The 115,343-nt window shown below is 40.0% G+C and carries 102 protein-coding genes, 2 tRNA genes, 1 other RNA gene and 1 riboswitch (2 of these 106 running past the window's edge); of the genes, 46 read left to right on the plus strand and 59 right to left on the minus strand.

Annotated features, from left to right (window positions below; translation table 11 throughout):
* The 5 genes from aceE to rsgA all read right to left on the minus strand — a co-directional run.
* A protein-coding gene (gene aceE / locus L4F92_RS05970) for a pyruvate dehydrogenase (acetyl-transferring), homodimeric type (RefSeq protein WP_250363038.1) crosses the window boundary here: on the minus strand, nt 1-627 show its 5' end (the start). Its footprint begins 2,037 nt before the window's first position; only the first 627 of its 2,664 coding nucleotides appear in the window; it begins with the start codon at nt 625-627; the stop codon falls past the left edge of the window.
* A 364-nt stretch (nt 628-991) separates the two neighbouring features.
* The gene (gene crr / locus L4F92_RS05975; RefSeq protein ID WP_250350223.1) at nt 992-1,492 is read right to left on the minus strand and encodes a PTS glucose transporter subunit IIA; all 501 of its coding nucleotides are present in this window, start codon (nt 1,490-1,492) and stop codon (nt 992-994) included.
* Nucleotides 1,493-1,554: 62 nt separating this feature from the next.
* Nucleotides 1,555-3,282 carry a phosphoenolpyruvate-protein phosphotransferase PtsI gene (gene ptsI / locus L4F92_RS05980; RefSeq protein WP_250363039.1) on the minus strand — a complete coding sequence of 576 codons (1,728 nt, stop codon included), beginning with the start codon at nt 3,280-3,282 and terminating at the stop codon, nt 1,555-1,557.
* A 98-nt stretch (nt 3,283-3,380) separates the two neighbouring features.
* Entirely contained in the window at nt 3,381-3,638 is a 258-nt protein-coding gene (gene ptsH, locus L4F92_RS05985) for a phosphocarrier protein Hpr (RefSeq protein WP_250363040.1), read from the minus strand.
* A gap of 228 nt (nt 3,639-3,866) precedes the next feature.
* The gene (rsgA, locus tag L4F92_RS05990) at nt 3,867-4,922 is read right to left on the minus strand and encodes a small ribosomal subunit biogenesis GTPase RsgA (protein ID WP_250363041.1); all 1,056 of its coding nucleotides are present in this window, start codon (nt 4,920-4,922) and stop codon (nt 3,867-3,869) included.
* Between the two features lie 80 nt (nt 4,923-5,002).
* Between rsgA and orn the strand changes: the two genes are divergently transcribed.
* The 3 genes from orn (at nt 5,003) to L4F92_RS06005 (ending at nt 5,850) form a co-directional block, all read left to right on the plus strand.
* A complete protein-coding gene (gene orn, locus L4F92_RS05995) occupies nt 5,003-5,551 on the plus strand; it encodes an oligoribonuclease (RefSeq protein WP_250363042.1) in 549 nt (182 codons plus the stop codon).
* A gap of 132 nt (nt 5,552-5,683) precedes the next feature.
* Nucleotides 5,684-5,759, plus strand: a tRNA-Gly gene (locus L4F92_RS06000).
* Nucleotides 5,760-5,774: 15 nt separating this feature from the next.
* Nucleotides 5,775-5,850, plus strand: a tRNA-Gly gene (locus tag L4F92_RS06005).
* 150 nt (nt 5,851-6,000) lie between these two features.
* On the opposite strand, the gene topA is transcribed toward L4F92_RS06005, so the two are convergent.
* Nucleotides 6,001-8,604, minus strand: coding sequence for a type I DNA topoisomerase (topA, locus tag L4F92_RS06010; protein ID WP_250363043.1), 2,604 nt, complete (start codon nt 8,602-8,604; stop codon nt 6,001-6,003).
* Between the two features lie 101 nt (nt 8,605-8,705).
* Between topA and L4F92_RS06015 the strand changes: the two genes are divergently transcribed.
* Nucleotides 8,706-9,608, plus strand: coding sequence for a LysR family transcriptional regulator (locus L4F92_RS06015; RefSeq protein ID WP_250363044.1), 903 nt, complete (start codon nt 8,706-8,708; stop codon nt 9,606-9,608).
* 89 nt (nt 9,609-9,697) lie between these two features.
* Here the strand turns inward: L4F92_RS06015 and sppA are convergent, their stop codons facing one another.
* A complete protein-coding gene (gene sppA / locus L4F92_RS06020) occupies nt 9,698-11,554 on the minus strand; it encodes a signal peptide peptidase SppA (protein WP_442778854.1) in 1,857 nt (618 codons plus the stop codon).
* Between the two features lie 207 nt (nt 11,555-11,761).
* Here sppA and L4F92_RS06025 point away from each other — a divergent pair, with 207 nt between their 5' ends.
* Both L4F92_RS06025 and L4F92_RS06030 read left to right on the plus strand, forming a co-directional pair.
* Nucleotides 11,762-11,995: a hypothetical protein gene (locus tag L4F92_RS06025; protein ID WP_250363046.1), complete on the plus strand. Its 234-nt coding sequence runs from the start codon at nt 11,762-11,764 to the stop codon at nt 11,993-11,995.
* Between the two features lie 221 nt (nt 11,996-12,216).
* Complete coding sequence (locus tag L4F92_RS06030) at nt 12,217-12,771, plus strand: NAD(P)H nitroreductase (protein ID WP_250363047.1); 555 nt, start codon at nt 12,217-12,219, stop codon at nt 12,769-12,771.
* Between the two features lie 53 nt (nt 12,772-12,824).
* Here L4F92_RS06030 and thiI read toward each other — a convergent pair whose 3' ends face one another.
* Complete coding sequence (thiI, locus tag L4F92_RS06035) at nt 12,825-14,273, minus strand: tRNA uracil 4-sulfurtransferase ThiI (RefSeq protein ID WP_250363048.1); 1,449 nt, start codon at nt 14,271-14,273, stop codon at nt 12,825-12,827.
* Between the two features lie 217 nt (nt 14,274-14,490).
* Here thiI and xseB point away from each other — a divergent pair, with 217 nt between their 5' ends.
* The 3 genes from xseB (at nt 14,491) to dxs (ending at nt 17,589) form a co-directional block, all read left to right on the plus strand.
* Nucleotides 14,491-14,739, plus strand: a complete 249-nt coding sequence (gene xseB, locus L4F92_RS06040) for an exodeoxyribonuclease VII small subunit (RefSeq protein WP_250350213.1) — start codon at nt 14,491-14,493, stop codon at nt 14,737-14,739.
* A gap of 25 nt (nt 14,740-14,764) precedes the next feature.
* Nucleotides 14,765-15,655, plus strand: coding sequence for a (2E,6E)-farnesyl diphosphate synthase (ispA, locus tag L4F92_RS06045; RefSeq protein ID WP_250363049.1), 891 nt, complete (start codon nt 14,765-14,767; stop codon nt 15,653-15,655).
* A gap of 74 nt (nt 15,656-15,729) precedes the next feature.
* On the plus strand, nt 15,730-17,589 hold the full coding sequence (gene dxs / locus L4F92_RS06050) for a 1-deoxy-D-xylulose-5-phosphate synthase (RefSeq protein WP_250363050.1): 1,860 nt from the start codon (nt 15,730-15,732) through the stop codon (nt 17,587-17,589).
* A gap of 184 nt (nt 17,590-17,773) precedes the next feature.
* Here the strand turns inward: dxs and L4F92_RS06055 are convergent, their stop codons facing one another.
* The 4 genes from L4F92_RS06055 to L4F92_RS06070 form a co-directional block, all read right to left on the minus strand.
* A complete protein-coding gene (locus tag L4F92_RS06055; RefSeq protein ID WP_250363051.1) occupies nt 17,774-19,702 on the minus strand; it encodes an ABC transporter ATP-binding protein in 1,929 nt (642 codons plus the stop codon).
* Nucleotides 19,703-19,806: 104 nt separating this feature from the next.
* A complete protein-coding gene (locus L4F92_RS06060) occupies nt 19,807-20,121 on the minus strand; it encodes a helix-turn-helix domain-containing protein (protein WP_250350209.1) in 315 nt (104 codons plus the stop codon).
* 3 nt (nt 20,122-20,124) lie between these two features.
* Complete coding sequence (locus tag L4F92_RS06065) at nt 20,125-20,457, minus strand: type II toxin-antitoxin system RelE/ParE family toxin (RefSeq protein ID WP_250350208.1); 333 nt, start codon at nt 20,455-20,457, stop codon at nt 20,125-20,127.
* 75 nt (nt 20,458-20,532) lie between these two features.
* Nucleotides 20,533-21,057 carry a gluconokinase gene (locus L4F92_RS06070; RefSeq protein WP_250363052.1) on the minus strand — a complete coding sequence of 175 codons (525 nt, stop codon included), beginning with the start codon at nt 21,055-21,057 and terminating at the stop codon, nt 20,533-20,535.
* Between the two features lie 279 nt (nt 21,058-21,336).
* Between L4F92_RS06070 and L4F92_RS06075 the strand changes: the two genes are divergently transcribed.
* From L4F92_RS06075 to cydC, 5 genes are all read left to right on the plus strand, one after another.
* Complete coding sequence (locus tag L4F92_RS06075; RefSeq protein ID WP_250363053.1) at nt 21,337-22,686, plus strand: GntP family permease; 1,350 nt, start codon at nt 21,337-21,339, stop codon at nt 22,684-22,686.
* Between the two features lie 115 nt (nt 22,687-22,801).
* Nucleotides 22,802-23,653, plus strand: coding sequence for a co-chaperone YbbN (locus L4F92_RS06080; RefSeq protein ID WP_250363054.1), 852 nt, complete (start codon nt 22,802-22,804; stop codon nt 23,651-23,653).
* 56 nt (nt 23,654-23,709) lie between these two features.
* A complete protein-coding gene (trxB, locus tag L4F92_RS06085; RefSeq protein ID WP_250350204.1) occupies nt 23,710-24,663 on the plus strand; it encodes a thioredoxin-disulfide reductase in 954 nt (317 codons plus the stop codon).
* Nucleotides 24,664-24,745: 82 nt separating this feature from the next.
* Nucleotides 24,746-26,521, plus strand: coding sequence for a heme ABC transporter permease/ATP-binding protein CydD (cydD, locus tag L4F92_RS06090; protein WP_250363055.1), 1,776 nt, complete (start codon nt 24,746-24,748; stop codon nt 26,519-26,521).
* Nucleotides 26,521-28,251 (plus strand): heme ABC transporter ATP-binding protein/permease CydC, encoded by a 1,731-nt coding sequence (gene cydC, locus L4F92_RS06095; RefSeq protein WP_250363056.1) that lies wholly within the window; start codon nt 26,521-26,523, stop codon nt 28,249-28,251. The genes cydD and cydC overlap by 1 nt, the downstream gene beginning before the upstream one ends.
* A 68-nt stretch (nt 28,252-28,319) precedes the next feature.
* Here the strand turns inward: cydC and ffs are convergent.
* The 6 genes from ffs to L4F92_RS06125 form a co-directional block, all read right to left on the minus strand.
* Nucleotides 28,320-28,418: signal recognition particle sRNA small type (ffs, locus tag L4F92_RS06100), an RNA gene on the minus strand.
* A gap of 321 nt (nt 28,419-28,739) precedes the next feature.
* Nucleotides 28,740-29,210: a hypothetical protein gene (locus L4F92_RS06105; protein WP_250363057.1), complete on the minus strand. Its 471-nt coding sequence runs from the start codon at nt 29,208-29,210 to the stop codon at nt 28,740-28,742.
* 118 nt (nt 29,211-29,328) lie between these two features.
* Nucleotides 29,329-30,480, minus strand: coding sequence for a ribonuclease D (gene rnd, locus L4F92_RS06110; protein WP_250363058.1), 1,152 nt, complete (start codon nt 30,478-30,480; stop codon nt 29,329-29,331).
* Between the two features lie 143 nt (nt 30,481-30,623).
* Nucleotides 30,624-32,312 carry a long-chain-fatty-acid--CoA ligase FadD gene (gene fadD / locus L4F92_RS06115; RefSeq protein WP_250363059.1) on the minus strand — a complete coding sequence of 563 codons (1,689 nt, stop codon included), beginning with the start codon at nt 32,310-32,312 and terminating at the stop codon, nt 30,624-30,626.
* Nucleotides 32,313-32,386: 74 nt separating this feature from the next.
* Nucleotides 32,387-33,100 (minus strand): tRNA (adenosine(37)-N6)-threonylcarbamoyltransferase complex dimerization subunit type 1 TsaB, encoded by a 714-nt coding sequence (gene tsaB, locus L4F92_RS06120; protein ID WP_250363060.1) that lies wholly within the window; start codon nt 33,098-33,100, stop codon nt 32,387-32,389.
* Nucleotides 33,100-35,043 (minus strand): ATP-dependent DNA helicase, encoded by a 1,944-nt coding sequence (locus L4F92_RS06125; RefSeq protein WP_250363061.1) that lies wholly within the window; start codon nt 35,041-35,043, stop codon nt 33,100-33,102. The genes tsaB and L4F92_RS06125 overlap by 1 nt, the downstream gene beginning before the upstream one ends.
* A 165-nt stretch (nt 35,044-35,208) precedes the next feature.
* Here L4F92_RS06125 and L4F92_RS06130 point away from each other — a divergent pair, with 165 nt between their 5' ends.
* Together L4F92_RS06130 and L4F92_RS06135 are read left to right on the plus strand one after the other, a co-directional pair.
* The gene (locus L4F92_RS06130) at nt 35,209-35,697 is read left to right on the plus strand and encodes a TlpA family protein disulfide reductase (protein ID WP_250363062.1); all 489 of its coding nucleotides are present in this window, start codon (nt 35,209-35,211) and stop codon (nt 35,695-35,697) included.
* Nucleotides 35,697-36,011 carry a c-type cytochrome gene (locus tag L4F92_RS06135; RefSeq protein ID WP_250363063.1) on the plus strand — a complete coding sequence of 105 codons (315 nt, stop codon included), beginning with the start codon at nt 35,697-35,699 and terminating at the stop codon, nt 36,009-36,011. The genes L4F92_RS06130 and L4F92_RS06135 overlap by 1 nt, the downstream gene beginning before the upstream one ends.
* 49 nt (nt 36,012-36,060) lie before the next feature.
* On the opposite strand, the gene nhaA is transcribed toward L4F92_RS06135, so the two are convergent.
* Nucleotides 36,061-37,233 carry a Na+/H+ antiporter NhaA gene (gene nhaA, locus L4F92_RS06140; protein WP_250350194.1) on the minus strand — a complete coding sequence of 391 codons (1,173 nt, stop codon included), beginning with the start codon at nt 37,231-37,233 and terminating at the stop codon, nt 36,061-36,063.
* Nucleotides 37,234-37,625: 392 nt separating this feature from the next.
* Between nhaA and nrdA the strand changes: the two genes are divergently transcribed.
* Entirely contained in the window at nt 37,626-39,896 is a 2,271-nt protein-coding gene (gene nrdA / locus L4F92_RS06145) for a class 1a ribonucleoside-diphosphate reductase subunit alpha (protein WP_250350193.1), read from the plus strand.
* A gap of 296 nt (nt 39,897-40,192) precedes the next feature.
* On the opposite strand, the gene dapD is transcribed toward nrdA, so the two are convergent.
* The 6 genes from dapD to rlmE form a co-directional block, all read right to left on the minus strand.
* Complete coding sequence (dapD, locus tag L4F92_RS06150; RefSeq protein WP_250350192.1) at nt 40,193-41,020, minus strand: 2,3,4,5-tetrahydropyridine-2,6-dicarboxylate N-succinyltransferase; 828 nt, start codon at nt 41,018-41,020, stop codon at nt 40,193-40,195.
* Nucleotides 41,021-41,134: 114 nt separating this feature from the next.
* A complete protein-coding gene (kdsA, locus tag L4F92_RS06155; protein ID WP_250350191.1) occupies nt 41,135-41,989 on the minus strand; it encodes a 3-deoxy-8-phosphooctulonate synthase in 855 nt (284 codons plus the stop codon).
* A gap of 21 nt (nt 41,990-42,010) precedes the next feature.
* Entirely contained in the window at nt 42,011-42,829 is an 819-nt protein-coding gene (locus L4F92_RS06160; protein ID WP_250350190.1) for a SirB1 family protein, read from the minus strand.
* The gene (gene prmC, locus L4F92_RS06165) at nt 42,829-43,737 is read right to left on the minus strand and encodes a peptide chain release factor N(5)-glutamine methyltransferase (RefSeq protein ID WP_265748336.1); all 909 of its coding nucleotides are present in this window, start codon (nt 43,735-43,737) and stop codon (nt 42,829-42,831) included. The genes L4F92_RS06160 and prmC overlap by 1 nt, the downstream gene beginning before the upstream one ends.
* A 149-nt stretch (nt 43,738-43,886) precedes the next feature.
* Entirely contained in the window at nt 43,887-45,794 is a 1,908-nt protein-coding gene (ftsH, locus tag L4F92_RS06170) for an ATP-dependent zinc metalloprotease FtsH (RefSeq protein WP_250364566.1), read from the minus strand.
* Nucleotides 45,795-45,886: 92 nt separating this feature from the next.
* Nucleotides 45,887-46,516, minus strand: coding sequence for a 23S rRNA (uridine(2552)-2'-O)-methyltransferase RlmE (gene rlmE / locus L4F92_RS06175; RefSeq protein WP_250363064.1), 630 nt, complete (start codon nt 46,514-46,516; stop codon nt 45,887-45,889).
* A gap of 117 nt (nt 46,517-46,633) precedes the next feature.
* Between rlmE and yhbY the strand changes: the two genes are divergently transcribed.
* Nucleotides 46,634-46,930, plus strand: a complete 297-nt coding sequence (gene yhbY, locus L4F92_RS06180) for a ribosome assembly RNA-binding protein YhbY (RefSeq protein ID WP_103852935.1) — start codon at nt 46,634-46,636, stop codon at nt 46,928-46,930.
* Between the two features lie 32 nt (nt 46,931-46,962).
* Here yhbY and greA read toward each other — a convergent pair whose 3' ends face one another.
* Entirely contained in the window at nt 46,963-47,439 is a 477-nt protein-coding gene (gene greA, locus L4F92_RS06185; RefSeq protein WP_250363065.1) for a transcription elongation factor GreA, read from the minus strand.
* 189 nt (nt 47,440-47,628) lie between these two features.
* On the opposite strand from greA, the gene dacB reads away from it, so the two are divergent.
* Together dacB and L4F92_RS06195 are read left to right on the plus strand one after the other, a co-directional pair.
* A complete protein-coding gene (gene dacB / locus L4F92_RS06190; protein ID WP_250363066.1) occupies nt 47,629-49,071 on the plus strand; it encodes a serine-type D-Ala-D-Ala carboxypeptidase in 1,443 nt (480 codons plus the stop codon).
* Nucleotides 49,072-49,074: 3 nt separating this feature from the next.
* Nucleotides 49,075-49,869: an MOSC domain-containing protein gene (locus tag L4F92_RS06195; protein WP_250350184.1), complete on the plus strand. Its 795-nt coding sequence runs from the start codon at nt 49,075-49,077 to the stop codon at nt 49,867-49,869.
* A 74-nt stretch (nt 49,870-49,943) separates the two neighbouring features.
* Here the strand turns inward: L4F92_RS06195 and L4F92_RS06200 are convergent, their stop codons facing one another.
* Together L4F92_RS06200 and L4F92_RS06205 are read right to left on the minus strand one after the other, a co-directional pair.
* A complete protein-coding gene (locus L4F92_RS06200) occupies nt 49,944-50,813 on the minus strand; it encodes a pirin family protein (RefSeq protein ID WP_250363067.1) in 870 nt (289 codons plus the stop codon).
* A gap of 69 nt (nt 50,814-50,882) precedes the next feature.
* On the minus strand, nt 50,883-51,122 hold the full coding sequence (locus L4F92_RS06205) for a DUF896 domain-containing protein (protein ID WP_250363068.1): 240 nt from the start codon (nt 51,120-51,122) through the stop codon (nt 50,883-50,885).
* 151 nt (nt 51,123-51,273) lie between these two features.
* Between L4F92_RS06205 and L4F92_RS06210 the strand changes: the two genes are divergently transcribed.
* Both L4F92_RS06210 and L4F92_RS06215 read left to right on the plus strand, forming a co-directional pair.
* Complete coding sequence (locus L4F92_RS06210; protein WP_250363069.1) at nt 51,274-52,155, plus strand: LysR family transcriptional regulator; 882 nt, start codon at nt 51,274-51,276, stop codon at nt 52,153-52,155.
* Between the two features lie 101 nt (nt 52,156-52,256).
* Entirely contained in the window at nt 52,257-53,207 is a 951-nt protein-coding gene (locus L4F92_RS06215; protein ID WP_250350178.1) for a lactate/malate family dehydrogenase, read from the plus strand.
* Between the two features lie 78 nt (nt 53,208-53,285).
* Here L4F92_RS06215 and ilvN read toward each other — a convergent pair whose 3' ends face one another.
* The 3 genes from ilvN to L4F92_RS06230 form a co-directional block, all read right to left on the minus strand.
* Entirely contained in the window at nt 53,286-53,777 is a 492-nt protein-coding gene (gene ilvN, locus L4F92_RS06220) for an acetolactate synthase small subunit (protein WP_250350177.1), read from the minus strand.
* Nucleotides 53,777-55,495 carry an acetolactate synthase 3 large subunit gene (locus L4F92_RS06225; RefSeq protein ID WP_250363070.1) on the minus strand — a complete coding sequence of 573 codons (1,719 nt, stop codon included), beginning with the start codon at nt 55,493-55,495 and terminating at the stop codon, nt 53,777-53,779. The genes ilvN and L4F92_RS06225 overlap by 1 nt, the downstream gene beginning before the upstream one ends.
* Before the next feature lie 266 nt (nt 55,496-55,761).
* Entirely contained in the window at nt 55,762-57,285 is a 1,524-nt protein-coding gene (locus L4F92_RS06230) for a Na+/H+ antiporter NhaC family protein (protein ID WP_250363071.1), read from the minus strand.
* A gap of 96 nt (nt 57,286-57,381) precedes the next feature.
* Nucleotides 57,382-57,557, minus strand: a riboswitch (Lysine riboswitch).
* Nucleotides 57,558-57,833: 276 nt separating this feature from the next.
* Between L4F92_RS06230 and L4F92_RS06235 the strand changes: the two genes are divergently transcribed.
* Together L4F92_RS06235 and purU are read left to right on the plus strand one after the other, a co-directional pair.
* Nucleotides 57,834-58,238: an H-NS family histone-like protein gene (locus L4F92_RS06235; RefSeq protein ID WP_250363072.1), complete on the plus strand. Its 405-nt coding sequence runs from the start codon at nt 57,834-57,836 to the stop codon at nt 58,236-58,238.
* 75 nt (nt 58,239-58,313) lie between these two features.
* Entirely contained in the window at nt 58,314-59,150 is an 837-nt protein-coding gene (purU, locus tag L4F92_RS06240; protein ID WP_250363073.1) for a formyltetrahydrofolate deformylase, read from the plus strand.
* A gap of 42 nt (nt 59,151-59,192) precedes the next feature.
* Here the strand turns inward: purU and L4F92_RS06245 are convergent, their stop codons facing one another.
* A complete protein-coding gene (locus L4F92_RS06245; protein ID WP_250363074.1) occupies nt 59,193-61,307 on the minus strand; it encodes a TonB-dependent receptor in 2,115 nt (704 codons plus the stop codon).
* Between the two features lie 146 nt (nt 61,308-61,453).
* Here L4F92_RS06245 and L4F92_RS06250 point away from each other — a divergent pair, with 146 nt between their 5' ends.
* Nucleotides 61,454-61,966, plus strand: a complete 513-nt coding sequence (locus L4F92_RS06250; protein ID WP_250350171.1) for a PepSY-associated TM helix domain-containing protein — start codon at nt 61,454-61,456, stop codon at nt 61,964-61,966.
* Nucleotides 61,967-62,013: 47 nt separating this feature from the next.
* Here the strand turns inward: L4F92_RS06250 and hemA are convergent, their stop codons facing one another.
* Complete coding sequence (gene hemA, locus L4F92_RS06255; protein ID WP_250363075.1) at nt 62,014-63,318, minus strand: glutamyl-tRNA reductase; 1,305 nt, start codon at nt 63,316-63,318, stop codon at nt 62,014-62,016.
* A 145-nt stretch (nt 63,319-63,463) separates the two neighbouring features.
* On the minus strand, nt 63,464-64,165 hold the full coding sequence (gene gloB / locus L4F92_RS06260) for a hydroxyacylglutathione hydrolase (protein WP_250363076.1): 702 nt from the start codon (nt 64,163-64,165) through the stop codon (nt 63,464-63,466).
* A gap of 17 nt (nt 64,166-64,182) precedes the next feature.
* On the opposite strand from gloB, the gene L4F92_RS06265 reads away from it, so the two are divergent.
* From L4F92_RS06265 to nrdB, 4 genes are all read left to right on the plus strand, one after another.
* The gene (locus L4F92_RS06265; RefSeq protein ID WP_250363077.1) at nt 64,183-64,920 is read left to right on the plus strand and encodes a class I SAM-dependent methyltransferase; all 738 of its coding nucleotides are present in this window, start codon (nt 64,183-64,185) and stop codon (nt 64,918-64,920) included.
* A 102-nt stretch (nt 64,921-65,022) separates the two neighbouring features.
* Nucleotides 65,023-66,792, plus strand: coding sequence for a 30S ribosomal protein S12 methylthiotransferase accessory factor YcaO (gene ycaO / locus L4F92_RS06270; RefSeq protein ID WP_250363078.1), 1,770 nt, complete (start codon nt 65,023-65,025; stop codon nt 66,790-66,792).
* Between the two features lie 137 nt (nt 66,793-66,929).
* Nucleotides 66,930-67,358, plus strand: a complete 429-nt coding sequence (locus tag L4F92_RS06275) for a YhcB family protein (protein WP_250363079.1) — start codon at nt 66,930-66,932, stop codon at nt 67,356-67,358.
* A gap of 150 nt (nt 67,359-67,508) precedes the next feature.
* The gene (gene nrdB, locus L4F92_RS06280; RefSeq protein WP_250363080.1) at nt 67,509-68,639 is read left to right on the plus strand and encodes a class Ia ribonucleoside-diphosphate reductase subunit beta; all 1,131 of its coding nucleotides are present in this window, start codon (nt 67,509-67,511) and stop codon (nt 68,637-68,639) included.
* Between the two features lie 203 nt (nt 68,640-68,842).
* On the opposite strand, the gene L4F92_RS06285 is transcribed toward nrdB, so the two are convergent.
* The 10 genes from L4F92_RS06285 to L4F92_RS06330 form a co-directional block, all read right to left on the minus strand.
* Nucleotides 68,843-69,067 (minus strand): helix-turn-helix domain-containing protein, encoded by a 225-nt coding sequence (locus L4F92_RS06285; RefSeq protein WP_250363081.1) that lies wholly within the window; start codon nt 69,065-69,067, stop codon nt 68,843-68,845.
* Between the two features lie 82 nt (nt 69,068-69,149).
* Nucleotides 69,150-69,398, minus strand: a complete 249-nt coding sequence (gene yfaE, locus L4F92_RS06290) for a class I ribonucleotide reductase maintenance protein YfaE (protein ID WP_250363082.1) — start codon at nt 69,396-69,398, stop codon at nt 69,150-69,152.
* A gap of 173 nt (nt 69,399-69,571) precedes the next feature.
* Nucleotides 69,572-70,384 (minus strand): 4-hydroxy-tetrahydrodipicolinate reductase, encoded by an 813-nt coding sequence (gene dapB, locus L4F92_RS06295; protein ID WP_250363083.1) that lies wholly within the window; start codon nt 70,382-70,384, stop codon nt 69,572-69,574.
* Nucleotides 70,385-70,396: 12 nt separating this feature from the next.
* On the minus strand, nt 70,397-71,032 hold the full coding sequence (locus L4F92_RS06300; protein ID WP_250363084.1) for a LysE family transporter: 636 nt from the start codon (nt 71,030-71,032) through the stop codon (nt 70,397-70,399).
* A complete protein-coding gene (locus tag L4F92_RS06305; RefSeq protein WP_250363085.1) occupies nt 71,032-71,541 on the minus strand; it encodes a phosphatidylglycerophosphatase A family protein in 510 nt (169 codons plus the stop codon). Before L4F92_RS06305 ends, L4F92_RS06300 begins: the two co-directional genes overlap by 1 nt.
* A gap of 6 nt (nt 71,542-71,547) precedes the next feature.
* Nucleotides 71,548-72,573, minus strand: coding sequence for a thiamine-phosphate kinase (thiL, locus tag L4F92_RS06310; protein WP_250363086.1), 1,026 nt, complete (start codon nt 72,571-72,573; stop codon nt 71,548-71,550).
* A 21-nt stretch (nt 72,574-72,594) separates the two neighbouring features.
* Nucleotides 72,595-73,023 carry a transcription antitermination factor NusB gene (nusB, locus tag L4F92_RS06315; protein ID WP_250351684.1) on the minus strand — a complete coding sequence of 143 codons (429 nt, stop codon included), beginning with the start codon at nt 73,021-73,023 and terminating at the stop codon, nt 72,595-72,597.
* 14 nt (nt 73,024-73,037) lie between these two features.
* Nucleotides 73,038-73,511, minus strand: a complete 474-nt coding sequence (gene ribH / locus L4F92_RS06320; RefSeq protein WP_250350158.1) for a 6,7-dimethyl-8-ribityllumazine synthase — start codon at nt 73,509-73,511, stop codon at nt 73,038-73,040.
* A gap of 407 nt (nt 73,512-73,918) precedes the next feature.
* Complete coding sequence (gene nagK, locus L4F92_RS06325; RefSeq protein ID WP_250363087.1) at nt 73,919-74,833, minus strand: N-acetylglucosamine kinase; 915 nt, start codon at nt 74,831-74,833, stop codon at nt 73,919-73,921.
* A 42-nt stretch (nt 74,834-74,875) separates the two neighbouring features.
* On the minus strand, nt 74,876-75,607 hold the full coding sequence (locus L4F92_RS06330; RefSeq protein WP_250363088.1) for a phosphatase PAP2 family protein: 732 nt from the start codon (nt 75,605-75,607) through the stop codon (nt 74,876-74,878).
* Nucleotides 75,608-75,677: 70 nt separating this feature from the next.
* On the opposite strand from L4F92_RS06330, the gene ribA reads away from it, so the two are divergent.
* The 9 genes from ribA (at nt 75,678) to L4F92_RS06375 (ending at nt 84,989) form a co-directional block, all read left to right on the plus strand.
* Entirely contained in the window at nt 75,678-76,334 is a 657-nt protein-coding gene (gene ribA / locus L4F92_RS06335) for a GTP cyclohydrolase II (RefSeq protein WP_250350155.1), read from the plus strand.
* A 4-nt stretch (nt 76,335-76,338) separates the two neighbouring features.
* On the plus strand, nt 76,339-76,512 hold the full coding sequence (locus L4F92_RS06340) for an antitoxin VbhA family protein (RefSeq protein WP_250350154.1): 174 nt from the start codon (nt 76,339-76,341) through the stop codon (nt 76,510-76,512).
* Nucleotides 76,499-77,089, plus strand: a complete 591-nt coding sequence (locus tag L4F92_RS06345; protein ID WP_250363089.1) for a Fic/DOC family protein — start codon at nt 76,499-76,501, stop codon at nt 77,087-77,089. Before L4F92_RS06340 ends, L4F92_RS06345 begins: the two co-directional genes overlap by 14 nt.
* A gap of 152 nt (nt 77,090-77,241) precedes the next feature.
* Nucleotides 77,242-78,195, plus strand: a complete 954-nt coding sequence (gene accA / locus L4F92_RS06350) for an acetyl-CoA carboxylase carboxyl transferase subunit alpha (RefSeq protein ID WP_250363090.1) — start codon at nt 77,242-77,244, stop codon at nt 78,193-78,195.
* A gap of 75 nt (nt 78,196-78,270) precedes the next feature.
* Complete coding sequence (gene pdxY / locus L4F92_RS06355) at nt 78,271-79,131, plus strand: pyridoxal kinase PdxY (RefSeq protein ID WP_250363091.1); 861 nt, start codon at nt 78,271-78,273, stop codon at nt 79,129-79,131.
* Between the two features lie 14 nt (nt 79,132-79,145).
* On the plus strand, nt 79,146-80,438 hold the full coding sequence (gene tilS / locus L4F92_RS06360) for a tRNA lysidine(34) synthetase TilS (RefSeq protein ID WP_250363092.1): 1,293 nt from the start codon (nt 79,146-79,148) through the stop codon (nt 80,436-80,438).
* A gap of 110 nt (nt 80,439-80,548) precedes the next feature.
* Nucleotides 80,549-84,238, plus strand: a complete 3,690-nt coding sequence (metH, locus tag L4F92_RS06365) for a methionine synthase (RefSeq protein WP_250363093.1) — start codon at nt 80,549-80,551, stop codon at nt 84,236-84,238.
* Between the two features lie 90 nt (nt 84,239-84,328).
* On the plus strand, nt 84,329-84,688 hold the full coding sequence (locus tag L4F92_RS06370) for a type II toxin-antitoxin system RelE/ParE family toxin (protein ID WP_250350148.1): 360 nt from the start codon (nt 84,329-84,331) through the stop codon (nt 84,686-84,688).
* Nucleotide 84,689: 1 nt separating this feature from the next.
* Nucleotides 84,690-84,989, plus strand: coding sequence for a helix-turn-helix domain-containing protein (locus tag L4F92_RS06375; protein WP_250363094.1), 300 nt, complete (start codon nt 84,690-84,692; stop codon nt 84,987-84,989).
* Between the two features lie 42 nt (nt 84,990-85,031).
* On the opposite strand, the gene L4F92_RS06380 is transcribed toward L4F92_RS06375, so the two are convergent.
* From L4F92_RS06380 to sucA, 9 genes are all read right to left on the minus strand, one after another.
* Nucleotides 85,032-86,243: a PD-(D/E)XK nuclease family protein gene (locus L4F92_RS06380; RefSeq protein WP_250363095.1), complete on the minus strand. Its 1,212-nt coding sequence runs from the start codon at nt 86,241-86,243 to the stop codon at nt 85,032-85,034.
* Nucleotides 86,244-86,280: 37 nt separating this feature from the next.
* Complete coding sequence (locus L4F92_RS06385; RefSeq protein ID WP_250363096.1) at nt 86,281-87,078, minus strand: ABC transporter ATP-binding protein; 798 nt, start codon at nt 87,076-87,078, stop codon at nt 86,281-86,283.
* On the minus strand, nt 87,071-88,042 hold the full coding sequence (locus tag L4F92_RS06390) for an iron ABC transporter permease (protein ID WP_268738955.1): 972 nt from the start codon (nt 88,040-88,042) through the stop codon (nt 87,071-87,073). Before L4F92_RS06390 ends, L4F92_RS06385 begins: the two co-directional genes overlap by 8 nt.
* A gap of 5 nt (nt 88,043-88,047) precedes the next feature.
* Nucleotides 88,048-88,842: a helical backbone metal receptor gene (locus L4F92_RS06395; protein WP_250363097.1), complete on the minus strand. Its 795-nt coding sequence runs from the start codon at nt 88,840-88,842 to the stop codon at nt 88,048-88,050.
* Nucleotides 88,843-88,930: 88 nt separating this feature from the next.
* Nucleotides 88,931-90,841 (minus strand): TonB-dependent receptor plug domain-containing protein, encoded by a 1,911-nt coding sequence (locus L4F92_RS06400; protein ID WP_250363098.1) that lies wholly within the window; start codon nt 90,839-90,841, stop codon nt 88,931-88,933.
* 155 nt (nt 90,842-90,996) lie between these two features.
* Nucleotides 90,997-91,869, minus strand: a complete 873-nt coding sequence (sucD, locus tag L4F92_RS06405) for a succinate--CoA ligase subunit alpha (RefSeq protein ID WP_250363099.1) — start codon at nt 91,867-91,869, stop codon at nt 90,997-90,999.
* A 1-nt stretch (nt 91,870) separates the two neighbouring features.
* On the minus strand, nt 91,871-93,037 hold the full coding sequence (gene sucC, locus L4F92_RS06410; RefSeq protein WP_250363100.1) for an ADP-forming succinate--CoA ligase subunit beta: 1,167 nt from the start codon (nt 93,035-93,037) through the stop codon (nt 91,871-91,873).
* A gap of 101 nt (nt 93,038-93,138) precedes the next feature.
* Nucleotides 93,139-94,359 (minus strand): 2-oxoglutarate dehydrogenase complex dihydrolipoyllysine-residue succinyltransferase, encoded by a 1,221-nt coding sequence (odhB, locus tag L4F92_RS06415; protein ID WP_250363101.1) that lies wholly within the window; start codon nt 94,357-94,359, stop codon nt 93,139-93,141.
* Between the two features lie 78 nt (nt 94,360-94,437).
* A complete protein-coding gene (gene sucA / locus L4F92_RS06420) occupies nt 94,438-97,233 on the minus strand; it encodes a 2-oxoglutarate dehydrogenase E1 component (protein ID WP_250363102.1) in 2,796 nt (931 codons plus the stop codon).
* 344 nt (nt 97,234-97,577) lie between these two features.
* Here sucA and L4F92_RS06425 point away from each other — a divergent pair, with 344 nt between their 5' ends.
* Entirely contained in the window at nt 97,578-98,867 is a 1,290-nt protein-coding gene (locus L4F92_RS06425) for a citrate synthase (RefSeq protein WP_250363103.1), read from the plus strand.
* A gap of 58 nt (nt 98,868-98,925) precedes the next feature.
* Here the strand turns inward: L4F92_RS06425 and L4F92_RS06430 are convergent, their stop codons facing one another.
* The gene (locus tag L4F92_RS06430; protein WP_250350136.1) at nt 98,926-99,630 is read right to left on the minus strand and encodes a ComEA family DNA-binding protein; all 705 of its coding nucleotides are present in this window, start codon (nt 99,628-99,630) and stop codon (nt 98,926-98,928) included.
* Nucleotides 99,631-99,935: 305 nt separating this feature from the next.
* On the opposite strand from L4F92_RS06430, the gene L4F92_RS06435 reads away from it, so the two are divergent.
* The 5 genes from L4F92_RS06435 to L4F92_RS06455 all read left to right on the plus strand — a co-directional run bounded on the left by L4F92_RS06435 (nt 99,936) and on the right by L4F92_RS06455 (nt 107,609).
* Nucleotides 99,936-100,898, plus strand: coding sequence for a TAXI family TRAP transporter solute-binding subunit (locus tag L4F92_RS06435; protein ID WP_250363104.1), 963 nt, complete (start codon nt 99,936-99,938; stop codon nt 100,896-100,898).
* Nucleotides 100,899-100,974: 76 nt separating this feature from the next.
* Nucleotides 100,975-103,611 (plus strand): TRAP transporter permease, encoded by a 2,637-nt coding sequence (locus L4F92_RS06440; protein ID WP_250363105.1) that lies wholly within the window; start codon nt 100,975-100,977, stop codon nt 103,609-103,611.
* A gap of 364 nt (nt 103,612-103,975) precedes the next feature.
* Nucleotides 103,976-104,401, plus strand: a complete 426-nt coding sequence (locus L4F92_RS06445; protein ID WP_250363106.1) for a universal stress protein — start codon at nt 103,976-103,978, stop codon at nt 104,399-104,401.
* 267 nt (nt 104,402-104,668) lie between these two features.
* Nucleotides 104,669-106,135, plus strand: coding sequence for a transferrin-binding protein-like solute binding protein (locus L4F92_RS06450; protein WP_250363107.1), 1,467 nt, complete (start codon nt 104,669-104,671; stop codon nt 106,133-106,135).
* Nucleotides 106,136-106,190: 55 nt separating this feature from the next.
* Nucleotides 106,191-107,609 carry a surface lipoprotein assembly modifier gene (locus tag L4F92_RS06455; RefSeq protein WP_250363108.1) on the plus strand — a complete coding sequence of 473 codons (1,419 nt, stop codon included), beginning with the start codon at nt 106,191-106,193 and terminating at the stop codon, nt 107,607-107,609.
* A gap of 56 nt (nt 107,610-107,665) precedes the next feature.
* Here the strand turns inward: L4F92_RS06455 and L4F92_RS06460 are convergent, their stop codons facing one another.
* The 5 genes from L4F92_RS06460 to proQ form a co-directional block, all read right to left on the minus strand.
* Nucleotides 107,666-108,304, minus strand: coding sequence for an MBL fold metallo-hydrolase (locus L4F92_RS06460; protein ID WP_250363109.1), 639 nt, complete (start codon nt 108,302-108,304; stop codon nt 107,666-107,668).
* Nucleotides 108,305-108,387: 83 nt separating this feature from the next.
* Nucleotides 108,388-108,948, minus strand: coding sequence for a YcbK family protein (locus tag L4F92_RS06465; protein ID WP_250350129.1), 561 nt, complete (start codon nt 108,946-108,948; stop codon nt 108,388-108,390).
* A gap of 116 nt (nt 108,949-109,064) precedes the next feature.
* Nucleotides 109,065-110,564 carry a L,D-transpeptidase family protein gene (locus tag L4F92_RS06470; protein WP_250363110.1) on the minus strand — a complete coding sequence of 500 codons (1,500 nt, stop codon included), beginning with the start codon at nt 110,562-110,564 and terminating at the stop codon, nt 109,065-109,067.
* 66 nt (nt 110,565-110,630) lie between these two features.
* Nucleotides 110,631-112,688, minus strand: a complete 2,058-nt coding sequence (prc, locus tag L4F92_RS06475) for a carboxy terminal-processing peptidase (RefSeq protein ID WP_250363111.1) — start codon at nt 112,686-112,688, stop codon at nt 110,631-110,633.
* 68 nt (nt 112,689-112,756) lie between these two features.
* Nucleotides 112,757-113,359 carry an RNA chaperone ProQ gene (proQ, locus tag L4F92_RS06480; RefSeq protein ID WP_250363112.1) on the minus strand — a complete coding sequence of 201 codons (603 nt, stop codon included), beginning with the start codon at nt 113,357-113,359 and terminating at the stop codon, nt 112,757-112,759.
* A gap of 220 nt (nt 113,360-113,579) precedes the next feature.
* Here proQ and L4F92_RS06485 point away from each other — a divergent pair, with 220 nt between their 5' ends.
* Both L4F92_RS06485 and L4F92_RS06490 read left to right on the plus strand, forming a co-directional pair.
* Complete coding sequence (locus L4F92_RS06485) at nt 113,580-114,839, plus strand: paraquat-inducible protein A (RefSeq protein WP_250350124.1); 1,260 nt, start codon at nt 113,580-113,582, stop codon at nt 114,837-114,839.
* Nucleotides 114,817-115,343, plus strand: the beginning of a protein-coding gene (locus L4F92_RS06490; protein WP_250363113.1) for a PqiB family protein. 2,116 nt of this gene lie beyond the right edge of the window; 527 of the gene's 2,643 nt are visible here — the first part of the coding sequence; it begins with the start codon at nt 114,817-114,819; its stop codon lies beyond the right edge, outside the window. The genes L4F92_RS06485 and L4F92_RS06490 overlap by 23 nt, the downstream gene beginning before the upstream one ends.

Here is a 115,343-nt window from a genome sequence, read left to right on the forward strand (position 1 = left end):
TTTTAAGAAACGTGCTTGATAAATGGCATTCAATGGACCAAGCCCCATTGATACCGTTGGGAATTGCCAGAATTCAGGCATTAATTTAGGGTGCGGGTAAGAAGAAAGCCCTTTTCCGTGCACTTCTTGACGGAAATTATCTAGTTGTTCTTCAGTTAAACGTCCTTCAACAAAAGCACGCGCATAAATCCCCGGAGAAATATGACCTTGGAAGAAAACTAAGTCGCCACCATTTTTTTCGGTACGCGCTTTAAAGAAATGGTTGAAACAAACTTCATAGATTGTCGCAGAAGATTGGAAAGATGACATATGACCGCCAAGCTCTAGATCTTTTTTAGAGGCTCTTAAGACCATCATAATTGCATTCCAACGAATTGCACTACGGATACGGCGTTCAAGATCTAAATTACCCGGGTAGTTTGGCTCTTCCTCAACAGGAATAGTATTAATATAATCAGTGGTAACACCCGTTGGTAAAGAGACTGAATTTGCACGAGCGTGCTGCATTAATTGCTCAATAATAAACTGTGCTCTTTCAACACCTTCTTCACGAATTACTGAGTCGATCGCCAATAACCAATCATTGGTTTCGATCGGATCTACGTCATTTCTTAACATTTCTGACATAGTCTTTTCCTTATTTATTAAGTTGAAGTTAAGTTCAATTTCTATCTGAAACTGAACAACGAATAGATAACTAATACTTATATCTGGGCTATTTTACAACTATTAAAACCCGTTTACAAATATTTAACAAAGATTATAAAAAATATAAGATTTGTTGAAATGAGAAAATATTGCTAAGTCTATAGAAAGACAAAAAATTTATGAAAAAATTCCACCGCACTTTACATAATGGGCAAAGCGCGTAAATGGCTAATCATCTTTTTCTTAACTATTTTACAGATAAACTTGACTGGTGTTTAACCACATTTCTGCATAATAAAAAGCCCATTCACTTAATGGAATGGGCTTGATTATATGAGGTCTTTTATTTTTTCACAACGAGAACAACAGAATCACCCGCAACAACTTCACCTGTTTTTTTCTCAATATGGCTAACTTCATCCATATTAGAAATGACTACTGGGGTAAGTACAGATTTAGCTTTGGCTTCAAGTAATTCTAAATCTAATTCAATAATGGTATCACCACGTTTTACTGTTTGACCTTCTTCGGCAATACGTCTAAACCCTTCCCCTTTTAATTCAACGGTATCAATACCAAAGTGTACGAATAATTCAACACCATCGGTAGATTCCATTGAGAAAGCGTGGTTAGTTTCAAAGATTTTGCCTACAACGCCATCAACAGGGGCAACAAGTTTATTACCGGTTGGGCGAATTGCAATTCCGTCACCCACAATTTTTTCTGAAAAAACCACATCAGGCACATCTTCAATATTCACAATATCACCTGAAAGCGGTGCATAAATCTCTACTTCAACGGTTTTATTGCTTTTTGAACCAAATAATTTATCAAAAAAACCCATTTTTAGTCTCCTACTAAGTGAATGTTTGGGCTATTCTAGCCCAAAACTTGAATAATTGGTATCTAGTTTAATGCTTTTTCTGCTAAAAAATCAGCCACCAATTTTTCAATATCTGCTGCAGTTGGTTGCGCTAAGGCTTTCTCTGCCAAGACTTTAGCATCTTGATAATTTACATTACGGATTAATTTTTTGATTCTTGGCACAGAAATGGCACTCATACTAAACTCGTCTAAACCCATACCGAGTAATAATAAAGTGGCTCTCTCATCACCTGCTAGCTCACCACACATTCCCGTCCATTTACCTTCTGCGTGAGAGGCATCAATCACTTGCTTAATTAAGCTCAATACAGATGGTGTCATTGGGTTATATAAATGAGAAATTAATTCGTTACCACGATCCACCGCAAGGGTATATTGAGTTAAATCGTTCGTACCAATACTGAAGAAATCCACTTCTTTCGCTAAGAATTTTGCATTCACTGCCGCAGATGGGGTTTCCACCATCACGCCAATTTGAATGTTCTCGTCAAAAGCCTTGCCTTCATTGCGTAGCTGCGCTTTTAATACTTCAATTTCTGCTTTTAATGTACGAATTTCTTCCACAGAAATAATCATTGGGAACATGACAGCTAATTTACCGAAAGCTGATGCTCTTAATACGGCTCTTAATTGCGCGTGTAAAATTTCTTTACGATCTAGGGCAATACGAATAGCACGCCAGCCTAAGAATGGATTCATTTCTTTTGGTAGATTTAAGTAAGGTAACTCTTTATCACCACCAATATCCATTGTTCTTAATACCACTAAACGGCCATTCATCGCTTCAACAACTTCTTTATAAGCGATAAATTGTTCTTCTTCCGTTGGCAGCTGATCGCGATCCATAAATAAGAATTCTGTACGATATAGGCCTACGCCTTCCGCACCATTACGATCTGCCCCTTCCACATCGCGAATTGTACCAATATTTGCTACCACATCAACGCGATGACCGTCTAAAGTGAGCGCAGGCAAATCTTTTAATTTCGCTAATTCTGCTTTTTCTTCGGCTAATTGTGCTTCTAAGGCTTTTAAGCGATCAATTTCTTCCTGACTTGGGTTTACATAAACACAATTATTCACCGCATCAAGAATTAAGAAATCACCGGTATTAACTTGTTGAGTAACCGTGTTTGTCCCCACAATCGCTGGCAATTCTAATGAACGTGCCATAATTGAAGTATGAGAAGTTCTGCCACCAATATCAGTAATAAAACCAAGCACTTTATCAAGGTTAAGCTGTGCCGTTTCTGATGGCGTTAAGTCATAAGCAACAAGAATAGCTTCTTCGTTGATCTCACCAAGATCAACAATGTGCATACCTAAAATATTCTTGATTAAGCGATTACCAATATCACGAATATCCCCTGCACGCTCTTTTAAATATTCGTCATCAATTTCTGACAACATTGCCACTTGCTGATCAATAATCGTGCTTGCAGCAACACCAGCATTTACTTTATTAGAACGTAAATAATCAATGATTTCTTCTTCTAATTCCTCATCTTCCAAAATCATTAAATGGCCTTCAAAGATTGCCGCTTTCTCTTCACCTAATGAAGCATAAGCACGATCTTTAATTGCGGTTAATTGCTCAATGGCTGCATTACGTCCTTCATAAAAACGTGCAACCTCAGCGTCAACTTGATCATCTTGAATTTTTTGCGTATCAAGTACGATTTTTTCTTCTTTTAAAACAAGCGCTTTACCGAAAACAATACCGGGTGATGCTGGAATACCTGAAATCATAGTGACCTTCCGAACTAATAATTAAATCTGGCTATAAATAGAACAATAGCCACAAACAGACTTTCCCTTGAAAGTGAAATTTGTGGCTAATGGTATGATTACTCTAATGTAGGAATTAAAGCGACTAAATGATCTACTGCTTTTTGCTCATCTTCGCCTTCAGCAGAAATGGTGATCACAGTTCCTTGTGTTAAACCTAAAGTTTGTAATTTAAAAAGGCTTTTTGCACTTGCACTTCTGCCACCAGAAGTTACAGTAATGTCAGAAGCAAAGGCTTTCGCTTCTTTTACAAACTGAGCCGCAGGGCGAGTATGTAAACCATTTGGAGCAATAATTTCAACATCTTTTGAGTACATAGTAAAATCCTCTTAGTAAATTGTTTAAGTATAAATATTATCCTAACATCAAACAGTAACCATAAAGCTTACCATTCAATCGTTGTATTTATTTCATCTTTAAAAATAAATCTGAAACTAGTATTCAACTTAACACAACAATAATCAACCCTAATCAACGCAAAATTTGAAGTACATCACAAAAAAATGCTTGAAACGGCGTTTTTTTATGCGTTTATTAACCTTTATTTAACCATTGTCCTGTGTGAAGAAGTGTCTATGCCCTTTTGTTTCGGATAAACTTTCAATTAAATTATGATAGTTTTTAAATCTTACGGGATCGATTTTTCCTTGCTCAACCGCTTCACGCAACGCACACCCCGGATCATTCAAATGTTTACAATCCCTAAATTTACAAGTGCCTAGCACATACTGAAATTCACGGTATCCTTTCGTAATTTGATCTGCGTCCAAATGCCATAAACCGAACTCACGAATCCCTGGTGAATCAATCAGATCCCCCCCTTGCGGTAAATGATAAAGACGAGAAGAGGTGGTGGTGTGGCGGCCTAATCCTGTTCCCTCGCTCACCGCACCAACTTGCGCATTCACATCAGGTAAAATGCTGTTGATTAGACTGGATTTGCCTACCCCTGATTGTCCCACAAAAATAGACGTGCCTTGCGATAAAAGTGCGGTAAGATTTTGCATATTTTCGCCTGTTTTGGCAGAAATCATCAGCGTTTGATAGCCTATTTTTTCATAAACCTTAAGCTGTTTTTCCACTGCTTCACGCTGGTTTTCCGATAATAAATCAGCTTTATTAATCACGATCACCGCAGGGATTTTCGCATTTTCACACACTACTAAATAGCGATCGACAATATTCCAAGACAACTCAGGCACCACCGCGGACACAATAATGATGCGATCAATATTTGCCGCGATCACTTTTAGGCCATCGTAATAATCAGGGCGTGTGATTTCATTTTTACGCGGGTGAATGGCTTCAATCACACCGCTCACGCCTTGTAACTGCTCGCTGCCTTGACGCCACAGCACTTTGTCGCCAACCACTAAATTTGCCAAAGTGCGACGTAAATTACAGCGGAAAATTTCACCTTGCTCATTTTCCACATCGGCATGCAAAGAATAACGAGTTACCACCGTGCCTTCTTGCGTTGGGCCAAGCATTTCATCTTGCCACTGAATATCATCACTTCTGGATTTGTGACGTTGTAATGTTTTTGCATTGTTAGAACGAATTCTACGCTGCTGATTGTAAGTTAATTTTTGTTTGCTCAAAGATAAATCCTTAAAGTGCGGTTGGTTTTCGGTTAAAATATTCTGAACTCATCAAAATAAAACTCACATAGGATACCCTAATGCAATTAGATAAACAAAACCTTATTTGGATTGACTTAGAAATGACGGGCTTAGATCCCGAAAAAGAACGCATCATTGAAATTGCCACCATTGTAACTGACAAAGATCTCAATATTCTTGCAGAAGGCCCTGTGCTTGCCGTTCATCAACCAGATAGTTTACTGGCCAAAATGAGCGCTTGGTGTCAGAAAACCCATAGCGAAAATGGTTTAATTGAACGCGTAAAGCAAAGCAAACTCACCGAACGTGCCGCGGAATTACAAACTTTAGATTTCCTAAAAAAATGGGTGCCTAAAGGTGCATCGCCCATTTGTGGCAACAGCGTTGCGCAAGATAAACGCTTTTTATTCAAATATATGCCTGAACTCGCCGACTATTTTCATTATCGCCACCTTGATGTCAGCACCTTGAAAGAACTCGGATCGCGTTGGAATCCTGAAATGTTAAAAGGTTTTAGTAAGAAAAATACCCACCTTGCTTTAGATGATATTCGTGAATCTATTGCGGAACTGGCTTATTATCGTGAGCATTTTATCAAAATGCCTTAGCCTATTTATTGCTAAGAAATGGGAAAAATCTCGCTTTCTGATCAATAACTAAACAAGCAATCAACTTTTTTATAATTTTACTTGCGGGCGTAAAAATTTTTCGTATAATACGCCCCGTTCCTTACGGAATATGCGGGAATAGCTCAGTTGGTAGAGCACGACCTTGCCAAGGTCGGGGTCGCGAGTTCGAGCCTCGTTTCCCGCTCCAATTTTCTTATCTCTTGCGGGAATAGCTCAGTTGGTAGAGCACAACCTTGCCAAGGTTGGGGTCGCGAGTTCGAGCCTCGTTTCCCGCTCCAAATTTTCTTCCTATTATAGTTTAGCAAAATTAACAGTAGTATTTTTTATTCTATCCTTTCTAATCTGCTCTAATAATTTAACTAACAAAAAACGATAGCCCGAAATCGAACTATCGTCTTTTTATATCAAAATAACCTTTATATTAAAAGCTATTTCCCATTCTCAACCCATTTTCCCTCAATATAATCAACACGCCATTTTGTGGCTTTACCATCTTTTTCTGACGTAACATATTGACGTTTTTCTTTTCGGCTAAAACGTACAATCGCTTCATTACCTTCAGGATCTTTCTGTGGTGCATCGGCCAAATATTGTAACTTCTCAGGTAAACGATCGCGATATTGTGCTAATTCAGCCACTTTTGCTGCACGAGTTTCACGTGATTTTGGAAAATTATGCGCAGACATAAACACGCCACTTGCCCCATCACGCAAAACAAAATAAGCATCTGAATTTTCACATTTTAACTCTGGGAAATGTACAGGCTCTTCTTTAGGTGGCGCAACTTCACCATTTTTTAAGATTTTACGCGTGTTATCACATTGGGTACAGGCCATATATTTACCAAAGCGCCCTAATTTTAAGTGCATATCCGCACCGCACTTATCGCATTCAACAATCGGACCATCATAGCCTTTAATTTTAAACTCACCTTGCTCCACGACGTAGCCATCACAATTTGGATTATTCCCACAGACATAAAGTTTACGTTGCGGATCAATAATATAGCTATCCATTGCCGTGCCACATTTCGGGCAACGTTTGCGTTCCATCAGTGCTTTCGTTTCGGAAGCTTCGTCCAGAACGTTTAATAATTCGGCTTCAGGAATTAAATTTATCGTGGTTTTACACCGCTCTTTTACTGGTAAGGCATAGCCTGAACAGCCTAAAAATACTCCCGTACTGGCAGTGCGAATTGCCATTGGGCGACCACAAGTTGGGCATTTAATATCGGTTAGCACAAGACTATTTGGCTTCATTCCGCCTTCTAGTTCATCTAATTCGGCTTGACTAAGTTGTGCGGAAAAATCTTTAAAGAATTGATTTAATTCTGTTTTCCAATTTTTTTCTCCGCTAGCAATTTGATCCAGCACATCTTCCATATTCGCGGTAAAATCATAGTTCATTAAATCAGCAAAAGATTGATTAAGCCGATCTGTCACAATTTCGCCCATTTTTTCTGCATAAAAACGACGGTTTTCTACACGTACGTAGCCACGTTCTTGAATGGTTGAAATAATTGCTGCATAGGTAGAAGGACGACCAATACCACGCTTCTCTAGCTCCTTGACTAATGCTGCTTCGCTAAAACGTGCTGGTGGCTTGGTGAAATGTTGCTGTGGAATCACCTCGTTTAAATTTAGCTGATCGTTCACCGCAACATTGGGTAACACTTGATCTTCGGCGCTTTTACTCATTGCTGGTAACACCTTTGTCCAACCATCAAAACGCAAAATACGCCCTTTTGCTTTCAAGCTATAATCCCCGGCGGTTACCGTGAGCGTTGAGCTATCATATTGCGCTGCTGGCATTTGACAAGCAACAAATTGGCGCCAAATAAGGTCATATAAACGCACCGCATCTTTTTCCATTCCTTGTACATCTGCTGCTAATATACGGACATCAGAAGGACGAATGGCTTCGTGTGCCTCTTGGGCATTTTCCTTGCTAGAATAAAAATTTGGCTTGGCCGGTAAATAGGTCTCACCATAATGGGAGCCAATATAATCACGCACCATATTTAACGCATCTTTACTCAAATTTGTGCTATCGGTACGCATATAAGTGATATAACCCGCCTCGTATAAACGTTGCGCTAGCATCATCGTTTTTTTCACACCAAAATTTAGGCGAGTGCTTGCTGTTTGTTGCAAGGTTGAAGTGATAAAGGGCGCTTTCGGTTTGGAGCTGGTTGGTTTGGTTTCTAAATCAGAAACGATATAGTCAGATTTTTGTAAAAAATCCACCGCACTTTGTGCTTGTTGGGCATTCTTCGGCTCAAATTTTTTACCTTTAAAACTGGTTACATCAAGGCGTAAGCCAATTTTCTGTGCGGTTTCCGTTTGCACCGCAACTTCCCAATATTCTTCAGGTTGAAATGCCTTGATTTCTCGTTCACGCTCAACTAACAGCTTTACTGCCACGGACTGCACTCGCCCAGCAGATAAGCCACGGGCGACTTTTTTCCATAACAGTGGCGATACCATAAAGCCCACCACGCGGTCAAGAAAACGACGTGTTTGTTGTGCATTAACACGATCAATATTTAAATGTTCTGGATGCTCAAAGGCTTGCTTAATAGCATTTTTCGTGATTTCATTAAATACCACTCGACTAAAACGCTTATCATCACCACCAATCACTTCACGCAAATGCCACGCGATCGCTTCTCCCTCTCTATCCAAATCGGTAGCAAGGTAAATATGATCCGCTTTTTTAGCGAGAGATTTCAGTTCTGCAACCACTTTTTCTTTGCCCGGTAAAATCTGATAGTTTGCTTTCCAACCGTGATAAGGATCAATCCCCATTCGTTTTACTAAGGCATTACGTTCTTTTTCTTGCTTAATGGCTTGTTTTTCTTCTGTGCTTAATCCTTTGGTGGAAATCGGTTTGGCTTTCTCTCCCGTACTTCCCGCGGTTGGTAAATCACGAATATGTCCCACACTGGATTTTACAATATAATCTTTTCCTAAATACTTATTAATGGTTTTCGCTTTGGCTGGCGACTCCACTATCACTAAAGATTTACTCATCTTTTTCTTTACCTAATTTCTGCTAACTTGTGTAAAATTGCCCGATATATTGCGGACTATCTTATGTAAGGTCAATCATTTTTTTAAAAAAGGAAGCATAAATGGATAAACTGAATGCAATTTCTGTCTTTTGTAAAGTGGTAGAAACGCAAAGTTTTACCCAAACAGCAATTCAACAAAATATCTCTGTTGCGATGGCAAGTAAGCTGGTTTCCCAACTGGAAGAACAGCTTAAAACGCGCCTGTTACAACGTACGACAAGAAAGATCGTTCCCACTGAAGCTGGGTTACTTTATTATCAACGTTGTTTGCCAATTCTGGAAGAGTTACAAGATGCGGAAGCAAGTATCAGTAATCTCGCGACTACGTTGCAAGGTAAGTTGCATATTTCTGTGCCACGTGATTTTGGCTTGCGTTTTATTGCCCCCAATTTGGGGTTATTTCTGCACGCCCACCCTAATCTTGAAGTTGATATTGAATTTAACGATCGTTTAGTGGATTTAATTACCGAAGGATTTGATCTCGCCTTACGCATTGGCAATTTGCAAGATAGCTCATTGGTGGCAAAAAAAATTGCTCGCTCAACAATGCATATCGTAGGTTCGCCAGATTATTTCGCAAAAAACGGCGTGCCACAGACCCCGGAAGAATTATATCAGCACAAAATAATGCTGTATAAATCCAACAATAATCAAATATTTTGGGAATTTATTAATGGAACAAGAATTGACCGTTTACGCATTCAGTCTGATGTAATGTGTAACAGTGGCTTGGCATTGGCTGAATTAGCGAAATCAGGACTAGGCATTGTGAATTTACCGCGTTTTCTAATTGAAAATGAATTAACTTCGGGAGAATTAGTCGAAGTCCTTGCAGATTACCCACAGCATCAGATTGATTTAAACATTGTCTATCCTCACCGCCGTCATCTTGCGGCTAAAGTAAAAGCGTTTATTGATTTTTTAAGCCGACTTGGTTTATGCCAAGAAGATATTGCAAAATAGAACGCTCTCTCGGTAATAACGAAATAAAAAGTGCGGTATTATTTTTAAAAATTTTCCCCTTCTATTTACATAAAAGGGGAAACACATTTTTAATGCAACGTTCCGCAATTAATACAGTATAAATACTGCCCTTTTGGATCGTTAAATTGACTCAATTGGTTAAGTTGTTGTTTTACTTCACCCAATGGTTTTGCTAAGCCAAGGGAACTGAATAATTGTTGTTGTACGCCTTTGCCAAAGCCTTTCATCAATGTATCGAATAGAGAATCATTACGTTCGATTAACCATTCTACACTAAATTCTTTGGCAGGTTGCTCGCCTTGTTTTGCCTGAGCTAATTCTGTTGCCTTCGCTACTGCACGATCAAAATCGCCCAGTTCGTCCACCAATTTATTCTGCAATGCCTCCGATCCTAACCACACTTGACCTTGTGCAATTTTATCCACCTCAGGTTTAGCCAACTGGCGACCTTGGCTCACAAGAGAAAGGAATTTATCGTAGCCGTGTTCAATTTCAAGTTGATAAATATCACCTTTTACTTTTGAAATACCACGAAAAGAAGACTGCTGGCTTAAAGGCGAGGTTGCCACGCCATCGGCATTCACGCCAATTTCTGCTACCGCTTTCTCGAAAGTAGGAACAATTGAAAAAATACCGATTGATCCCGTAATGGTATCCGCATCAGCAAAAATATAATCAGCAGTACTCGCAATCCAATAACCGCCTGAAGCAGCCATAGCCCCCATTGATACCACCACTGGCTTCCCAGCTTGTTGTAAATGGACAATTTCCTGACGAATAATTTCCGAAGCAAAGGCACTTCCACCGGGGCTATTAATACGCAAAATCACCGCTTTAATTTTTTCATCTTCATAAGCCTGACGTAACAACGTCGCGATAGTATCACCGCCAACGCCATTTTCATCAGTTTCACCATCAATAATAGCCCCTTCAACATTAACTACTGCAATACGATTTTCACCCTCGCCGTCTATGCGATCAGGTAATGCAGTCAAATAGCGATCAAATGGCAATAGCTTTGCTTCCCCCTCTGCATTTTTACCAAAAAGTGCGGTGAGTTTTTTCGCTAACGTAAAACGATCAGCGAGTTGCGTAACGAATTTTTGCTGTTGAGCATACGCGGTGAGATCACCATTTAACGCTTTCAAATGGGCAAAATATTGCTCTGCTTCAGGTAATATGTCAGCGACAGGAATTTGACGATTGTCCGCAATCAGCGTTTTATAATCTGTCCACATCGCACTTAACCAACGCTGCATATTGGCTTTTGCTTCTGGCGACATATCATTACGCAAAAATGGTTCAACGGCAGATTTATAAGTCCCGACACGAAAAATATATGGCGTAATTTTTAACTTATCAAGTAAATCTTTGTAATACAGATTGTCCACTGCCAAGCCTTGAATTTCCACCGCACCAATTGGGTTGAGATAGATTTCATCCGCATAACTTGCTAGCACATATTGTTTTTGTGAATAACTATCTGCATAAGCAATCACAGGCTTACCACTTTGTTTAAATTCATTAATCGCATTGCCCACATATTTAATCGCGGGTAAATCTGCTCCTTCAAAGCGGTTTAGATCTAACACCAAGCCTTTAATGCGTGGATCATTGATCGCAGATCGAATGCTATATACCAAATCAAATGTTGAAATTTGACGTGGTACATATTGGGAATCCACTTCTTTCAGCAAATCTTGCAAAGAGTGAATTTCTTCTCGGTTATCCGCTAAATACCCCTCTAAATTAAGTAATAATGCCCCTTCATCTGCACCAAGTGGGGCTTGTGTTTCTTTATTTGCATTTGTCAGCAAACCTACCATTGCAAAAACAAAGAGTACAAAAACAAGGAAGACTAAATTCATCACAACATTACGAATAAAATTTAATCCTCGCCATAGCATTGAGCCTAATTTCATCAGCGACTTCATAAATTTCCTTATTATTTAACGTTATTTAAGAAAGCGTATCATAAACAGATTAACCAGCAAATGCGACTAATTCTTTATAGCACCGCTATTTTTATCAGCGCTAGTTTATTTTCTCGATCAGGATCGTAAAACTTGCCAAAAAAATCACCGCACTTAACATAATTTTGCTATGGTTGTTCTCAATATAAGGAGATGGTAATGCTGAATTTATTTAAACGCCCAATTGAAATAGAAACCTTGGAAGCTTGGGCTAAAATGTCAGAGGATATGGCCAAAGTTGCGATACTTGCTGTGCCTATGATAATATTCGGGCAAAATGGAACGCTATTTAAGATTATAAGTAGTTTCACATTAGTATTTATTGCTTATGCTACACTTGCGGTAGGAAAACAGCTTCGCAAACTTAAACCTAAACTATCAAAGGAGGATTAAATGGAACTGACGATTGGATTGCTTGTTCTATTAGGCATAGTTTTAGCTTTTGGTGCCGGCATTAATCACGCTGCAAAACAAGCGGAAAAAGAAGATAAAAAAAACTGATTCTATCAGCCCCTAATACTAAGGGGCTTTTTTACTACACGAATATAATACAAAAATTTATGCGATAATCCATCGTATATTGCATAACAAGAATAATCATAAAAGGACTGATTATGGATGCTTTAACCCTACTCACTTCACGCCGTTCTAATAAAAAACTCTTTGCACCGGCACCAAGCAAAGCGCAACTTGAACAGATTTTCCAAGCGGCATTACACGTCCCCGATCACGGAAAGTTACAGCCTTATCGCTTTGTGGTGATCGAAAAAGAAGGATTAACTCAATTAGGCGATTTACTAAAAAATGCGGTACAAGAATTTAATTTAGGTGAAGAGCGGTTGAAAAAAGCAGAAAATTTACCAAATCGTGCGCCAATGATCATTGCAGTGATCGCCAAAATTCAAAAAGATATTGCTAAAGTACCCGTTTGGGAACAAATGCTGACCGCTGGCTGTGCAACTTATGCAATGCAACTAGCGGCTAATGCACAAGGCTTTGACAATGTTTGGGTAACCGGCCCTTGGGTTGATGGTTCAGACTTGCGCCAAGCCTTTCATTGTGAAAATTCAGACAAAATTGTTGCATTCATTATGCTTGGCACTGCTGAAGAAAAAATCAACCGAGAATCCAAACAGATCAATTTGGAACAATTCGTCAGCTATTTATAGCATATGAAAAAGTAACAAAAAATCACCGCACTTAGAAAATGCGGTGATATTACTTATTTCCTAAACACTCTCACATTCCCAAACCCATTTTCTTTCAAATAAAGCGCTTGGAGTTTACTCATTACGCCGCGTTCGCAGTAAAGGACGTAATTTTTATGTTGATCCAGTTCTGGAAATAGGGAAGAAAGTTTATAGAATGGGATTAAACGCACTTCTTGCCCTTCGAGTTCTAATGGGTTTTCATCTGTTTCTTCAGGGCTACGGATATCAATGACAATATCGTCTTCGCCTAATACAGAAATCGTATCCACTTCAACCACGTCTTTTTCCGTTTGTTCTGCAATTTGACGAATATCTAAATATTGTGCATTTTGCACCGCACTTTCTAACACGCTGAAATCAAAATGATTTTCTTCGCTAAGAATTTTTTCACGCACCGCTTTAACCGTTGGATTTTTTGAAATTACGCCACAAAATTCAGGCATTGATTTAGCAATATCTTCTGTGCCGATGTCTTTTGCCATTGCAATAATTTGTTCCTTATCGTGGGTGATAAGTGGACGTAATACTAGAGCCTCTGCGGCTTCATCAATCAAGCGTAAATTGGTCAGTGTTTGGCTGGAAACTTGGCCAAGCGCCTCCCCAGTAACAATGGCTTGAATCCCGAAACGCTCTGCCACTTTACTTGCGGCACGTACCATCATTCGTTTTAACACCACACCCATTTGCCCGTTATCAATCTTTTCTAAAATTTCTGCTACCACAGGTTCAAAATTGATTGCAACAAAACGCACTTTGTGCGAGCCACTAAAGCGATGCCAAATGTGATAGGCCATTTGTTTCACACCAATTTCGTGTGCCGCGCCGCCAAGATTAAAGAAGCAATAATGAACGCGTGAGCCGCGGCGAATCAGCATATAGCTCGATACCCCTGAGTCAAAACCGCCAGAGATAAGTGAAAGCACATCTTCTTGTGTACCAATAGGATAACCACCTAGCCCCGTATGGCGTGCTTTCACCAACATCATTTTGTCGTCTTCAATATCAATGCGAACAGTCACATCAGGGTTGCTGAGTTTCACCTTTGCACTGGCAATGTGTTGATTTAATCCGCCACCAACATAACGCTCCACATCAAGGGAAGAAAAATCGTGCTTTCCTTTACGTTTTACACGTACACAAAAGGTTTTATTTTCAAGTAGATGTGCAACATCTTGCAAAGTTTGTTGGAAAATATCTTGCACGTTGTTAAATGGTTTTTCTTCCACTTCAAGAAAATGGTGAATGCCCGGAATTCGCCCTAATAATTCAATTAATAATGCGCGATTTTCTGCATTTTTTGACCGCACTTCGATATAATCCCAGTGTTTCACCACGGCGACAGTATCATCATATTTATTCAAAATATTGCGAATATTCCCTGTAAGAATTTTAATAAAGCGTTTACGCACACTTTCACTTTTAATCATAATTTCAGGGAAAAGTTTAATAATAAATTTCATTAGAATACTTCTATTTCAAGCAAAAATTGGGCGATATTGTACAACATCTTTTGCAAATCCCCAATTTTTCTCGCTGTTTTCTCGGCAATGCAAGATAAACAAAAGTGCGGTGCTTTTTCTGTGATTTTTTGTGCAACAATCTCGCTATATGCTTTAACAAGTCCATAAAAATACAGTACAATGTGGCATTTATTCAGGTTGGATTTAGGAAAAACAAATGGCACGCAAACCAACAAAAGATGAACATAGCTTAGATTTTGAAGCCACCTTAACTCAATTAGAGAGCATCGTTGCGCGTTTAGAAAGTGGTGAATTACCCTTAGAACAGGCTTTACAGGATTTTGAAAACGGCATTAAGCTGGCGCAATTAGGTCAAGCGCGCTTACAACAGGCAGAACAACGCATTCAAATTTTGCTTTCAAAAAGCGATAAAGCAGAATTGAGCGACTATCAACATAACGAATAAGCAACCCAATAAATAAGCCACTGCTATGGATCAATTTGCACAGGATTTACAACAAGTTCAACAACGGATCAATCAATTTCTCGAACAACAATTTGAGCAAATTGATACGCATCCCTCCCCCCTTGCTCGCGCAATGAAATATGCCCTTTTGCTAGGTGGAAAGCGTGTGCGTCCATTCTTGGTGTATGCCACAGGTAAAATGTTAGGTGCAGAACTCGTGTATTTAGATTATGCCGCAGCAAGCATTGAAGCAATTCACGCTTATTCCTTAGTCCACGATGATTTGCCTGCAATGGATAACGATACGCTACGTCGCGGTCACCCAACTTGTCATATCGCCTTTGATGAAGCTACCGCTGTTCTTGCAGGTGATGCTTTACAAGCCTTTGCCTTTGAATTACTCAGCCAAACGCCTAATTTGTCAGCCGAACAACGTGTTGCTTTAATCGCAGAATTAGCAAAAGCCTCAGGCGTGCAAGGAATGTGTTTGGGGCAAAGCCTAGATTTACAAGCAGAACATCAGCAAGTCAGCTTAGCTGAATTAGAAAGAATTCATCGCAATAAAACAGGTGCATTATTGCGCTGTGCGTTAAAAATGGGCTTTCTTTGTTCCCCATATTTTGCCGATCAACAACTTTGCCAACAGCTCGAACGCTATGCCGATGCCATTGGGCTAGCCTTCCAAGTACAAGATGATATTTTAGATATTGAAGGGGAAAGCGACGTAATCGGCAAAACCGTAGGCGCTGATTTAGCCGCAGATAAAAGCACTTACCCGAAATTACTAGGCTTACAAGGGGCGAAAGAAAAAGCACAAGAACTGCATCAACAAGCCCTTAATGCTTTAGCGGAATTATCTTTTGATAGCTCACCCTTAAAGGCGTTGAGCGAATTTATTGTAACAAGAAAAAATTAATATATTGGACACCGCCTAAGCCTTATTCAGTTAAAGTGCGGTCGAAATTTAACCCTTTTTGGATTTGATTAACAATGGAAAAATATCCTCTTTTATCACTGATTAATTCACCGGACGATTTGCGTCTTTTAAATAAAGATCAACTTCCCCAACTTTGTAATGAATTACGCGGATATTTGTTAGAAAGTGTTAGTCAAAGTAGCGGACATTTGGCATCAGGTTTAGGCACGGTAGAACTCACGGTTGCCTTGCATTATGTGTTTAATACCCCATTTGATCAGCTTATTTGGGATGTAGGGCATCAGGCCTATCCGCATAAAATTCTCACTGGACGCCGCGATAAAATGTCCACCATTCGTCAAAAAAATGGACTTCATCCTTTTCCTTGGCGTGATGAAAGCGAATTTGATGTGCTAAGCGTGGGGCATTCTTCTACCTCAATCAGCGCTGGGCTTGGTATTGCCGTTGCGGCAGAAAAAGAAAATGCAGGACGTAAAACCGTTTGTGTGATTGGTGATGGGGCAATTACCGCTGGAATGGCCTTTGAAGCACTCAACCACGCCGGTGCATTGCACACCGATATGTTGGTGATTCTCAATGACAATGAAATGTCCATTTCCGAGAACGTGGGGGCATTGAATAATTATCTTGCTCGCCTATTTTCTGGCTCTTTTTATTCCAGTTTGCGTGAAGGCGGTAAAAAAATTCTCTCTGGCGTGCCGCCTATTAAAGAGTTTGTCAAAAAAACGGAAGAACACGTTAAAGGCTTTGTTTCCCCTATCGGCACAATGTTTGAAGAGCTAGGCTTTAACTATATTGGTCCGATTGATGGACATAATGTGGACGAATTAATTAGCACATTAAAGAATATGAGCAGCCTAAAAGGACCACAATTCTTGCATATAAAAACCAAAAAAGGCAAAGGCTATGCCCCCGCGGAAAAAGATCCTATTGGTTTTCACGGTGTGCCAAAATTCGATCCTTCGAGCGGAAAATTGCCTAAATCCACCACCCCAACCTATTCACAAATTTTTGGCAACTGGCTATGTGAAATCGCTGAACAAGATCCAAAATTAATCGGCATCACCCCAGCTATGCGTGAAGGGTCAGGAATGGTGGAATTTTCCAACCGTTTTCCACAGCAATATTTTGATGTTGCCATTGCCGAACAACACGCGGTTACCTTCGCCGCAGGCTTAGCGATTGCAGGTTTTAAACCTATCGTCGCCATTTATTCGACGTTCTTACAACGTGCCTACGATCAGGTCATTCACGATGTGGCTATTCAAAATCTTCCCGTGTTATTTGCCATTGACCGTGCAGGCGTAGTTGGTGCAGACGGGCAAACTCATCAAGGGGCATTCGATATCAGCTTTATGCGCTGTATTCCAAATTTAGTGATTATGACCCCTAGCGATGAAAATGAATGTCGCCAAATGCTTTATACGGGCTATCAATGTGGTAAACCTGCTGCAGTACGCTACCCTAGAGGCAACGCTATCGGCGTTTCACTTGAGCCATTAGCAATGCTGCCTATCGGAAAAGGTAAAATTCTGCGTGAAGGGGAAACGATCGCTATTTTAAATTTTGGTACGTTATTGCCAAATGCCAATGCAGTGGCTGAAAAATTAAACGCAACCCTTGTAGATATGCGATTTGTCAAACCAATTGATGAAACCTTAATTCAACAACTGGCTGACACTCACGCTTTATTGATTACACTTGAAGAAAACGCGATTCAAGGCGGAGCTGGGAGTGCAGTGGCTGAAGTGCTAAATTCTCAGCACAAAACTACCGCACTATTACAATTAGGCTTGCCCGATTTCTTCATTCCACAAGGTACACAGCAAGAAATTTTGGCAGACTTGAAACTGGACGCACAAGGTATTGAAGCACAAATCACAACATTTTTACAAAAACGTAAAAAAATTTAAAATAGTTGTGAACTATTCCGCGCCTAGTGAGTCTTAGTAAATGCTAGTGCACTGCAAATTGCAGTTGTCTTTTTCAAACTAATTTTCTTATTTAAGACCTCTCCGCCACCTGATTTTCGTGTGGCGGTTTTTTTATATGCAAAACTTGTAAAAAAACCACCGCACTTATTTTTACAGTCAATGATCAACTCGCGCCACTTTTCTTTTCTTCCAACATTTCCCAACGGGCAAATGCTTGTTCTAACGCCTGCTCTGCTTCAGCAAGTTGTTGGAGTTTGTCTGTGGTATATTGGTGATCTTGCTGGAAAAAATTGGGATCAGAGACTTCCGCTTGAAGTGCGGTGATTTTTTCTTCCAAATTTTCCAATTTTTGCGGCAGTTGTTCTAGCTCTCGTTGCTCATTGTAAGAAAGTTTCACGGGGCGATGTTTTACTGGCTTATGTGAAACCTTGTTAAGTTCCAGTGTACTTTCTGCTTTTTTCTCTTTCGCTTTTTCCGCTTCTTTCAAGGCAAATACATTCGCTTGTTGCTGTTTCGCATCGTGGAAACCGCCCACATATTTGTTAATAATCCCATTGCCTTCAAAAATGTAGCATTCTGTTGCTGTGTTATCAATAAATTGGCGATCGTGGCTCACAATCAGCAACGTGCCTTGATAATCAGCCAGTAATTCTTCCAATAATTCTAAGGTTTCCACATCCAGATCATTGGTTGGCTCGTCCAAAATCAGTAAATTATTTGGTTTAAGCAATAATTTTGCTAATAATAAGCGGTTACGTTCTCCCCCTGAAAGGGCTTTCACTGGCACCATTGCGCGTTTTGGTGGAAATAAGAAATCTTGCAAATAACCTAAAACGTGGCGTTTTACGCCATTAACTTCAATATCTTGTTTGCCATCTGCAACATTATCCATTACCGTTTTTTCAGGATCGAGATCAGCACGATACTGATCAAAATAAGCAATTTCTAATTTTGTGCCACATTTAATATGCCCTGAAGTTGGCTGAATTTCGCCCAAGAGCAATTTAATTAACGTCGTTTTGCCTATGCCATTTGCCCCTACCAAAGCGATTTTATCACCACGCAAAATCGTCGTTGAAAAATGCGAAACCAGTGTTTTCCCTGCAATTTCATAACTCACATCTTCAACTTCAAAGACGATTTTGCCTGAACGGGTAGAATTATCCACTTGTAACTTGGCACTGCCCTGCACGTCTCTACGCTGACGACGTTCTTCTCGCAAGGCTTTCAACGCTCTTACTCGACCTTCATTACGGGTTCGGCGTGCTTTAATCCCTTGCCGAATCCAAACTTCTTCTTGAGCAAGTTTTTTATCAAATAATTCATTTTGTAACGCTTCAACACGAAGATTTTCTTCTTTTTCAATAAGATATTTAGCGTAATCGCCCGGGTAAGAGACTAATTGTCCACGATCAAGATCCACAATGCGGGTCGCCATTTTGCTGATAAAAGCACGATCGTGAGAAATAAAAATAATCGAACCAGTAAAGCTCAGCAAGAAATTTTCTAGCCATTCAATGGCACCGACATCAAGATGGTTAGTGGGTTCATCGAGCAGTAATACATCAGGATCACACACCAATGCACGCGCCAGTGCCGCTTTACGTAACCAGCCACCAGATAACTCAGCCAATCGCATATTTGCTTCAAGCCCTAATTTCATTAGGGTTTCACGAATTTTATTTTCAAAACGCCAGCCATCTGCGTGTTCAAGTTGAGTTTGAATTTCTGCCAAACGATTTAGCGTGCTTTCGCTATATTGCTGTTCAAGTAAATCAGAAGTGCGGTGATATTCTTTCAATAAATCAGCTAAATGAGCAATACCTTCTGCAACGTAATCAAACACGTTACCCTGTGCATTGCGAGGGGGATCTTGTTCAAGGCGAGAAATGACTAAATCACGCTCAAATTGCAGACGTCCGTCGTCCATCACCATTTCGCCTGCCAAAATTTTCATTAGGGTAGATTTGCCTACCCCATTACGCCCAACTAAACAAACACGCTCGCCCGCTTCAATGTATAAATCCGTGTGATCTAGCAAGGGATGATCACTAAAAGAAAGATAACCGTTGGTTAGACTAATTAACGCCACATTATGTCCTTATCTCAAAAAATATATTGCGGATTTTAACAGGTTTATAAAAGGGTTTATAGAGGAATAAAAAAGAGAAATCCCCTATTGACTAGGGGATCAAATTAGAGAGATGCAATATCTTCAAAGGTTTGCGGCGAGCGCTCAATCATCTTCAACAGTAATGTGGCTTGTTTATTTGGCGTGGTTTTGCCTTGTTCCCAACCTTGATAAGTGCGTACGCTCATTCTCAATTTCTTAGCAAAAACCGATTGCGATAGATTAAGTTTTTCACGGATAGACTTCACTTCATTCGCGCTTATTTCACCCATTTCTGCTGGAAGCTCACGCTCAATGGTTTTGAGGGTGGTTTTACCTTCCAAATGGACCTGCATTTGTTCCAATCCTTGTTTCAATTCTTCAAATAAATTTCTTTCCATTCTTTATTTCCCCTTTATATTTTCTACTATTTTAGCCAAGATACTTTTTTCATCAGCAGTGAGATCTTCTTTCATCTCTTTACCATAGGCGGTTAAAAAGTAGATTGCGGCATTACGCACATAGTAATAATAAATTACTCTTGCTCCGCCCCTTTTACCTCTATTTCTTTTAGAATTTGCAATTCTTAATTTCCTAAGTCCACCGGTGCCTTGTATTAAATCTCCTTTTTCTGGTGCAACAAGTAACTCATTTTGTAGCATAAGATACTCATCGTCAGAGAGATATTCCTTTCTATATTTTTCAAAAAATGGCAATTCAATAAAAACCGCTTTCATAGCTTCTCCAATAAAACTCAGAAAATTATACGCGAAAAGCGTACGGAAAGTAAAGTTTCCCTAAAATATCCACATTTATTCCAAAAACGGCTCTAACGCGACCACACAACGTTCTACCACTTCATCAAATGTCCCATCAATATCAATATGAATCACATCTGGCTCATCTGCTTGTGGCGTTTCCAGCGTATCGAATTGGCTTTTAAGCATTTCGGTTTTCATATAATGCCCTTTGCGATTTTTCATTCGTTCTAGCACTAGCTCAAAACTTCCCTCTAAGAAAAGGAATTTCACGCTTTCATTACCATCGCGAATTTGATCACGGTATTTTTTCTTCAATGCCGAGCAAACAATGATCCCCTGTTCACTTTTTTGTTCTAGGCTGAATGCCGCATCGCGGATACGCTCAAGCCAAGGTGCGCGATCTTCATCATTAAGCGGTTGCCCGCTCCCCATTTTAATGATGTTAGCTCTTGGATGAAGATCATCACCATCAATCAATTTTAACCCTAAACGCCGGCAAACTTCCGTTCCTACGGATGTTTTCCCCGTGCTAGACACGCCCATTAAGATAAAACTCTTACCTTTTCCTTTTTCCATTTTCTTTTCCTTAACTATTAAATTTTATTTCTGATGCACTAACCATAGCAAAAAATGGTAAGTTTTAGTTACTGGTAACATCTTATTTTGTGATCTATTTCACAAATATTTAACAAAAATAACGCTTTTTTGCCTAATTATTTGAACTTTGATTAGAATTTCCCTAATAATATGCCTATCTATTTTACCTTACTAGCAAATTTTAATGTTACGGGTAAATTAGCAATTCGTTCCTCGCCCTTGGCGAAAAAATCAATCATCAAATAGTAAGGATTTTATATGTTGATTTTCACGTTGATCGCTTCAGTACTGCTGTTGCTTTTATTAATTATGAAATTCAGAGTTCACGCCTTTGTTGCATTAATTATCGTGAGTTTACTCACTGCACTCGCCACTGGCGTCCCTTTCAATGAAATTCTACCCACCTTAACCAAAGGCTTTGGTGGCACATTAGCCTCTGTGGCGTTATTAGTGGGTTTGGGGGCGATGATCGGGCGCTTACTCGAAATCACTGGCGGTGCAAAAGTGCTTGCTGATACGCTTATCAATAAATTTGGTGAAAAAAATGCCCCTTTCGCCTTAGGTGTGGCTTCTTTACTTTTCGGCTTTCCAATTTTCTTTGATGCCGGATTGGTCGTGATGTTGCCAATTATCTTTAGCGTAGCAAAACGCTTTGGGGGGTCTGTATTACGCTATGCCTTCCCTGCGGCAGGGGCATTTGCTGTTATGCACGCCTTTGTCCCACCTCACCCAGGCCCTGTGGCATCGGGGGATTTATTAGGCGCTAATATCGGCTTATTAGTGATCGTTGGCTTAGTGTGTGGTATCCCAACGTGGTATATCGCAAGCTACTTATTTAGCCAATATTTAGGTAAAAAAGTGATGGTTGATTTGCCAAAAGCGTTCTTAAATGCAAATGCAATCAACGAAACTGCGGTGTTAAATCCACCAAGTTTTGGCAAAGTATTGACCATTTTATTATTGCCATTAGTTCTCATTTTATGTGATACAGGCTTAAATACCCTTTCTGTCGCTGGTGTGGTTGATGGTTCGCAGGCTTGGGTGCAAGGCTTACGTTTACTCGGTAAAACTCCTGTTGCATTATTGATTACGTTAATCGTTACCATTTTGTTGCTCAAAGATCAGCGTAGCAATGAGCAAATAGAAAAAATTTGTGATAATGCCCTCGGACCAATCTGTTCTATTGTACTCGTAACAGGTGCAGGGGGAATGTTTGGTGGTGTGTTGCGTGCAAGTGGCATTGGTAATGAGCTTTCTGCGATGTTCGCAGATACAGGAATGCCTGTGATTGTTGCCGCCTTTATTATTTCAATGGCATTGCGTGTTGCACAAGGTTCTGCGACGGTAGCCCTTACAACCACATCGGCATTAATCGCCCCAACGGTTGCCGCAACAGTCGGATTAAGCCAATTCGATCTTTGCTTTATCGTGATTGCAATTGCCTCTGGCGCAACCGTGTTCTCTCACGTTAATGACAGTGGTTTCTGGTTAGTCAGCCGTTTTCTAGAAATGGATACCAAAACCACATTAAAAACCTGGACAGTGCTAGAAACCCTCATCGGCTTTACTGGATTTGCCTTCGCCTTAGTGGGAAGTATTTTGCTCTAAGTAAAGATTTTTACTCAATCTTAAGTGCGGTGTTTTTTTCGGAAGTTTTTTCCCAAAAAGCACCGCACTTTTGTTACAATCAGTGATAATTTTTGTAACTCAAATTGGAGTAAAAATGACGAATTATAGTATTGATGTCAATCAGCAAAATCTCACCGAGATCTTACAGCAAACACAACAAACCCCACTCGCCTTACTTTTTTATGCCCCAAGCCATACAGATTCGGTTGCCTTTGTCAGTGTGCTTGAACGTTATGCGGAAAAATACCAAGGACAATTTTTATTAGGCAAAATTAATTGCGAAGCTGAACAAATGGTGGCTGCACAATTTGGTATTCAAGCACTTCCTACCACTTATCTCTTTAAAGATGGACAAGCGCTTGATGCCTTTCAAGGTGCCTTAGATGAAAAAACATTAGAACAGCACTTAAATCTTATTTTACCCAAAGAGGAAGAAATTAAATTCAACCAAGCATTAGATTTACTTGCTAATCAAGATTATGAACAGGCGATTCCACTACTCAAAGAGGCTTGGGAGCTTTCCGATCACAAAAATAGCGATATTGCCTTACTTTATGCGGAAACCTATATTGCAATGAAACGACTTGAGCCAGCGCAGGAAATTTTAAATCGTATTCCGTTGCAAGATCGCGATAGCCGTTGGCAAGGATTACAAGCACAAATTGAATTATTAATTAAAGCGGCGGACACCCCTGAAATTCAACAATTACAAGCAGAATATGCGAACAATAAAAGCCCTGAGATTGCCTTAAAACTGGCATTACAGCTACACCAAGCCCATCGCAATGAAGAAGCGTTAGACTTATTATTCAGTTTATTAAAACAAGACTTAGGCGCACTCAATGGGGAAATCAAACAAGAATTTTTATCTATTTTAGCGGCGATGGGCAACAATGATCCAATGACCAATAAGTATCGCCGATTACTTTATTCGTTACTCTATTAATGTGTTTCCCTTATAATAGCAAACTCTCTTACTCAACGGATTAAATAGGAATTTTTATGTCAGAAATGAAACATTGCAAACTGTTAATTTTAGGTTCAGGGCCTGCAGGCTATACCGCCGCCATTTATGCGGCTCGTGCGAACTTAAGCCCTGTCTTGGTAACCGGCTTACAACAAGGCGGACAGCTTACCACCACAACAGAAATCGAAAATTGGCCGGGCGATTTTGGCGATACCACCGGCCCAGAATTAATGCAAAGAATGTTGCAACACGCGGAGAAATTCGATACTGAGATTATTTTCGATCACATTAATCGTGTTGATCTTTCTTCTCGTCCATTTAAACTTTATGGCGATGTGCAAAGTTTCAGTTGTGATGCGTTAATCATCGCAACAGGCGCTTCTGCGCGTTATATCGGTTTACCCTCTGAAGAAGCATTTAAAGGCCGTGGGGTTTCCGCTTGTGCCACTTGTGATGGTTTTTTCTATCGTAACAAGCCTGTTGCGGTTATTGGTGGAGGCAACACTGCTGTCGAAGAAGCTCTTTACTTGGCTAATATTGCCTCTGAAGTCCATTTAGTACATCGCCGTGATAGCTTTCGAGCGGAAAAAATCTTAGTTGATCGTCTGTACAAAAAAGTAGAAGAAGGAAAAATTATCCTGCATACCCACCGCACATTAGATGAAGTATTAGGCGACAATATGGGAGTAACAGGCATTCGTTTAAAAGATACCCAAACAGATGAAACCGAAGAACTCAAATTAGACGGTATGTTTGTGGCGATTGGCCACGCCCCAAATACCGAGATTTTTGCCGGTCAGCTAGAATTAAATAATGGCTATATTGTGGTGAAATCTGGCTTGGAAGGCAATGCCACTGCCACTTCGGTTGAAGGCGTATTTGCAGCAGGTGATGTGATGGATCATAATTACCGCCAAGCCATTACTTCTGCGGGTACCGGTTGTATGGCTGCCTTAGATGCAGAACGTTTCTTGGACAGCCAAGAATAAATATCAGCGGTGCGTTATTGCCGTAATGCACCGCTTTTCTTTTTCATTATGACATCACTCATTAACTCTTTTACGCAGAATTATGGATAAAGCTCGCCAACGATACTTACAAAAATGGCTACGCGCCCAACAAAAACCAATAAAAACCTTACTTAGCCTAAATATTTTATTGGCTAGCCTTTCATCTCTGATTTTAGTGGCTCAAACCTATTTACTTGCTACCCTATTGCATCAGCTAATTATGGAGCAAACCGCAAGAGAAAATCTGATCGGTTATTTTATCGCTTTAGTCATAGGCTTTGCCTTACGCGCAATGATTTTATATTGGCGAGAACGCTTGGGATTTAAGTGCGGTCAAAAATTACGTTATTTTATCCGTCAACAAATTTTCACCAAATTACATCAAGTTGGTCCTGCGATGATCAACCAAAAACCCGCAGGCAGTTGGGCAACTATTATGTTAGAACAGGTAGAAAACCTACATAATTTCTATGCTCGCTATTTACCACAACAAGCCCTTTCGGTGATCGTTCCATTGATTATTTTGATTGCTATTTTTCCACTCAATTGGGCGGCTGGACTGATTTTGCTTGTTACCGCCCCACTTGTGCCTATTTTTATGATCCTTGTTGGGATCGCCGCTGCAGATAGCAGCCAAAAAAATATGCAAACCTTAGCAAAATTAAGTGGGCAATTTTTGGATCGTCTGCGTGGGCTTGAAACCTTACGTCTATTTAATAAAACGGAAGAACAAACCGCCCATATTGAGCAAGCGACGGAAGATTTCCGCGAAACCACTATGGACGTGTTGAAAATGGCATTTTTATCTTCTGCGGTGTTGGAATTTTTTACCTCAATTTCCATTGCGCTGATGGCGGTATATTTTGGTTTTAGCTATTTAGGCGAGCTTGATTTCGGTTCCTATGGTACACCAATCAGCTTATTTATTGGCTTTTTCTGTTTAATTCTTGCCCCGGAATTTTATCAACCTTTGCGTGATCTCGGCACTTATTACCACGACCGTGCTGCTGCCATTGGCGCTGCTGATGCAATTGTTGAATTTTTAGAACAGCCGATTTTAAATGAGGTAAAAACAAAGCAAAATGGCTCTTTAAATGAAGCCTTGATAAATGAAAACATCGCAATCCACGCCCAAGATCTGGTGGTGTTATCGCCACAAGGCAAACCACTCACCCAAGCCCTTAATTTTCATTTGCCTGCTCAAAGCCATACAGCACTGGTAGGGCAAAGTGGCGCAGGAAAAACCTCATTAATCAATGCGTTACTCGGTTTTTTAGACTATCAAGGTAGTCTAAAAATTAATGGCATTGAGCTTAATCAAATCAATAAAACCCAATGGCGGAACAGGATCGCTTGGGTAGGGCAAAACCCTTTATTATTACAAGGCACGATTCGTGAAAACTTGCTGTTAGGCGACATTAAAGCCAGTGATGAGGAAATTCAACACGCCTTAGCACAAGCCCAAGCTTCCGTATTTACCGATAAATTAGGACTAGATGCAGTAATCAAAGAAGGCGGTATTGGGCTTTCTGTCGGGCAAGCACAGCGTTTAGCCATTGCCCGTGCTTTATTACGGCATCGACGTTTATTGCTACTTGATGAACCCACAGCCAGCCTTGATGCACAATCAGAAAATCTGGTGCTTTCAGCTTTACAAAAAATTAGTCGTGAACAAACGACCTTGATGATCACACATCGTATTGAAGATTTGAAACAATGCGATCATATTTTGGTTATGCAGAAAGGACAAATCATTCAGCAAGGTCGCTTTGAACAATTACAAAATGAAGGATTTTTTGCTGAACTTCTTACCCAGCGTAAAGAGGATATTAATTAATGCGTACACTTTTACCATTTTTACGTTTATTTAAGCACGCCAAATTTGTCTTATTTTTAGGCTTAATCCTGATGATCACAGGACTTGCCGCCAGCATTGGCTTATTAACGGTTTCAGGCTGGTTTTTGGCAGCCACTGCATTGGCTGGCATTGGTACATTATTCAATTTTTTCTATCCATCCGCTAGTGTCCGAGGATTAGCGATTGGTCGCACTGTCGCCCGTTATTTTGAGAAAATCGTTACCCACGACGCTACATTTAGAATCCTTGCCAAATTACGTGTGCAAGTATTTCAAAAGATCATTCCTCTTAGCCCAGCTGTACTAAATCGCTATCGCAATAGTGATTTATTAAACCGTTTAGTGGCAGATGTAGATACCTTGGATAGCCTTTATCTTCGCCTACTCGCCCCCTTTATCACTGCTTTTGTGGTGATTGGCTTGCTCACTGTGGGACTGAGCTTTTTTAACCTCTCACTTGCGCTATTTTTTGCCACTGTTCTCAGCACACTGGCTCTGCTTGTGCCAACCATTTTTTATTATTTAGGGAAAACATTTGGGCATAAACTCACTCGCGCACGCGCGACTTACCGCACGCGATTTGTGGAATATATCCAATCTCAAGCGGAATTATTGCTGTTTAATGCAGAAAAACCGCTCAAGCAAAAGCTAGATGAAACAGAACAACAGTGGCAAGGTTTTCAACAGAAAGAAGCAAATTTAAGCGGATTTTCCACCGCACTTATGCTGTTGGCGAATGGAATTCTGCTTACTCTTACCTTATGGTTTGCCGCTAATGCTGATTTTGGCAATGACCGATATAGTCCTGCAATTATTGCTTTATTTGCCCTTGCTGCACTGGCAGCTTTTGAGATTTTAATGCCTTTGGGTTCGGCATTTTTGCATATAGGGCAAGTTATCGCTTCTGCTGAACGCGTTACTGAGATCACCGAACAAACGCCACTGGTGCAATTTAATGGAGAAAAAACGGTGGAAAAACACACCGCACTTGATCTGTCTATTCAGCAAGTGAATTTCACCTATCCTGAACGCCAAGACCCTGCGCTAGAAAACATCACGCTAACTATTCCACAAGGGCAAAAAGTGGCTATTTTGGGTAAAACCGGCAGTGGTAAATCTACCCTGTTACAGCTTCTGGTGCGTAATTATGATCCGAATCAAGGGTATATTTTTCTCGCCAAGCAATCTATCACAGACTACACAGAGCGCCATTTACGTGAACAAATGTGCTTTCTCACCCAACGTGTACACGTTTTTAGTGATACCTTACGCAATAATCTTCAATTGGCGAATCAACACCCCCTGCAAGATACCACAATGATTGAAGTGCTAAACCAAGTGGGCTTAGGAAAATTAGTCGAGCAAGAACAAGGTTTAGATCTCTGGCTGGGTGATGGAGGGCGTCCTCTTTCTGGCGGAGAACAGCGTCGCTTAGGCTTAGCGCGTATTTTGCTCAATCAAGCCCCTATTCTATTACTTGATGAGCCAACAGAAGGGTTAGATCGTGAAACAGAACGTCAAATTCTGCGCTTAATCCTCACCCATTGCCAAAACAAAACCTTGATTATGGTAACCCATCGTCTTACTGCTATTGAGCAGTTTGATCATCTTTGCATTATAGATGAAGGAAAATTAATTGAACAAGGCAATTATCAAACCTTAATGGCAAAAGAAAATGGCTTTTTCAAACAATTAGTGGAAAGAATTTAACTAAGTAGAAAGCGTTAAATAGGGATTGAGAAACTGGAAAATCTTGAAAAAAGAAAAGCTGGGCGGAAACCTTCCCAGCTTGATCTCGGCACACGAACAATCTGACTTTGGCTGCTTTCTTCCGAACCTGACCGAGTAAACCAGACCTCGTTGCGAGGAACCGAGAAGGTTTCCATTACATCTGCCACTAAACAGCAACAGAACGCTCGCATTATGCCCCAAGCCCTATAGAATTGCAAATTTTTCATTGTCATTTTTCTTTAACTGACTAAATAAACAGCTTTTTCATATTCCCGCTCTGATATGTTTAAGTCGTTTGCTCTTTTATTGTTCTTTCCTACCCTTAGCACACCTAAAATCCCTTTTATCATTGCTTTTATCATTTTTATTACTCTCTTAATCACCTTTGCCAGCTTCCCGATCTGCCCATAAATTTAAACGAAAAAAACCGCCTTAACGGCGGCTTTTAGAAAAGGATAAAGCAGATTTTATTGTGCTTTTTTACCATATTTTTCGGCTAATTCAGCTTGAAGTTTTTGTAACTCTGCTGTTGCCGCGGTTGTTTTTTCTGTTTTTGCTTGAATCGCTTTTGTCGCTTCTTCTGACGCATTATTCATTAATGCTAAGCCATCTTTTGCAAGCTCTGAGGTTAATGTTAATACAGATTGCATTTTATCTTTTAACTGTTTGATTTCAGGGCTTTTAATATCTAAGGCATTCAAGCTTTTCTGCACTTCTGCATTTCTTGCACTTAACGCATTCATTGCCTCAGCAATTTGTTTTTCATCGCCAGAAGATAGTTTTTCCATATATTCTTGCTGAAAAGCGACTTGACTTTGTTGATTCGCTAAACTCCAGTCCACTAATTTTTGATAATCTGCTGCGGGATCAGCTTTATTACAAGCCGCAACAAAAAGAGCAAAAATAATCGCCGTGGTTAATTTAATAATTTTATTCATTACATTTTCCTTTAAATAATAGATAACTAATATAGCCAAAAAAGTTTAACTATAGGATTATTCTCATTGAGAGGACGCTATTCTAATCTCTGTGCTAAGAAATTGCCAAGCAATATAATTAAAAACTTTGTAAAGATTTGAGCAATGTTTCACCAAACTCTTTGCGCCATCCTTTTAATAAATCAGGTAAATCATTCGGATCTTGGTGTTTTATCCAGCACCATTTCATTAAACTTTCTAACCCTCGTTTGCTTGAGATAGTCTCTATAGGTAACTCCGCTGGCGTGATTTCGTTTAATTTTTGCTGCAACATTTTTAATCCAGCGCGATAGCGTGGTTCATCAACCAAACGAACAATCGGGGAGGGATACGCTTCTTTAGGCGTGCGTTTTGCTTTCTCAACAAGCTGTAACATTTTTTTACCATTCACTCGCACTTCCATCGGCAATAATCCTAAATCAAGTAATGCGGAAGTGTGCTTAGGAAGATGTTTCGCCACAAGCCACAAATGTTCACTTTTTACAATAAAATTTAACGCCACATCACGTTTAATGGCTTCTTCTAAACGCCATTTTGCAAGAAGTTTTAACGCCATTAACGCTTGTTCATTTAATTTCCACGCATTGGGAATATCAAAATAAGCACGTTCAGGATCTCTTGGTTTGCTAATTTTTTCTAACAATAATTCACATTCATTTTGTACCGCACTTTGCCACGGTGTTTGTAATAAATGTTGTTGCATTTTTTCATATAAAGGAAGGAGATACCAAACATCGGCTGCCGCATAGCGTAATTGGACATCGGATAATGGGCGCGCGAGCCAATCTGTGCGTGAGGCGCCTTTATCTAGCTCTAACTGAAAATAATGATAAATTAAACTGGCGAATCCCATAGAATGGCCAAAGCCTAAAAATTGGCTTACCACCTGTGTGTCGATTAATGGTGTAGGTAACTGTTTGAAATAGTGGTAAAAAATCTCAAGATCTTCTTTACTCGCGTGTAGAATTTTAATGACATTGATATCTGCAAGCAACGCAATAAAAGCGGAAAAATCATCAATGACTAAAGGATCGATCAGACTTACCTTCTCACCATCATAAAGTTGGATCAACCCCAACTTTGGATAAAAAGTTCTGGTACGAATAAATTCGGTGTCCAATGCAACGTAAGATTTTTCTCTCGCGCGTTGGCAAACTTCCTCCAATGCCAATGTTGAAGTAATTATTTGAAAGTGCGGTGGATTTTTGATTTCTTTTTTTATTGCTGACATAACCTTATTTCATTCATTTTTAATCACATCTCATAAAAAATACTGCAATAGCATTAACGCATTGCATTGCTTTATTTCAAATGAAGATAAAATGAAGGCGAACTTTTTGTCCGCCCTTGATTTATTTTTATCGCTTAAACCGATTAATGCGATGGACGCTTCGCTAATTCTTCATCGCGTAACACACGGCGGAGAATTTTACCGACATTGGATTTCGGTAACTCATCTCTAAACTCAATATCTTTCGGGATTTTATATCCTGTAAGATGCTGTCTGCAATGTTGGCGTAGCTCATCACGCGTGAGGCTTTCATCTTTTTTCACCACAAACACCTTAATTGTTTCGCCTGATACTTCGTGTGGCACGCCAATTGCAACCACTTCCGCGACTTTATAATTGAGCATAATCACATCTTCAATTTCATTTGGATAGACATTAAATCCCGAAACGATGATCATATCTTTTTTACGATCGACAATACGCAAGCTGTAAGAGTCGTCCATCATCACAATATCCCCCGTTGCAAGCCAGCCATCTTTTAGTACTTCAGCGGTTGCTTCTGGGCGTTTCCAATAACCTTGCATCACTTGATCACCTTTCACCCAAAGCTCACCCGGCTCGCCAAGTTGCGCTTGTTCGCCATTGTCTTTGATAATTTTAATGTCCGTATTGGGAACAGGAACCCCAATAGTGCCATTGTGTTTCACCACATTAATTGGGCAAGCAGCAATCAGTGGTGAACATTCTGTCATACCATAACCTTCAATAATGCTACAACCTGTGGTTTCGTGCCAACGTGTTGCGACAGATTGCTGAATTGCCATTCCGCCACCCACAGAAAGTTTAAGTTGTGAAAAATCAATTTCTTTGAAATTCTCATTATTTAATAAGGCATTAAATAAGGTGTTCACCCCTGTAATCGCCACAAAGCGATGTTTTTTCAGCTCTTTTACAAAACCGTCAATATCACGTGGATTGGTGATCAGAATTGCTGTAACACCCAATTCAATAAACAATAAACAGTTCACCGTCAGGGCAAAAACGTGATACAGCGGTAACGCCAAGATCGCTTTTCGTTCACGGGTATGATCGCCAACAAAAGGATAAGCAATCCATTTTGCCTGAAATACATTGGTAATAATATTGTGATGAGAAAGCATTGCCCCTTTCGCAACGCCTGTTGTTCCCCCTGTATATTGTAAAAAGGCAAGATCATTGCGTGTTAAATTAGGACGGACATATTGGCGATATTTGCCAACGGCAAGCACTTCACGGAAAGTAACGGCGTGCGGGAGTTTATATTTTGGCACGAGCTTTTTAATGTATTTCACCACAAAATTCACCAATGTTCGTTTACCAAAAGAAAGCTGATCGCCCATTCGGGTTAAAATAACGTGTTTAACCGCGGTATTGAACACCACTTTTTCAAGGGTTGAGGCAAAATTCGATACGACCACAATCGCTTTGGCACCGCTGTCTTGCAGCTGATGTTCAAGTTCTCTTGGGGTGTAAAGCGGATTCACATTGACGACAATCATTCCCGCGCGTAGTATGCCGAATAAGGCAATAGGATACTGCAATAAATTAGGCATCATTAACGCCACGGGATCGCCTTGTTGTAACTTCAATTCATTTTGTAAATAAGCAGCAAAGGCACGGCTACGCTCTTCTAATTTACGAAAGGTCAGCACTTGCCCCATATTAATATAAGCGGCACGATCAGGATGTTCTCTCACGGCTTTATCAAACATATCTAAGATGTTTTCATAAGCGGAGGTATCCAGTTCCCTTTCTGCCCCCTCTGGATAATTGATAAACCAAGGCTTTTCCATTTGTTATCCTTATTATTTTTATTAAATCTTGTGGATTTTATCACTCGCTCGCGAATGTGCCAAATCCTGATGCGTTATTCACGCCCCGGCAACTTTTTCCAAGTGACTTCATTGCGTAAATAAACGGGTTCAATTTCCACCGCACTTATCCATTGTTTTTGCCAGTAATAAGGCAATGCCAACGGTAGCATTGCTTTAGCGGAAGGTAAAAGAATGTCTGACGCTGTTGCCCAGTCAAGCTGCGAAAGTGCTTCATAAGCCCTCCAGCCTGTGCCAACTTTACGCCACTCGCCTTGTCCCTGTTGTGCAAGGGCGAGTACCTGTTGCGCTGAACACACCTGTTCGGCTACCACCTCATTCCATTGTAAAAATTGATGAGAATCCAAGCGCACTTGTTCTGCATTCAGTTGGCTGAAATACACCTCATTCATTCTTGCATCAATGGCACAGAGGACTTGCGTCGTGCCATATTGTTCATACGCTTGCTGAGCCATTGTCGTCAGATTAGAAATAGGAATCACTGGCAAATCAGCCCCTAATGCTAAACCTTGTGCAATTCCTGCGCCGACACGCACGCCGGTAAAACTGCCCGGCCCACGCCCGAAAACTAACGCATCCACTTGATTGAGCGTAATACCAGACTGGTTTAAAATTTCATCAATCATTGGCAAAATACGTTTTGTATGGGTGCGTTGTGCCAATTCATCTAAATGCGTTATTTCTCCTTTGTGCCATAAGGCGACAGAACACGCCTCCGTAGAGGTATCTAAAGCGAGTAAAGTTGTCATTATTTTTTCTCTGTTAAAAATTGAATTACGTTGTTTAAATCTCGGGTTCGCGTTGCGTTTGGTAAACTTTTTAAAAAGGTTTCGCCATAGGTGCGCATCACCAAACGGCTATCACAAATAATCACCGCCCCTCGGTCTGTTACATCACGGATCAACCGTCCAACACCTTGTTTTAAGGTGATGACTGCCTCAGGAATTTGGATTTCATTAAAGGGATCTTTACCCTGTAAGCGACAATCTTCCATTCGTGCTTTAAGTAAAGGCTCATCTGGTGCGGTAAAAGGTAATTTATCAATAATCACTAAAGAAAGGGCATCGCCACGGACATCTACACCTTCCCAAAAACTTGAGGTTGCCACCAGCACCGCGTGAGATTGGGTGGTAAACTGTGCTAATAATTGACTTTTTGCCGTTTCCCCTTGTAGTAGAATGGTTAAATCGCTGTGTTCACGAAAAAAATCTGCCAGTCCACGCATCATAGAATAAGAGGTGCAAAGGACAAAACAGCGCCCCTGATTTTTTTCGATGATCGGTAATAACATTTGCCCTAACTGCGTTTGTGTCTGAGATTGGTTCAATGCAGGCAGGAACCGTGGCACGCATAATAGAGCTTGCTCAGGATAATTAAAGGGGCTAGGCAAAATTTTCTGCACCGCATTTTCAATCCCCAGGCGCTGACAAAAATGCTGAAAATTGCCCCCGACTTCAAGGGTGGCAGAGGTAAAAACCCAAGCAGCTTCTTTTTTACTGATCTGTTCACCAAATTTATCAGCCACAGTGAGCGGTGTGATATGCAAGCCAAAGCCACGCCCCATTGTTTCATACCAATAACAATAGCCCACTAAATGGGTTTCTTGCAGGCGCTTTAACACCAACTGGATACTGGCAATACGTTCAAAAATGCTATCTAGAGTTTGTGAACGCCCGAGAGAAAGCTTCACTACTTCGGATAAAAAGGCTAATTTCTCTTGCAATAATTCTACGCATTTTTGCACCGCACTTTTATCTGCTGAATGCATTGAATGTTGTGCATATAACTCTCGCCAATTTCCTCGCCGATTACCTTCGCCCAATAATAGACGAAAATCTTGCACTACTTTAAGTAAAGTCTCAGCCGCCACGCCAAGCTGTTTCATATCTTTTAATTCTGTACGATAAACAATATTGGCATCTTTGCATAAATCAAATAATTGACGTGAAGTGAGGGATATGCCGAAATATTGGCTCGCCACATCGGCTATTTGGTGGGCTTCATCAAAAATAATGGCTTGCGCATTGGGAATAAGCTCACCGAAGCCACTTTCTTTTACCGCCATATCCGCAAAAAACAAATGATGGTTCACCACCACTAAATCTGCATTTAACGCTTTTTTGCGGGCGGCTGCCACATAGCAATCCGCATAATTAGGGCAATCTGAACCTAGGCAACTTTCGGTAGTACTGGTGAGCTGGGGCAAAATCGGGCTATCTTCCGCAATCTCCACACATTCGCTTAAATCCCCCGTTTTGGTGGCATTATTCCATTTTCGCACTTTAGCAAGATCCGCTAATACAGAGCGATCCCCTAACACACCTTGTGCAATAAGCTGATCTAAACGCTCAAGGCAAAGATAATTGGCACGCCCTTTTAATAACGCGATTTTCCCTGTGTAGCGCAACGCTTTTTTTATAGCCGGAAGATCACGATTAAATAATTGATCTTGTAAATTTTTTGAGCCTGTGGAAATAATGGTTTTCTTGCCGGCAAGTAACGCAGGCACTAAATACGCAAAGGTTTTCCCCGTGCCTGTCCCTGCTTCTACCACAAGCGCTTGCTTGTGCGAAATCGCCTCCGACACGGCTTGCGCCATTTCTAATTGTTCGGCACGTGGGCGAAATCCTTTAATGTGCTGACTTAATACTCCATTTTCGGCAAAGGCGTTGATGACAGTTTGGCTATCCATTCATTCAATTCGGGGTTAAGGGTAAATAAATTGGCGGCTATTCTAACAGAAAAATGCTATACAGTGTTGTACTGGATAGCGTTATTGTTCATTTACAAATCAAAAAATATTGAATGCGATATTTTGTGGTAACATAGCACATCAATTTTTTTAATGGATAATAGAATGCAATTAAAACATAGTCTCAAACTCGGTTTATTAAGTGCAGTGCTTTTTTTGCTTATTTCTTGTAAAGATCAAACCGCCAATATCGGCAGTCAAGCACCTGATATTGCGGCTTTTGATTTGCAGGGCAATAAGGTGGAATTAAGCCAATTTGCAGGGAAAAAATTGCTGATCAATTTTTGGTCGGAAACCTGCGGTATCTGTATTGTTGAGATGAAATTATTACAGCAATTTTCCCAAAACTATCCCAATACATTACAACTTTTAGCCATTAATATTGATGGGGAACGTGGTAACACACAAGCGGTGGTAGAAAAAAATCAACTGACTCTGCCAATTGTCAAAGATCAGCTTAATATTACCGCTGAACGTTATCAGTTGGTTGGCACACCAACCTCATTCTTGCTTGATTCTAAGGGAAAAATCCTTTATAAATTTGAGGGTTTAATCCCAGAAAACGAATTACGAACATTCTTTGAGGAAAAATAATGAAAGGTTACGCTTCTACTCTACTTTTTATTGCAGGCACGCTATTGGCATTCAATAGCCAAGCCGATGAAAGCCTAGAACATACACAAAAGATTTTTAACCGCACTTGTGCAATGTGCCACGGCAAGCAAGGGGAAAAATCGGCATTAAATCAATCCGCAATGATCAATAACTTAAAAACTGAAGAAATTCTCACCGCACTTGAAAAACGCAAAGCGGGCGAAATTGTCGGTGCGGGCAATGCCGCAAAATCTCGTTTAAGTGAAGAAGAAATCAAAGGATTAGCGGAATATATTCCAACATTGAAAAAATAGTATTAAAAAAATCGGGCTACTTAGAATAGCCCGATTTTTTTACCTCATATTATTCCTTAGGTTTCGTACAGACCTTTAGTAAGAAATACCCTCCTACTGCTGAAATCGCTGAGCCTAGCAAAATACCTACACGGGCAAAACTTGCCATTTCACTTGCCCCATCACCACCAAAGGCGAGCCCCGCCAAGAACATTGACATTGTAAATCCAATACCGCAGAGCAAGGCAATGGCAAAAATCTGTTTAAAATTAATTCCTTCAGGCAATTTCGCAAGACGAAATAACACCGATAAATAACTAAATAAAAAGACACCAAGCGGTTTTCCAAGTAATAATCCTAAGATCACGCCTAAAGTGAGCGGTGAGCTTAACGTCTCTATCCCCATTCCTGCTAAGGATACTCCCGCGTTGGAAAAGGCAAACAGGGGCAAAATAAAGAATGAACACCAAGGGGCTAAAATATGTTCCATATCGTGCAACACTTTTCTGCCATTTTTCCCTTTGAGTGGAATACTAAACCCAATGATAACGCCAGCTAAGGTGGCGTGTACGCCCGATTTTAGCACAGATACCCATAACACTAAGCCGACAATCACATAAGGCCCTAAATTGGATACTTTAAAGCGATTAAGCAAAATCAACCCCACAATGGCAATACTCGCTAAAATTAACGCGCGCGTACTCAAATCCTGTGAGAAGAACAACGCAATCACAATAATCGCGCCTAAATCATCAATAATCGCCAAGGCAAGCAAAAACACTTTTAATGCGAAAGGCACACGGCTCCCAAGTAAACCTAATACGCCTAGTGCAAAGGCAATATCTGTTGCCATTGGAATTGCCCAGCCATCTTGATATTGTGGGGTATCCTTGGTGACAAACCAATAAATTGCCGCTGGCACAATCATTCCTCCCAAAGCGGCAATGGCTGGGAAAATGGCTTTTTGATAGCTTGAAATTGCCCCTGTGAGCAATTCCCGTTTTACTTCTAATCCCACAAGGACAAAAAATACCGCCATAAAGCCATCATTCACCCACATCAAGAGTGGTTTGTTGATTTGTACAATGGAACCAAATTGGATCACCACTGGCGCATCAAGAAAGCTAAAATAAAAACGGCTCAAGGGCGTGTTTGCCAATAAAATGGCAAAGGCAGCGAAAAACAGCAATAACATCCCGCTGGCTGCTTCTAATTTCATAAAGTATCGAATGTATCGAACCATTAATCTCTCCTAGTCAAAATAACGGGCTTGAAAATAAACACCCAAATGGATCATTTCTTTGTAATAAGAAAAAGCAATATCATCAGTAAGTTCTTCTAACATATAAGGGAAAAATAGGTCAATAAAAATCGGCAAATTTCTCTTAGTTATTGAAAAATTTGTGATTTTTCACACATTTTTTAACCGCACTTTGCTTTTTAATTCCTGATAAAAATAAGGGGTAAATTCATTTCTATGATTTTTGCTTATTTATAAATAACTTAGTTTATGTCAAGAATTGGACGTAAAATTTAGTGCTTGCAGTTTCGTTAAGAACACATTATCTTGTACCGCGTTTTCAATAAACCACTATATCTTGTGTTTTTACGCAACACCAACAAATCGGAATGTCTATGAATAAAGCTATGATGGTCACCAAACGTGACGGAAAACAAGAACCCATCGATTTAGATAAAATTCACCGAGTGATCACTTGGGCAGCAGAGGGATTGGATAACGTTTCTGTTTCTCAAGTAGAATTGCGTTCCCATATTCAATTTTATGAGGGGATTCGCACTTCGGATATTCACGAAACCATTATTAAAGCTGCGGCAGATTTAATCAGCAAAGATACGCCTGATTATCAATATTTAGCTGCGCGCCTTGCGGTTTTCCATTTGCGTAAAAAAGCCTATGGGCATTTTGATCCTCCGCGTTTATATGATCACGTTAAAAAATTGGTGCGTTTAGGCAAGTATGATCAAGCCTTACTGACCGATTATAGCCGTGAAGAATGGGACGAAATGGACGGCTTTTTAGATCACTGGCGTGATATGACATTCTCTTATGCGGCAGTCAAACAGCTTGAAGGTAAATATTTAGTACAAAATCGTGTTACTGGTGAGATTTATGAATCTGCCCAGTTCTTATATATTTTGGTGGCAGCAAGCTTGTTCTCAACCTATCCAAAAGAAACACGCTTAGATTATGTACGCCGTTTCTATGATGCGACATCGACATTTAAAATTTCTCTGCCTACACCAATTATGGCTGGGGTGCGTACACCAACACGCCAATTCAGTTCTTGTGTGTTAATTGAATGTGGTGATAGTTTAGATTCTATTAATGCGACTGCCTCTGCCATTGTGAAATATGTTTCTCAACGTGCTGGAATTGGCGTAAACGCCGGAGCGATTCGTGCCTTGGGTAGTCAAATCCGTGGTGGGGAAGCATTCCATACAGGCTGTATCCCATTCTATAAATATTTCCAAACTGCGGTGAAATCCTGTTCACAAGGTGGGGTGCGTGGTGGAGCAGCCACCGTTTACTACCCAATTTGGCACTTGGAAGTGGAAAGCCTGTTAGTCTTAAAAAATAACCGTGGTGTGGAAGATAACCGTGTTCGTCATATGGATTACGGTGTTCAGCTTAACAAATTAATGTATCAACGCTTAATCAAAGGCGGCGAAATCACCTTATTTAGCCCTTCTGATGTGCCGGGGTTATACGAAGCATTCTTTGCCGATCAAGATGAGTTTGAGCGCCTTTACACCCAATACGAACAAGATCCAGACATTCGTAAACGCAGCGTGAAAGCCGTTGAACTGTTCTCCCTATTAATGCAAGAACGTGCTTCAACTGGGCGTATCTATATTCAGAATGTGGATCACTGTAATACGCACTCGCCATTTGATCCTAGCGTTGCGCCTGTGCGTCAATCTAACCTTTGTTTAGAAATCGCATTGCCAACTAAGCCACTTTCTCATATTCACGATGAAGAAGGTGAAATTGCCCTTTGTACCCTTTCAGCCTTCAACTTAGGCGCGATTGCAAACCTTGATGAATTAGATGAACTTGCGGATCTTGCTGTGCGTGCCTTAGATGCCCTATTAGATTATCAAGATTACCCTGTGATCGCGGCACAACGTAGCTCTCTTGCGCGTCGATCTTTAGGAATTGGCGTGATCAACTTTGCTTATTATTTAGCTAAAAATGGCGTGCGTTATTCAGACGGCAGTGCTAACGATCTCACGCACCGCACTTTTGAAGCCATTCAATACTATTTATTAAAAGCCTCAATGAACCTTGCGAAAGAAATGGGGGCTTGTGAGTATTTCGATCAAACCACTTACGCCCAAGGTATTTTACCGATTGATACCTATAAAAAAGATGTGGATACACTCACTCAAGAGCCATTACATTACGATTGGGAAAGCCTACGCCAAGACATTAAAACCTTTGGTTTGCGCAACTCAACACTAACCGCACTGATGCCATCAGAAACGTCATCGCAAATTTCCAATGCAACCAACGGCATTGAACCACCGCGTGGACACGTCAGTATCAAAGCGTCAAAAGACGGTATCCTCAAACAAGTTGTACCAGATTATGAAAACTTAAGTGAAAACTACGAGTTATTATGGGATATTCCAAATAATGATGGCTACTTACACCTCGTAGGTATTATGCAAAAATTTGTAGATCAATCTATTTCAGCCAACACCAACTACGATCCACAGCGTTTTGAAGAAGGCAAAGTACCGATGAAAGTGTTGTTAAAAGATTTATTAACCGCTTACAAATATGGCGTAAAAACTCTTTATTACCAAAATACCCGTGATGGCGCAGAAGACAGCCAAGAAGATCTTGATGACGGCTGTTCTGGTGGGGCGTGTAAAATCTAATTTATCAAGAGCGGTAATAAATTTAATTATTTTTCCACACAAAATATAAGCCACCTTTGTAAGGTGGCTTAATTAAGGGGATAATCCTCTTTCTTTTCATTATTGCTAGAAACCATATTATCAACCCAAATATTCATTCTCCTTTATAGATATTCATTGATGATCTCAAAAGGCTTTTTATCTAAGCTTTTTTCTATAAAAACGCAATCACAAAGCGTTTATAATATTTTTCATAAAAAAATCTGCACAAGAAACTCTCGTGCAGATTTTTATTTTTGATCAATTAGTATTAAATATTACTCATCAATACTACGTAATAACTCGTTGATCCCTACTTTACCTAAGGTTTTCGCATCAACTTTTTTCACGATTACTGCACAATAGAGATTATATTTACCGCATTTTGAAGGAAGGCTACCTGAAACGACCACAGAACCTGCTGGTACGCGACCGTAATGGATTTCGCCTGTTTCACGATCATAGATTTTAGTAGATTGACCGATGAATACGCCCATTGAGATTACACAACCGTCTTCTACGATAACGCCTTCCACCACTTCAGAACGCGCACCGATAAAGCAGTTGTCGCCGATAATGGTTGGGTTAGCTTGTAATGGCTCTAATACGCCACCGATACCTACACCACCTGAAAGGTGAACATTTTTACCAATTTGCGCACAAGAACCTACGGTTGCCCAAGTATCCACCATTGTACCTTCGCCAACGTAAGCACCAATATTTACATAAGATGGCATTAATACGGCATTTTTTGCGATATATGCACCTTTACGCACAGTAGCAGAAGGTACAACACGGAAGCCTTCTTTTTGGAAACGTGCTTCGTCATAGTCTGCAAATTTAAGGGCTACTTTGTCGTAATATTTAGTTTCAGCACCATCAATCACTTGGTTATCGTTAATACGGAAAGAAAGTAATACTGCTTTTTTTAACCATTGGTGGGTAACCCATTCACCATCAATTTTTTCTGCAACACGGTATTTACCGCTGTCTAAACCTTCAATGACTTCTTCGATAGCAGCACGCGTTTCTGCATCTACTGTTTTAGGAGTGATTTCAGCACGGCGTTCAAACGCTGCTTCAATGATATTTTGCAAATTTGACATATTTTGTTTCCTATTCAAATGTAAAAATTAAAACAAGGCGGTATTTTTATCATATTTCCGCCTAAAACTCACCTGTTATTGTTTGTTTTTCTCTAATACTTAATCTTTAAGCAACTAATTTGAGGTATCTAGCTCTTCAAAAGACTTCACTAAATCATCGACTGCTTTCATTTGGCTTACAAAGGCTTCTAATTTTGCTAATGGTAAAGCAGAAGGCCCATCGCATTTGGCATTTTGTGGATCAGGGTGCGCTTCTAGGAATAGACCTGCCAGCCCCACTGCTAGCCCTGAGCGCGCTAATTCTGTCACCTGTGCGCGGCGACCGCTTGATGCAGCCCCAAAAGGATCGCGACATTGTAAAGAATGGGTTACGTCAAAAATCACTGGGCAACCTTTGGAAACGGTCTTCATAACGCTAAAGCCAAGCATATCTACAATAAGATTATCATAACCAAAGTTTGTCCCGCGATCGCAAAGAATCACTTTATCGTTACCACATTCTTCGATTTTCTCTACGATATTTCCCATTTGTCCGGGACTTAAAAATTGGGGCTTTTTCACATTAATTACCGCACCGGTACGTGCCATTGCTTCAACAAGATCCGTTTGGCGCGCTAAAAATGCGGGCAACTGAATCACATCAACCACTTCAGCGACAGGCTTACATTGATAGATTTCGTGAACATCAGTAATTAATTTAACCCCAAATGTGTCTTTCAATTCTTGGAAAATTTTCAACCCCTCTTCCATTCCCGGCCCACGGTAAGAATGGATTGATGAGCGGTTAGCCTTATCAAAAGAAGCTTTGAATACATAAGGTACATTCAGTTTTTGGGTTACCTCAACATATTTTTCACACACTGCCATCGCCATATCACGGCTTTCTAACACATTCATTCCACCAAATAAAACAAATGGTTTATTGTTAGCAACTTCAATATTTCCAATTTTAATGACTTTATTTTGCATAATGTTCTCTAATATATAAATTTAGTGAATTAATTCTTTTGCTGCTTTTTCTTGCGCTTCAATATCTTTCTCAATTAGCGGTAATTGTTCTTTAAACATTATTGAGAAAGAATCATCTGGTCTTTTTTCAACAAATTCTTTAAGATCTTTCAATGCCTCTGAAAGACGCCCAAGTTGCATTTTTAAAATACCACGATCCCGAATTTCATCTAAGGTATCTGGATAACGTTCCAATACGTTCTCAACGTAAGTCAATGCTGGTTCGTATCGACTTTCTCGCATTAAGGAATTTTTCGCTAATTGCCCATAACGAAATTCTAATTCTTCTTCATCTTGCTCACCGAATAGGGGGACAGAAAATTCCACATCATCACCATAATGAAGCTTACAAATATATTCAATATATTTTTCTGAAGATTCTCTTCCTGTCCAAGGATCAAAATAAAGATGTTTTCCATTAACATCCGCTTTAAGCATAATATTGACAGGAAATTCCATTGCATAAATCGGTAAGGCTAATTTTTCAGCAAGATACAATAAAATACCACCGACAGAGATAGCAACCCCACGGCGATTTGTTAAAACATCGGGTAGATAATAATTAGAATGATCAAAAGAATTATTAGAATCAATCAAAAAGCCCCAATCAACATAAATTAAATCGATCAACTTTCTAATTTTTGCTTCATCGTCTTTCTCCTGCTCAATGGTTTCTCTTGCTTGAGTTAAAAAACCATTCATAATTGAATGAATATTTCCTAGCTCGCGTTGCCCATCATTCCCTGTAAGCACATAAAAATTAAGCATTTCATTATAAATTGCATTGCGATTTGTATTCATCAATCATTCCCTCTTGTATTTAATTGAGCTAATGTTATACGTTCGTGTTGGTGATAATCCTTACGAGAAATAACGTTATGCCACAAATTCTTTTGAAAAAAAGACCGCACTTTTTCTCCTTGCTGCCAACCGTGTTCCAATAACAACCAGCCTTGTGGTTTTAGATGCGTTGGTGCATTAATGATAATGTGCCGTAAATCTGCATACCCCTGTTCTTTAGCGACTAAAGCAGTTAATGGCTCGAATCGCACATCGCCCAACTGCAAATGCGGATCATCTTTATCAATATAAGGCGGATTACTTACAATGATGTCAAAACGCTGATCTTGTAAATTTTCAAACCAATTGCTTTGATAAAAAAGAATATTATCAACATCATTACGTTTTGCATTGTCTTGCGCTAAGTTTACCGCATTATCAATCAGATCAACACCCACAACCGAAACTTTAAATGATTTTTTCGATCTAGATCGCAATTCTTGTGCAAGCGCTATTGCAATTGCCCCTGTACCTGTGCCTAAATCTAATATTTTCAGTTCTTCTCCAAACTGAGCTGATGAAATACGTTCTTCCGCACAAATTAAGGCATTTTCTACTAAAATTTCCGTATCTGCTCTTGGAATAAGCGTATCTTCAGAGACCCTTAGATCAAGCGTCCAAAAAGGCTGCTGACCAAGAATATAAGCCATTGGCTCACAACTTACACGGCGTTGCAATAGTTTTTCAAGCTGCGCTAATTCTTGTGCTGAAAGTATGGTTTCGGAAAAGGCTAAAAGAGAGGAACGAGAACGCCCTGTGACAAATTGTAATAATAGGTTAGCATCCACCTTGGGGTTGATAAAAGGATCTATCTTTTTATTCCCCATCAGTTGCGTTTCTGCCCAAACGAGCCAATCTGCATAATTCATTCGGTTATTCTCAATCTCATTGATACAGTAAATTAAAATAAAAAATAAATTGAATTTATTATTTGAATTTACTTTATGTTAAAGCTTAAAAAAGAAAAAAGAAAGGACTGATTTCTTATAAAAATCAGTCCTTTAATAGGATTAAGTGGTTAGTTATGCTCAGATTTGTCTGAATTTTCCACCGCACTTTGATTTTGTGTAGGTGCAGTTTGTTCAGCATTTTTTTCTGAACTAGCTTTACCGCTGTCACTCCAACCTGAAGGTGGGGTAACTGGCTCACGATTCATCAGCTGTTTAATCTGTTCTTCTTCAATGGTCTCATATTTTACTAACGCATCTTTCATTGCGTGTAAAATATCCATATTGTCAATTAATAACTGTCTTGCACGCTCGTAGTTACGCGTAACAATAGCTCGAACCTCTTCATCAATAACATGTGCCGTTTCATCTGACATATGTTTTGCTTTTGCCATTGAACGCCCTAAGAACACTTCACCTTCATCTTCAGAATAAAGAATAGGCCCTAATTTATCGGAAAAGCCCCATTGGGTTACCATATTACGCGCAATATTCGTGGCAACTTTAATGTCATTCGATGCGCCAGTAGAAATATTTTCTTCGCCGTAAATTAACTCTTCCGCCAAACGTCCTGCATAAAGGGTTGAAAGTTTACTTTCTAACTGTTTCTGGCTAATACTGACTTGATCTCCTTCTGGTAAAAAGAAGGTTACCCCTAAAGCACGTCCACGTGGAATAATGGTCACTTTATGCACGGGATCGTGTTCTGGTACAAGATAGCCTACAATGGCGTGTCCTGCTTCGTGATAAGCAGTCGATTCTTTCTGCTTATCGGTCATAATCATTGTGCGACGTTCTGGCCCCATATTGATTTTGTCTTTTGCTTTTTCAAACTCAAGCATTGAAACCAATGGCTTGTTCATTCGGGCAGCAAATAATGCGGCTTCATTAACAAGGTTCGCCAAGTCTGCACCTGAATAACCTGGTGTACCACGTGCGAGCGTCATTGCATTCACATCTGGGGCAACGGGTACTTTACGCATATGCACTTTTAAGATTTGCTCACGCCCTAAAACATCTGGCAAGCCCACCACTACTTGGCGGTCAAAACGCCCCGGGCGAGTTAAAGCGGGATCAAGCACATCAGGACGGTTGGTTGCGGCGATTACAATCACCCCTTCATTGCCTTCAAACCCATCCATTTCCACTAACATTTGGTTAAGGGTTTGCTCACGCTCATCGTGTCCGCCACCAAGCCCAGCACCACGTTGGCGACCTACGGCATCAATTTCATCAATAAAGATCAGGCAAGGTGCATTTTTCTTCGCTTGCTCAAACATATCACGCACACGAGAAGCCCCTACCCCCACAAACATTTCTACGAAGTCAGAACCTGAAATAGTAAAAAATGGTACTTTCGCTTCACCGGCAATGGCTTTAGCTAATAAGGTTTTACCTGTTCCCGGTGGGCCAACCATTAAAATCCCTTTTGGAATTTTACCGCCTAACTTTTGGAATTTACTTGGATCACGCAAGAAATCAACAATTTCGCCCACTTCTTCTTTGGCTTCATCGCAACCTGCAACATCGGCAAAGGTGGTTTTAATTTGCTCTTTTGTCAGCATTTTGGCACGGCTTTTTCCAAAGCTCATTGCTTTACCGCCACCACCTTGCATTTGTCGCATAAAGAAGAACCACACGCCAACAAGCAGTAGCATTGGGAACCAAGAAATCAAAATTTGTGCTAAAAAGCCACGTTTTTCTGGCAATGTTCCTTCTACTTTTACCTTTTTATTTAATAAATCATTGAGTAATTTATCATCATAAATTGGCATTACTGTTGAATATTTGGAACCATCTGATTTGGTAACCTGCAATTCATTATCATCAAATCTCACTTGACGAACTTGATCATTGCCTACATCAGTAATAAATGTGGTGTAATCAGTCATATTACTGCTTGAACCACCGCTAAAGCCCTGATATGCAGACATCATAACGACTGCAATAACAATCCATAGGACTAAGTTTTTGACCATATCTTTCAAGGTTTGACCTCGTTTTTCTAAGTTAATAATTTGTTACAAGATTACTACATTCATTCCAAAATGAGAAGTTATTGAATTTATAGTTAATATTTGTAACCCGTTGCCACAATATACACCTCGCGAGAACGCCCACGAGATGCTTCAGGTTTACGTACTTTAACAACGCTGAAAAGAGAACGAATCTCTTTTAAGTATTCATCAAAGCCCTCACCTTGGAAAACCTTTACAACGAAACTGCCTTTATGTGCCAATACTTGTTTGCACATATCTAAAGCTAGCTCGACTAAATACATTGCACGCGGAATATCTACTGATGGCATACCGCTAAAATTAGGTGCCATATCAGACATCACTACATCTACTTTTGCTTCGCCAACTCGTTCAAGCAAGGCATTAAGCACATTCTCTTCACGAAAATCCCCTTGCAAGAAATCAACCCCTACAATAGGATCCATCTCTAAAATATCACAAGCAATGACTCGACCTTTACCGCCAATTTGACTCACCACATACTGAGACCACCCTCCGGGAGCGGCACCTAAATCCACGATGGTCATTCCGTGCTTAAAAAGACGGTCTGTTTGTTGAATTTCATCAAGCTTAAAATAAGCTCGCGAACGCAACTTCTGCTTATGTGCCTTTTGGACAAATGGATCTTTAAAATGCTCATTTAACCAACGCGTTGAACTTGCTGAACGTTTTTTCTTTCCCATAATTTCTTAATTTTTGTGGTAGTTTCGTCAATATAAGGTTAAAATTTCCCAGTTCAAGGTGGTATTAGGAATTTCTCCATAAAAAACACCGCACTTTATAAACATAGGATTAAATTAATGCAGTTATCAACAAAACAAAAACAATTTTTAAAAGGGCTTGCACACCACTTAAGCCCTGTCGTTATGCTAGGTGGAAATGGCTTAACCGAAGGGGTTATCGCTGAAATTGACAATGCCCTCAATCATCACGAATTAATTAAAGTGAAAATTGCAGGGGCTGATCGCGAAACCAAACAACTTATTATCGATGCGATTGTCAGAGAAACGCAAGCTGCTGCGGTGCAAACTATCGGTCATATCCTTGTGCTTTATCGCCCAAGCGAAGAACATAAAATTTCCTTACCTAAAAAATAAGTAAAATGGGGCGTATTAAAACGCCCTCTTTTTCATTTATATTCCACTTCAATAATATCAAATTCAACCGTTCCACCGGGAGTGGTAATGGTTACGCTATCGTCCACTTCTTTGCCAATTAAGCCACGAGCAATCGGTGAATTTACTGAAATCAAGCCTTGTTTAATATCCGCTTCATCGTCCCCCACGATTTGATAGGTTACTTCTTCCTCAGTATTCACATTCACTAACACGACCGTTGCACCAAAGATAACTTTGCCGTTATTTGGCATTTTGGTTACATCAATGATTTGACTATTCGCCAACTTTGCTTCAATTTCTTGAATACGCCCTTCACAAAAACCTTGTTGCTCGCGTGCCGCGTGATATTCCGCATTTTCTTTTAAATCACCGTGTTCACGCGCTTCTGCAATGGCTTTAATGATTTCGGGACGGCGAGTATTTTTTAAAAAGTCCAATTCTTCTCTTAATTGTGCTGCACCGCGTACAGTCATTGGAATTTGTTGCATTGCTAAATCCTTATTCCTTTTTTAGTCAAAAATAAAACCACGGCAAAGCAATACTTTGCCGTAGCTCAAAAAATAATTTTAATGCAAATCGCATTATTACATCATTTATGCGAGAAATAATTTTACTCTCGCGAGATCCAGCACTATTATTGTGTTTCTGAAAAAAAATAGCAACCATCGCGATTATTTATGTACAAATTATCATCAAAATTATGGACTTTTGCATTAGGAATTTCCTTCGTTTTACACCCCTCACTGAGCGCCGCTAAAGTGGACATTGAAGAACTTCGTACACAACTTCCTACAGGAACAAGCCTTTCGTTCGTAGCGAAAAACTTAAAAACGCAAGAAATTCTCACCGCACTTAATCCACAAACCTTTATGCTTCCTGCAAGTACACAAAAAGTATTTACTGCACTCGCTGCCAAACTGAGCCTTGGCGATGAATTTCATTTTGAAACGAGTTTATTACGAGACGGCAATATTGAAAATGGTGAGTTACAAGGTAACTTAATCATTAAATTCACTGGTGACCCTGATTTAACCAGCGATCAACTCTATCAGCTGCTTGCCCAATTAAAGCAACAAGGTATTCAACGCATCAAAGGGGATCTCATTTTAGATACCGCGGTATTTACTGGACACGACCGTGGCTTAGGTTGGATTTGGAACGACTTATCAATGTGCTTTAATTCACCACCAGCCGCTGTGAACATCAATCACAACTGTTTTTATGTAGATCTTGACGCTAACCTACCTACGGGCGAATTGGTGAAATTCAACGTGCCTGCACAATATCCCGTTCAAGTATTTGGACAAGTTCGTGTCGCAAGCAAAGAAGAAGCACCTTATTGTCAGCTTGATGCGATACTACACGATAATAATCGCTATCAAATTAAAGGCTGCTTAGCGCATCAAGCCAAACCTTTTGCACTCAGTTTTGCCGTGCAAGATCCTAATGCTTATGCCGCGGCAATTATTCAACACCAATTAAACCGCCTTGGCATTTCGTTTAACGGCAACATCCAACAACCTCACACAACCCAGCAAGGACAAATTTTAGCGCAACATTTTTCTAAACCATTGCCTGAGCTGATCAAAAAAATGATGAAAAAATCGGACAACCAAATTGCCGATGCTCTATTTCGCACTATTGGTTATCACTATTACAAACGTCCCGCTTCATTTCAACTTTCCGCCAAAGCAATGCGCCAAATTTTGCAAACTAACGCAGGCATAAAATTTGATAATAGTATTATCGCCGATGGCTCAGGGCTTTCTCGTCACAACCTAATCTCTGCCAATATTATGCTGCAAGCCCTTGAATATATTGCAAATAACGAGGCACAATTGCATTTATTAGACAGCTTTCCCATTGCCGGGGTAGATGGCACACTAAGCGGACGTGGTTCAATGATTGCCCCACCTCTGGCGCAAAATATTTCGGCTAAAACAGGCGCATTAAAAGGGGTTTATAATCTGGCTGGCTTTATGCAAAATAGCAAAGGACAACGGATTGCATTCGTACAATTTATCAACGGCTATTCCACGGGCGATCTGGAAAATAAAACGAAACGCGCACCCTTAGTGCGTTTTGAAAATGCCCTATACAGCCAACTTTATGAGGATTAGACAATGAAATTACAGCATATTTACCTATACCCCATCAAATCAACACAAAGCTATGAAGTGGCACAAGCGGTAGTTCAACCGCAAGGGCTTAATTTTGACCGCACCTTTATGCTTACCGAACTAGATGGCACCTTTATCACCGCACGCAAAGAGGCGGAACTTTATCATTTCCACGCGTTGCCGACACCGCTTGGCTTATATATTCAGCATAAAGACGGTTCAGCAATTCAAGTTCAATATACGGATTTTCAACAAAGCCAAGCCTGTGAAGTGTGGGGGAATGAATTTAACTCGTTACTTGCACCACAAGAAATTAATCAATGGTTTAGCGAAAAAATCGGTCGTGCTGTGCAACTGCGCTGGACAGGCGAACACACGCAACGCACAATCAAACGCTACCCCGATCAACCGCTCTCTTTTGCAGACGGCTACCCACTTTTACTCACGACTACCGCCTCATTTAATGCCTTACAACAAGCTTGCCCAAGCCCAATTTTACCCCTTCAATTCCGCCCAAATGTAATCATTGATGGCATCATCCCCTTTGAAGAACAACAATGGGCTGAAATTCAAATTGGTGAAGTCAAATTCTTACACAGTAAACCTTGCGAACGCTGTGTGCTTACCACACGCAACCCAATTACCAACCAAACAGATCCTAAAATGGAACCTTTCCGCACACTGAAAAAACTTAACCGCAACGAACAAGGCGCACCACTTTTCGGTATTAATTTAATTCCATTAAATACTGGCGTTATTCGCGTGAATGATCAAGTGAACATTTTGGCATTGAAATAAATTGAAATAAAAAAGTGCGGTGGTTTTTAGAGAAATTTCTCTTAAAACCACCGCACTTATTAAATTATTGAAGATTAATGAATATTACCAAACTCGCCTTTGTTAAACGCGTTGAATTTTTCGATTAATTCTTCGCGGGTGTTCATTACAAACGGACCATAGGCGGCAATTGGTTCATTAATTGGTACGCCACTGAGTAAAACCATTTTGATGTTTTCCTCACCTGCGGTGATTTTGACTTCACCGCTTTCGTGATTGAAAATCACCAATTCGGTTGGTGCAGCACGATCGCTATCATTAATCAGCGCCGTTCCACGCAATGCTACCAGCATTAAATGGTGGCTTTCTGGTACATTAATGGTTACGCTGTGGTTCGCATTAATGTCCATTTCCCACATATTTAACTCGGTAAAGGTACGGGCAGGCCCTTTTACACCATCCAGCTCCCCTGCAATAATGCGTGCTGTACCCGCATTATCAGCAAAGTGATAAGTTGGAATATCTGCCGCTTTAATGCTTTGATAGCCTGCTGGGGCATTTTTATCTTTCGCTGGCAAATTTACCCAAAGTTGTAACATTTCAAAAGTTCCGCCTGTTCGGCTGAAATTTTCGCTATGAAACTCTTGGTGAACAATCCCATTTCCTGCGGTCATCCATTGCACATCACCTGCTCCAATCACGCCACCGTTGCCATCGCTATCGCGGTGTTCTACTTCACCTTGCAACGCAATCGTAACGGTTTCAAATCCTGCGTGTGGATGTGCGCCTACGCCTCTTGGCGCGCCGTTATGAGGTTTAAATTCCATTGGCATTGCATAATCTAGCATTAAAAATGGGCTAGTGACTTTGTCTTGTTGGCTATGTGAGAATAATGGTGACACATAAAAACCATCGCCAACCCAGTGTTTTTGTGGTGCGGTATAAACTCGATTTACTGTACGCATAATTTTTTCTCCTAAATTTGATAAATTCTGTTTTCTGTGATGCCCTGAATATTCAGGGCGGTGAGTTCATTAATAAGTCGCTACTTGCATTCCATTACGTTGCGCTTCACGCAATTTAGTTGGGGTAACATCATTGCCTTCTGGATCAACCACACTGACAGTGGATAAAATATTGATCAATTGTCCACGGATTGCAGCTAAATAACGTTGCCGTAACGCACTACGCTCATTTAATTCAGCTTCAGAAAGTGCGGTAATTTTTGCTTTACGGGCTAATTCGTTAATTCTATCTAATTCTAAAATACGCATTTTCTTTCTCCTTGTTGCTAGAAGCTGTTAATAATTCATTTTATATGTGAGTTATCAATAGCCTCTAAATGTTTGCTTATTTCTTGTGGCGTAGTTTATACTTGTTCCATACATCAAACAATAATCAAAAATAAAACCAAAGGTTCTATTTATGCAACAAATTGATCTCAATGATATGCGCTTTTTTGTGAGCGTGATCCAATCTGGTAGCTTGACCCAAGCTGCTGAACAATTAAATGTGCCAAAATCGCGTTTAAGCCGTCGTTTAACGGAGTTAGAAAATCAGCTCGGTAGCAAGCTGCTTGATCGCAATCGCAATGGGGTACGATTAAATGATCTTGGTGAACATTTTTACCAACACGCCTTACTCGCCGTGGAAGCTGCCGAAAGTGCGGTAAATTCTGTAGCAAATTGTTTAGCCACGCCTCGTGGTTTACTACGCATTTCGGTTTCCAGTGAGATTTTACGTTATTGGCTCACCCCACATTTATCACACTATTTACAGCAACACCCTGATGTTGAGCTGAACATTACAATGGAAAATCGCCGTGCTAATTTATTGCAAGAAGGGGTGGATATTGCCTTACGCATTGGGGATCTTGACCTTGATGACGTGGTAGCAAAGCATCTTTTTGATATTTCTTCTGGAATTTATGCCTCGCCAAATTATTTAAGTAAAAATGGCGTCCCTCAAACACCACAAGAATTGAAAAGCCATCGCCTGCTGCATAAAAGTGATGGCAAAAATTGGCTGTTCAAGCAAGGCAATCAACGGGAATTGATACAAGTGAAAAAAGCTTTGCAAGCCAATGATGCGGCGGTATTAGCCCAATTAGTGGAAGATGACTACGGTATTGCCCTGTTGCCTGAATTGCCCGATTTAATTCAACCCAATTGGCAAAAGTTATTACCTGATTGGCAACTCGAATCAGCGCCTTTATATGCAATTTATTATAAAAATCGCGGGCTTGCGCCAACAGTGCGAACATTTGTTAATTTTTTAAGCAAAATCGCAAAAAATTGGCAAAAATAATACCGCACTTTTTATTCAACCATTGAGCAAGAGAAAGAGATAAAGTAAGATTAACGCCTTTTTGAAAACAACCTAACACATAATAAATACAGGAAAACACAATGAAAGTTTCAATTATTGGCGCAGGCGCAGTGGGCGTAGGCATTTGTAATTATCTTCTTACAATGGGTGAATGCCAAGAAGTGGTCTTGGTTGATCTGAATAAAGAACGTACCCGTGGCGAACAATTGGATTTCAGCCATACCAGTGCGTTAACTTTCGCGAAAAATACCAAAATTATTGCGGGAGAATATGAAGACACGCGTGATAGCGATGTGGTGGTGATCACGGCAGGTGCGCAAATTAAAGTGGGACAAGATCGCTTAGAAATCGGTCATATTAATGCCAAAATCGCCGTGGATATTGCCCGCCAATTAGAACACTATACCCCAAACGCGATTCTCATTGTGGTGACCAATCCCTGTGATATTCTGACCCATTTTATTATTCGTAACACCAACTTCCCCGCACACCGTGTGATTAGTGCTGGTTGTGTAGTGGATACGGCGCGAATGATGAAAATTATTGCTGATAAAGTCAAAATCGATCCGAAAAACGTGTTCGGTTATGTAATGGGGGAACACGGTGCAAATAGTTTTATTCCTTGGAGTATCGTGAATATTGCTGGGCAAAAAATTGATGATTTTTGTCAGCAAAATGATGTGCCAATGCTCGACCCTCAAGAACTGCTCAACGCAACCAAAGCCATTGGTTTGGAGGTATTCAGTTTAAAACTCAACACCAACCACGCCATTGCTGCTAGCGTGTTCCGTATTATTCGAGCGATTAGTATTAATGAATATTCTGTGTTGCCCGTTGGCACGATGCTCAATGGTGAATACGGTTTACAGGATGTGGTGATCAATGTGCCGATGGTTATTAGTAATAACGGCGTAGAACACATTTTGAAATACAAACTTCCTGCCAATGAACTTGAGCAACTTCACCAATGTGCCAACGCTTTACGCCAAGTGGTCGAAAAAGTGGCTGAAAGCACAGGGTTGAATTGTTAATGATAGATCAAGAGGATTGATCAAAAAAGTGCGGAAAAAACCACCGCACTTTCTTTTTGTTGCTTTTTACTAGGTTTCCTATAAGCAATTTTTCTCGCCGCGAGACAGGCTAATCAACCCCGAGCGAACAATTTCAATCAATGCGCTTTCTTCTTTTAATGCTTTCACGAAAGCATCAAGTTTATCTTTCGTTCCCACAAGTTGAATGGTGTAAGATTTGGTGGTAACGTCCACAATTTGTCCACGGAAGATTTCCGCTAAACGTTTTAACTCATCACGGGAACTGCCTTGCGCACGCACTTTCACCAACATTACTTCACGCTCAACGTGTTCGCAATCACTTAGGCTTATCACTTTAAACACGTCCACCAATTTATGCAGTTGCTTTTCAATTTGCTCCAGCACTTGCTCATCGCCGTAAGCCTCAATGGTCATACGAGAAAGGGTGGGATCATCAGTAGGTGCAACCGTCAAACTTTCAATATTAAAGGCTCGTTGAGAAAACAAGCCAACCACGCGGGATAACGCCCCCGATTCATTTTCTAATAATACTGATAAAATTCTACGCATTAGGCTTTCTCCGGTTTGGTTAAAATCATTTCGTTCATTGCGCCACCACGCACTTGCATTGGATAAACGTGTTCGGTTTCATCGATTTTAATATCAACAAACACTAATTTATCTTTAATGGCAAAGGCTTGTGTCAATTTCTCTTCCAATTCCTCAGGCTGATCAATCTGGATACCGACGTGTCCGTAAGATTCTGCCAACTTCACGAAATCAGGCAACGAGTTCATATAAGATTGTGAATGGCGACCTGAATAAATTAAATCTTGCCATTGTTTCACCATACCTAAAAAGCGGTTGTTTAGGCTGATAATTACCACTGGAATGCCATATTGTTGTGCGGTGGAAAGCTCTTGAATATTCATTTGAATACTGCCATCTCCGGTTACGCAAACCACCGTTGCTTCTGGATGAGCCAATTTCACGCCTAATGCCGCAGGTAAGCCAAAGCCCATTGTGCCAAGCCCACCAGAGTTGATCCAATGACGAGGTTCATCAAAAGGATAATGCAGGGCGGCAAACATTTGGTGTTGTCCCACATCAGACGCCACATAAGCCTCCCCCTTAGTTAAGCGATAGACGGTTTCAATCACTTGCTGTGGTTTAATCACGCCACTATGACGATCAAAATCTAAGCACTTCACCGCTTTCCACTCATCAATTTGTTTCCACCAATCAGTTAGATCGGCTTGAGATTTCGCTAAATTATCTTCTTCCAATAAGGCTAATATTTCTTGTAATACATTTTCTGCACTGCCTACAATGGGAATCGCGGCGGGAACATTTTTAGAAATAGACGTTGGATCAATGTCAATATGCACAACTTTTGCATTCGGGCAATATTTCGCCAGATTATTGGTGGTACGGTCATCAAAACGTACACCAATAGCAAAAATCAAATCACTGTGATGCATCGCATTATTCGCTTCGTATGTACCGTGCATTCCTAGCATACCTAAGAATTGTTTATCTGTACTTGGAAATGCGCCTAATCCCATTAAAGAAGAGGTAACCGGCAAATTCAACTGTTTAGCAAATTGAGTAATTTGTTCACTGCAATTTGCGGTGATCGCTCCGCCACCAAGGAAAAGCACTGGTTTTTTTGCAACGAGTAAGGCTTTCAAGGCTTTTTTAATCTGCCCTTTATGCCCTTGTACCGTAGGATTATAAGAACGCAAGTGAATTTCTTGCGGATAAGTATAAGTATATTTATTTGCAGGGTTTACCACATCTTTCGGTAAATCAATCACCACAGGACCGGGGCGACCGGTGGAAGCAATATAAAAGGCTTTTTTAATAATTTCAGGCAAATCTTCTGCACGTTTAACTAAAAAACTATGTTTCACCACAGGGCGCGAGATCCCAACCATATCGCATTCTTGGAAAGCATCACTCCCGATCAAACCTGACATCACTTGTCCTGAGATCACCACCAAAGGCACTGAATCCATATACGCGGTTGCAATGCCCGTAATCGCATTGGTTGCGCCCGGGCCTGATGTTACTAACACGCACCCCACTTCCCCTGTGGAACGTGCATAGCCGTCTGCCATATGTACAGCGGCTTGTTCGTGACGAACCAAAATATGCTCAATGCCACCTAGCGTGTGAATGGCATCATAAATATCTAACACCGAGCCACCGGGGTAGCCAAACACAAATTTTACGCCCTGATCACGCAAGGATTGCACAACCATTTCCGCACCTGATAATTTCTTCATTGTTACCTCGCAAAAATTTACGGAATTTCCACCGCACTTCTGTTTTTCATTAACGATGATTATTTGTAACGGATTGAGGCTAGCTTGTCTAGCAAGATTTTAGTGGATAAGCAGAAACAGAGAAGAATAAAACACCAAAAATTCCAAAATCACAACATTTTATAAAACAAAACCCAATAAAAAATAAAAAAATGCGACAATATGCCGCATTTTATAAAATAGACGAAATAAAATTTTATTTCTTATTTTGTGATCAAAATCACATTTTAACGTCTTTTAAATAAGAAGATTAATGCTACCAAGGTGATTGCTGTCGCAATAAAGCCAAAGATCCCTGATGCGGTGTAACCCACCACAAGATAGCCCACAATGGTTGCAGCGGCTAGGGTTAAAGCATAAGGTAACTGCGTCGTAACGTGATCCATATGGTTACATTTTGCCCCAGTGGAAGACAAAATTGTGGTATCCGAAACAGGCGAACAGTGATCACCGCAGACCGCCCCTGCCATTACGGCTGAAAGGCAAGGCAACATTAATTCTGGCGCTGCATTTGCAGCAATCGCGGCAGCAATTGGCAACATAATTCCGAATGTTCCCCAACTTGTTCCCGTTGAAAATGCCATTACAGAACCTAATATGAATAATAATGCGGGCAACACTGCGACAGGTAAGTTACCCGAAACAAGGCTAGATAAATAGGTCCCCGTTTTCATATCGCCAACAACATTGTTGATTGTCCAAGCGAAGAATAAAATTAAAATCGCACCAAGCATTGATTTCACCCCAACGACCCAAGATTTTGCGTATTCCGCAACACTCACTTGACGATCAATCAAAATGCAAAGCGTCGCAACAATGACCGAAGCACAGCCGCCAACCACAAGAGAAATTCCTACGGTGGTATTTTCAAACGCTCCTAACAAAGAAAACGGTTTTCCTTCTGCGGCAAGGGCTTCATTTCCTGTGTTCAACATCATAAATACTGTTGCGCCAATTAACGTAATAATTGGTAAGATCAAGTTACGAACGTGGCCTTTTACCCCCACTTGCTCATCTTGCTCTTCTTCTACTCTCTCAAGAGCGAGCTTTTCGTGTCTTGCCATTGAGCCAATATCAAAGGAAAAATACGCAACAAAGAACACCATTAAAATGGAGAAAATCGCATAGAAATTCATCGCACTCATTGCCATAAATGCCCCAATTGGGGTGTAATCGGTAATCGCATAGGTCGCCAACAAGCCAGAAATTAAGGTAATGATATAAGCCCCCCAACTGGAAACAGGCATAATCACACACATTGGCGCAGCAGTGGAATCCAAGATATAAGCCAATTTCGCACGCGAAACATTAAATTTATCCGTAACAGGACGAGCAATCGCGCCCACCGCAAGGCTATGGAAATAATCGTCAATAAAGGTAACAAACACCAAGGAGGCGGCCATTAATTTTGCGCCTCGACGATTTTTAATCCGCTTTTGCGCCCATTCAGCAAAAGCACGGTTACTGCCTGACACCGTTAAGAGTGCGGTTAAAATGCCTAATAGTAATAAGAATAAAATGATGTTGATGGTATCAAAATTCCACCCATCATCACCATACACTAAAGATTGCACCGTATTCTTTAAATAAATGGCTGCGTTTGTAATGTTGAAATCCGCCAACATTAACGAGCCAATTAAGATACCAATGCTTAAAGATAAAATGACTTTACGCGTAAAAATCGCCAATAATAAGGCTAACAGGGGCGGGACAACCGACCAAATTGATGTGGAATAATCTAACAGTTCCATTATTGTTCTACCTAAGAATAAGGGAGAACCACTGAAGTTTACTATTTTAAAGAAAGGTAAAAATTTAAAATAAAAAGGCAGGCACAATTGCCCAACCTAACCAGTAGCGCTCCATAGTGATAAAAAAGACTATGACAGTAACGTTTCTTTCGAAAACGTTCCCAACCAATTAAAACGACTTTTAATTGATTTCGGCAACTATTCCTTTCCTTTTTCCTCATCGTTATCCACTCAGAAAAAATACTTATAATAGTTGCTCCTCTACATAAGTAGGATCTCGCAAAGATTACAATAAGCAACAAAAAATGCAAGCATTATCCATAAAAAAGCGATCACTTTTTCACGAACTCTCACTTAATACGACGCAAAGGATTGCGTTATAAAAAAATGAAATTGAGACAAAAAATTTGGAAAAATAATACCGCACTTTTATAAAGGAAATAAAGCACATTCAATATTAAATAACATTCTCTATTTACCTAGAATAATATTTTCGTTATTATATCGGCGTTCTTATTAATTTAATATTATGATTTAGGAGAAGTAAAATGAGTGATTTATTAAAATCATTAAGAAATATTCGTAGTTTACGCGCTGTTGCAAAAAATCTAAATGTAGAACATTTAGAAGAAATCTTAGAAAAAGTAAAAACAGTTCTTGAAGAAAAACGCCAAGAAGTCGCACAAGCTGCACAGCAAGAAGCAGAAAAACTAAAAGCACTTGCAGAAGTACATCAATTTTTAAAAGAAAAAGGCATTGCGCCTGAAGATTTAATTACAGAGCAAACTGCTACCCCGAAAGCCGTACGTCAAAAACGTCCTACTCGTCCAGCTAAATATCAATATACTGACGAGAATGGCAATGTAAAAACTTGGACGGGTCAAGGCAGAACACCTTCTGTTATTCAACGTGCCTTAGATGCTGGAAAATCATTATCTGATTTTGAACTTTAATTTATAAAAAAGTAAAGCTTATTGGCTTTACTTTTTTTTCATCTCAAAAACCTGATCCCATACAATATTATGATTATGCGAGAAAATAAAATTCTGCTAACTGATTGCCCTGATGATAAAGGGCTTATTTCAAAAATAACCAATATTTGTTATAAACATCAACTCAACATTATTCATAACAATGAGTTCGTGGATTTTGAAACAAAACATTTCTTTATGCGTACCGAATTGGAAGGTATTTTCAATGATGAAACCTTGCTTGCCGATTTAACCTTTAATCTGCCAGCGGGAACAAATTGTCAATTAATAAGTAAAAAAAGAAAACGTATTGTTATTTTAGTGACCAAAGAAGCCCATTGTCTTGGCGATCTTTTAATGAAAAATTACTACGGTGGTTTAGATGTTGAAATTACTGCTGTAATTGGCAATCACGATAACTTAAAATGTTTAGTAGAACGTTTTGATATTCCTTTCCATTGTATTAGCCACGAAGGATTAACACGCGTTGAACACGATAAATTATTAGCGGAAAAAATCGATCAATATTCGCCAGATTATATTGTGTTAGCAAAATATATGCGGGTATTAAACCCTGAATTTGTCGCCCGTTATCCAAACCGAGTGATTAATATCCACCACTCTTTCTTGCCAGCATTTATTGGCGCAAGACCTTATCATCAAGCTTATGCGCGTGGCGTAAAAATCATTGGTGCAACCGCGCATTTCATCAATAATGAATTAGATGAAGGTCCAATTATTATGCAAAATGTCATTAACGTGGATCATACATACAGCGCCGAAGCAATGATGCACGCGGGGCGTGATGTAGAAAAAACTGTCCTCACCAAAGCCTTAGAGCTTGCCTTACAAGATCGGATTTTTGTTTATAAAAATAAAACAATTATTCTCTAAAAATAATGCGGTGAGCCATCAGCACCGCATTGATTTGATTAATTAAAAGGTATAAGTCAAACGTAAATTAAAAGAACGCGGATTACCGGGCATTGCATCGGAACGCCAATAAGCTTTATTAAATAAATTCGACACAGCCAAGGTAATATTGACAGGATTCAAATTATACCCCACCATCGCATCAACACGAGTAAAACTTGGTAAAATAGTTTGTTTATTGTTATTGAAATAATAGCGTTTTCCTAAGCGCGTTATCCCTGTTTCTAAATAGAATTTTTCTGTTGGCACATAACGCACAAATAGGTTACTTGTGAAATTGCCGGTATTATTCAAAGTGCGGTTGTTATTTTGCGGATACTGTTTATCTTCCTTAATTTTTGCTACCATCCAGCCTACTGAAGAACGGATATACCATTTCGGTGCAAGCTGCCCTAATAGGCTTAATTCCACACCTTTAGATTGATCTTTTCCACGCACAGCCCAAACATCAAGAACATCTTTATTAGGACGATAACGAATATTACGGCGTTCTAATTGATAAGCAGATAAGGTTGTACTTAAGGTTTTATCAAACCAATCGCTCTTAATGCCCACCTCATATTGTTGATTATATTCTGGTGAGGCATTAAATACGTCTTTTTGATCCGTGCTAATCCCTAAATAACCACGCCCTCCATAAGGTGAGAAACTGCGATTAAACGATGCGTAAAGCGTATGTTCTGGTGTAACCTCCCATACAACGCCTACATTCGGGCTGAAAGAATGCCCTTTTGTATCACGGCGTTCTTGCTTAATATTTATAGAGTTAAAACGATAAAAATCGTAACGCCCGCCTAGTAGCACTTTTAAGTTATCGGTTAATAAAATTAAATCCTGTACAAAAATACCTGTACTATACGCTTTATGGCGATTATCTACCGTAGCGTTTGGGTGCTGACGAGCCGGCCATTGATGTCGGCTGAGAAAAGGATCAATTTCTTGATTGCGCAAAACAGCCAAAATAGGGTGGCGTTCTTCCTGACTATAATCTAGCCCAATTGTTAGTTTATGTTTAAGACTAGCCATATCAAATTCACCATTAAAGGTAACATTATTGGTGAATGTTTTATTCCGTGTTTTTTGCCATGCATAGCTTTGCTTTAATTTTTTATCTGTTGCCGAATAAGTTCCTGCAAAATAATGATCAAAATCCTGATCTGCTTGACGATAAGCAAGCTGCCAATTTACTAGCCACTGATCATTAATAAAATATTTGAGATCCGAACGCCAAACTTGCAATTTATCATCGACATAATCCCCATCACGGAAAAAGCTATTTCGATAGCCTATTCCCATTTCATCATAAACAGATTTAGCCGGATTGCGATCTGGAATACGCCATTGATAATCGTAGGTATATTGCCCAACCCATTGCAGACGCCCATCATCACTTTGTAGGCTAATGCTTGGGGAAAACATTCTCCCTTTATTTCTTACCTCATAGCGATAAGCCTCTGCGGCAGACAGCTCACTAGTTAAACGCACTGCAACATTTTCGTTAATTTTTTGGTTCACATCTAAATTTAAACTACGACTATTCCAAGAACCATAGGTTACACCAATATTTCTGCGGGTTGTAAAATTAGCAAATTTACTGACCATATTGATCACGCCACCACCATTACTACGTCCATATAAAATTGACGATGGGCCTTTTAAAATCTCAACCCGTTCAATATTAGCAGTACTACGGCGAACTTGCCCGCTCTCACGAATCCCGTCACGATAAATATCACTCGCATCAGCCTGAAAACCACGCAAGTAAATATTTTCACCACGCATATCATAGGTGGCATCAATCCCTGCATTTCCCTCCAAAATAGAACTCAAATCATTAGTTCCATAATTTTTGTTTTTCTGAATGTTAATCACATCAACGGTCTGTGGCATTTCTTTGATCGTAAGAAGATTGCGTGTTGCCTGTGCTTCTTCATACCCCACATATCCCTTTGTGTTGGCAGTTTCCTGTGTGGTAACAACATCAATCGTTGGTAACACGGCCATATACTCTGTCGATGAAAAGATTTGCTCCGCATATAACACCTTGCTAGAACAAACACTTATAACTAAAAGTGCGGTGGTTTTTAAAGGAAAACTTAGAGGGCAAGCTGATTTCATAAATTAGAGCTCCTTATCTATTGAACAACAGCCACCTATTTTATTGATAATAATTATTAATTCAATAAATAATAATTATTTTCATTTACATAGTGAAGAAAATTTCTATATAATCACCGCATCTTTAACTTCCAGCCAACATACAAATGAGTAAAACAACAGCAAAATGGATGCGGATTTTGCACCGCTATTTTGGATTTTTATTATTAGTGATAATGTCGATTTATGCGTTTACTGGTATCGTTTTAATCTATCGAGATACCAACATTTTCAAACGTTCAGTCTATATAGAAAAAACCATTTCCCCTCAACTCAATGCGCAACAGCTTGGGCAGAAATTACGCATAAAAAATTTATCAATAACTGAAAAAAAAGGTGATGTGTTCTATTTTCAGCAAGGGGAATATCACCTCGAAACGGGTGAGGTAAAATATCACTCAATGGAATATCCAAGCTGGCTTGCTGAGCTTAACCGTCTACACTTAAGCAATTCACAATATCCCTATTCTTGGCTCACTACCCTCTTTGGCATTTCCCTACTTTTTTTCTGTGTGAGTTCTCTGTGGCTTATTCCGGGCTCAAGGAAAATGCTAAAACGTAGCTTATGGTTTATTCTGAGCGGGGCAATAATGGCGCTGGTTGTGATTTTGACTGATTAAAAAAGCAGGAAAACAACGTACGGTGCAAAATAAGGCAATGCTTCGCCTTATTTTTGTTTTGCTTGGATTTCTTGAGAAAATGCTTGTAAGCCTTGCGCGTTGCCTGATTTCACCATTGCTTGCATTGCTTGAGTTGGTGTGTGAATGAGTTTATTCGTGAGTTTATAGCTTAATTCTTGCAAAATTTGCTCCGCACTTTCTCCTTGCTGTAACGCACTCAACGCTTTTTCTAGCATTTCTTGGCGAGTTTGCTCCGCTTCTTCACGGTAGCGACGGATTAAATTAGAAAATTGATGCACCTTGAGCCATTCAAAAAAAGCGTGGTTTTCTTCATCAATAATTTGCTCAGCCTCGGCAGAAGCTTGTTCACGCTGGCTGAGATTGCGCTGAATGATATTTTGCAGATCATCCACCGTATAATGATAAACGCTTTCCACTTCCGCTGCGCTTTCCTCTACATCACGTGGCACGGCAATATCCACAATCAACATTGGATTATAACAACGCTTTTTCTGCGCTTGTTGTACCATTGCTTGGCTGATTAAGATCGTTGGGCTACCCGTTGAGCTAATCACAATATCGGCTTGATCTAATCCTACTTGAAGTTCATCTAACGCTAACACACGGATTTTCTGCGTGGACTCAAGTTTTTCCACCAGTTTTTCGGCACGAGCAAGGGTACGGTTGGCAATGGTTAGGCTTTTCACACCGTGACGTAATAGATGACGGGCGACCAATTCAATGGTTTCCCCTGCCCCCACAAGCAAAATGTTAAGCTGACGTAGGCTATCAAAAATTTGACGGGCTAACGTGCAAGCGGTGTATGCCACAGACACGGCATTTTCACCGATACGCGTTTCCGTACGTACACGCTTTGCCGTTGAAAAGGTCTTCTGGAATAAACGCGAAAACTGGCCAGAAATCGCCCCCTGATGTTGTTGATAGTAGTCTTCACTCAGCTGATAAGCTTGTTTCACTTGACCTAAAATTTGTGGTTCACCCAACACAAGGGAGTCTAACCCGCACGCCACACGCATTAAATGTTGTGTAGCAAATTGGTTTTGTTTGACATAAAGGCAATGGCTAAGTTCTTCTTTATCGATCTGATGAATTTCGCTAAGCCAATCAATACATTGGCGTTGCCACTGTGCATCATTTTGTGGGGAAATGGCTTTGTTATGAAAATACACTTCTGTGCGGTTACAGGTGGATAAAATCACCGCACTGTCTGCTAAGGCCGATTGCTCAATTTGTTGCAATGCCTGCTGACGTTTTTCATCAGAAAAGGCGACTTTCTCACGCAATGCGATAGAAGCGGTTTTATGGTTTATGCCTAAAACAAGAATTGTCATAAATTAATTGAAATTTGACCGCACTTGCGGTCAAGCCCCCACAAAATAAAAAAGAAAAATAAAAACTTGCCCATTCTAAGCAATTATTTGCCGTTGAGCAAATAGGATCACGCTTTCATAGCAAAAAGGAAAACCTTTGTTTAATTTAATCCTGATCTTTTAATTTTCGCCATTGGGTAAATTGAGTCAAATTTTCCGCTTGCAAGAAAGGATTAATCTGTTTTTCTCGTGCTAATGTGGTTGGTAAGGTTGGCTGATGCTGTTCACGCAAGGCAGACATTTTCAGCGCATAATCCGTCAAAAATACCGATTTTGGCAACACTTTCTGGGCAAAATGTAAATTGCTCAACGTATATTCGTGCGCTGGGCAAACTATGGTGCTATCAGGAAGTGCTTTGAGGCGTTGGAGAGAATCAAACATTTGCGCATAATCGCCAGTAAATACCCGTCCGCAGCCACCAGAAAATAACGTATCGCCACAGAATAAATGCCCGTCCAGCAAAAAACTCACGTGATTTTCCGTATGTCCCGCAGAAGGCAAAACTTGGATTTGATAATGCGCGGTGTGAATTTCTCCTTCATTAATAATTTGTGTAGCTCCTAACTGTGCGGTTTCTGTTGGGCCAAACACAGGCACATTCGGATAATGCTGTTTAAACTCGGCTAAACCACCCACGTGATCACTATGTTTATGGGTAAGTAACACCGCTTCTACCTCAAGCTGATGTTGCCGTAAATAAGCAAGCAAAGGCGCACTTTCTGCGATGTCGATCACAATTACAGGCAAATTCTCTCGTGCATACAGCCAAATATAGTTATCATTAAGTGCAGGAATGGGAACTAACATATTGATCCTTATTAAAAATGAACTGGAATATCCCTTGTAACACAACACATCCGTGCCAAATACCACTGAGCTGGCAACAAGTGCCACAAGGTGCGCGTTATTGTAGCCTAATTCAGCAATATTTAACAAAGCACTTTGCACAAATTACGGGGGATTATTGCCTGAAATTAGGGGCGTTAAGTGCGGAAGTGGCTTATTATCCTTGTGATCAACACATTATCGTGGGCGAAAAAATTCCGCAAAATTTGACCGCACTTTCGCAATGCCCGCATATTGAGTTAGTCCAAGCTCGCCCCACCGCCTTGCCTTTTGTTGAAGGGTATTTTTCTGCCTGTTTGTTCGCGCACGGTTTGCATTTTACTGCCAATCCGCACCAAGTATTACGCGAAATTACTCGCACACTAAATCAAGAAGGGATCTTATTCCTTTCATTATTTAATCCATTCAGTGTCTTTTCGCTTAAGCAATTTTTTCCTTTTAGGAAAAATACCGTATTTTTTAAACCTTATTTCGTTACTCGAATTGTGGATTGGCTGAGCCTACTTAATTTTGAGTTACTCGATCAGCAATGTTTGTCCTTACAAGGTCAATCCCGTTATTTTGGTGATATTATGATGATCGTGGCACAGAAACGGACTTTGCCAATGACCTTGAATGCGCAAAGATCCCCCTTTTCCCCAACATTAACCCCTACCAACGCCTTTCAACAAGCAACGAAAACAGAAACGATCATTAAGACCAACTCATTGAAATAATGAGCAGTTCTTGATTGATGGCAAGATTTTTCCTTGCTGAATAAGGAAAACTTGCCTATTATGCACGGTTCAATCTTACTTGCTCTAATTGGAGAATACGAAATGACCGAACAAACTTTTATTCCCGGTAAAGATGCCGCTCTTGAAGATAGCATTGCAAAATTTCAACAAAAATTGACCGCACTTGGTTTTCATATTGAAGAAGCCTCGTGGCTCAATCCGGTGCCGAATGTTTGGTCTGTACATATTCGTGATAAAGATTGCCCACAATGCTTTACTAACGGTAAAGGCGCAAGTAAAAAAGCGGCGCTTGCCTCTGCCTTAGGTGAATATTTTGAGCGTCTTTCCACCAATTATTTCTTTGCCGATTATTACCTTGGGAAAGATCTTGCCAATGCCCCTTTTGTACATTATCCCAATGAAAAATGGTTCAACATTGAAGATGAAGATCGCCTTCCTGAAGGCATTCTTGATGACAATTTATTAGCTTATTATGATCCGAATGGCGAACTGACGCCCGATTTATTGATCGATCTGCAATCTGGCAATGGGGAACGCGGTATTGTGGCAATGCCTTATGTGCGTCAATCAGATAACCAAACGGTGTATATTCCACAAAGCATCATCGCAAATCTTTATGTTTCCAATGGAATGTCCGCAGGAAACAGTTTGTTTGAAGCTCGTGTACAAGGACTATCAGAAGTGTTTGAGCGCTATGTAAAAAACAAAATTATTGCAGAGGCCATTAGCTTACCCCGCATTCCGCAAGCGGTAATGAATCGCTACCCTGCGGTGCAAGAAGCCATTGCGACACTTGAGCAAGAAGGATTTCCAATTCTTGCTTATGATGCCTCCTTAGGCGGAGCGTTCCCTGTAATTTGTGTGGTACTGCTCAATCCCCAAAATGGGACTTGCTTTGCCTCTTTTGGCGCACACCCTAATTTTGGCGTGGCATTAGAACGCACAGTGACCGAATTATTACAGGGGCGTAGTTTGAAAGATCTTGATGTATTCACGCCCCCTTCTTTCAATAATGATGATGTTGCAGAACACGCCAATTTGGAAACCCATTTTATTGATTCAAGTGGTTTAATTTCTTGGGATTTATTCAAGCAAGAAAGTGATTATCCTTTTGTGGACTGGGATTTTTCTGGCACAACAGAACAAGAATATCAAAATCTGATGACAATTTTCCAAGCGCGCAAGCAAGAAGTCTATATTATGGATTATCATCATTTAGGTGTGTACGCTTGTCGGATTATCGTACCGGGAATGTCGGATATTTATCCAGCAGACGATTTAATTTACGCCAATAACAATATGGGAATGGATTGGCGTGAGATCTTGCTTGATCTCCCTCATTTCCACCACGATCAAGATACTTATCAAGAATTACTTGATGAATTAGATGAACAAGGCATTGATGATGCTACCCGTGTGCGTGAATTTATCGGTATTGTGCCACCGCCAAAATCTGGTTGGGCAACCTTGCGTATTGGTGAACTCAAAGCAATGCTCTATCTTGCCACTCAAGATCGAGAAAATGCCTTAGATTGGGCAAGCTGGACACTAAATATGAACCAATCGGTATTTACCCCTGAGCGAGCAAATTATTACCGCTGTTTAATAAACAGTCTTGAATTATTCCTTGATGAACAGCGCGATCCTGCTCAGTATCGTACCGTATTTGAGAAAATGTATGGTAAAAGTGCGGTAGAATTTGCTTGGAATGCGATTCAAGGCGGTAATCCATTCTATGATCTCTTAGCGGACGATGAACATTTACAACAATTCCACGCCCACCAAAAATTACTTAATGCCTATCATAAATTGCAAAAAGCCAAAATAGCCTATTGGCAAAATGCGGTTTAAGATAACATAGCACAACATAAGGCGTGCGATTGCCGCCTTATTTCGTCAATGTATTTTTTTGTGATCTGCGCCAAAGAAATAAATTGAAATTAAGGTTATGATACAAAAGGTTCTTTTCTTACCATAAGGAGTTTTTTATGCAAAATTGGACACCTGAAATGTGGCAACCTGCCCTAATTGGTTTAGTTGTAGGTTTTGTCCTCGCTTATCTATTATTACGTTTCACTAAGGATTCCGTGAAGAAACAAGTGAAAACGGAAACTGAATTACAAAAAGTAAAATCAGAATTAGCTCAACAAAAACAGTATTTAGAAAAACATTTTTCTGAAAGTGCAGATTTATTGAAAACCCTTGCGCAAGATTATCAAAAACTGTATCAACATTTAGCCACCTCTTCCGTGCAACTCTTGCCTCAATTAGAAGGCAAACCACTCTTTAAAAACCAGCTTGAACAGAAAAAAACAGAAGAAACTGCAACGAAAGGAGAATCAGAAAATCATACAGAAGAAAATGCCCCAAGAGATTATTCTGAAGGGTCTTCTGGCATCTTAAAAGCAGAAAAATAGCCTTTAAGATTTTCTAACCCTTTGAAAAACGGTGAGTTTTAAAATAATTCACCGTTTTTATTGTGCGTTCATATAAAACCCATTAAACGAATCAAGTTTTTGATGTAAAATACGAGTTATTCTCAATTAAAAAGATGTAAGGACATTTCTATGGCATACACCACTTTCTCACAAACTAAAAATGATCAGCTCAAGGAGCCGATGTTCTTCGGGCAAAACGTCAATGTTGCCCGTTACGACCAACAAAAATATGAAACCTTTGAAAAACTAATTGAAAAACAACTTTCATTCTTCTGGCGTCCAGAAGAGGTAGATGTGTCGCAAGATCGAATTGACTATGCCGCATTACCTGAACACGAAAAACATATTTTTATCAGTAACTTAAAATACCAAACTCTGTTGGATTCCATTCAAGGACGTAGCCCAAATGTGGCGCTGTTACCGCTGGTTTCCATTCCTGAACTAGAAACTTGGATCGAAACTTGGACATTCTCTGAAACCATTCATAGCCGTTCATATACCCATATTATTCGTAATATCGTTAATGATCCGTCTATTGTTTTTGATGATATTGTTACCAATGAAGAAATCATCAAACGCGCAAAAGATATTTCTGCCTATTACGATGATTTAATCCGCGATAGCCAGCTTTACGGTCTTTATGGTGAAGGCACTTACACCGCAGATGGCAAAGAATGCGTGGTTAGCTTGCGTAATTTGAAAAAACAACTTTACCTTTGCCTAATGAGCGTAAATGCCTTAGAAGCGATTCGTTTCTATGTCTCTTTCGCCTGTTCTTTCGCCTTTGCGGAACGCAAACTGATGGAAGGAAATGCCAAAATCATTAAATTTATCGCACGTGATGAGGCCTTACATTTAACAGGCACACAGCACATTCTAAACATTATGGCAGCTGGACAAGATGATCCTGAAATGGCTGAAATCGCTGAGGAATGTAAACAAGAGGCTTATGAATTATTCCTCGCCGCCGCCGAACAAGAAAAAGAATGGGCTGATTATTTATTTAAAGACGGCTCAATGATCGGCTTAAATAAAGATATTTTAGTGCAATATGTGGAATATATTACCAATATTCGTATGCAAGCCGTTGGCTTACCCTTACCTTTTGAGGCGCGCTCCAATCCAATCCCTTGGATCAATGCGTGGTTGGTATCTGACAATGTACAAGTTGCTCCACAAGAAGTGGAAGTAAGCTCTTATCTCGTGGGTCAAATTGATGCTAAGGTTGATACCAGTGATTTTGGTGATTTTGATTTATAAGGATTTTGCAAAAATCTAGGGCTAATCTAGGGTATGTCGCTATTTGCATAATCTGGCTAAACATAGACAAAATCCCCCACAAAACAAGACAAATTATACAGAGAATAGCTAGAATATTCTCAAACCAATTTAAAGAAGTTTTGTAAGATTTGGGGATTTTGGCCTATTAAACCGTTAGCAACACACCCTAATATAGCCTTTTCTTATGACCTCATTTTAGTGAGTAAATTTTTAGAAATCGGCACTAATCCCAATTCAAATCCAAAAGGTTTGAATACTTGATTAATGGTTTCAACGCTGTAATTTCCTTTATCATTTTCTATATTAGAAAGGGTTTGTCGTGAAACCTTCACCATCTTCATATATTGTTGTTGATTCACCCCAAGCATTTCTATGCGTAATTTACGCAACGCTTGCCCTTGTGTCATTTCACCTAATAACAATGCCTTGATAATTTCATTTTTAACATTAAGTCTTTTGGCAAATAAATCAGCAAAAAAACACCGCTCTTTATAACTCTAGCTCTAAATCACTTTCTACTTGGCAGCAGCAAAGTAATACTTCATCTTCATTCACAAAAGCAAGTGGCGGTTCATTATAATGGACGTTACCCTTTTTTATTTTTGTACGACAAGCCCCGCAATAACCAGAACGGCATTGATATTCAGGATAAATACCATTAATTTCTAGCTTTTGTAAGAGTGGTATTTCATTATGATGTTCAAGAATGATTTTTTGTTTTAATAGGGTAATTTTCATTTCTTATCAAAGAAGAATATTAGAATCATATTTCAAAATCAGCGTGGGCTTTACTGGATGGTATTTTTAACCATTTTTATCGCCATTTAGATAATGACATTAGGATAAAATAAAGTGCGGCATCTTTTTCAAAAATTTAGAAAATTCTCACCGCACTTTTAAATCAACGAGGATCAAAGTTCATTCAGACTCAGCACATCTGTCATATCAAACAAGCCCTGTTCTTTACCTGCAAGCCATTTTGCGGCGCGCACTGCCCCATTAGCAAAAGTCATTCGGCTTGAGGCTTTGTGAGAAATTTCTACACGTTCACCAATATCTGCAAACCACACACTATGTTCACCGACAACATCACTGGCACGAATTGTAGAAAAGCCGATTTCATCACGTTTACGCTCACCCGTAATCCCTTCACGGCAAAATACCCCGTGAGTTTTGAGATCACGCCCCAAGGTTTTCGCAATATGTTCCCCCATTGATAACGCTGTGCCTGATGGTGCGTCCACTTTGTGGCGGTGGTGGGCTTCAATAATTTCAATATCACAATAATCGCCCATCACTTTGGCGGCTTTTTCAAGTAATTTAAACACTAAATTAACCCCGACACTATAATTAGAGGCAAAGACAATCGCAATTTGCTCCGCGGCTTTGTTAATAGCCTGTTTCCCTGCATCGTCAAATCCTGTCGTTCCAATCACCATTTTTTTCTGATGAGCAAGGCAAAACGCAAGATGCTCTAAGGTTCCTTCTGGGCGTGTAAAGTCAATCATCACATCAAAATGATCTTTTTCTGCATTTAAATCATCAGATACTTTCACGCCAAGTTGTCCAATTCCCGCCAATTCACCCGCATCAGTTCCGACTAATGATGAACCTTTGCGTTCAAACGCTGCACCTAATTCTACGCCTTCTGCGTTATGTACGGCCTGAATTAATTGGCGTCCCATACGGCCACCAGCCCCTACCACGGCAATTTTTAATGTCATTTTCTACTCCTGTTACGAGGTGATTTCAATAATGGTGGTTAAGCCCGAATAAATCAGTTCACCACCGAAAAAGAGGAAAACAATTCCCGCAAAATTGTCAATATAGCGATTGTAGCGATTATAAAAATCACGAACGATTTTACGCGAAAAGAAAAATGCAATTAAGATAAAATAAAGCACACTTTCCAAGGCTAATAGGAGAATAATCAACATAATTTCTGTATTATTTGATATGCTTGCCATAAAGCCTGACATCACACTACTAAAAAAAACGATCACTTTAGCATTGCTCAGATTGATCAATAATCCTTTCATAATTTCACGTGAAATAGGGTGATGTATTTCTTGATGTGGTTTTAGCGTGGCTAGCTGTGCATTTTTCGTTACTTGCAACATCTTGATACCACAATAAGCTAAATAACCTCCCCCTAAACACATAATAATATACTGTACGAGGTAATTGGTTCGATTAATTATAGCTAGCCCAAAAATAACTAAAGTCGCCCAAAATAAAATACCGAATCCAATACCTATTGCGCCTGCAATCGCATTACGCTGACTTTCACTGGCCGCTTTGCGACTTACATAAAAGAAATCTGGCCCCGGGCTAAGTAAACCAACAAGATTAACGAATAATACGGTCCACATTAAATAAGGCTCCCCATAACAACAGATAAACAAAGATGTATTGCGATAATGCTATAACTTGCTGCCAGTACATCATCAATCATAATGCCAAAGCCGCTTTGCAACTTACGATCAAAATAGCGGATCGGATAAGGTTTTAAAATATCGAAAACACGAAATACGGCAAAACCTATTGTACACCATAGCACATTGATTTCTGGTAACACAGCAAGCACCATAAAAATACCAACAAATTCGTCCCATACTATCGCACCGTGATCGTGTACGCCCATATCATCAGCAGTTTTCTGGCAAATAACGCAACCTGCAATAAAACAGAGTGCGGTGAAAAAAAGAAAGATTTTTAACGGCATTACCTGCAAAAGTGCCGCACCGATTAATGTGGCGGCTAAACTTCCCCAAGTTCCGGGGGCGGGACGAAGCAAACCTGAACCAAACCCAACGGCAAGCAAGTGAATTGGGTTCGTTAATCGCAGAGAATGACGTGGATCTTGTTGAATTTTTTGCATAATCTTTTATTTAAAATGATCGAAACCTAAGCTCTGTGGGATTGCCACTTCTACGCCATGGCGTAGAAGTTGAATGGATTTTTTGTTAGCCGGACGCAAAGCGCGTAATTGTCCAATGCAAGTGTAATTCACGCCAATATGACTTAAGTGTTGATCTAATTTTGCACGCAAATCATCTGGCACAGTAAAACAGAGTTCATAATCTTCCCCCCCAGTTAAGGCAAATCGCTCCGCTTTAGTTAAACCAAACGTATTAATTAATGCTTTGGACAAAGGAAGTTTATCTACATTGATCACCGCACTACATTGACTACGCGCTAAAATATGCCCAAGATCAGCGATCAAACCATCAGAAATATCAATGGCTGAACTCGCAAGCGATGATACCGCCAATTCTAACCCAAGTAACACTCTTGGTGTGGGACGAAGATGACGCTTAATTAAATAATCCTGTTCAGAATTAGACAAATTTTGCACCGCACTTTGATTTCTCACCGCATTAGGCGAATTGAGTAATAATGATAACCCACCAGCACTATCACCAAGTGTACCTGATACATAAATCCAATCACCCACATTGGCACTATGGCGACATAATGCTTTCCCTTTGGGAATAATCCCTTGTGCGGTAATGCTAATCACGTGTAAAGCCCCTTTGGTGGTATCACCACCGATCAGATCAACATTATAATGATCAAGGATTTCAAAGAAACTTTGGCTAAATGCCTGTAACCACGAATGATTAATATGAGGGAGTGTTAATGCAAGAGAAAACCAAGCTGGTTCAGCGCCCATTGCCGCCAAATCACTCAAATTTGTTGCGACAGCTTTATAGGCAAGATCAGCGGGAGAGATAGAGGGCAGAAAATGGGTATTTTCTACCATCGTATCCGTTGTAATGGCAATACGTTGATTTTGCCGATGTTCAGTAATGGCGCAATCATCGCCAATAGCCAGAATGACATCTTTACGAGAAGGGCGCTTAGAGGCTGTAAAATAACGCTTAATTAAGTCAAATTCACCTTCACTCATTACAACCCTTCCATGAAATAATTATTTACGTGATAACGCTGGGGCGACTTTATCCAATACCCCATTCACATAGCGGTGGCTGTCATCTGCACCAAAAACTTTTGCTACTTCAATCGCCTCATTAATCACCACTTTATAAGGCACATCTCGTTCAAATTTCAGCTCATACACGGCTAAACGCAAAATCGCACGCTCAATGGGATCTAATTCCTCAAGGCTACGATCCAAATAAGCCGTCATTGCGGCTTCCACCGTATCAATATTTTCGGCTGTTTGGCGTAATAATTTGCGGAAATAAGGCATATCCACGCCTTGCATATCCTGTTCGGTAACAAAAGCTAATTCCACTTCATCAATAGGATTTTGTGAAATATCCCAAGAATATAATGCTTGTACAGCACATTCTCTTGCGCGACGACGTTGGCTTGGTTTCTTTACTTTATCATTCATCACAAATTCAGCCATTATGCGTTATCAATTTGAGCCAATAGATTCACCATCTCTAAAGCAACTAAAGCCGCTTCTGCACCTTTATTACCCGCTTTAGTGCCTGCACGTTCAATGGCTTGTTCAATATTTTCCGTTGTTAAAACACCAAACGCCACAGGGATCTCTGCCTGCATAGCCACTTGTCCTAGCCCACTGCTCGCTTCACCTGCAACATATTCAAAATGCGCTGTACCACCACGAATCACAGTACCTAATGCAACAATCGCATCATATTTTTTGCTTTCTGCTAAGCGACGAGCAACTAAAGGTAATTCATAAGCACCGGGAGCGCGCACTAAAGTGATATTGTCATCTTTGACTTGACCAATACGTTTTAACGCATCTAATGCGCCTTCTAATAAACTTTCGTTAATAAAACTGTTAAAACGTGCAATTACCACCGCAACTTTCGCATTTGGTGCGGCAATCGTGCCTTCTAATACTTTCATAATCTATCCTATTGTTTAATGTTATGGGAAATAGGCGCGGATTTTATCATAAAAAATGGGATGCGGGGGTTTTGTTATGCGATATTTTGAGTTTTTAACTTCTTTAAGCACACAAACTTTATACCTAAATTTATATTCTTTTATACATAACTAAAAAGATTTCTTATCAATTCCGTTATATGTTTTAACTATTACTTTGCATAAGTTTTACCCCACTAATTGTCTCTTAATTCATTAAAAAATAAGGAAAACAATTAATTCTAAAGCGCTCTATTTAGTAATCTAGTATAGCTTCATCCCCCTCAAATCCCCACATAGCTACTTGTATAAATGCCTTACATTTCTCACTAAGTCATCTTTATTTTTATAGCCTAACACAATGATTAATCTAATACAGACCCGAAATATCAATGCGAAAGAAACAACGCTGCTGCACCTCTTACGCCACCTGAATCGCCGTATTTGGCTTTTTTAATAGTAGGAATTTTGGCACTACGCAGTAGGTGTTTAGGTAGGGCTTTAGGTAGCGCTTCGTAGAGATAATCAAAGTTGGATAAACCACCGCCGAGTACAATTAAATGCGGATCAAGAGCAGTGATGATATTGCCGATAGAAATGGCAGCGAGTTCCACGAACATTTCTACAAATGCTACCGCTCGTTGATCCTTCGCATAAAAACGTTGGATAATTTCTTTGGCGGATAGGCTTTCTCCTTTTAGATCACGGTAGAGCATCTCAAAGCCTCGCCCTGAAAGATAGGTATCTAAGCAAGCGCGGTTGCCACAGCCACACTCATAAATCGGGGCGTTATCCCAGCCAAGCAATTTTAAGGCGTGATAATTGAGTTGCATATGACCAAGTTCACCCGCCATACCAATTTGCCCTGAGTAAATTTTGCCGTCAACGACTAATCCACCGCCAAAGCCCGTGCCTAAGATTAACCCTAACACACTTGGGTAATGCTGATTTTCTTCCGCCCACGCTTCTGACAAGGCAAAACAATTGGCATCATTTTCTGCCCGTACTTCACGCTCTAAACGCTGGCTCAAATCACGTAAAATGGGCTTATTATCTGCCACGCGAATATTGGTGATTTCCGCTAAACCTGTTTCGTGATTTACAAAACCCGGTAAGCCTAGCCCAACCGTGCCTTTTTCACCAAATTTTTCATCGGCTTTTTTCACTAAATTAACAAGGGTATCAAGCCATTGCTCATAGCTTTCTTTTGGCGTATCTACCCGTTCGGAGTAGTGTTTTTGCAATTTTTCATCGAATACGGCAAGTTCAATTTTTGTGCCACCAATATCAAATCCGTATAACATTTTTTACCTCAATAAAACAATTAAAAATCTGACCGCACTTTATTATTGCAAAGTGCGGTTGAAAATCGGTTTATTTTTGATCCAATCAAATAATCCGCAATGAAATACCCACGCTAGCAACACGGAAGCCAATAAATCAATGGGATAATGCATTCCTAAACGTAAACGGCTTATCAGCATTAATACTGCCCAAATGGTAATGCCAGTAGTGAGCCATTTCATTCCTTTATTATTCCGCCCTAGCAACTGCCCGAAGCCAACAGCAAGCATTAGCCAAGTGGCAGCAAAAATGCTATGCCCTGATGGGAAGGAATACCCCGTTTCTTTACTGCGATGATGAACAAGATGAGGATTAATTTGAGGTTTATCTGCGTAATAATCCAATACGATTTGCGCTCGTACATTACGTGGCTGATCATAAAAATATTCTGGGCTGACGCTTGATTTTTCGGCTAATTGCACAATAAAAGGACGAGGCTCAGCAAAAACCGTTTTTAACGCAGATTTCACCCCTTGCGTAACTGCAACAGAAAGTGCCATTACGCTAATTACTGCAAGGGCTTGCTTTTTGTCTTTGATACAGAAAAAATATGCCAACGCAAACAAAGCACAGGTAATGATTGCGTAAGGTATGCTACCTGTTTCGGTTAAAAAATAGAGAAATGTATCAAAAGCGGTGTTATGTTCATCCCCTTGCCAGTGCCAGTTTGTTAGCCACGCAAAAAAAGGCACAAGGCAAAGCAATAAGGTATATAATGAAAGACGTTTTAACATTTTAATGACTCATAATAATAAAAACGTCATTTTAACATTATTCAATAAAAAAAGAATGAAGGATTTTGCTATGACAAAAATTCAACGGGTTACTGAAGCGAATTTACCCACCGAGTTTGGTTTATTCCGCATTGTGGGCTTTGAGTTTCCTGATACAAAAAAAGAACACGTTGCCTTAGTGATGGGCGATATTAGCAATCAAGATGAGCCTGTTTTGGCTCGTATTCACTCTGAATGTTTAACGGGCGATGCCCTACACAGCCTGAAATGTGATTGTGGCTTTCAGCTTGCCACTGCATTGCGTCAAATTAGTGAAGCGGGGCGTGGCGTGCTTATTTATCACCGTGAAGAAGGGCGAGGCATTGGCTTAATTAATAAAATTCGCGCTTATTCTTTACAAGATCAAGGAATGGATACCATTGAAGCGAATCTTGCCTTAGGATTTGCCGCAGACGAGCGTAACTTTGAAGTTTGTGCGGATATTTTTGATCTGCTTGGCGTAAAACAAGTCCGCCTGCTCACCAATAATCCAAATAAAATTGATACGATGAAAAAAGCGGGAATCAACGTGGTAGAACGTGTACCGCTTAATGTGGGGGAAAATCGTTACAATACAGAATATCTTGACACTAAAGCCAAAAAAATGGGGCATTTTATTATTCACAACCACGAAAAGCACTTAATGACCTGCCCACATTGTCAGGAAGAAGTACCACGTAAGGAATAAAATAATGCATCATCTACAAGAACAACAGATTAAACAGCAAGCCTTACAATTTGCGATTGATAATAATCGGCTTGAAGGGCTATACCTTCCCCCAGAAATACTCCATTATTTTCAAAAATGGGTAATTGGTGAAATCACTATTGCAGAATTAAAAGTGAAAACGAATGAAGTATCGTAGCACTGATCCTATGCTAAATAAAAATGGCGTACTCATTAATAAGCTAAAAATCGAAACGCAAGAGGAACTAGATAAAAAAGAAGCTCAAATTACAGCGATTCAAACTGCGATATTATTGATTACACCTATGCAAGGGCAATTTGATATTGCTCACCTAAAAGCCATTCATAAACATTTGTTTAATGAAATCTATTCTTGGGCAGGTGAAATTAGAAATATTGATATTTGCAAAGGCGATACAATGTTTGCAACAAGTTCAAGAATTGTTCCAGAGTTAGAAAAATTGTTTAATCAGCTAAAAAACGAACAATTTTTAAAAAGTACAGCTTCTGAAAAAATCCCAGCAAGATTGGCTTATTATTTAGGGGAAATAAATGCGATACACCCGTTCCGTGAGGGCAATGGTCGAACACAACGATTATTCATTCATCAATTAGCTAAAACCCTAGGCTTTTACTTAAATTTTGAACAAGTAAGTGAAGATGAAATGATTCAAGCGTCTATTTTATCGCATAAATGCGATTACAGTGCTTTAGAAAAAATTATTAAGCAGGGATTAACCCCCATTCCCAAATAATAAAAAAAGATTTTAGCAAGTCGTCTAACCAGCTAACTGCAAAAAACACTACTTTTTTTGCAAAAAACGCATAAAATATTGGGTATATTTGCACGCTAAGTAAAATATTGCTAAAGTGCTTACTAATTTTGCCGAAAAACTAGGAATAACAAATGAGCCAAGAATACTTAGATTTTGAACTCCCGATTGCTGAACTTGAAGCGAAAATTGAATCGTTACGCGCAGTCGCGGGACAAGACAGTGAAATCAATCTTGATGATGAAATTGCTCGCTTACAGAAAAAAAGCGAAGAATTAACCAAAAAAACATTTGCGAATTTAGATGCGTGGCAAGTTTCCCGTATGGCACGCCACCCGAATCGCCCTTATACATTAGACTATATTGAACATATTTTCACTGAATTTGAAGAATTAGCAGGTGATCGCGCCTTTGCTGATGATAAAGCGATTGTAGGTGGTTTAGCTCGTCTAGACGGTAAACCGGTTATGGTGATAGGTCATCAGAAAGGTCGTAGTGTAAAAGATAAAGTAAAACGTAATTTTGGTATGCCTGCCCCTGAAGGTTATCGCAAAGCCTTACGTTTAATGGAAATGGCAGAGCGTTTTAAACTCCCTATTATCACGTTTATTGATACACCGGGTGCATACCCCGGCGTAGGTGCAGAAGAACGTGGGCAATCGGAAGCGATTGCTCGCAACTTGCGTGAAATGTCTATGCTAAAAGTGCCAATTATTTGTACTGTCATTGGTGAAGGTGGTTCAGGCGGTGCGTTAGCCATTGGTGTGGGGGATAAAGTAAATATGTTGCAATACAGTACTTATTCCGTGATCTCCCCTGAAGGCTGTGCTTCTATCCTATGGAAAAGTGCCGAAAAAGCCTCTACTGCCGCAGAAGTAATGGGCTTAACTGCGGATCGTCTGCAAAAATTATCACTGATTGATAATATTATCCCTGAACCATTGGGCGGAGCGCATCGCAATTATGAGCAAATGGCACAAAATCTGAAACAACGTTTACTTGATGATTTAGCCGACTTAGAAATTCTTGATTCCGACACCTTGCTAGAGCGTCGTTACCAACGCTTAATGAGTTACGGTTATTGCTAAAATAAAAAATGTGCGGTTTTTTAACCGCACTTTTACTTTCACGCATTTTTAGAAATGCACAATAAGGATAGCAAAATGAAACACCTTCTTTCTATTCAATCTCACGTTGTTTATGGCTATGCTGGCAATAAATCTGCCACCTTCCCGATGCAGTTACTCGGTATTGATGTATGGGCGTTAAACACCGTTCAATTTTCTAATCATACACAATATGGTCAATGGACTGGAATGGTAATGCCACAAGAACAAATTGGTGAAATCGTGCAAGGCATTGATAATATTGGTGAATTACACAAATGCGATGCGGTGATTTCAGGTTATATCGGTGCGGCTGAGCAAGTGGAAGAAATCATTAATGCCGTACAAAAAGTGAAAGCACGCAATCCAAATGCGATTTATTTATGCGATCCCGTGATGGGACATCCTGACAAAGGCTGTATCGTGGCAGATGGGGTGAAAGAAAATCTTATCAATCTGGCTATGGCACAAGCGGATATTATCACCCCAAATTTAGTCGAATTGCGTGAGTTGAGTGGTTTGCCTGTAGAAAATTTTACCCAAGCCATTAATGCAGTAAACCTGATTTTAACGAAAGGGCCAAAAAAAGTCTTGGTAAAACATTTAAGTAAGGTAGGACAAGATCCAAGCCAATTTGAAATGTTATTCGCGAATGAACAAGGTATTTGGCATATTAGTCGCCCACTTCACCAATTCAAAAAAGAGCCTGTTGGTGTTGGTGATTTAACTGCGGGACTATTTATGGCGAATTTACTCAACGGCAAAAGCGATGTGGAAGCCTTTGAGCATACGGCGAATGCCGTCAATGATGTAATGACCGTTACACAACAGCAGGATAATTATGAGCTGCAAATTGTGGCGGCACGTGAACAAATTGTTCGCCCAGTAAGCCAATTTAAAGCGGTTAAACTGGCGTAATACGCCTCTCTGCTATGACGCTAATTGAGCAAGTTCAACAGCAATTACAACGCCAGCCTAACACGCATTTTCTTATTGCGTTAAGCGGTGGGCTGGATTCCACCGTATTGCTTGCTCTGTTAGCAAAATTACGCGAAAACCAACCGCACTTAGCGTTGCGCGCGATCCATATTCATCACGGATTAAGCCCTAATGCCGATGATTGGGTTCGCCACTGCCAGCAGCTTTGCCAACAATTTTCCATTCCACTGATCATCAAAAAAGTGCAACTTGTTCAAGGAATGGGCATTGAAGCGGCTGCCCGCCAAGCGCGCTATCAGGCTATTGCGCGTCATATTAAAACACAAGAAATATTACTCACCGCACATCATCAACAAGATCAAACGGAAACCTTTTTTCTTGCCTTAAAACGTGGCAGTGGCGTAAGTGGTTTATCTGCAATGAAAGCACAAAGTGCGGTATTTAATCTGCGTATTTTTCGCCCTCTACTCGACTTTTCACGCCAACAACTTTGGCAATATGCCATAGAAAATCAGTTATCTTGGATTGAAGATGAAAGCAATCAAGATAACCAGTACGAACGCAATTTCTTACGCAATGAAATCTTACCGAAGCTGCGTGAACGCTGGGCAAATTTCGATCAAGCGGTGCAACGCAGTGCCACTCATTGTGCGCAGCAGCAGCAACTTTTAACAGAATTATTACAGCCTGAACTAGAAAAATATGCCAATAAAATGCACCGCACTTTTGATTTGACGGATTTCTCGCAATGGTCTGTATTGAAACAAAACGCCCTGCTCCGCTTATGGTTGGAAACCTTACAACAGCCTATGCCTTCCACCAAGCAGTTAGAACAACTGATTCAAGATGTGATTCTGGCTCAACCGGATCGTAATCCACAATTTCAACTGGGAGATAAAATGCTCCGCCGTTATCAACAGTGTCTGTATTTAACGGAAATCTTTGCCGATCTGCGCCAAATTCACATTCCTGTGATCTTAAACCAGCCCCTTGCACTGCCCGATCAGTTGGGAACAATTTGTTTTAGCCAAACAGAATCAGCCATTCAAGTTCAGTGGCAAAATCAAATTTATTCCCTCCCACTGACAAATTTACCGATCTCCATTCGTTTTGCTTATTCGGGCAAAGTTCACAATGCACAAGGCATTCATCAGGACATAAAAAAATTATGGCAAGCGCATAATGTACCTGTTTGGCAACGCCAACGTACCCCACTCATTTTCTATGGAGAGAATTTTCAAAGTGCGGTAGGATTCTTTCAAAATTTTGTGCCTGCAAGCACATAAAACTTGTACAAGTTTACCCGACACATTTTCCCGCATAAAGATAAGGTTTGACACAACCCCACCTTATTTCTATTATGCCTGTTATTTATTAAACGCTAAGCTGTAACAAAATGAAACAACATCCTTCTTTTTCTCTTATTTCACAAGCCCTTAAAGATCGCATTCTTATTTTAGATGGTGCGATGGGAACAATGATTCAACAATATAAACTCACCGAAGCAGATTTTCGTGGTGAACGTTTTAAAGATAGCCCGATCGATTTACGCGGAAATAATGATTTACTTACCCTTACCCAACCTTTGGTGATTCAAGCTATTCACGAAAAATATCTTGCCGCAGGTGCAGATATTATTGAAACCAACACCTTTTCCGCCACCACCATTGCACAAGCGGATTATGCCCTTGAAAGTATCGCTTATGAGCTAAATTTTGCCGGCGCGAAATTGGCTCGTTTAGCGGCGGATAAATATAGCACGCCAGAAAAGCCCCGTTTTGTCGCTGGCGTGCTTGGGCCAACTAACCGCACGGCGTCTATTTCACCGAATGTCAATGATCCGGCTTACCGCAATATCACCTTTATGCAATTAGTGGATGCCTATGCAGAAGCAACCAAAGGCTTAATTGAAGGGGGCGCGGATTTGATTATGATCGAAACGATTTTCGACACCCTCAATGCCAAAGCCGCCGCCTTTGCGATTGATCAAGTGTTTGAAGAACTTGAGATCAAATTACCTATTATGATTTCTGGCACGATTACCGATGCCTCAGGACGTACGCTCTCAGGGCAAACCACCGAAGCATTTTATAACTCGCTTCGCCACGTAAAACCGCTTTCTTTCGGCTTAAACTGTGCATTAGGCCCAAAAGAATTGCGTCAATATGTGGAAGTGATGTCTAAAATCAGTGAAACCTATGTGTCTGTTCACCCTAATGCAGGGTTGCCAAATGCCTTTGGCGGTTATGACTTAGGTGCAGAAGAAATGGCTAGCTATATTCAGGAATGGGCAAAAAATGGTTGGCTTAATATTGTCGGAGGCTGTTGTGGAACAACGCCAGAACATATCCAAGCCATTGCCGATGTTGTCAAAAATGTGCCACCAAGAGCATTGCCTGATTTACCGGTGGCAATGCGTTTATCTGGCTTAGAGCCGCTAAACATTGATGAAAACAGCCTCTTTGTAAACGTAGGCGAACGCAATAATGTGACGGGTTCTGCAAAATTTAAAAAATTAATTAAAGAAGAACGCTATGCTGAAGCCATTGAGATTGCCATTGACCAAGTGGAAAATGGCGCTCAAGTGATCGATGTCAATATGGATGAAGCATTACTCGACAGTGAAAAATGTATGGTGCAATTCCTTAATATTATGGCGACTGAACCTGATGCTGCCAAAGTGCCAGTGATGATCGATTCGTCCAAATGGGAAGTCATTGAAGCCGGTTTGCAATCTATTCAAGGCAAGGGGATTGTCAATTCCATTTCCCTTAAAGAAGGTAAAGAGAAATTTGTCGCACAAGCCAAACTGATTCGTCGTTATGGCGCTGCTGCGGTGGTGATGGCGTTTGATGAAGTCGGACAAGCAGACACAGAAGAACGTAAAGTGGAAATCTGTACCCGTGCTTACCATATTTTGGTCGATGAAGTGGGCTTTCCTCCTGAAGATATTATTTTTGACCCAAATATCTTCGCAATCGGCACAGGGATTGAAGAACACAACAACTATGGCGTCGATTTTATTAACGCCACAGGGCGAATTAAACGCGCACTTCCCCACGCAAAAATTTCTGGTGGCGTATCCAATGTTTCCTTCTCGTTCCGTGGTAACAATCCAATGCGTGAAGCTATTCACGCGGTTTTCCTTTACCACGCGATCAAACAAGGTATGGATATGGGGATCGTCAATGCGGGTCAATTGGCAATTTATGATGATCTTGATCCCGAATTGCGTGAAATTGTAGAAGATGCCGTACTCAATCGCCGTGCTGATGCCACCGATCGCCTACTAGATATTGCCGACAAATACAAAGGGGTCGCCAGTGAAAATAACGATAATGGTGTGGCTGAATGGCGTACTTGGCCTGTGGAAGAACGCCTAAAACACGCCTTAGTAAAAGGGATCACCAGCCATATTATTGAAGACACGGAAGAAGCGCGTTTGCAATTTAGCTCCCCATTGGAAGTGATCGAAGGCCCATTAATGGCAGGAATGGACGTGGTGGGGGATCTATTCGGAGACGGCAAAATGTTCCTACCACAAGTGGTAAAATCCGCACGCGTGATGAAACAATCCGTCGCTTATTTAGAACCTTTTATTAACGCGACCAAACAGCAAGGTGTCTCAAGCGGAAAAGTCGTCATCGCTACGGTAAAAGGGGACGTTCACGACATCGGCAAAAACATTGTGAGTGTCGTATTGCAATGTAATAATTTTGAAGTGATCGATCTCGGCGTAATGGTGCCGGCGGATAAAATCATTGAAACAGCAATCAACGAAAACGCCGATATTATTGGATTGAGTGGGTTAATCACACCGTCTTTAGATGAAATGGAATACTTCTTAGGCGAAATGAACCGCCTAGGCTTGAGCTTACCGGTGATTATCGGTGGTGCAACCACCTCCAAAGAACATACTGCAATCAAACTCTATCCAAAATACAAGCACGAAGTGATCTACACCACCAACGCGTCCCGCGCAGTAACGGTTTGTGCTGCCTTGATGAACCCAGAAAGCAAAGCGGAACTTTGGCAACGTACCAAACAAGAATACGGAAAAATTCAGCACAGTTTTGCCAACCGTAAACCATTACGCCAACAGCTCCCAATTGAACAGGCACGCGCTAACGCGTTCCCTGCGTTTTCTGGCGAATGGGCGGATTATCAAATACCACAACCAAAACAAACTGGCATTATCGAATACAAAAATGTGCCAATTTCAACCTTACGTCAATTTATTGACTGGTCGCCATTTTTCCGTTTATGGGGATTAATGGGTGGCTATCCTGATGCCTTTGATTATCCTGAAGGCGGCGAGGAAGCACGCAAAGTCTATAATGATGCCCAACAAATGCTCGATGAATTTGAACAAAATGGCAAGCTCAAGCCAAGTGGTATTATGGGGATTTTCCCTGCTTATCGTAAAGGCGATGATATTGAAATTTATCAACATTCTGACCGCACTTCTGTTGCAGGTATTGCACACCATTTACGACAACAAAGTGAACGCGGAAAAAATAGCAAAAGCCCCTATAATTTTGCTTTAAGTGATTTTATCGCCGATCGCGAAAGTGGACAGCAAGATTGGCTCGGAATGTTCGCCGTCTGTGCTGGTATTGAAGAACACGACTTAGTGGATAGCTTCAAAGCCGCAGGTGATGATTACAATGCGATTTTACTACAAGCAATAGGTGATCGTTTAGCTGAAGCAATGGCAGAATACTTACACTTTGAGCTTCGCACTAAGGTATGGGGCTATTCCAATGAAACCTTCAATAATGAAAATCTCATTGCAGAAAATTATATCGGCATTCGCCCCGCCCCGGGTTATCCAAGTTGCCCAGAACATACAGAAAAACAATTGATTTGGGATCTCCTTGAAGTGGAACAACGCATTGGAATGAAGCTCACTGAAAGCTACGCAATGTGGCCTGCTGCCAGTGTTTGTGGTTGGTACTTCACTCACCCAGCCAGCAACTATTTCACCCTAGGTCGCATTGATGAAGATCAAGCGCTAGACTACGCCAAACGCAAAGGCTGGAACGAAAAAGAAATGCACAAATGGCTTGGGGTTTCGATGAAGTAATAAAGGTTTTATTTTTCACATAGCCTTTGACAGCATAGAATAATAAGCTATAATTTATATTATAACTTATAGCTTATAAAAGGTAGGTAAATGACTAAACCACAGCACTGGAACGTTATATTAACGGATAATTTTGTTGCTTGGTTGAAACAGCAAAACAATGCTATTCAAGAAGATGTTACCGCTGCACTTTTACTTTTAAAAACGGTTGGCCCCGAACTTTCTCGTCCTTATGCCGATACACTGAAAGGTTCGCAATACCCAAATATGAAAGAGCTACGCATTCAACATCAAGGCAAGCCCTTAAGAGCACTTTTTGCTTTTGATCCCTTGCGTCAAGCTATTATTTTATGTGCAGGTGATAAAAGCAACGATAAACAGTTCTATAAGAGAATGATCAAACAAGCTGACGCTGAATTTAGCGCTTATTTAAGAACACTGGAGAAGTGAAATGAAAACTTTAGAACAACTTTTAGATGAGTTTTCTCCTGAAGCTCGCCAAAGAATTGAGCAAAAAGCAGAAGAATTAATGCTTGAATCAGGATTATCTAGCATTCGTCAAGAAATGGAAATCTCTCAAAAACAGCTGGCCGATGCCCTTGGTATTTCACAACCTGCTGTTGCACAAATCGAACAGCGAGGCAATGAATTACGCCTTTCTACGCTTAAACGCTATGTAGAGACAATGGGCGGAAAACTCAGCCTTGCTATTGATATGCCTATGGGAGAAACTCGGATTTTTAAAATTTAATTTTTTATAACAAAAATGCGGTGAAAAATCACCGCACTTTTTCTATTTATTAACAAACGTTTCTAATTCTTCTAAATGCTTATTAGCTATCTTGATAAAGGGTTTTAATAACTCAAAAATCTCTTCTGCTAATCGACCAGTGATAACTTTCTTCCAAATTTTTCCGTCCCAATTTCTTAAGTTTCCATTGCAATATTGCCATTGTATCCACCATTTAGCTTGTTCAAATCCTTCTAATTTAAACATTTCTTCTAGTCTTTGGTAATTTTCCTGTGAGATATTATCTTTATTAGCCCAAAATCCATAATATACATTATGGTATTTTTTATTATCATTTGCGATACCTATACTCCAAGAATACTTTTTATCTTCTTTATCAAGGAAAATACCTTCTTTATGTATATTATAAAAATGCCAGTTATATTTAATCATTCTCGGATATTCTTCTTTAAGCTTATTCTGAAGTTGCTGAACCAAGCTATCTTCTAATTTTTTATAAATATTATCTGATAAATCCAATAACGTTGTTGCTGCTTCAATCCAATTAGCTTTTTTAACTAACTCATCTAATAATTGATCATTTTCTTTATTTTCTTTCTTTTCATTCATAATATCTTCTTTTAAAAATTGTATAAAACTCTGACAAAAAGCCCAGATATTTGGAGCGACTATTGGCGTTTGCTCTAGCCACTTAATCAGATCTTCTGCACCAATAACTTTTGCTTGATTATCTTGAATTAATTTATTCCATCTATCTGTATCAATAGATTGTTCACTAGGCGGTTTCTTAAAAGGGGATAAATAGATCAAACAACAAAAATTAGGGTTATAACTAGTAATATTTTCCCAATAATCTTCTAATTGGTTATTTTGATCGACTGCATATCTTAACTTATTTTCAATAGAAATAATCCATTGGCATTTATTATGTAAAAAACCTTTAATAAAAATATCATGTCGTCCTCGTTCTGAAGTTACTTTTTCACAAGTTACCGATACGTTGTTATAAGACAAATATTCTGGCAGGTTTAAATATTTTAATAAACTATTTAAAAATAAGTCTTGTTGTCCGTGATTTTGGCTAGGATCAAGTAAGAACGCAATGATTTCAGATAAACCATTTTCATTAGTTCTTATAAATTGAAAAGGGCTAAAACGGCTCGCATCATATAACTCTGTTTTAGCATTTTCACGCTGAAAAAAAGCGAGTGTTTCATAAATTTCATCTAAGGATTTAAGTGGTTCACTTGTCATTTTCTTTTCTCATTTTTGATTAAATATAAATAGCTAATCATAATTTCTGAATAGTTCCAAACATTCTTTTTTCCACATCAATCTCCGCCTTAACGCCAAACGCAATGGCTAAATTTTCTGCGGTTAGGGCATCTTGCGTATTGCCGTGGGCGAGTAAGTTGCCTTGGTGTAGCAAGATAATCTCATCGCAGAAACGGTAAGCCAGATCAAGGTGGTGAATGGCGACAACGCAGGTAGTGCTTGGGGTGAGTGATTTCAATTGTTCTAAAATATCAATTTGATAATAAGGATCAAGGGGGGCAATGGGTTCGTCTGCCAATAAGATTGGTGCGTTTTTTATGCAACAACGGGCAAGCTGAACACGGGCTTTTTCGCCACCTGAAAGCTGTTGGAAAGGTTGTTCTAACAGATGTTGAACCGAAAATTGGCAAGCGATTTGCTGGATCTTTTGCTGCTGCCATTGTTGATGCGATGAATGCAACCAATGAGAAAAAAATTTGCTTTTTTTTGACCGCACTTTTTCACTAAGATTATCCATCGTTTCAGGTAAACCAAGTGCGATGACATCATAGACAGATAAATCCCAATAAATCTCTGTGTTTTGAGCGAAATACGCCAATATTTGGCTTTTTTGAATTAAGCTCATTTTATTGAGCGGTTGTTCATTAAATAAAATCGTGCCTGTTTCAAGGGGTAAAATGCCAGCAATGGCTTTCAACAAGGTAGATTTCCCTGCACCATTACCACCCATTATGCCCACCAATTTACCTTGCGGAATGTGACAAGTGATATTCTGAATGCCGTAGGAAAGGCTAACATTATGCAATTTAATCACGGGCTAATCTCCGTTGTTGGGTGAGCAAGATCCAAATTAAGCAAGGTGCGCCAATAATGGCGGTGAGTGTGCCAATATAAATATGCGAGAAAAACGGAATATATTGAATAGCAAGATCAGCAACTAACAACAATAATGCACCCATTAAGCCACTTGTCAAATAAAGTTGTGATGGTTGTTTTTTGATCCAAATGCGGGCAAAGTGCGGCGCAATTAAGCCGATAAATCCGATTGTGCCAGTTTGCGGAATGGTTGCCCCCACCATCAACGCCACGCCAAGAGTGGTGATAAAAAAGCTACGTTTTGGGTCAATGCCCATCGTGCTAGCGGTTTCTTCCCCGAAAGTGAGTAAATCGAGGTAACGGCGTTGGCAATATAAACAAATTGCACCGCCCACCACAATAGGCAATGAAAGCAAGAGCGGTGTTATTTTCGCCCAGATTAATGAACCCTGTAACCAGCGGTATAATTCCGCTAATGCCCAAGGACTTTGCGCATTAGAAAGTAATAATGCAATGGCTGAACCGAGTAACATATTCACTGCAACCCCTGCTAAAATCATCATTGTTGTGCCTTTATTTTTAGCGATGAAATAAACCAATAAAAAACTGCCTAACGCTCCTAAAATGCCACCAAACAGTAAAAAAGATAAAGGTAAAGAAAAATAATACAGTAAAAACACGCTTGCGGTGGTTGCCCCATTTGCTGCGCCAAGTAAGCCGGGGCTAGCCAAGGGATTTTGAAATAATCCTTGCATTGCATTGCCCGCCACAGCAAGGCTTGCTCCAGTTAAAATAGCCAAACCTAGACGTGGCAAACGAATGTCCCATAACACCAAAGATCGCATATCCGTAGCAATCCCTTGTGCATTGCGTAAATGCGCAAAATCACCAAGCTGATGAAAAATGGCAAAGGCAATTAACAAAAGTAATAAGACAAAAAGGGAAAGGTTTAATCGTTTCATTCTGGTTATTCTTCCTTATTGAGTTGGCGATAAATCATTTCCGCCCCCTGCCAAACACCGTGATCAAAGCAATAGCCATATTTTAATGGCATTGTTGCCATTCGTTGTGCGGGAAACATATTGGCTAACAAAGGGTGATTAAGCACTTCAGCCTGTTCGTTATAACCTTGTTTATCACGGATAGAAATCAGCCAATTCGGTTGCGCACGCAACAGTTTCTCAAGGGAAAAATTTTGTGCGGTTACTGCATTTTCGAGGGGGGTTAAGCCAAGCAATTTTAGCAACACTTGATATTGCGGAAAAATGGGTTCTACCACCCCAGTATCAGAAAGAATTAAGGTGTGGGTGTGAGCTTGATTAAGCTGAAAATCGCTGTTTTTTAGCTTTGCCACCAGTTGCTGTGCGTATTTTTCATTATCAAAGCGTTTGCCTAATTGTAGGATTAATGCAAAAAGCTGCTCTGCCGTTTGTGGGCTATCATTAATAGGGAAAATCTTTACGCCAAGTTTTTTGAGATCGGCGACCAGTTGGGGATAAAACTGCTCATTGAGCAAAATGGTTTTATCTAAATAAGGCAACAAATCTGTTAATCGCGCCTCAAGTGCGGGTTTATGTTGATTAACTTTATCCAGCATCATTAAGGGATTGGTTGAATAAATAGATTGTGCGGCAATTTGTTCCGGGCGTGCTAATTCAGCCAAAAGCCTATCACTACACAATGTCAGTGAGACAAATTGCTCTTGTGCCAAGAGTGGGACTGAAAAGAAAAGTGCGGTAAAAAATAAGCGAATTTTTTGCATTAAAAAATGATGTCCCCAAAAAACAAAGTGCGGTGAAAATTTTATTAATTTTACACCGCACTTTCACAAAAGCCTATCTGCTTATGGGTTAGAAGCTGCCTTTTAAGCCCACATATAAGGTGCGACCATATTGGCCATAGCCTGCAACGCTTTCATATTTTTTATCAAACAGATTATTCAAGTTGGCATACACATTTAAGTTTGGCGTAACTTGATAATTCGCGCCAAGGCTAACCAAGGTGTAAGAAGGCATTTTTACTCTTGCAGGATAAATAGTATCAATGCGTTTACCCACATAGTTTACATTCACATTCGCACCCAACGCTTCTGTGATATGATAGGCTAAACCTAAATTTGCCATATGTTTTGGACGGCGAAGTAATGCTTGACCGTTACTATCTTTTGTTTGGGTATAAGTATAATTGGCATAAGCGCTTAAATCATCGGTGATTTTGCCGTTATAAGCGACTTCAACGCCTTTGATGCGGCTTTTGCCTTCAAGATTGATAGATTGTGTTCTAGTTGCACTAATTAAATCTTCAACTTTGCGTGCAAAATAGGTTACATCAAGTTGATGCGCTTTATCGTTACTTTCCAACAATAAACCAAATTCGCCACCGACACTTTTCTCGGGTTTTAAATTTGGGTTAGCTGCATAAGAACCATACCAACCATAAAAATCAATTAAACTTGGATTGTGAATAGCACTGCCAAAGCTGGCGTGGGCTTTCAAGTTATCAGATAGACGATAAGCCCCCGCAATGCGCCCCACAAAGGCATTTTTATATTTTGAGTTATCCACATAACGGCCACTTAATGAAAGGCTGTGATCCGCTTTGCTAAATAAACGATATTCCGCCGCAATGCTTTTTTCCGTAAAGGCTTTGGTTTCTTTATCAATGAAATTTAGAGAATCAAATTTTGTTTTTTGATAATCGGCTAACAAACTTAAACCTTGGGTAATCTCCCCTTCGCGGTCAAAATTAATGTCTAATTGATAGCTACCATTAATGCGCTTACCGCGGGTTTCATTAGAATCAGAAGAATGGTTATCCACCTTAGTTTTCACTTTGCTCACGCTGAAGTGATGCTTTAAGAGATCTTGCTCTGTACCGTAATAACCGCTTAATTTTAATAAATCTTGGCGTGTGCGAGAATAATTATCTGCTGTGGCTTCTTGGCTTAATAAATACGGATCGGTATGAACCGTTTGAGATGAATGAGAAGCCAATACTTCCACACCTTGTCTGCCATCATCATAGCCTAATTTTGCTGAAACGCCATCACGGTGGAATTTATCTCTTTCTGTTGCTCCACCTGTTTGGTAAGTGCGACCATCTTCTGCACGATAATAAAAGCGATGCTCACTTAGCGCAGAAATATTTTTCGTGCTGTGGCTATCGCCAGAGAACGCGTAATAAAAGCCTTTGTTAGAGCCTGAAACCGTGGCAGAAGCATCATAAGTGCCTTTTGATCCCATTCCGACATTAAAATCTACATTAAATGGTTTATCTGTATGCAGGCCTGTTTTCGTGGTGATATATACCACACCGCCCATTGCATCACTGCCCCATAACGCAGATTGTTCACCACGCAACACTTCAATGCGATCAATATTGCTTAAGGTTAAGCCACCAAAATCAAAACCACCGCTGCCAATATCATTCACTCTTACACCATCAATAAAAACAGCGGTTTGGTTAGAATTTGCACCACGCAAGAATAAACTTGTTATCGCACCGCGTCCCCCTGAAGCACCGATTGCCACACTTGGCACAGTTTTTAATACATCAGAAACATAAGTGGCATCGCGTTCAGCAAAATCTTTTTCAGTTAAAACCGTCACGGATGAAGCAGTTTGATCTTCATTCACGGGGGTGGCATAAGCAGAATACACATAAATAGGTGCAAGTGCTTCGCTTTGTGTTACGTTTTCTGTGGCATAAAGTGCGCTAGAAAACGCAAACAACATTGCTGTGGTAATCATATTTTTTTGCATTGTCTTTCCTTTCTACATAAAAAATGGCGCTATTTTGACACAGCCCCACTTGCTTCGCAAATCCGAATTATTCATTATTACAATGAATGTTATTCATTTTTCTGTCTTTACCCTTATAAAAAATCAGCAAAAACTGACTGCACTTTAGAAATGACTTATTGCGTTAAGATTTCCCTTAACGCTATTCCAATCTCCGCAAGGCTTTTCACGGTGGTTACGCCGGCTTGTTGTAGAGCGTGGATTTTTTCATCGGCGCTGCCTTTGCCGCCACTAATAATCGCACCAGCGTGTCCCATTCGTTTCCCTTTTGGCGCAGTGATGCCAGCAATATATGCCACTACGGGTTTAGTGATGTTATGGCGAATAAATTCTGCGGCGTCTTCTTCCGCACTTCCCCCTATTTCACCAATCATCACGATGGCTTCAGTTTCGGGATCTTGTTGAAAACGTTGCAGAATATCAATAAAACTTGAGCCGGGAATAGGATCACCCCCAATCCCAACGCAAGTGGATTGCCCAAAACCTTGATCCGTTGTTTGTTTTACCGCTTCATAAGTTAATGTGCCTGAACGAGAGACAATACCAACGCGCCCTTTTTGGTGGATATTCCCCGGCATAATGCCAATTTTGCATTCATCAGGGGTGATAATTCCTGGGCAGTTTGGTCCTATCATCACTACGCCTGTTTCATTGAGTTTTTGTTTTACTTGGAGCATATCTAAGGTTGGAATGCCTTCCGTAATACAAACAATCAGTGATATTCCTGCATCAATGGCTTCAAAAATGGCATCTTTACAAAAAGGGGCAGGAACATAAATTACTGTTGCCGTTGCGCCAGTTTGGTTTACCGCTTCACGCACGGTGTTAAAAACAGGCAAGCCCAGATGAGTTGTGCCTCCTTTACCGGGAGAAACGCCTCCCACTAATTTTGTGCCATAAGCAAGCGCCTGTTCTGAATGAAATGTGCCTTGTCCACCGGTGAAACCTTGGCAAATCACTTTGGTGTCTTTATTCACTAAAATTGACATTTTATTCTCCTCTTGCCGCTTTCACGACTTCGCTTGCCGCTTGTTGTAAACTTTGTGCTGAAATAATGTTGGTCTCACTTTCTGCGAGCATTGCTCTGCCCAATTCCGCATTTGTCCCTTCTAAACGTACCACCACAGGGACATTCACGCCCACTTCTTTGCTTGCAGCAATAATGCCTTCAGCAATCAAATCACAACGTACAATGCCACCAAAAATATTAACTAAAATCGCTTTTACCGCTGGATCGGTTAAGATGATTTTAAACGCCTCAGCCACACGTTCTTTGGTTGCCCCTCCCCCAACATCGAGGAAATTAGCTGGCTGTCCGCCGTATAATTTAACAATATCCATTGTTCCCATTGCTAATCCAGCCCCATTAACCATACAGCCAATGTTGCCATCTAATGCTACATAATTAAGATTCCATTTTTCTGCTTCGGCTTCACGGGGATCTTCTTGACTGAGATCACGCATTGCAAGTAAATCTGGATGACGATATAACGCATTGCTGTCCACCACGATTTTGGCATCAAGACAAGTGAGATCATCATTATCCAAAATGACCAATGGATTCACTTCTAGTAAGGCGAGATCTTTTTCGATAAATAGGCGACTTAGCTGACAAAATATGTCGGTAAATTGCTTGATTTGTTTGCCCGTTAAGCCCAGTTTGAAAGCCAATTCTCTCCCTTGATATGGCATTCCACCCACGGATAAATCAATCGCGATACGATGTAATAAGTGCGGTGTTTTTTCCGCCACTTCTTCAATATTCACGCCTCCCGCTGTGGAAACCATAAAGACAATTTGTTGCGAACGACGATCTACAATCGCACTCAGATACAATTCTTTTTTCACCGCCACGCAGTTCGTCACATAAATATGATTAATAGGCTGTCCTTTGCTATCTGTCTGAAAAGTAACAAGACGCTTGCCTAAAAATTTGTCAAAAAATGCCCGCACTTGTTGTTCGCTGCTGACCACTTGCACTCCGCCAGCCTTGCCACGTCCGCCTGCGTGAACTTGGCATTTTAACACCCATTTTGAGCCACCTAATTTTTGAATGGCCTCCAAGCCTTGCTCTAACGTTTCGCACGCATAACCTTCACCTACGGGTAATCCGTATTGCGCAAAAAGTTGTTTTGCTTGATATTCGTGTAAATTCATCGCGTTGTCTCTCTCCCTTTGTTGTGCTGTGCTTCACAATAAATCCGCTGGTAAACTGATAAAAATAAGGCGATAAGTCTCCTTATCGCCTTAAGTTAAGACTACACTTCTAATAATAAACGTGTTGGATCTTCCAGCATTTCTTTAATAGTCACTAAGAAGCCGACACTTTCACGTCCATCAATTAAACGATGATCGTAAGAAAGCGCTAAATACATCATTGGGCGAATCACGACTTCGCCGTTCACAGCCACTGGACGATCTTTAATGGCGTGCATACCTAAAATGGCACTTTGCGGTGGGTTGATGATCGGCGTGGACATTAATGAGCCAAACACACCGCCATTAGTAATGGTGAAGTTTCCGCCCGTGAGATCTTCCACCGTTAATTTACCATCACGTCCTTTCTCAGCTAAGGTTTTGATTTGCTTTTCAATTTCCGCCATACTCAGCTTATCACAATTGCGTAATACAGGGGTCACTAAGCCACGCGGGGTGGAAACGGCAATACTAATATCAAAATAGTTGTGATACACAATATCATCACCGTCAATAGAGGCATTCACTTCTGGATAGCGTTTTAGTGCTTCTACCACGGCTTTAACGTAGAAAGACATAAACCCTAAGCGAGTATCGTGTAATTTTTCAAATTTTTCTGCGTATTTTTTACGTAGTTGCATAATCGGTTGCATATCGACTTCGTTAAACGTTGTCAGCATTGCGGTGCTATTTTTCGCTTCTAATAAACGCTCTGCCACCCGCTTGCGTAAGCGTGTCATCGGCACACGTTTTTCATCACGCCCTGCCACATTCAATGTGGTTGGCGTTGCTTCTTGCTGTGGCTGAGCTTGGCTTGCTCGCTGGGCAACCGTACGTTCAATATCTTCACGAGTAATACGTCCCCCTACGCCCGTTCCCTGTACTTGATCAGCAGTTAAATCATTTTCTGCTAATAACCGACGTGCTGCCGGGCTTAACGCATCGCTATTTGTCGGTTCTGACGTTAAATTTGCTAAATGGCGATCGGCTGGGGTTTGCTCGACTTTTTGCACACTTTCTTTTGTATCATTTCCAACTATCGCTTGAGCAGTTACTTTGCCTAGTACTTGGTTGCTGATTACCGTTGCCCCTTCTGCTTGTAAAATACTTTCAAGCACACCATCACCTTGTGCAGGCACTTCTAACACCACTTTATCTGTTTCAATTTCTACAAGGACGTCATCACGTTTTACTTGATCACCCACTTTTTTATGCCAAGTGGCAACCGTTGCATCTGCTACGGATTCAGGTAGCACGGGAGTTAAAATCTCAAAATCGCTCATTTTTTTATTCCTTCTTAGAGTATCTTATTTATGTTTGTTTGCATAAAAGTGCGGTATTTTTTGACCGCACTTTTAAGATTAAGCTAATGCCTCGTTCACTAAATCACGTTGCTGTTCATTATGTAAAGCTAGATATCCCACTGCTGGCGATGCCGAAGCCGGTCTGCCCACATAGCGTAATTTACCCTGTTCTGGCAATGAACTCACAAAATTATGCTGGCTACAATACCACGCGCCTTGGTTTTGTGGTTCTTCTTGACACCATACATAATCCGTTACGTGGCGATAAGGCGCAAGTATCGCTTTCATTTCTTCGTGCGGATAAGGATAAAGCTGTTCAATACGAATAATCGCCACATCCGTTTGATTATTCTTGCGACGTTGTTCTAATAAATCGTAATACACTTTACCCGAACACATTACCACACGCTTCACTTGCTTTGGATCGAGATGATCAATTTCGCCAATCACATTCTGATAAATGCCATTCACTAATTCTTCTTTACTGGATACAGCAAGTGGATGGCGAAGTAAGGATTTTGGCGTAATCACAATAAGTGGACGACGTACTTTGCGGATCATTTGACGGCGTAATAAATGATAAATCTGTGCAGGCGTTGAAGGTACACACACTTGCATATTTTGTTGCGCACAAAGTTGTAAATAACGTTCTAAACGTGCCGATGAATGTTCTGGCCCTTGTCCTTCATAACCGTGTGGTAATAACATCACCAAGCCACACATTCTGCCCCATTTTTGTTCACCTGAGCTAATAAATTGGTCAATTACCACTTGCGCCACGTTAGCAAAATCACCAAATTGCGCTTCCCACAATGTAAGCGTTCTTGGCATTGTGGTGGCATAACCATATTCATAAGCTAGCACGGCTTCTTCTGAAAGCACAGAATCCCAAACTTCAAAATGCCCTTGTTGGTTATGTAGATGCGCTAATGGCGTATAGACAGTACCATCTTTTTGGCTATGCAATACGGAGTGACGATGGAAAAATGTGCCACGTCCCGCATCTTCTCCTGATAGGCGGACATTATAACCTTCATCAAGTAACGTGGCATACGCCATTGTTTCCGCCATTCCCCAATCAAATGGTTTTTCGCCTTTTGCCATTAAGTTACGATCATCATAAATTTTTTTCACTCTGGAATGAATTGGGTGATTTTCTGGGTATTCACACACTTTTAAGGCAAGCGCAGTAAAGCGTTGCTCATCAATACTGCCTTCATAATCTGACCATTCTTGGCTAAGGAATTTCATCCAATCAGAGGCTTCAACATCACGTTCACGCCATTCTGGAACAACACAATCGCCATTATCTAACGCATCACGATACTTATTCATTAATTCTAAACTGTAAGCTTCATCAATCACATTTTCTGCAATTAAGCGATCGGCATACACTTTGCGTGGAGTAGGATGACGTTTAATACGCTCATACATTAACGGTTGCGTGACTGCAGGTTCATCGGCTTCATTATGCCCATGACGGCGGTAAGAAACTAAATCAATAAAAATATCTCGTTTAAATTTATTTCTAAACTCCACCGCCATTCTTGCCGCATAAGCGACAGCTTCTGGATCATCACCATTTACGTGAATAACAGGCGCTTCGATCATTTTAGCAATATCGGTGCTGTATTCCGTTGAACGCGTATCGTGCGGATTAGAGGTGGTAAAGCCAATTTGGTTATTGATGACAACTCGGATCGTTCCACCCACGGAATAACCACGCGTGGCAGACATATTTAGGGTTTCTTGCACCACGCCCTGTCCAGCTACCGCAGAATCGCCGTGTACCGTGATAGGTAACACTTGTGAGCGTTCTGCATCGTTAAGTCGGGTTTGTCTCGCTCGTACTGAACCAAGCACCACAGGATTGACAATTTCCAAGTGAGAAGGATTAAATGCCAGTGCTAAATGCACCACCCCATCATCGGTCATAAAATCTGAAGAAAAACCTTGGTGATATTTCACATCACCAGTTCCGTTACCGTAGTGCTTTCCAGCAAATTCATCAAATAATTCTGCCGGCTTTTTGCCCAGCACATTCACTAATAGGTTGAGTCGCCCACGGTGCGCCATTCCCATTACGATTTCTTTAATGCCTTGTTTCGCCCCTTGACGAATAATTTCTTTCATCAGCAAAATAAACGCATCACTGCCTTCAAGAGAAAAACGTTTTGCACCGGGAAATTTCGCACCAAGGTAGCGTTCCAAACCATCTGCGGCCGTTAATTCTTCAAGGAATTTAAGCTGTTCTTGTTTGCTAAATAACGGTTGATTTAACCAATTTTCTAACTTTTTCTGTAACCAAGTTCGTGCCGCAAGGTCATTAACGTGCATAAACTCAAGCCCTATCGTGCCACAGTAAGTGCCTTTCAATGATGAAGAAAGCTCACGCAGGCTAATTCTCTCTTTGTCATACACATAACCACTGATGTCAAATTCTTCATCAAGATCATCATCGGTAAAACCATAGAACTTATAGTCTAAGGTTGGCGAATCCATACGTTGCCAAAGTTTTAATGGATCAAGATCCGCGTGTAAATGCCCACGATTACGGTGCGCATTCACCCATTGCAACACTTTTACCAGTCGTCCGCTAACTTTTGGATCAATGACAGTCACGCCCTCCACCTGAGCATCTCTTGCCAAACGTTTAAAATATTGACGAATAGGCGAATGGGCTTGCTCTACGACGGTGTGTTTGGGTAATTGATCAAAAATTTGCTGCCAGCTTTCATCAACAGAATGAGGATCTTGAAGATAGCTTTCATACAGTTCTTCAATATAAGACTGGTTTGCTCCATTTAACGCACTTGAAGCTAACCATTCACTAATTGGGCTTGTTTGTTTCATTAATACCACCTAGCTTGGTTGGGTAGAATTTACAACCTAAAATTCATTAGGTTTATTATACATAGGATTCAATCAGAAACACGCATTGATTTTTCTTTCAGTGCTAGTCGAATAATTTAAAATCAAATTCCCCTAATTCGCAACCAATTCAATTAACAAAACATTAACATTTTCTTGATTTTTTGATCTGTCTCTCATTTTTGAGAAAATAACATTTCCTTAACAAAATTTTTTTGTAAATATTAAAGACAGCTACGCCATAACAGGTTATAGTGAAAATTCATTAGAAAGTATAATAATTCAACAAATACAACATTATCAACGCCAACAAAAGAGGAAGATCTATGACAGAATTAAATGCAAAACTCACCTTAAATGATGGACGTGAACTTGAACTCCCAATGCGTAAAGGTTCACTCGGCTATGATGTCATTGACGTTCAATCTCTAGTAAAAAATAAACTTTTTACCTTTGACCCCGGCTTTATGTCCACCGCCTCTTGTGTGTCTGAAATTACCTATATCGACGGCGATAACGGCATTCTCCTCCACCGTGGTTATCCGATTGCTGATTTAGCACAAAATGCGGATTATTTAGAAGTCGCACACTTATTATTATTTGGCGAACGCCCAAATGCAGAAGAATACAAAGCGTTCCGCCAATTGGTGCGCAAACATACCCTTGTCCACGAACAAATTTCCCGTTTCTTCCACGGGTTCCGCCGAGATTCTCATCCGATGGCAATTATGTGTGGGGTAAGTGGTGCATTAGCTGCGTTCTATCACGATTCCTTAGATATTAATGACATTGAACACCGTGAACTTACCGCGATTCGCCTACTGGCAAAAATGCCAACACTTGCTGCGATGTGTTACAAATATTCTATCGGGCAGCCTTTTATGTTTCCGCTGAATAAACTCTCTTATTCAGGTAATTTCTTACATATGATGTTCGCAACGCCTTGTGAGCCTTATGAAGTCAATCCCGTACTTGAACGTGCAATGGATCGCATTTTTATCCTACACGCCGATCACGAACAAAACGCCTCGACCTCTACGGTGCGAACTGCCGCTTCCTCAGGGGCAAATCCATTTGCTTGTATTGCTGCGGGTATTGCCTCCCTTTGGGGGCCTGCACACGGTGGTGCAAACGAAGCCTGTATCAATATGTTAGAGGAAATTGGTCGTATTGAACGCATTCCAGAATATATCGCGCGCGCCAAAGACAAAAACGATCCATTTCGTTTAATGGGTTTTGGACACCGTGTTTATAAAAACTATGATCCTCGTGCGAAAGTGATGCGTCAAACCTGCCACGAAGTGCTTAAAGAATTGAATATTAATAACCCATTATTCGATGTAGCAATGGAACTAGAGCGTATTGCATTAAGCGATCCCTATTTTATCGACCACAAACTCTATCCAAATGTAGATTTCTATTCAGGTATTATCTTAAAAGCCATAGGCATTCCAACCTCAATGTTTACGGTTATCTTCGCGCTTGCAAGAACAGTCGGTTGGATCGCACACTGGAAAGAAATGTTTAAACCGGGCAATATGAAAATTGTACGTCCTCGCCAGCTTTATACAGGACACACAGAACGTCCGTTTACTCCGTTGGAAGGAAAAGAATAACAAAAAAGGACAAAAAAACCACCGCACTTTTAAAGTGCGGTGGTTTTTTAACAAATTTTTAGAAACTTAAATAAGGCGCGATTTTTTCGATCGTTGCTTCGCCAATCCCCGAAATATTAGATAATTCTTCCACAGATTTAATTTTTCCTACTTTATTGCGGTATTCAACAATGGCATTCGCTTTTGCTTCACCGATACCTGAAAGGTTTTGCAATGTTTTAGCATCTGCTTTGTTGATGTTGATTTTTTCACCTGCATAAGTTTTCGCTTTTTCTGTCAGGGATTTAGCTTTATCTGATGCTTTTGTTTTCACTTTTTCAGCGGCGGATTTAGCACTTTCTTTGGCTTTAGTTTCAGCTGAGTTTTTGCTATCAGTCATTTTATCCTTCGCTTTTATTGCCCCCGCTTTCATTGACGTCGCTTTTTCTTCTAGCGATTTTTTCGCTGATTTAGCGCTGCTTTCAACGGTTTTTTTACTTTCTGCCAGTTTATCTTTCGCTTTTGTTGCACTTTCTTTCACTAAAGTCGCTTTATCTTCGCCTAGTTTTTTAGCGGATTTTGCTTTATTTTCTACCGCACTTTTCGCATCAAGAACATTGTCTTTTACTTTACTGGCTTTTTCTGTGGCAAACGTTTTATCTTGTTTCATTGTTTTAACGGTATTTTTTACCGCGTCAGTTGCGCCTACTTTTTCTGTAGAAAAGGCGGTTGATGATACTGCCATTGCTAAACTTAATGCTAATACCGATTTTAATGTTTTCATTTTAACTCCTTAGGTTAATGAAGATTCCCTTGCGGGGGTAAGATGGGAATGCTTTCCCGTGAATTCTCCTATTAGTTTCCTTTTTTATAAAAAAGTTCCTCACATTTCATTTTTATGGACAAAAATTCGTCAAAACCCTACCGCACTCGTGTAAAAAATGATTGCAACAAGAGGCAATCTAGGGTATATCTTGTTCGTCTGTAAATTTTTTGTAAAAGTTTTAGGGCAATACAACATCTCTTAGGCATAAGCTTTTGTTCTAAAGTGATTAAGCCTTCTATAAATTAAACAGTAAAGGAGTAAAAATGAAAAAATTATTAAAACTCTCGCTTATCGCTGGTGTCGTAGCCACGTCTTTTTCTGTGCAAGCGGAAGATCAGTTTGTTACCATTGGTACAGGCGGTCAAACAGGGGTTTACTATGTGGTGGGACAATCCATTTGCCAATTAGTAAATCGTGATACCGCAAAAACTCATATCAAATGTAATGCCCCTTCAACAGGTGCTTCTGTGGCAAATTTAAATGCTATCGCGGCAGATCAAATGGAAATGGGAATTGCACAATCAGACTGGCAATATCACGCTTACCACGGTACAAGCTCCTTTGCGGGTAAGAAAAATGATAAATTGCGTGCTGTGTTCTCAATTCACCCAGAGCCATTCACGTTAATGGCACGTGATGATGCTAATATTAACTCTTTTGATGATTTGAAAGGGAAACGTGTGAATGTCGGCGATCCCGGTTCAGGTACGCGTGCAACAATGAATGTTATTTTAGCGGCTAAAGGTTGGACGGATAAAGAATTTAAAGTCGCTTCCGAGTTAAAACCTGCAGAAATGGCATCAGTGATGTGTGATAACAACTTAGATGCGATTACCTATAACGTAGGTCACCCAAATGGTGCTTTGAAAGAAGCTGCGGCTTCTTGTAATGCTCATCTTGTTCCTGTAACAGGTGAAGCGATTGATCGTTTAGTGGCGGCAAATCCTTACTATGCGAAAGCAACTATTCCGGGTGGGTTATATCGTGGTACAGATAATCCAGTAGATACTTTCGGGGTATATGCCACTTTAGTAACTTCTTCAGATGTGCCTGATGACAAAGTTTATGCGGTAGTTAAAGCGGTATTTGATAACTTCGATCGTTTTAAACGTTTACACCCTGCGTTTGCTCATCTTAAAGAAGAAGATATGATTAAAAACGCACTTTCTGCTCCATTACACGAAGGTGCGGTGCGTTACTATAAAGAACGCGGTTGGTTACAATAATCTCATCTTTATTATTTAGGCAGGCTTAGCCCTGCCTTTTTCCGTTTTCATTATTTCAAATTTTTCGGGAGATTTTATGTCCGAATCCACAAAAAAAATGGATTACGATGATCTGCAAGATATGGTCGCCTCCAATGATTCTGGCGGACGAAACCCTACTGGTGCAAGCAGAAAACTGATCGTAATTACCGCGATTTTATGGTCGGTTTTTCAACTTTATTACACCTCCCCTGTGCCATTTTGGCTACAAGAAGTCGTTCGCAATTGGGGGCTAGATATTAATGTGGTGATCGATGACACCAAAGCGCGTTCGATCCACCTTGCCTTTGCATTGTTCTTGGCCTATTTATCGTTCCCTGCTTTTGCGACCTCGCCAAAACATCGTATTCCGTTGTTAGATTGGTTTTTTGCCACCCTTGGAGCATTTTTAGGCGCTTATTACATTTTCTTTTATGAAGGTTTAGTCACACGTTTCGGTGCACCCAATACGCAAGATATTATTGCTGGCTGTCTAGGCGTGTTATTGCTGTTAGAAGCCTGTCGCCGTAGTCTTGGCTTGCCTTTGGTGATTATCGCTAGTGTGTTTTTGACTTATAACTACTTCGGGCAATTCTTGCCAACAGATTGGATCATCAGCCACCGTTCAGGTTCACTTTCACAAATGGTGAACCAACAATGGGTAACCACCGAGGGGGTGTTTGGTGTGGCATTAGGGGTTTCCACCAAATATGTGTTCCTTTTTGTATTATTTGGTGCATTGCTTGATAAAGCGGGTGCGGGTAACTATTTCATTAAAACTGCTTTTGCTTATCTTGGACATCTGCGTGGTGGGCCGGCGAAAGCTGCTGTGGTGTCATCAGGCTTAACGGGGCTAATTTCAGGCTCATCTATTGCTAACGTAGTAACCACCGGAACTTTCACCATTCCAATGATGAAACGCGTGGGCTTTTCGGCAGAAAAAGCAGGTGCGGTAGAAGTGGCTTCATCGGTAAATGGACAAATTATGCCACCAGTAATGGGCGCGGCGGCTTTCTTGATGATTGAATATGTCAATATGCCTTATAGCCAACTTATCACCTATGCGGCACTACCAGCATTAATTTCTTATATTGCCTTGGTTTATATTGTGCATTTAGAAGCATTAAAAATGAACTTGCACGGTTTACCAAGGACAGATCCACTAAATCCATTCCTAATTACCTTACTAAAATTAGTGAGTACAATTCTAGCCGTCATTGTTTTAGTTATTGGAGTCAAATTTGCCTTAGGTTGGATCAAAACTATTGCACCTGAACATAGCTTTTTGATTGTTGCTATCGCATTAGCTTTAGTGTACTTGGCATTAATTCGCCGTGTGGCACAATTCCCTGATTTAGAAATTGATGATCCTAATTCCCCAGTGGCAAAACTGCCGTCCGCCAAACCAACGGTAAATGCAGGCTTGCATTATTTAATTCCTGTTGTGGTGCTAATTTGGTGCTTAATGGTCGAAATGCTTTCACCAGGGCTATCTGCTTTCTGGGGAACGGTAACCTTGATGATCATTTTAGTCACTCAGCATCCGTTACTAAACTTCTTCCGTAACAAACCGATCACGAAAGATCTGTTTAAACAAGGCGTTGATGCCCTTGTTGATGGTTTAGAAACAGGCGCACGTAATATGATCGGGATTGGTATCGCCACTGCAACCGCAGGAATTATTGTTGGCGTTGTTTCACTCACTGGTTTTGGCGTACAGCTCTCTGGCATTATCGAAATGCTCTCAATGGGTAACATCTTGCTTATGCTTATCCTTGTGGCAATATTCAGCTTAATTCTTGGAATGGGCTTGCCAACCACGGCTAACTATATCGTGGTGTCATCTTTAATGGCATTAGTGATTGTAGAAGTGGGTAAACAGAATGGCTTAATCGTACCGCTAATTGCCGTGCATTTATTCGTGTTCTATTTCGGGATTATGGCTGACGTAACGCCGCCTGTGGGTCTGGCTTCTTTCGCTGCTGCAGCAGTATCAGGCGGTAGCCCAATCAAAACCGGTTTAGTGGCATTCTTTTACAGCCTAAGAACAGCGATCTTGCCATTCTTGTTCATCTTTAATACGGATCTGTTATTAATTGATGTGGGCTGGGCAAAAGGCATACTGGTTGCGGTGGTATCCACCATTGCCATACTCGCCTTTACTTCCGCCACAATGAATTATTTCATCACGAAGAACAAAGTGTGGGAAACTGTTACCCTTATTTTTGCGGCATTTATTATTTTCCGCCCTGGTTTCTTTATGGAATATATTTCGCCAACCTCTTATCACATTGAGCCAGTGCATTTGGCACAAGAGTTGGAAAAAGTGCCAGTTGATGAAAAAATTACCGTCAAAGTGGCCGGCACCAATCCTTATGGAAAACAAATTGAGTTCTATTCTGAACTCAGCGTGCCAGAAGGAAAAACCGGTGAAAACCGCCTAAATAAACTTGGCTTAACCTTGCTCAATACAGGCGAACGCATTGAAATTGATGGCAAATCGACACCAAAAGTCATTATTGATATGGTTGAAATTGATTCTCCTGCCGCCAAAGCAGGATTAAATTGGGATCAAACCCTACTCGATATTTCTTTACCAAAAGTGGCTATCGCCAAAGAATGGATGTTCATTCCGGGCTTATTGATTATTCTCCTTGTTGGATTTAATCAACGCCGTAGAGCGAAAAAACAATAAAAAATTGACCGCACTTTGTTAGGGTCTGTTGATAACTCATTTTGCATTTGAGTTATCGTTTAAAATTAGCGTAATCGCGGCGCAGTTTAAAACCAAGAGTGGTTCTCTTGGTGATAACTGCAACAAAGAGTACGCAAATTTTAAAGCTAACCCGAAGGGCTGGGGCTATTTTTTGTGATAACTGTGTTGAACGTGGTTCGTCTAGAATGGCTAAACTTCACCCCGTTCGCCTTGTTCTCACAAAAAATAGTCACCAGCTTAAATGCAAAATGAGTTATCAACAGACCCTAAAGTGCGGTCAAAATTTTATGAAATTAGCAAAATATAAAACGCACAAACCGCAACCCAATAAAAGGATCTTATTATGTACAACAAACTGCTTATTGCCATTGATCTAAGCAATCTGAAAAGCGCAAAATATGTGGTGGACACCGCTCTTCAGCTCACCAACCACAATCCTAACGCGATTTACCGTGTTGCTACCATTATCGAACCCATTGATGACAGTTTTATCTCTGCATTCTTACCAAAAAACTTTGACAAATCTGTCATTGAAGAAGCCAACAAAACCCTACACAATTTCACCAAAGCCCACTTCCCAGAAGGCTCAAAAGTACAACATATTGTCGCCCACGGCACGATTTATGAAGAAATCAACCGCATCGCCGATGAAAAAGAAGTGGATCTCATCATTATGCTCGCCAGCAGCAAACCAAACGCCAAAGGCTTAAGTAGCAATACGGTAAAAGTGGCACGCTATGGCAAAAAACCGATTTTGGTTTTGAAATAAGCTCAACTCAATCAAGAAAGCGGAGTTATTTCCGCTTTTTTTTCTTTCTATAAAAGTGCGGTTGTTTTTTGCCAAATTTTTCCTTTCTTCTTTTTTACTTAAATCTTAATAAAGATCAAATTTTTTGCTAAAAGATCGCTAACCTCTTGTTTTTTTTTTTTTTTTTTTAAACTAAGAAAGTTTTGCTGTTTTTTAGAAAAAAATCCTGTTTTTCCTAAAAATAAACTCCCTTATTTAACTTAACAATCTTTTATAGAGGAATTTTTTATGCAACCTAAATTTAAAACAACGGCATTGGCATTATTAATTTCATTAGGCGCGGTGGCTTGTGGGTCATCTAGTGGTGGTTCAAGTTCATCAGAAGATACCGCACAAGACCAATCCCCAACAACTCAAGAAAAAACCATTGAAAATTTACAGCAAACGATAAAGAAACATCAGGAACAAATTAATGAAATTTCAGAAAAACAAAAACAACTAGAAGCGGAAAAAGAGAAATTTAGTCAAACAAATGAGAAAATTAACCAACTTTCTCAACAAGAAACCTTAGCCAAAGAAAAGCTGCAACAAGCCGAAAAGCAACTTTCCCTTGCCAATAGCCAGAAAGAAAAATTAGAAAAAGAGTTACAAGCGACTGAAAAATCGCTAAATAAACTGAAAGAGCGATCTGTTATCGATCAAAATAGATTGCAAGAATTATCTCTAAAACTGACTGAAGCTCAAAACCAATTGAAAAATGCTCAGGCTGATGCCGACTATGCCAATATGCTCCTTGAATCAGCCAATAAGGAGTTACAAAATGTTTATGAACACCGTAATCAATTAGAACAAGAACGCAATGAAGCCGAACAAAAAATCAACGAAAAAGAACAAGAAATTTCTCATCTCAAAGATAAAAACCGACATTTAGAAGCGCAATATAATCAACTCACTAAAGGCACTTATGCGACTAACTCCGATCTTGAACAGCAAGAACAAGCACGCAAAGCTCGGGAGGAAGAAAATGGAAGATTTGTGGATAAACGTATCATTATAACTGGCAGCCCTAATTATTATGGTGATACATCACTACAAGATAATAATAAGGTTTATGGCAATATCACGGCAGATGGTACTCGCAGTGAAAACATTACGAGTTATGTAGAAATGATCCAAGATCATACAACTAACTATCAACCAGAACTCAATGTTTATAAAAATTATAACTATAATTTAGAAGACGCAGGTTATTCCGTTACTTATAAAAATGGCGAGCTATATCAAATCGCTTATGGAGGTAATCCAACTCGAATGACAGCCTTAGAAGATTTACAACGAGTTCAAGGAACGGCTAAATATAGCGGAAAAGCGTTAATTACTCTGGATAATTCCCGCAATAGTGAAAGCACTTTTACTCTTACGGCTGATTTTATTAATAAACAAGTCAATGGAAAAGTTAGTATTAATGATGACATAACTTATTCTACACAAGATAGAAATATTTATTTAGAAAATACAAAGATTACTGCAGACAATGGTATTTTAGAATTTAATGGCAACGCACACTTTACTATGAATCAACCTGACCCTGATTATTTAAATAATATTGGATTAATCAATATAAAATATGAAGGCTACTACCAAGGAAAATTTATGGGTAAAGATGCAACACAAGTAGCTGGAAAAGTTCAGGTCGGAAATCATAGCTACTCAGCATACCCAACGATAAGCGCCGTATTCGCTGGCGAACGTTAATCTCAATCAAGCCACTGCTTACAGTGGCTTTTCCTTTATTTTCGAGTTTCTCACAATGAAAAAACTATTTTTAATTAGCTTATTACCTTTTCCTATTTTAGCCGAAAATACTTTTCAGCCAGAACAACATCAATATGTTGCGCAACCTGAAAAGCCAGTAAAATCAATGCCATTTATTCAGCCAACAAAATCTGAAAAAATTAAAGTACCAATTGAACAAATTAAACAAGATAAAAACCTGGCAGAACATTTATTAAATTTAGCGATATTGCAACAAAATAATGCTTCAATCGAAACCTTGCTACCTATTTATCAGCAATTTGAACAAAAAGATGATATTTTAGTTTTATTCGCTCAAGGCGTTTCAGAAAAATTACAACAGCATTATGCAACGGCTATTTCTTATTTTCGTCAAATTCTTGCCATAAATCCTGATTTAAACCCTGTAAGAATTAAACTTGCGACAACCCTATTTGCCGATCAGCAATTAACTGCTGCCAAAGAACAGTTTGAGAAAGCCAAAGCTGAACCAAATTTACCAGCGACTATTGCACATTTACTTGACCAGTATTTGAATGCAATTGAACAACATTCTGACTGGCAAAGTAACTTGAGTTTCAATTATTTGCGTGATCCTAATGTTAATAATACATCTCGCACTCAAGAAATAGAAAATACAGGTTTTATAAAATCAAAAGAAATGTTACCGCAATCTGCGCACGGTATCGCTTATCGCTTTAATCTTTCTAAAGAATATAATTTATTTTCCAATCATTATGCCTATTTTGAAAATACATTATGGGGAAAATATTATTGGGATAATAAAGATTATAACGATATTTTAAACCGCACTTATTTAGGCTATATGAATAAAAGTGCGGTGCAAAATTGGAAAATTTTGCCTTTTTATGGTCGCCGCTGGGTAGGGAAGCACCGCTATCAATGGGAACAGGGATTACGCGCTGAACTTTCTCGTTGGCTTTCTTCAAATTGGCAGATTTCTACGGCACTTGAATATAGTAAGCAACGTTATTTTTCACAACCCGGCTCAAATGGTTTTAATCAGCTTGCTTCTATTACAGCATTATGGCTGCGCAATGCTCGCCAATATTTTTATACGGGTATTGATTTTAATCGTGAAAAGACGCTGGTTCGTCAATATAATTCAGACATAAAAACGCTGCGTTTAGGCTGGGGGCAAGAATGGGGAAAAGGTATCTCTTCGCGCTTATCTTTTTCTTTTGCGAAACGCCAATACAAAGCGGAAGCCAAATTAGGTGGCATATTGCCCTTAGGGAAAATACGCTCTGACAAAATTTACCAAGCCCAATTAATGCTATGGAAGCGAGATTGGAATTTATGGGGAATTACCCCTAAATTACAATTAAGTTGGAAGAAACAAGTAAGTGATATTCCTTCCCTGTATTCCTACCAAAGTAAAAATATTAATCTGTTGTTCGATAAGAGTTTCTGATATTGATACAAAAATTTAGGCATTCTTTAATGCCTAAATTTTTTGCTTTGATAAAGCTACATTCCCTGCAAAAACGGATTGCTTTTCTTTTCCTTGCCAATAGTCGTGTAATTTCCGTGGCCTGCAATGATGATCATTTCGTCAGGTAACGGATAAAGTTTTTCTTTAATTGAGTTCAGCAAGGTTTGATAATCGCCGCCGGGGAAATCTGTGCGTCCAATGCTGTTTTGAAAGAGTACATCACCAGTAAATGCAATGTTTTTGTTATGTTCAATAAAGCCGATATGCCCCGGTGTATGCCCCGGTAAATGTAACACTTCAAAATTAAAATCGCCCACCTTGATGACTTCCCCTTCTTCATTTAACCAGCGATCAGGCAAAAAGGCATTGGTTTCAAATAGCATTCCAAAGCGTTCTGCCTGTTGTGGTAAGCCTTCAAACCAATAGCGATCCGCTTCGTGCGAACCCCAAATTTCTACATTAAAGTGATTTTTCAGCTTTTCTGCCGCACTAATATGATCTAAATGTCCGTGAGTGAGCAAAATTAATTTTAAATTTAAGCCTAATTCTTCAATGCGTTTAATGAGCTTTTCTGCCTCGCCACCTGGGTCAATAATAGCGGCATTTTTTTCATCGTCCCAAATAATTGAACAATTTTGTTGAAATGCGGTAACTGGGATAATTTCAATATTCATTTTATTTCCTTTACTAAAACTGTTTAAATTGAAATAAGAAAACCGCAAACTTACTTGCGGTTTTCTATAAAAAATAGTGTAAATCAGCTTCCACGCCAAGTGCGAACAGGCCCTGTATCAATATGCACGAAATTACTTCTAGGATAATACCCTACACCACCATTATTAAGGCTTTCTGCGGCTTTTCTAACCTGCGCTAATGGCACACCATCAATACGAAAATCAATTGCTTGTCCACGAATATGGTAGCTATTACTTGCAACACCACGACTTCTTCGGTGCATTGCAGCATTACTCGCAGGCGAACGATAGCCACAAATGATCTGAATTTCTGTATTGCGCAAACCTAAATGACTTTGAATTTGGTAAAACTTATTAAATAATTTAGGATCCATTCGACGGATCTGATTATTACGTTTATCGCGTAATAAGTAATCCAACTTTTTCAGACTTGCCGTAGAGAACCCTTTTGTCGGACTAAATTCCCCTGTGAAACGATCACCCGTATTAATATTTCTAAAGTTAAGAATGCGTGGTTTCGCTGTTGATACCATTGCTAATACAGAGTTTGGTAATAACGAGATACCTAAAGTAATCCCCCCAAGGGAAAGCCATTTACGGCGTTGCTGATTAATGTCACTCATATTAATAATTCTTTACGCTAAATTTACAATTCTTTACTTTTTGACTATGCACTTTCTAATTAGTTCATAAAAAAGTAAAAAAATTTAATAAAAATCATTTTTCAATGTGCCAGGAATTACATCAAATATTTTTTTACCGCATTCCAGTTTACATAGTTTAGATTTGGTACAACATCATAACCATAAATATCTGGCAAGGTATGTAATTTCCCACCATTCATCCAAGCCGTTACATAATAAAGATAAACAGGATTGTCTGACCCGACATTGGCAGAAGTGGTTTTCTTACTACCCAGCACGTTACGCTTACGCTCATCAGACCAACCGACTTCTTTCAATAAAATACTGGCTAACTGATCAGATTGTTCAACGCGAATACAGCCTGAACTTAAGGCACGATCTTTTTTGTTAAATAAATTATGGTTTGGTGTATCGTGCAAATAAATCGCATCAGCACTTGGCATATTAAATTTATAATTCCCTAATGCACTATCCCCCGGTGCTTGGCGAATACGATAAGGGAATTTGTTGCCCATTGCTTCCCAGTTAATGGAATGCGGATCAATGATACGCCCAGAACCGTCTGTAATCGTATAACCATTACGAGCCACATAGCCCGGATCGCGTTTGATTTTTGGTACAAGATCTTCATTAATTAAACGCGTTGTGGGTGTCCAAGGTGGATTGACCACAACATTGCTTAACTTGCTGTACATCACAGGGGTTTTACGTGCTTGTTTACCTACGATAACGCGTGAATTCATCACCAGTTTACCATTACGATAATAATTAAGCTGATAACTTGGAATATTTACAAAAAGTCCATTATTAAACTCAGGCAAAATTCTTAAACGCTGCGTGTTGATCGCCAATTTATAGCGTTGATTAGGATCTATTTTTCCTGAAGAAATTAACGCTTCTAGCTGGTATAAAGTTTGACGATATAAGCTATTTTTCCCCGCAAGCTGCGCAACAAATTCAAAATGTTGATTATTTTTCACCGCACTTAACCAACGGTAAATGTCCTGATCAGTCGGTTCGGCACTTTTATACGCTGTTGGAGAATACAACCATTTCTGTGCAGATTTTAAGACATTTTGTGAATAATAAAGATAATCAAGGAAAGCGTCAGTCAGCAAAATATCATAGATCAAACGATCTTTGCCTTCAGCATTGTAAATACGATCTAAATTCTGTGCAGATTGACGAGAAATGCCACTCGCAACTAATGCTGCATACTCGCGTAAAAACTGTTTCTCCGCTTTTTTATCTTCCCATAGCAAAATATAATCATTTTGTGTATAAATTTTGGCAACGGCAGATTTAAACATTAACGGTTGTGTGCCAATAATATCCGTTAAACGCTGTTCTGAACGCTGTTGCTGTTCTGCATTTAGACGATCTTCTTCTGCTTTACGTTCTGCTGAAATTTTCTCAGCAATTGCTTTTCGTTCAAGTAAAAGCTGTTCATTGGTGAGTTTTACCGTTACAGGCATTGAAGATTGCCCAGCATTCACAACAGGAACCGGGTTTGTCGCAATAGCTGTTCCCACATAAGTACAAGACGTCCATAAAGCCGCGCATGTAGCTAACTTAAATGAAGTCGTTTTTAACATTCTAGAGTCCTTAAATATAAAAATCACAATAAAAAGTACCGCACTTATAAAAGTGCGGTGAGAAATTTAGTTATTTTTCGGCGTAACCTCTTTTTCCGAAAGAGGATGTTTTTCATCAAAATTAATGAGATCCACCGCCATTTTTTCTGCTTCTTTTAAGTAGAAATCAGGTGCTTCATAATCTTTCGGCAAATCATCCAGTTTCTTCAATGGCTTTTTGCCTTCACGTTTAAAGCGTGCATTGAGGTCTTTCAAGCGTTTTGCATCATCTTTATCATTTTCTGCTTTACGTTTTGCAAAATTCAATGATAAATATTTACGCTCACGGCGTGCATCCAATACTTTAAGATCTTCATTAAGGGCTATAAATTCAGGATCTTTTGCCATTCGAGCAATATGCGGGGCTTCTAACGCATTAACGGCTTTTCTTGCATTTCCTGCCTCTGAATAAGGAGCGGGTGGTAATTTATCCCAAGGTAATGCATTGTCCTCTTTTTCTTCACCATATTCCTTCAAATCAATGACTGAAGGGAAAGTAATATCTGGCGCAACCCCTTTCAACTGAGTGCTTCCACCATTGATACGGTAGAATTTTTGAATGGTGTATTGAATAAGTCCCATTGGCGTTTCTTCAGAATCAAACACAAAATTCAATGGACGACTTTGTTGAACCGTGCCTTTACCAAAGGTATTCTGCCCAATAATGATAGCTCGGTTATAATCTTGCATTGCCGCGGCAAAAATTTCTGACGCAGAGGCACTAAAACGATTAATCATCACCAATAATGGCCCTGAATACGCTTGCGTATTATCTGGATCTTCGTGAATACGAATGCGTTGATAAGCATCTCTCACCTGAACCACTGGCCCATCGGTAATAAATAAGCCAGTCAATTCAACCACTTCTTTTAATGAACCGCCACCGTTTTCACGCAAATCAATGATCAATGCTTGTGCATTTTTCTGTTTCATTTCCACAAGCAGTTTTTTCACATCTTCTGCTAAGCCCAGATAAAAACTTGGAATTTTAATAACGGCAATTTGCTTACCTTCCACCTTTTCAACGGTTAATTTGGCGGCTTGATCTTCTAAACGAATTTTATCTCGAATAAGGGTAACAATACGGGATTTGCCACCTTTTTCTGGCTCAATTTCTAAACGAACTTTGCTGCCTTTTTTCCCTTTGATCTTATCAATCACGTCATCTAAACGCCAACCGACAACATCTTCAATTTCCCCTTTCGCCTGCCCAACGCCTACGATTTTATCTCCCGGCTTAATTTTTTTACTGCGATCTGCTGGCGCACCAGCGACCAAGGACTTTATAATCGTGTCGCCATCTTCCGACTGTAATGTTGCCCCAATCCCTTCTAAAGAAAGATTCATACTTTCATTAAAACTTTTTGCCGTTCTTGGTGCAAGATAACTGGTATGTGGATCAATTTCACGCGCAAAGGCATTCAAATATACTTGAAGAATATCATCAGCTTTCGTTTGTGTTAAACGGCGAATCGCTAAATCATAGCGCTTGGTTAAGGTTTTCTTGATTTCACGCCAATTCTTGCCTTTGAGCTTCAAGTTAATAATGTCATTTTTAACGCGTTGCGCCCAAAGTGCATTGGCCTCTTCTTCCGTTTTTGGCCAAGCTGCATCCTTGCGTTCAATCTCAATTTGATCATCTGTGCTGAGATTTGGCTCTTTATCTAAAAGAGATAAGGCATATTTATAACGTTCATAACGGCGTTTCATCATTCGATCGTACATCGCAAACGCCATATCTAGCTTACCTTGGTTAAGCTGATCGTCTAGCTTATCGCCATAGTTAGCGCGCATTTCTGCTACATCTGAAGCCAAGAACGTATTACGGTTAAAATCTAAATTTTTTAAATAGCGATCAAAAATCTTTTGCGAAAAGTCATCATCTAACTGAAACTTACGATAATGAGATTGGGTTAAACGCGTTGCAACGCGCTTTGTTACCAACTGGTTCGTTTCAGTTGGTTCTGGAATGACAATATCTGCCGCCTTCAATTTAGGGGCAACAGCAACGGCAAGATCCGCATTAACAAATAAGGCACTTAGCAGCAAACCGGCTAAGTAGCCTTTTCTTTTATTAAATTTCATTCAAATGTCCTAATCAAAGTAAATATCACAATGATGACTTCTTTACTTAACTCAATAAACAAAGAGAATTATGCAAATAAGCGCTCTGCGGTGACAGAGATTGTTAAACCATTTTCAAGTTCAACACGTACATTGTCTTTCACCACTTCTAAAACCACGGCACGCTTTGTGCTATTTCCTGCTTTGACTTTTACTGTCGCCCCTTGCGTTAAAGTAGCAAGATCTACTGCAACTAAATTAGGTCTATTCATTTTTTTGCCATTCGCTTTGTTACTATTCGGACGAGCTGGCTTTTTATTGTTTTTTGGGTTTGCCGCACGTTCCGCAGCACGTTTTTCCGCTACTTTTGCTTTGCTTTCCGCTAATTTTTGTGCGGCGTGTTCTGCGTGTTCTTTTTCTAATACGCCTGCAGGATTACCTTGCAAATCAACGCGTTCAGCCCCCTCTTTACAAGCATATAAATAACGCCAACCTGCTGTATATAAACGCAATGCTTGACGCAATTGGGTTTTGCTCACTTTTTCATCATCAGCAAGGGCTTCGGCTAAATCTTGGAAAATCCCGATTTTCAACGGTCTTGCCTCACCTTCAAGGAAAAAACAGCGCGGAAACTTTTCCGCAAGGTAAGCAATAATTTCTTTGTTATTTGTTAATTTCTGCACTTCTGTCATTGTGTAATCTCACATACCACTAATTTTGAATAAAAAAATCTGCGCTATTCTAGCTTAAATTAGAAGAAAATGGCAATTTTTTGATCGAGTTTTACCTGATACTTCAATAAAAAACAAAGTGCGGTACTTTTTGCATAAATTTTCCGTAAAAAATCACCGCACTTTGAAAACCATTTAAATCCATATAAAATAGCGATTTTATTTTCACTTATCGTATTTAATGACTAAACCGTTAAACAGCACAGATTACGCCAAACAGCATATTGCACGTTGCTCTCATTGCGATGCCACGGTGTCTGTGCCAACATTGAAAGCAAGCGAATATGCAGAATGTCCTCGCTGTGATGAAGTGCTATATTCGGGCAGCCGTTGGAGTTTACATCGTTGCTCAATGATTGCGCTATCTATGTTAATTTTAATGCCTTTTGCCTTGAACTATCCTTTATTGAGTATTGATTTACTGGGTACACGGGTAGAGGCATCAATATGGCAAGGGGTATGGAAAATGGCAACGGAAGGCTATCCATATACGGCATTTTTAATTTTTCTTTGTGCCGTATTTATGCCCATTTCTTTTGCGATTTTGGTTATTTTACTCCGTCTTTCACAAATATTCGGCATTAAGCCGCGTAATATTTTGCTTGCGTTGGGATACATTAAACCTTGGGTGATGTTTGATGTGTATTTGGTTGCCTTAGGAGTAACAATGTTTAAAGTGCGAGAATACGCCACGCTTAGTCTTGATATTTATTTAATTGCCTTTATTTTCACCGCACTTTTAACTACTCTGCTCTTTATTAAGCTCAATCTTAATGCATTATGGAATGATTTTTATCCACAAGACAGATTTTTAACAGCAATGCCCAAGAAACCACCTTGCGTGTGTTTGGAATGTCATTATACTTTTACCGAACCTTATCAAGATAGCAAACATCGTAAGCGTTGCCCGCGTTGCCTCACCATCACGGAAGTTTCTGCAAATATTAGGTTGCAACGCACGTGGGCAACCTTAATTGCGGGGATTATTATGCTTTTCCCTGCTAATTTATTGCCTATGTCGGTGGTTTATGTCAATGGCGCACCAAGTGCGGATACCTTGATGTCTGGGGTAATGACGTTTATTGAAATGGGCAGTTACTTTGTGGCGTTCGTTGTCTTTTCAGCCAGTATTTTTATCCCAATCAGTAAAGTTTTTATTTTGCTTTATCTCTTAATTTGTGTACATTTCAATATTCACCAATCTATAAAATGGCAAATGCGTCTGTTTCATCTCGTGCATTTTGTTGGACGTTGGTCGATGTTAGATTTATTCGTACTCGCCTTGATGATGTCCCTTGTTGCTCGTGGACAGATTATTAATTTTTCCGTTGGTCCTGCTGCGTTCTATTTTGGTGCAGCCGTATTTTTAACAATGATTTCAGCTTCACAGTTTGACAGTCGTTTACTTTGGAAGATTTATGACAGAAAAAAACAAAAATAGTATTGAAGAAAATTATCAACAGGTACAAGCCACTATTCATAAAAATAAACGGATTTCACCTTTTTGGCTGTTGCCGTTTATTGCCTTATGTATTGGAGCGATTTTGTTCTTTCAAATAATACAAGAACAAGGGATTAGTATCAAAATTACCTTTGATAATGGCGATGGTTTAGTCGCAGGGAAAACGCAAATTCGCTATCAAGGCTTGCAGATCGGGGTGGTAAAAAAGGTGAATTTCACAGATGATCTGAAAAAAGTCGAAGTCGCTGCAAGTATCTACCCCGAAGCTAAAACGGTCTTACGCCAAAACACCAAATTTTGGTTAGTTCGCCCAAGTGCTTCTTTAGCCGGTATTTCAGGTATTGATGCGCTGGTTTCTGGCAACTACATAACTCTACAACCCGGTGATGGTGAATCAGAAGATGAATTTGTGGCAGAAGATGAAGGGCCGATAGCTCAAGTTACTGAAGGCGATTTGCTTATTCATTTACTTGCTGATGACTT

It is taken from the genome of Avibacterium sp. 21-595 (genome assembly GCF_023611905.1).
Classification (GTDB): domain Bacteria; phylum Pseudomonadota; class Gammaproteobacteria; order Enterobacterales; family Pasteurellaceae; genus Avibacterium.

What these genes read in the sequence shown, in the direction of transcription:
- crr (WP_250350223.1), bottom strand. Translation starts at nt 1,492, where the DNA reads ATGGGTTTTTTTGATAAATTATTTGGTTCAAAAAGCAATAAAACCGTT.
- ptsI (WP_250363039.1), bottom strand. Translation starts at nt 3,282, where the DNA reads ATGATTTCAGGTATTCCAGCATCACCCGGTATTGTTTTCGGTAAAGCG.
- ptsH (WP_250363040.1), bottom strand. Translation starts at nt 3,638, where the DNA reads ATGTACTCAAAAGATGTTGAAATTATTGCTCCAAATGGTTTACATACT.
- orn (WP_250363042.1), top strand. Translation starts at nt 5,003, where the DNA reads ATGCAATTAGATAAACAAAACCTTATTTGGATTGACTTAGAAATGACG.
- topA (WP_250363043.1), bottom strand. Translation starts at nt 8,604, where the DNA reads ATGAGTAAATCTTTAGTGATAGTGGAGTCGCCAGCCAAAGCGAAAACC.
- L4F92_RS06015 (WP_250363044.1), top strand. Translation starts at nt 8,706, where the DNA reads ATGGATAAACTGAATGCAATTTCTGTCTTTTGTAAAGTGGTAGAAACG.
- L4F92_RS06025 (WP_250363046.1), top strand. Translation starts at nt 11,762, where the DNA reads ATGCTGAATTTATTTAAACGCCCAATTGAAATAGAAACCTTGGAAGCT.
- L4F92_RS06030 (WP_250363047.1), top strand. Translation starts at nt 12,217, where the DNA reads ATGGATGCTTTAACCCTACTCACTTCACGCCGTTCTAATAAAAAACTC.
- thiI (WP_250363048.1), bottom strand. Translation starts at nt 14,273, where the DNA reads ATGAAATTTATTATTAAACTTTTCCCTGAAATTATGATTAAAAGTGAA.
- xseB (WP_250350213.1), top strand. Translation starts at nt 14,491, where the DNA reads ATGGCACGCAAACCAACAAAAGATGAACATAGCTTAGATTTTGAAGCC.
- ispA (WP_250363049.1), top strand. Translation starts at nt 14,765, where the DNA reads ATGGATCAATTTGCACAGGATTTACAACAAGTTCAACAACGGATCAAT.
- dxs (WP_250363050.1), top strand. Translation starts at nt 15,730, where the DNA reads ATGGAAAAATATCCTCTTTTATCACTGATTAATTCACCGGACGATTTG.
- L4F92_RS06060 (WP_250350209.1), bottom strand. Translation starts at nt 20,121, where the DNA reads ATGGAAAGAAATTTATTTGAAGAATTGAAACAAGGATTGGAACAAATG.
- L4F92_RS06065 (WP_250350208.1), bottom strand. Translation starts at nt 20,457, where the DNA reads ATGAAAGCGGTTTTTATTGAATTGCCATTTTTTGAAAAATATAGAAAG.
- L4F92_RS06070 (WP_250363052.1), bottom strand. Translation starts at nt 21,057, where the DNA reads ATGGAAAAAGGAAAAGGTAAGAGTTTTATCTTAATGGGCGTGTCTAGC.
- L4F92_RS06075 (WP_250363053.1), top strand. Translation starts at nt 21,337, where the DNA reads ATGTTGATTTTCACGTTGATCGCTTCAGTACTGCTGTTGCTTTTATTA.
- L4F92_RS06080 (WP_250363054.1), top strand. Translation starts at nt 22,802, where the DNA reads ATGACGAATTATAGTATTGATGTCAATCAGCAAAATCTCACCGAGATC.
- trxB (WP_250350204.1), top strand. Translation starts at nt 23,710, where the DNA reads ATGTCAGAAATGAAACATTGCAAACTGTTAATTTTAGGTTCAGGGCCT.
- cydD (WP_250363055.1), top strand. Translation starts at nt 24,746, where the DNA reads ATGGATAAAGCTCGCCAACGATACTTACAAAAATGGCTACGCGCCCAA.
- cydC (WP_250363056.1), top strand. Translation starts at nt 26,521, where the DNA reads ATGCGTACACTTTTACCATTTTTACGTTTATTTAAGCACGCCAAATTT.
- L4F92_RS06105 (WP_250363057.1), bottom strand. Translation starts at nt 29,210, where the DNA reads ATGAATAAAATTATTAAATTAACCACGGCGATTATTTTTGCTCTTTTT.
- rnd (WP_250363058.1), bottom strand. Translation starts at nt 30,480, where the DNA reads ATGTCAGCAATAAAAAAAGAAATCAAAAATCCACCGCACTTTCAAATA.
- fadD (WP_250363059.1), bottom strand. Translation starts at nt 32,312, where the DNA reads ATGGAAAAGCCTTGGTTTATCAATTATCCAGAGGGGGCAGAAAGGGAA.
- tsaB (WP_250363060.1), bottom strand. Translation starts at nt 33,100, where the DNA reads ATGACAACTTTACTCGCTTTAGATACCTCTACGGAGGCGTGTTCTGTC.
- L4F92_RS06125 (WP_250363061.1), bottom strand. Translation starts at nt 35,043, where the DNA reads ATGGATAGCCAAACTGTCATCAACGCCTTTGCCGAAAATGGAGTATTA.
- L4F92_RS06130 (WP_250363062.1), top strand. Translation starts at nt 35,209, where the DNA reads ATGCAATTAAAACATAGTCTCAAACTCGGTTTATTAAGTGCAGTGCTT.
- L4F92_RS06135 (WP_250363063.1), top strand. Translation starts at nt 35,697, where the DNA reads ATGAAAGGTTACGCTTCTACTCTACTTTTTATTGCAGGCACGCTATTG.
- nhaA (WP_250350194.1), bottom strand. Translation starts at nt 37,233, where the DNA reads ATGGTTCGATACATTCGATACTTTATGAAATTAGAAGCAGCCAGCGGG.
- nrdA (WP_250350193.1), top strand. Translation starts at nt 37,626, where the DNA reads ATGAATAAAGCTATGATGGTCACCAAACGTGACGGAAAACAAGAACCC.
- dapD (WP_250350192.1), bottom strand. Translation starts at nt 41,020, where the DNA reads ATGTCAAATTTGCAAAATATCATTGAAGCAGCGTTTGAACGCCGTGCT.
- kdsA (WP_250350191.1), bottom strand. Translation starts at nt 41,989, where the DNA reads ATGCAAAATAAAGTCATTAAAATTGGAAATATTGAAGTTGCTAACAAT.
- L4F92_RS06160 (WP_250350190.1), bottom strand. Translation starts at nt 42,829, where the DNA reads ATGAATACAAATCGCAATGCAATTTATAATGAAATGCTTAATTTTTAT.
- prmC (WP_265748336.1), bottom strand. Translation starts at nt 43,737, where the DNA reads ATGAATTATGCAGATTGGCTCGTTTGGGCAGAAACGCAACTGATGGGG.
- ftsH (WP_250364566.1), bottom strand. Translation starts at nt 45,794, where the DNA reads ATGGTCAAAAACTTAGTCCTATGGATTGTTATTGCAGTCGTTATGATG.
- rlmE (WP_250363064.1), bottom strand. Translation starts at nt 46,516, where the DNA reads ATGGGAAAGAAAAAACGTTCAGCAAGTTCAACGCGTTGGTTAAATGAG.
- yhbY (WP_103852935.1), top strand. Translation starts at nt 46,634, where the DNA reads ATGCAGTTATCAACAAAACAAAAACAATTTTTAAAAGGGCTTGCACAC.
- greA (WP_250363065.1), bottom strand. Translation starts at nt 47,439, where the DNA reads ATGCAACAAATTCCAATGACTGTACGCGGTGCAGCACAATTAAGAGAA.
- dacB (WP_250363066.1), top strand. Translation starts at nt 47,629, where the DNA reads ATGTACAAATTATCATCAAAATTATGGACTTTTGCATTAGGAATTTCC.
- L4F92_RS06195 (WP_250350184.1), top strand. Translation starts at nt 49,075, where the DNA reads ATGAAATTACAGCATATTTACCTATACCCCATCAAATCAACACAAAGC.
- L4F92_RS06200 (WP_250363067.1), bottom strand. Translation starts at nt 50,813, where the DNA reads ATGCGTACAGTAAATCGAGTTTATACCGCACCACAAAAACACTGGGTT.
- L4F92_RS06205 (WP_250363068.1), bottom strand. Translation starts at nt 51,122, where the DNA reads ATGCGTATTTTAGAATTAGATAGAATTAACGAATTAGCCCGTAAAGCA.
- L4F92_RS06210 (WP_250363069.1), top strand. Translation starts at nt 51,274, where the DNA reads ATGCAACAAATTGATCTCAATGATATGCGCTTTTTTGTGAGCGTGATC.
- L4F92_RS06215 (WP_250350178.1), top strand. Translation starts at nt 52,257, where the DNA reads ATGAAAGTTTCAATTATTGGCGCAGGCGCAGTGGGCGTAGGCATTTGT.
- ilvN (WP_250350177.1), bottom strand. Translation starts at nt 53,777, where the DNA reads ATGCGTAGAATTTTATCAGTATTATTAGAAAATGAATCGGGGGCGTTA.
- L4F92_RS06225 (WP_250363070.1), bottom strand. Translation starts at nt 55,495, where the DNA reads ATGAAGAAATTATCAGGTGCGGAAATGGTTGTGCAATCCTTGCGTGAT.
- L4F92_RS06230 (WP_250363071.1), bottom strand. Translation starts at nt 57,285, where the DNA reads ATGGAACTGTTAGATTATTCCACATCAATTTGGTCGGTTGTCCCGCCC.
- L4F92_RS06235 (WP_250363072.1), top strand. Translation starts at nt 57,834, where the DNA reads ATGAGTGATTTATTAAAATCATTAAGAAATATTCGTAGTTTACGCGCT.
- purU (WP_250363073.1), top strand. Translation starts at nt 58,314, where the DNA reads ATGCGAGAAAATAAAATTCTGCTAACTGATTGCCCTGATGATAAAGGG.
- L4F92_RS06245 (WP_250363074.1), bottom strand. Translation starts at nt 61,307, where the DNA reads ATGAAATCAGCTTGCCCTCTAAGTTTTCCTTTAAAAACCACCGCACTT.
- L4F92_RS06250 (WP_250350171.1), top strand. Translation starts at nt 61,454, where the DNA reads ATGAGTAAAACAACAGCAAAATGGATGCGGATTTTGCACCGCTATTTT.
- hemA (WP_250363075.1), bottom strand. Translation starts at nt 63,318, where the DNA reads ATGACAATTCTTGTTTTAGGCATAAACCATAAAACCGCTTCTATCGCA.
- gloB (WP_250363076.1), bottom strand. Translation starts at nt 64,165, where the DNA reads ATGTTAGTTCCCATTCCTGCACTTAATGATAACTATATTTGGCTGTAT.
- L4F92_RS06265 (WP_250363077.1), top strand. Translation starts at nt 64,183, where the DNA reads ATGAACTGGAATATCCCTTGTAACACAACACATCCGTGCCAAATACCA.
- ycaO (WP_250363078.1), top strand. Translation starts at nt 65,023, where the DNA reads ATGACCGAACAAACTTTTATTCCCGGTAAAGATGCCGCTCTTGAAGAT.
- L4F92_RS06275 (WP_250363079.1), top strand. Translation starts at nt 66,930, where the DNA reads ATGCAAAATTGGACACCTGAAATGTGGCAACCTGCCCTAATTGGTTTA.
- nrdB (WP_250363080.1), top strand. Translation starts at nt 67,509, where the DNA reads ATGGCATACACCACTTTCTCACAAACTAAAAATGATCAGCTCAAGGAG.
- L4F92_RS06285 (WP_250363081.1), bottom strand. Translation starts at nt 69,067, where the DNA reads ATGACACAAGGGCAAGCGTTGCGTAAATTACGCATAGAAATGCTTGGG.
- yfaE (WP_250363082.1), bottom strand. Translation starts at nt 69,398, where the DNA reads ATGAAAATTACCCTATTAAAACAAAAAATCATTCTTGAACATCATAAT.
- dapB (WP_250363083.1), bottom strand. Translation starts at nt 70,384, where the DNA reads ATGACATTAAAAATTGCCGTGGTAGGGGCTGGTGGCCGTATGGGACGC.
- L4F92_RS06300 (WP_250363084.1), bottom strand. Translation starts at nt 71,032, where the DNA reads ATGTGGACCGTATTATTCGTTAATCTTGTTGGTTTACTTAGCCCGGGG.
- L4F92_RS06305 (WP_250363085.1), bottom strand. Translation starts at nt 71,541, where the DNA reads ATGCAAAAAATTCAACAAGATCCACGTCATTCTCTGCGATTAACGAAC.
- thiL (WP_250363086.1), bottom strand. Translation starts at nt 72,573, where the DNA reads ATGAGTGAAGGTGAATTTGACTTAATTAAGCGTTATTTTACAGCCTCT.
- nusB (WP_250351684.1), bottom strand. Translation starts at nt 73,023, where the DNA reads ATGAATGATAAAGTAAAGAAACCAAGCCAACGTCGTCGCGCAAGAGAA.
- ribH (WP_250350158.1), bottom strand. Translation starts at nt 73,511, where the DNA reads ATGAAAGTATTAGAAGGCACGATTGCCGCACCAAATGCGAAAGTTGCG.
- nagK (WP_250363087.1), bottom strand. Translation starts at nt 74,833, where the DNA reads ATGTTATACGGATTTGATATTGGTGGCACAAAAATTGAACTTGCCGTA.
- L4F92_RS06330 (WP_250363088.1), bottom strand. Translation starts at nt 75,607, where the DNA reads ATGTTAAAACGTCTTTCATTATATACCTTATTGCTTTGCCTTGTGCCT.
- ribA (WP_250350155.1), top strand. Translation starts at nt 75,678, where the DNA reads ATGACAAAAATTCAACGGGTTACTGAAGCGAATTTACCCACCGAGTTT.
- L4F92_RS06340 (WP_250350154.1), top strand. Translation starts at nt 76,339, where the DNA reads ATGCATCATCTACAAGAACAACAGATTAAACAGCAAGCCTTACAATTT.
- L4F92_RS06345 (WP_250363089.1), top strand. Translation starts at nt 76,499, where the DNA reads ATGAAGTATCGTAGCACTGATCCTATGCTAAATAAAAATGGCGTACTC.
- accA (WP_250363090.1), top strand. Translation starts at nt 77,242, where the DNA reads ATGAGCCAAGAATACTTAGATTTTGAACTCCCGATTGCTGAACTTGAA.
- pdxY (WP_250363091.1), top strand. Translation starts at nt 78,271, where the DNA reads ATGAAACACCTTCTTTCTATTCAATCTCACGTTGTTTATGGCTATGCT.
- tilS (WP_250363092.1), top strand. Translation starts at nt 79,146, where the DNA reads ATGACGCTAATTGAGCAAGTTCAACAGCAATTACAACGCCAGCCTAAC.
- metH (WP_250363093.1), top strand. Translation starts at nt 80,549, where the DNA reads ATGAAACAACATCCTTCTTTTTCTCTTATTTCACAAGCCCTTAAAGAT.
- L4F92_RS06370 (WP_250350148.1), top strand. Translation starts at nt 84,329, where the DNA reads ATGACTAAACCACAGCACTGGAACGTTATATTAACGGATAATTTTGTT.
- L4F92_RS06375 (WP_250363094.1), top strand. Translation starts at nt 84,690, where the DNA reads ATGAAAACTTTAGAACAACTTTTAGATGAGTTTTCTCCTGAAGCTCGC.
- L4F92_RS06380 (WP_250363095.1), bottom strand. Translation starts at nt 86,243, where the DNA reads ATGACAAGTGAACCACTTAAATCCTTAGATGAAATTTATGAAACACTC.
- L4F92_RS06390 (WP_268738955.1), bottom strand. Translation starts at nt 88,042, where the DNA reads ATGAAACGATTAAACCTTTCCCTTTTTGTCTTATTACTTTTGTTAATT.
- L4F92_RS06395 (WP_250363097.1), bottom strand. Translation starts at nt 88,842, where the DNA reads ATGCAAAAAATTCGCTTATTTTTTACCGCACTTTTCTTTTCAGTCCCA.
- L4F92_RS06400 (WP_250363098.1), bottom strand. Translation starts at nt 90,841, where the DNA reads ATGCAAAAAAATATGATTACCACAGCAATGTTGTTTGCGTTTTCTAGC.
- sucD (WP_250363099.1), bottom strand. Translation starts at nt 91,869, where the DNA reads ATGTCAATTTTAGTGAATAAAGACACCAAAGTGATTTGCCAAGGTTTC.
- sucC (WP_250363100.1), bottom strand. Translation starts at nt 93,037, where the DNA reads ATGAATTTACACGAATATCAAGCAAAACAACTTTTTGCGCAATACGGA.
- odhB (WP_250363101.1), bottom strand. Translation starts at nt 94,359, where the DNA reads ATGAGCGATTTTGAGATTTTAACTCCCGTGCTACCTGAATCCGTAGCA.
- sucA (WP_250363102.1), bottom strand. Translation starts at nt 97,233, where the DNA reads ATGAAACAAACAAGCCCAATTAGTGAATGGTTAGCTTCAAGTGCGTTA.
- L4F92_RS06425 (WP_250363103.1), top strand. Translation starts at nt 97,578, where the DNA reads ATGACAGAATTAAATGCAAAACTCACCTTAAATGATGGACGTGAACTT.
- L4F92_RS06430 (WP_250350136.1), bottom strand. Translation starts at nt 99,630, where the DNA reads ATGAAAACATTAAAATCGGTATTAGCATTAAGTTTAGCAATGGCAGTA.
- L4F92_RS06435 (WP_250363104.1), top strand. Translation starts at nt 99,936, where the DNA reads ATGAAAAAATTATTAAAACTCTCGCTTATCGCTGGTGTCGTAGCCACG.
- L4F92_RS06440 (WP_250363105.1), top strand. Translation starts at nt 100,975, where the DNA reads ATGTCCGAATCCACAAAAAAAATGGATTACGATGATCTGCAAGATATG.
- L4F92_RS06445 (WP_250363106.1), top strand. Translation starts at nt 103,976, where the DNA reads ATGTACAACAAACTGCTTATTGCCATTGATCTAAGCAATCTGAAAAGC.
- L4F92_RS06450 (WP_250363107.1), top strand. Translation starts at nt 104,669, where the DNA reads ATGCAACCTAAATTTAAAACAACGGCATTGGCATTATTAATTTCATTA.
- L4F92_RS06455 (WP_250363108.1), top strand. Translation starts at nt 106,191, where the DNA reads ATGAAAAAACTATTTTTAATTAGCTTATTACCTTTTCCTATTTTAGCC.
- L4F92_RS06460 (WP_250363109.1), bottom strand. Translation starts at nt 108,304, where the DNA reads ATGAATATTGAAATTATCCCAGTTACCGCATTTCAACAAAATTGTTCA.
- L4F92_RS06465 (WP_250350129.1), bottom strand. Translation starts at nt 108,948, where the DNA reads ATGAGTGACATTAATCAGCAACGCCGTAAATGGCTTTCCCTTGGGGGG.
- L4F92_RS06470 (WP_250363110.1), bottom strand. Translation starts at nt 110,564, where the DNA reads ATGTTAAAAACGACTTCATTTAAGTTAGCTACATGCGCGGCTTTATGG.
- prc (WP_250363111.1), bottom strand. Translation starts at nt 112,688, where the DNA reads ATGAAATTTAATAAAAGAAAAGGCTACTTAGCCGGTTTGCTGCTAAGT.
- proQ (WP_250363112.1), bottom strand. Translation starts at nt 113,359, where the DNA reads ATGACAGAAGTGCAGAAATTAACAAATAACAAAGAAATTATTGCTTAC.
- L4F92_RS06485 (WP_250350124.1), top strand. Translation starts at nt 113,580, where the DNA reads ATGACTAAACCGTTAAACAGCACAGATTACGCCAAACAGCATATTGCA.